Source organism: Citrobacter freundii ATCC 8090 = MTCC 1658 = NBRC 12681 (assembly GCF_011064845.1).
Classification (GTDB): domain Bacteria; phylum Pseudomonadota; class Gammaproteobacteria; order Enterobacterales; family Enterobacteriaceae; genus Citrobacter; species Citrobacter freundii.
Map to the genome: position 1 here is coordinate 57072 of NZ_CP049015.1, position 115343 is coordinate 172414.

The 115343-nt window shown below is 51.4% G+C and carries 110 protein-coding genes, 1 tRNA gene and 1 pseudogene (2 of these 112 cut by a window edge); 53 read left to right on the forward strand and 59 right to left on the reverse strand.

Features of this window, described 5'->3' with window-relative positions; genetic code table 11:
* The 3 genes from G4551_RS00275 to G4551_RS00285 form a co-directional block, all read right to left on the reverse strand.
* Positions 1-489 carry the 5' portion of a C69 family dipeptidase gene (locus G4551_RS00275; protein ID WP_005121531.1) on the reverse strand. It extends 1008 nt beyond the left edge of the window, so 489 of the gene's 1497 nt are visible here — the first part of the coding sequence; its start codon is at positions 487-489; the stop codon falls past the left edge of the window.
* Positions 490-831: 342 nt separating this feature from the next.
* A complete protein-coding gene (locus G4551_RS00280) occupies positions 832-1296 on the reverse strand; it encodes a hypothetical protein (protein ID WP_003840687.1) in 465 nt (154 codons plus the stop codon).
* The gene (locus tag G4551_RS00285; RefSeq protein WP_016151203.1) at positions 1296-2066 is read right to left on the reverse strand and encodes a winged helix-turn-helix domain-containing protein; all 771 of its coding nucleotides are present in this window, start codon (positions 2064-2066) and stop codon (positions 1296-1298) included. Before G4551_RS00285 ends, G4551_RS00280 begins: the two co-directional genes overlap by 1 nt.
* Positions 2067-2642: 576 nt before the next feature.
* On the opposite strand from G4551_RS00285, the gene G4551_RS00290 reads away from it, so the two are divergent.
* Together G4551_RS00290 and misL are read left to right on the forward strand one after the other, a co-directional pair.
* Positions 2643-3260: a helix-turn-helix transcriptional regulator gene (locus tag G4551_RS00290; RefSeq protein WP_003023988.1), complete on the forward strand. Its 618-nt coding sequence runs from the start codon at positions 2643-2645 to the stop codon at positions 3258-3260.
* A gap of 74 nt (positions 3261-3334) precedes the next feature.
* Positions 3335-6160 (forward strand): intestinal colonization autotransporter adhesin MisL, encoded by a 2826-nt coding sequence (gene misL / locus G4551_RS00295; protein WP_003840691.1) that lies wholly within the window; start codon positions 3335-3337, stop codon positions 6158-6160.
* 115 nt (positions 6161-6275) lie between these two features.
* Here the strand turns inward: misL and G4551_RS00300 are convergent, their stop codons facing one another.
* From G4551_RS00300 to G4551_RS00310, 3 genes are all read right to left on the reverse strand, one after another.
* Positions 6276-6650 (reverse strand): Rap1a/Tai family immunity protein, encoded by a 375-nt coding sequence (locus G4551_RS00300; RefSeq protein ID WP_003840693.1) that lies wholly within the window; start codon positions 6648-6650, stop codon positions 6276-6278.
* 405 nt (positions 6651-7055) lie between these two features.
* Positions 7056-7232: a hypothetical protein gene (locus tag G4551_RS00305; protein ID WP_003840694.1), complete on the reverse strand. Its 177-nt coding sequence runs from the start codon at positions 7230-7232 to the stop codon at positions 7056-7058.
* 117 nt (positions 7233-7349) lie between these two features.
* Positions 7350-7640 (reverse strand): SymE family type I addiction module toxin, encoded by a 291-nt coding sequence (locus G4551_RS00310; protein WP_003840696.1) that lies wholly within the window; start codon positions 7638-7640, stop codon positions 7350-7352.
* Between the two features lie 128 nt (positions 7641-7768).
* On the opposite strand from G4551_RS00310, the gene G4551_RS00315 reads away from it, so the two are divergent.
* The gene (locus G4551_RS00315) at positions 7769-7939 is read left to right on the forward strand and encodes a YlcI/YnfO family protein (RefSeq protein WP_003840697.1); all 171 of its coding nucleotides are present in this window, start codon (positions 7769-7771) and stop codon (positions 7937-7939) included.
* A gap of 5 nt (positions 7940-7944) precedes the next feature.
* Here the strand turns inward: G4551_RS00315 and G4551_RS00320 are convergent, their stop codons facing one another.
* The 3 genes from G4551_RS00320 to G4551_RS00330 all read right to left on the reverse strand — a co-directional run bounded on the left by G4551_RS00320 (position 7945) and on the right by G4551_RS00330 (position 9971).
* The gene (locus G4551_RS00320) at positions 7945-8631 is read right to left on the reverse strand and encodes a nucleotidyltransferase domain-containing protein (RefSeq protein ID WP_032946017.1); all 687 of its coding nucleotides are present in this window, start codon (positions 8629-8631) and stop codon (positions 7945-7947) included.
* On the reverse strand, positions 8628-9806 hold the full coding sequence (locus tag G4551_RS00325) for a pentapeptide repeat-containing protein (RefSeq protein WP_152025444.1): 1179 nt from the start codon (positions 9804-9806) through the stop codon (positions 8628-8630). The genes G4551_RS00320 and G4551_RS00325 overlap by 4 nt, the downstream gene beginning before the upstream one ends.
* 70 nt (positions 9807-9876) lie before the next feature.
* Positions 9877-9971, reverse strand: a tRNA-Sec gene (locus G4551_RS00330).
* 290 nt (positions 9972-10261) lie between these two features.
* On the opposite strand from G4551_RS00330, the gene G4551_RS00335 reads away from it, so the two are divergent.
* The 5 genes and pseudogenes from G4551_RS00335 to G4551_RS00355 form a co-directional block, all read left to right on the forward strand.
* A complete protein-coding gene (locus G4551_RS00335; RefSeq protein ID WP_003842177.1) occupies positions 10262-11644 on the forward strand; it encodes a glycoside-pentoside-hexuronide family transporter in 1383 nt (460 codons plus the stop codon).
* Positions 11645-11654: 10 nt separating this feature from the next.
* Entirely contained in the window at positions 11655-13973 is a 2319-nt protein-coding gene (gene yicI / locus G4551_RS00340) for an alpha-xylosidase (protein ID WP_003842175.1), read from the forward strand.
* A 322-nt stretch (positions 13974-14295) separates the two neighbouring features.
* The gene (locus tag G4551_RS00345; protein ID WP_003024005.1) at positions 14296-15849 is read left to right on the forward strand and encodes a BglG family transcription antiterminator; all 1554 of its coding nucleotides are present in this window, start codon (positions 14296-14298) and stop codon (positions 15847-15849) included.
* 26 nt (positions 15850-15875) lie between these two features.
* The gene (locus tag G4551_RS00350; protein WP_003842172.1) at positions 15876-16346 is read left to right on the forward strand and encodes a PTS sugar transporter subunit IIA; all 471 of its coding nucleotides are present in this window, start codon (positions 15876-15878) and stop codon (positions 16344-16346) included.
* A gap of 19 nt (positions 16347-16365) precedes the next feature.
* A pseudogene (locus G4551_RS00355) lies at positions 16366-16440 on the forward strand (PTS fructose transporter subunit IIB); the annotation flags it as partial.
* On the opposite strand, the gene G4551_RS23970 reads toward G4551_RS00355, so the two are convergent.
* Positions 16413-16601, reverse strand: a complete 189-nt coding sequence (locus G4551_RS23970) for a hypothetical protein (protein WP_318240442.1) — start codon at positions 16599-16601, stop codon at positions 16413-16415. The pseudogene G4551_RS00355 and the gene G4551_RS23970 overlap by 28 nt on opposite strands.
* Complete coding sequence (locus G4551_RS00360; protein ID WP_000019441.1) at positions 16583-17563, reverse strand: IS5-like element ISKpn26 family transposase; 981 nt, start codon at positions 17561-17563, stop codon at positions 16583-16585. The genes G4551_RS23970 and G4551_RS00360 overlap by 19 nt, the downstream gene beginning before the upstream one ends.
* A gap of 53 nt (positions 17564-17616) precedes the next feature.
* Here G4551_RS00360 and G4551_RS00365 point away from each other — a divergent pair, with 53 nt between their 5' ends.
* The 5 genes from G4551_RS00365 (at position 17617) to G4551_RS00385 (ending at position 21535) form a co-directional block, all read left to right on the forward strand.
* Positions 17617-17886 (forward strand): PTS fructose transporter subunit IIB, encoded by a 270-nt coding sequence (locus G4551_RS00365; protein WP_050598061.1) that lies wholly within the window; start codon positions 17617-17619, stop codon positions 17884-17886.
* A gap of 26 nt (positions 17887-17912) precedes the next feature.
* Positions 17913-19004, forward strand: coding sequence for a PTS fructose transporter subunit IIC (locus G4551_RS00370; RefSeq protein WP_003837581.1), 1092 nt, complete (start codon positions 17913-17915; stop codon positions 19002-19004).
* Between the two features lie 11 nt (positions 19005-19015).
* A complete protein-coding gene (locus G4551_RS00375) occupies positions 19016-19867 on the forward strand; it encodes a class II fructose-bisphosphate aldolase (RefSeq protein WP_003837583.1) in 852 nt (283 codons plus the stop codon).
* A gap of 80 nt (positions 19868-19947) precedes the next feature.
* Positions 19948-20808 carry a ketose-bisphosphate aldolase gene (locus G4551_RS00380; RefSeq protein ID WP_003837585.1) on the forward strand — a complete coding sequence of 287 codons (861 nt, stop codon included), beginning with the start codon at positions 19948-19950 and terminating at the stop codon, positions 20806-20808.
* A gap of 49 nt (positions 20809-20857) precedes the next feature.
* Positions 20858-21535, forward strand: a complete 678-nt coding sequence (locus G4551_RS00385) for a D-lyxose/D-mannose family sugar isomerase (RefSeq protein WP_003837587.1) — start codon at positions 20858-20860, stop codon at positions 21533-21535.
* A 42-nt stretch (positions 21536-21577) separates the two neighbouring features.
* On the opposite strand, the gene G4551_RS00390 is transcribed toward G4551_RS00385, so the two are convergent.
* Both G4551_RS00390 and xanP read right to left on the reverse strand, forming a co-directional pair.
* Positions 21578-23287: an AsmA family protein gene (locus G4551_RS00390; RefSeq protein ID WP_003837589.1), complete on the reverse strand. Its 1710-nt coding sequence runs from the start codon at positions 23285-23287 to the stop codon at positions 21578-21580.
* A gap of 121 nt (positions 23288-23408) precedes the next feature.
* Positions 23409-24800 carry a xanthine/proton symporter XanP gene (gene xanP / locus G4551_RS00395; protein ID WP_003024026.1) on the reverse strand — a complete coding sequence of 464 codons (1392 nt, stop codon included), beginning with the start codon at positions 24798-24800 and terminating at the stop codon, positions 23409-23411.
* Positions 24801-25025: 225 nt separating this feature from the next.
* On the opposite strand from xanP, the gene gltS reads away from it, so the two are divergent.
* The gene (gene gltS / locus G4551_RS00400) at positions 25026-26231 is read left to right on the forward strand and encodes a sodium/glutamate symporter (RefSeq protein ID WP_003024029.1); all 1206 of its coding nucleotides are present in this window, start codon (positions 25026-25028) and stop codon (positions 26229-26231) included.
* A 42-nt stretch (positions 26232-26273) separates the two neighbouring features.
* Here the strand turns inward: gltS and recG are convergent, their stop codons facing one another.
* Genes recG through gmk form a run of 5 tightly spaced genes read right to left on the reverse strand, consistent with a single transcriptional unit; the run spans position 26274 to position 32147 of the window.
* Positions 26274-28355: an ATP-dependent DNA helicase RecG gene (gene recG, locus G4551_RS00405; RefSeq protein WP_003837591.1), complete on the reverse strand. Its 2082-nt coding sequence runs from the start codon at positions 28353-28355 to the stop codon at positions 26274-26276.
* A 5-nt stretch (positions 28356-28360) separates the two neighbouring features.
* The gene (trmH, locus tag G4551_RS00410) at positions 28361-29050 is read right to left on the reverse strand and encodes a tRNA (guanosine(18)-2'-O)-methyltransferase TrmH (protein WP_003837594.1); all 690 of its coding nucleotides are present in this window, start codon (positions 29048-29050) and stop codon (positions 28361-28363) included.
* Positions 29051-29060: 10 nt separating this feature from the next.
* Complete coding sequence (gene spoT, locus G4551_RS00415; RefSeq protein WP_003024038.1) at positions 29061-31175, reverse strand: bifunctional GTP diphosphokinase/guanosine-3',5'-bis pyrophosphate 3'-pyrophosphohydrolase; 2115 nt, start codon at positions 31173-31175, stop codon at positions 29061-29063.
* Positions 31176-31193: 18 nt separating this feature from the next.
* A complete protein-coding gene (gene rpoZ, locus G4551_RS00420; protein WP_000135058.1) occupies positions 31194-31469 on the reverse strand; it encodes a DNA-directed RNA polymerase subunit omega in 276 nt (91 codons plus the stop codon).
* Positions 31470-31523: 54 nt separating this feature from the next.
* Complete coding sequence (gmk, locus tag G4551_RS00425; protein WP_003024042.1) at positions 31524-32147, reverse strand: guanylate kinase; 624 nt, start codon at positions 32145-32147, stop codon at positions 31524-31526.
* A 261-nt stretch (positions 32148-32408) separates the two neighbouring features.
* On the opposite strand from gmk, the gene ligB reads away from it, so the two are divergent.
* On the forward strand, positions 32409-34088 hold the full coding sequence (gene ligB, locus G4551_RS00430; RefSeq protein ID WP_003837599.1) for an NAD-dependent DNA ligase LigB: 1680 nt from the start codon (positions 32409-32411) through the stop codon (positions 34086-34088).
* Here the strand turns inward: ligB and G4551_RS00435 are convergent.
* Complete coding sequence (locus G4551_RS00435; RefSeq protein ID WP_003024049.1) at positions 34085-34702, reverse strand: trimeric intracellular cation channel family protein; 618 nt, start codon at positions 34700-34702, stop codon at positions 34085-34087. The genes ligB and G4551_RS00435 overlap by 4 nt on opposite strands.
* Before the next feature lie 259 nt (positions 34703-34961).
* Entirely contained in the window at positions 34962-35825 is an 864-nt protein-coding gene (locus G4551_RS00440) for a YicC/YloC family endoribonuclease (protein WP_003837600.1), read from the reverse strand.
* Positions 35826-35950: 125 nt separating this feature from the next.
* On the opposite strand from G4551_RS00440, the gene rph reads away from it, so the two are divergent.
* Positions 35951-36667: a ribonuclease PH gene (gene rph, locus G4551_RS00445; protein ID WP_003024054.1), complete on the forward strand. Its 717-nt coding sequence runs from the start codon at positions 35951-35953 to the stop codon at positions 36665-36667.
* Between the two features lie 65 nt (positions 36668-36732).
* Complete coding sequence (gene pyrE / locus G4551_RS00450; protein WP_003837602.1) at positions 36733-37374, forward strand: orotate phosphoribosyltransferase; 642 nt, start codon at positions 36733-36735, stop codon at positions 37372-37374.
* A gap of 82 nt (positions 37375-37456) precedes the next feature.
* Here the strand turns inward: pyrE and slmA are convergent, their stop codons facing one another.
* From slmA to coaBC, 3 genes are all read right to left on the reverse strand, one after another.
* Entirely contained in the window at positions 37457-38053 is a 597-nt protein-coding gene (gene slmA / locus G4551_RS00455; RefSeq protein WP_003024060.1) for a nucleoid occlusion factor SlmA, read from the reverse strand.
* A 116-nt stretch (positions 38054-38169) separates the two neighbouring features.
* Complete coding sequence (gene dut, locus G4551_RS00460) at positions 38170-38628, reverse strand: dUTP diphosphatase (RefSeq protein WP_006687626.1); 459 nt, start codon at positions 38626-38628, stop codon at positions 38170-38172.
* The gene (gene coaBC / locus G4551_RS00465; RefSeq protein ID WP_003024066.1) at positions 38606-39826 is read right to left on the reverse strand and encodes a bifunctional phosphopantothenoylcysteine decarboxylase/phosphopantothenate--cysteine ligase CoaBC; all 1221 of its coding nucleotides are present in this window, start codon (positions 39824-39826) and stop codon (positions 38606-38608) included. Before coaBC ends, dut begins: the two co-directional genes overlap by 23 nt.
* Positions 39827-39997: 171 nt before the next feature.
* Here coaBC and radC point away from each other — a divergent pair, with 171 nt between their 5' ends.
* The 4 genes from radC to mutM all read left to right on the forward strand — a co-directional run bounded on the left by radC (position 39998) and on the right by mutM (position 42214).
* Entirely contained in the window at positions 39998-40663 is a 666-nt protein-coding gene (gene radC / locus G4551_RS00470) for a RadC family protein (RefSeq protein ID WP_003837605.1), read from the forward strand.
* A 218-nt stretch (positions 40664-40881) separates the two neighbouring features.
* Complete coding sequence (rpmB, locus tag G4551_RS00475; protein ID WP_003024071.1) at positions 40882-41118, forward strand: 50S ribosomal protein L28; 237 nt, start codon at positions 40882-40884, stop codon at positions 41116-41118.
* Positions 41119-41138: 20 nt separating this feature from the next.
* Positions 41139-41306 carry a 50S ribosomal protein L33 gene (rpmG, locus tag G4551_RS00480; RefSeq protein ID WP_003024094.1) on the forward strand — a complete coding sequence of 56 codons (168 nt, stop codon included), beginning with the start codon at positions 41139-41141 and terminating at the stop codon, positions 41304-41306.
* Positions 41307-41404: 98 nt separating this feature from the next.
* Positions 41405-42214 (forward strand): bifunctional DNA-formamidopyrimidine glycosylase/DNA-(apurinic or apyrimidinic site) lyase, encoded by an 810-nt coding sequence (mutM, locus tag G4551_RS00485; RefSeq protein WP_003837608.1) that lies wholly within the window; start codon positions 41405-41407, stop codon positions 42212-42214.
* A 38-nt stretch (positions 42215-42252) separates the two neighbouring features.
* Here mutM and coaD read toward each other — a convergent pair whose 3' ends face one another.
* Both coaD and waaA read right to left on the reverse strand, forming a co-directional pair.
* Positions 42253-42732, reverse strand: coding sequence for a pantetheine-phosphate adenylyltransferase (gene coaD / locus G4551_RS00490; protein WP_003024099.1), 480 nt, complete (start codon positions 42730-42732; stop codon positions 42253-42255).
* Between the two features lie 8 nt (positions 42733-42740).
* Positions 42741-44018 carry a lipid IV(A) 3-deoxy-D-manno-octulosonic acid transferase gene (waaA, locus tag G4551_RS00495; protein ID WP_003837609.1) on the reverse strand — a complete coding sequence of 426 codons (1278 nt, stop codon included), beginning with the start codon at positions 44016-44018 and terminating at the stop codon, positions 42741-42743.
* A gap of 424 nt (positions 44019-44442) precedes the next feature.
* Here waaA and G4551_RS00500 point away from each other — a divergent pair, with 424 nt between their 5' ends.
* Genes G4551_RS00500 through G4551_RS00515 form a run of 4 tightly spaced genes read left to right on the forward strand, consistent with a single transcriptional unit; the run spans position 44443 to position 48444 of the window.
* Positions 44443-45567 (forward strand): glycosyltransferase family 4 protein, encoded by a 1125-nt coding sequence (locus G4551_RS00500; protein ID WP_003837612.1) that lies wholly within the window; start codon positions 44443-44445, stop codon positions 45565-45567.
* Positions 45560-46357 carry a lipopolysaccharide core heptose(I) kinase RfaP gene (gene rfaP / locus G4551_RS00505; protein ID WP_003837614.1) on the forward strand — a complete coding sequence of 266 codons (798 nt, stop codon included), beginning with the start codon at positions 45560-45562 and terminating at the stop codon, positions 46355-46357. The genes G4551_RS00500 and rfaP overlap by 8 nt, the downstream gene beginning before the upstream one ends.
* 30 nt (positions 46358-46387) lie before the next feature.
* The gene (locus tag G4551_RS00510) at positions 46388-47407 is read left to right on the forward strand and encodes a glycosyltransferase family 8 protein (protein WP_003837616.1); all 1020 of its coding nucleotides are present in this window, start codon (positions 46388-46390) and stop codon (positions 47405-47407) included.
* 47 nt (positions 47408-47454) lie between these two features.
* Positions 47455-48444, forward strand: coding sequence for a glycosyltransferase family 8 protein (locus tag G4551_RS00515; protein ID WP_003837617.1), 990 nt, complete (start codon positions 47455-47457; stop codon positions 48442-48444).
* A gap of 30 nt (positions 48445-48474) precedes the next feature.
* Here the strand turns inward: G4551_RS00515 and G4551_RS00520 are convergent, their stop codons facing one another.
* The 7 genes from G4551_RS00520 to rfaD are packed head-to-tail and all read right to left on the reverse strand — an operon-like array spanning position 48475 to position 55746.
* Positions 48475-49419, reverse strand: coding sequence for a glycosyltransferase family 8 protein (locus G4551_RS00520; RefSeq protein WP_003837619.1), 945 nt, complete (start codon positions 49417-49419; stop codon positions 48475-48477).
* Positions 49420-50475 carry a lipopolysaccharide core heptosyltransferase RfaQ gene (gene rfaQ / locus G4551_RS00525; protein WP_003837621.1) on the reverse strand — a complete coding sequence of 352 codons (1056 nt, stop codon included), beginning with the start codon at positions 50473-50475 and terminating at the stop codon, positions 49420-49422.
* Between the two features lies 1 nt (position 50476).
* Positions 50477-51490 (reverse strand): glycosyltransferase family 2 protein, encoded by a 1014-nt coding sequence (locus G4551_RS00530; protein WP_003837623.1) that lies wholly within the window; start codon positions 51488-51490, stop codon positions 50477-50479.
* Positions 51483-52766, reverse strand: a complete 1284-nt coding sequence (locus G4551_RS00535) for an O-antigen ligase family protein (protein WP_230323715.1) — start codon at positions 52764-52766, stop codon at positions 51483-51485. Before G4551_RS00535 ends, G4551_RS00530 begins: the two co-directional genes overlap by 8 nt.
* A gap of 16 nt (positions 52767-52782) precedes the next feature.
* Entirely contained in the window at positions 52783-53751 is a 969-nt protein-coding gene (gene rfaC / locus G4551_RS00540) for a lipopolysaccharide heptosyltransferase RfaC (protein ID WP_003837629.1), read from the reverse strand.
* 3 nt (positions 53752-53754) lie between these two features.
* Positions 53755-54801, reverse strand: a complete 1047-nt coding sequence (gene rfaF / locus G4551_RS00545) for an ADP-heptose--LPS heptosyltransferase RfaF (RefSeq protein WP_003837632.1) — start codon at positions 54799-54801, stop codon at positions 53755-53757.
* 12 nt (positions 54802-54813) lie between these two features.
* A complete protein-coding gene (gene rfaD / locus G4551_RS00550) occupies positions 54814-55746 on the reverse strand; it encodes an ADP-glyceromanno-heptose 6-epimerase (protein WP_003827312.1) in 933 nt (310 codons plus the stop codon).
* A gap of 215 nt (positions 55747-55961) precedes the next feature.
* On the opposite strand from rfaD, the gene kbl reads away from it, so the two are divergent.
* From kbl to G4551_RS00565, 3 genes are all read left to right on the forward strand, one after another.
* On the forward strand, positions 55962-57158 hold the full coding sequence (kbl, locus tag G4551_RS00555; RefSeq protein ID WP_003837635.1) for a glycine C-acetyltransferase: 1197 nt from the start codon (positions 55962-55964) through the stop codon (positions 57156-57158).
* A gap of 9 nt (positions 57159-57167) precedes the next feature.
* A complete protein-coding gene (tdh, locus tag G4551_RS00560) occupies positions 57168-58193 on the forward strand; it encodes an L-threonine 3-dehydrogenase (protein ID WP_003024132.1) in 1026 nt (341 codons plus the stop codon).
* Positions 58194-58385: 192 nt separating this feature from the next.
* A complete protein-coding gene (locus G4551_RS00565) occupies positions 58386-59423 on the forward strand; it encodes a glycosyltransferase (protein WP_003024135.1) in 1038 nt (345 codons plus the stop codon).
* Here G4551_RS00565 and G4551_RS00570 read toward each other — a convergent pair whose 3' ends face one another.
* The 3 genes from G4551_RS00570 to gpmM are packed head-to-tail and all read right to left on the reverse strand — an operon-like array spanning position 59424 to position 63200.
* Positions 59424-60359 carry a divergent polysaccharide deacetylase family protein gene (locus tag G4551_RS00570; protein ID WP_003024138.1) on the reverse strand — a complete coding sequence of 312 codons (936 nt, stop codon included), beginning with the start codon at positions 60357-60359 and terminating at the stop codon, positions 59424-59426.
* 3 nt (positions 60360-60362) lie between these two features.
* The gene (gene envC / locus G4551_RS00575) at positions 60363-61622 is read right to left on the reverse strand and encodes a murein hydrolase activator EnvC (protein ID WP_229235822.1); all 1260 of its coding nucleotides are present in this window, start codon (positions 61620-61622) and stop codon (positions 60363-60365) included.
* 33 nt (positions 61623-61655) lie between these two features.
* Positions 61656-63200, reverse strand: a complete 1545-nt coding sequence (gpmM, locus tag G4551_RS00580) for a 2,3-bisphosphoglycerate-independent phosphoglycerate mutase (RefSeq protein WP_003837640.1) — start codon at positions 63198-63200, stop codon at positions 61656-61658.
* 249 nt (positions 63201-63449) lie between these two features.
* Between gpmM and G4551_RS00585 the strand changes: the two genes are divergently transcribed.
* From G4551_RS00585 to cysE, 5 genes are all read left to right on the forward strand, one after another.
* The gene (locus tag G4551_RS00585) at positions 63450-63881 is read left to right on the forward strand and encodes a rhodanese-like domain-containing protein (protein ID WP_003024148.1); all 432 of its coding nucleotides are present in this window, start codon (positions 63450-63452) and stop codon (positions 63879-63881) included.
* Between the two features lie 52 nt (positions 63882-63933).
* Positions 63934-64185: a glutaredoxin 3 gene (gene grxC / locus G4551_RS00590; RefSeq protein WP_003024152.1), complete on the forward strand. Its 252-nt coding sequence runs from the start codon at positions 63934-63936 to the stop codon at positions 64183-64185.
* Positions 64186-64231: 46 nt separating this feature from the next.
* The gene (gene secB / locus G4551_RS00595; RefSeq protein ID WP_003024155.1) at positions 64232-64699 is read left to right on the forward strand and encodes a protein-export chaperone SecB; all 468 of its coding nucleotides are present in this window, start codon (positions 64232-64234) and stop codon (positions 64697-64699) included.
* On the forward strand, positions 64699-65718 hold the full coding sequence (gene gpsA / locus G4551_RS00600; protein ID WP_003837641.1) for an NAD(P)H-dependent glycerol-3-phosphate dehydrogenase: 1020 nt from the start codon (positions 64699-64701) through the stop codon (positions 65716-65718). Before secB ends, gpsA begins: the two co-directional genes overlap by 1 nt.
* 78 nt (positions 65719-65796) lie before the next feature.
* The gene (gene cysE / locus G4551_RS00605) at positions 65797-66618 is read left to right on the forward strand and encodes a serine O-acetyltransferase (RefSeq protein ID WP_003024160.1); all 822 of its coding nucleotides are present in this window, start codon (positions 65797-65799) and stop codon (positions 66616-66618) included.
* Between the two features lie 86 nt (positions 66619-66704).
* On the opposite strand, the gene trmL is transcribed toward cysE, so the two are convergent.
* From trmL to G4551_RS00635, 6 genes are all read right to left on the reverse strand, one after another.
* Positions 66705-67178, reverse strand: a complete 474-nt coding sequence (gene trmL, locus G4551_RS00610) for a tRNA (uridine(34)/cytosine(34)/5-carboxymethylaminomethyluridine(34)-2'-O)-methyltransferase TrmL (RefSeq protein ID WP_003837643.1) — start codon at positions 67176-67178, stop codon at positions 66705-66707.
* Between the two features lie 46 nt (positions 67179-67224).
* The gene (locus G4551_RS00615) at positions 67225-68565 is read right to left on the reverse strand and encodes an MFS transporter (RefSeq protein ID WP_003837645.1); all 1341 of its coding nucleotides are present in this window, start codon (positions 68563-68565) and stop codon (positions 67225-67227) included.
* A gap of 195 nt (positions 68566-68760) precedes the next feature.
* Positions 68761-69951: an FMN-dependent L-lactate dehydrogenase LldD gene (gene lldD / locus G4551_RS00620; RefSeq protein ID WP_003837647.1), complete on the reverse strand. Its 1191-nt coding sequence runs from the start codon at positions 69949-69951 to the stop codon at positions 68761-68763.
* Positions 69948-70724 (reverse strand): transcriptional regulator LldR, encoded by a 777-nt coding sequence (gene lldR / locus G4551_RS00625; protein WP_003837649.1) that lies wholly within the window; start codon positions 70722-70724, stop codon positions 69948-69950. Before lldR ends, lldD begins: the two co-directional genes overlap by 4 nt.
* Complete coding sequence (lldP, locus tag G4551_RS00630) at positions 70721-72376, reverse strand: L-lactate permease (RefSeq protein WP_003837651.1); 1656 nt, start codon at positions 72374-72376, stop codon at positions 70721-70723. The genes lldR and lldP overlap by 4 nt, the downstream gene beginning before the upstream one ends.
* A 263-nt stretch (positions 72377-72639) precedes the next feature.
* Positions 72640-73002: a YibL family ribosome-associated protein gene (locus G4551_RS00635; RefSeq protein WP_003024174.1), complete on the reverse strand. Its 363-nt coding sequence runs from the start codon at positions 73000-73002 to the stop codon at positions 72640-72642.
* A 292-nt stretch (positions 73003-73294) separates the two neighbouring features.
* On the opposite strand from G4551_RS00635, the gene G4551_RS00640 reads away from it, so the two are divergent.
* Positions 73295-73501 carry a hypothetical protein gene (locus G4551_RS00640; protein WP_003024176.1) on the forward strand — a complete coding sequence of 69 codons (207 nt, stop codon included), beginning with the start codon at positions 73295-73297 and terminating at the stop codon, positions 73499-73501.
* A gap of 12 nt (positions 73502-73513) precedes the next feature.
* Here G4551_RS00640 and mtlR read toward each other — a convergent pair whose 3' ends face one another.
* The 3 genes from mtlR to mtlA form a co-directional block, all read right to left on the reverse strand.
* Positions 73514-74101, reverse strand: coding sequence for a mannitol operon repressor MtlR (gene mtlR / locus G4551_RS00645; RefSeq protein ID WP_003024179.1), 588 nt, complete (start codon positions 74099-74101; stop codon positions 73514-73516).
* Complete coding sequence (gene mtlD / locus G4551_RS00650; protein WP_003837656.1) at positions 74101-75249, reverse strand: mannitol-1-phosphate 5-dehydrogenase; 1149 nt, start codon at positions 75247-75249, stop codon at positions 74101-74103. The genes mtlR and mtlD overlap by 1 nt, the downstream gene beginning before the upstream one ends.
* A gap of 220 nt (positions 75250-75469) precedes the next feature.
* Positions 75470-77386 (reverse strand): PTS mannitol transporter subunit IICBA, encoded by a 1917-nt coding sequence (mtlA, locus tag G4551_RS00655; RefSeq protein ID WP_003024181.1) that lies wholly within the window; start codon positions 77384-77386, stop codon positions 75470-75472.
* Between the two features lie 531 nt (positions 77387-77917).
* Here mtlA and G4551_RS00660 point away from each other — a divergent pair.
* The 9 genes from G4551_RS00660 to G4551_RS00700 all read left to right on the forward strand — a co-directional run bounded on the left by G4551_RS00660 (position 77918) and on the right by G4551_RS00700 (position 88052).
* Positions 77918-78280, forward strand: a complete 363-nt coding sequence (locus G4551_RS00660) for a DUF3302 domain-containing protein (protein ID WP_003024186.1) — start codon at positions 77918-77920, stop codon at positions 78278-78280.
* A gap of 2 nt (positions 78281-78282) precedes the next feature.
* Complete coding sequence (locus G4551_RS00665) at positions 78283-79419, forward strand: HlyD family secretion protein (RefSeq protein WP_003024188.1); 1137 nt, start codon at positions 78283-78285, stop codon at positions 79417-79419.
* Positions 79420-79489: 70 nt separating this feature from the next.
* Positions 79490-80098: a glutathione S-transferase gene (locus G4551_RS00670; RefSeq protein WP_003024191.1), complete on the forward strand. Its 609-nt coding sequence runs from the start codon at positions 79490-79492 to the stop codon at positions 80096-80098.
* A gap of 98 nt (positions 80099-80196) precedes the next feature.
* On the forward strand, positions 80197-81588 hold the full coding sequence (selA, locus tag G4551_RS00675) for an L-seryl-tRNA(Sec) selenium transferase (RefSeq protein ID WP_003837664.1): 1392 nt from the start codon (positions 80197-80199) through the stop codon (positions 81586-81588).
* Positions 81585-83429 (forward strand): selenocysteine-specific translation elongation factor, encoded by a 1845-nt coding sequence (gene selB, locus G4551_RS00680; protein ID WP_003837667.1) that lies wholly within the window; start codon positions 81585-81587, stop codon positions 83427-83429. The genes selA and selB overlap by 4 nt, the downstream gene beginning before the upstream one ends.
* Before the next feature lie 189 nt (positions 83430-83618).
* Positions 83619-84770, forward strand: a complete 1152-nt coding sequence (gene yiaY / locus G4551_RS00685) for an L-threonine dehydrogenase (RefSeq protein ID WP_003837668.1) — start codon at positions 83619-83621, stop codon at positions 84768-84770.
* A gap of 92 nt (positions 84771-84862) precedes the next feature.
* On the forward strand, positions 84863-86401 hold the full coding sequence (gene aldB, locus G4551_RS00690) for an aldehyde dehydrogenase AldB (RefSeq protein ID WP_003837670.1): 1539 nt from the start codon (positions 84863-84865) through the stop codon (positions 86399-86401).
* 185 nt (positions 86402-86586) lie between these two features.
* The gene (locus G4551_RS00695; RefSeq protein WP_003837672.1) at positions 86587-86910 is read left to right on the forward strand and encodes a DUF3302 domain-containing protein; all 324 of its coding nucleotides are present in this window, start codon (positions 86587-86589) and stop codon (positions 86908-86910) included.
* Between the two features lie 5 nt (positions 86911-86915).
* Entirely contained in the window at positions 86916-88052 is a 1137-nt protein-coding gene (locus G4551_RS00700; RefSeq protein WP_003837675.1) for an HlyD family secretion protein, read from the forward strand.
* A 7-nt stretch (positions 88053-88059) separates the two neighbouring features.
* Here G4551_RS00700 and G4551_RS00705 read toward each other — a convergent pair whose 3' ends face one another.
* The gene (locus G4551_RS00705; RefSeq protein ID WP_003837677.1) at positions 88060-89022 is read right to left on the reverse strand and encodes a LysR family transcriptional regulator; all 963 of its coding nucleotides are present in this window, start codon (positions 89020-89022) and stop codon (positions 88060-88062) included.
* Positions 89023-89143: 121 nt separating this feature from the next.
* On the opposite strand from G4551_RS00705, the gene G4551_RS00710 reads away from it, so the two are divergent.
* On the forward strand, positions 89144-89884 hold the full coding sequence (locus tag G4551_RS00710) for a MipA/OmpV family protein (protein WP_003024206.1): 741 nt from the start codon (positions 89144-89146) through the stop codon (positions 89882-89884).
* A 99-nt stretch (positions 89885-89983) separates the two neighbouring features.
* On the opposite strand, the gene G4551_RS00715 is transcribed toward G4551_RS00710, so the two are convergent.
* Entirely contained in the window at positions 89984-91939 is a 1956-nt protein-coding gene (locus G4551_RS00715) for a glycoside hydrolase family 127 protein (RefSeq protein ID WP_003837679.1), read from the reverse strand.
* Between the two features lie 10 nt (positions 91940-91949).
* Complete coding sequence (locus G4551_RS00720; RefSeq protein ID WP_003837680.1) at positions 91950-93350, reverse strand: MFS transporter; 1401 nt, start codon at positions 93348-93350, stop codon at positions 91950-91952.
* 252 nt (positions 93351-93602) lie between these two features.
* Between G4551_RS00720 and G4551_RS00725 the strand changes: the two genes are divergently transcribed.
* Positions 93603-94418 (forward strand): helix-turn-helix domain-containing protein, encoded by an 816-nt coding sequence (locus G4551_RS00725; protein ID WP_003837681.1) that lies wholly within the window; start codon positions 93603-93605, stop codon positions 94416-94418.
* A 4-nt stretch (positions 94419-94422) separates the two neighbouring features.
* Here the strand turns inward: G4551_RS00725 and araD are convergent, their stop codons facing one another.
* The 8 genes from araD to yiaK all read right to left on the reverse strand — a co-directional run bounded on the left by araD (position 94423) and on the right by yiaK (position 101998).
* Positions 94423-95118, reverse strand: a complete 696-nt coding sequence (gene araD, locus G4551_RS00730) for an L-ribulose-5-phosphate 4-epimerase (RefSeq protein ID WP_003024215.1) — start codon at positions 95116-95118, stop codon at positions 94423-94425.
* A complete protein-coding gene (locus G4551_RS00735; RefSeq protein WP_003024218.1) occupies positions 95112-95972 on the reverse strand; it encodes an L-ribulose-5-phosphate 3-epimerase in 861 nt (286 codons plus the stop codon). The genes araD and G4551_RS00735 overlap by 7 nt, the downstream gene beginning before the upstream one ends.
* A complete protein-coding gene (gene ulaD, locus G4551_RS00740; RefSeq protein WP_003837682.1) occupies positions 95965-96627 on the reverse strand; it encodes a 3-keto-L-gulonate-6-phosphate decarboxylase UlaD in 663 nt (220 codons plus the stop codon). The genes G4551_RS00735 and ulaD overlap by 8 nt, the downstream gene beginning before the upstream one ends.
* Positions 96627-98129 carry an FGGY-family carbohydrate kinase gene (locus G4551_RS00745; protein WP_003837684.1) on the reverse strand — a complete coding sequence of 501 codons (1503 nt, stop codon included), beginning with the start codon at positions 98127-98129 and terminating at the stop codon, positions 96627-96629. The genes ulaD and G4551_RS00745 overlap by 1 nt, the downstream gene beginning before the upstream one ends.
* Positions 98130-98226: 97 nt before the next feature.
* Entirely contained in the window at positions 98227-99546 is a 1320-nt protein-coding gene (locus tag G4551_RS00750; protein ID WP_003837687.1) for an MFS transporter, read from the reverse strand.
* A 31-nt stretch (positions 99547-99577) separates the two neighbouring features.
* On the reverse strand, positions 99578-100510 hold the full coding sequence (locus G4551_RS00755; RefSeq protein WP_003837689.1) for a DUF4862 family protein: 933 nt from the start codon (positions 100508-100510) through the stop codon (positions 99578-99580).
* 13 nt (positions 100511-100523) lie between these two features.
* Positions 100524-100988, reverse strand: a complete 465-nt coding sequence (locus G4551_RS00760) for a YhcH/YjgK/YiaL family protein (RefSeq protein ID WP_003024232.1) — start codon at positions 100986-100988, stop codon at positions 100524-100526.
* Between the two features lie 11 nt (positions 100989-100999).
* Entirely contained in the window at positions 101000-101998 is a 999-nt protein-coding gene (gene yiaK / locus G4551_RS00765; RefSeq protein WP_003024235.1) for a 3-dehydro-L-gulonate 2-dehydrogenase, read from the reverse strand.
* Between the two features lie 217 nt (positions 101999-102215).
* Here yiaK and yiaJ point away from each other — a divergent pair, with 217 nt between their 5' ends.
* Positions 102216-103031 carry an IclR family transcriptional regulator YiaJ gene (gene yiaJ, locus G4551_RS00770; RefSeq protein ID WP_003024237.1) on the forward strand — a complete coding sequence of 272 codons (816 nt, stop codon included), beginning with the start codon at positions 102216-102218 and terminating at the stop codon, positions 103029-103031.
* A gap of 117 nt (positions 103032-103148) precedes the next feature.
* Positions 103149-103622, forward strand: coding sequence for a 4Fe-4S dicluster domain-containing protein (locus G4551_RS00775; protein WP_003837696.1), 474 nt, complete (start codon positions 103149-103151; stop codon positions 103620-103622).
* Positions 103623-103656: 34 nt separating this feature from the next.
* On the opposite strand, the gene avtA is transcribed toward G4551_RS00775, so the two are convergent.
* Together avtA and malS are read right to left on the reverse strand one after the other, a co-directional pair.
* Positions 103657-104907, reverse strand: a complete 1251-nt coding sequence (avtA, locus tag G4551_RS00780) for a valine--pyruvate transaminase (protein WP_003837697.1) — start codon at positions 104905-104907, stop codon at positions 103657-103659.
* A 176-nt stretch (positions 104908-105083) separates the two neighbouring features.
* On the reverse strand, positions 105084-107114 hold the full coding sequence (gene malS, locus G4551_RS00785; protein ID WP_003837698.1) for an alpha-amylase: 2031 nt from the start codon (positions 107112-107114) through the stop codon (positions 105084-105086).
* A gap of 316 nt (positions 107115-107430) precedes the next feature.
* Between malS and G4551_RS00790 the strand changes: the two genes are divergently transcribed.
* A complete protein-coding gene (locus G4551_RS00790; RefSeq protein ID WP_003024247.1) occupies positions 107431-108255 on the forward strand; it encodes a protein bax in 825 nt (274 codons plus the stop codon).
* Positions 108256-108299: 44 nt separating this feature from the next.
* On the opposite strand, the gene xylR is transcribed toward G4551_RS00790, so the two are convergent.
* Positions 108300-109478, reverse strand: a complete 1179-nt coding sequence (gene xylR, locus G4551_RS00795) for a D-xylose utilization transcriptional activator XylR (RefSeq protein ID WP_003024250.1) — start codon at positions 109476-109478, stop codon at positions 108300-108302.
* Positions 109479-109839: 361 nt separating this feature from the next.
* Here xylR and xylA point away from each other — a divergent pair, with 361 nt between their 5' ends.
* The 3 genes from xylA (at position 109840) to yiaB (ending at position 113209) form a co-directional block, all read left to right on the forward strand.
* Entirely contained in the window at positions 109840-111162 is a 1323-nt protein-coding gene (xylA, locus tag G4551_RS00800) for a xylose isomerase (RefSeq protein WP_003024252.1), read from the forward strand.
* A gap of 71 nt (positions 111163-111233) precedes the next feature.
* Positions 111234-112688 carry a xylulokinase gene (gene xylB, locus G4551_RS00805; RefSeq protein WP_003837699.1) on the forward strand — a complete coding sequence of 485 codons (1455 nt, stop codon included), beginning with the start codon at positions 111234-111236 and terminating at the stop codon, positions 112686-112688.
* Positions 112689-112855: 167 nt separating this feature from the next.
* On the forward strand, positions 112856-113209 hold the full coding sequence (gene yiaB, locus G4551_RS00810; protein WP_003837701.1) for an inner membrane protein YiaB: 354 nt from the start codon (positions 112856-112858) through the stop codon (positions 113207-113209).
* Here the strand turns inward: yiaB and G4551_RS00815 are convergent.
* On the reverse strand, positions 113206-114201 hold the full coding sequence (locus G4551_RS00815) for an acyltransferase (protein ID WP_003837703.1): 996 nt from the start codon (positions 114199-114201) through the stop codon (positions 113206-113208). The genes yiaB and G4551_RS00815 overlap by 4 nt on opposite strands.
* Before the next feature lie 172 nt (positions 114202-114373).
* Here G4551_RS00815 and G4551_RS00820 point away from each other — a divergent pair, with 172 nt between their 5' ends.
* Both G4551_RS00820 and glyQ read left to right on the forward strand, forming a co-directional pair.
* A complete protein-coding gene (locus G4551_RS00820; RefSeq protein ID WP_003024259.1) occupies positions 114374-114682 on the forward strand; it encodes a YsaB family lipoprotein in 309 nt (102 codons plus the stop codon).
* Positions 114683-114777: 95 nt separating this feature from the next.
* A protein-coding gene (glyQ, locus tag G4551_RS00825; protein WP_001168551.1) for a glycine--tRNA ligase subunit alpha crosses the window boundary here: on the forward strand, positions 114778-115343 show its 5' portion. The gene runs 346 nt beyond the window's last position; 566 of the gene's 912 nt are visible here — the first part of the coding sequence; it begins with the start codon at positions 114778-114780; its stop codon lies beyond the right edge, outside the window.

Sequence of the window (115343 nt, forward strand, 5' to 3'; positions counted from 1 at the left end):
GATATGGCCCAGTAGCGCCACGGCTTCACGCGCGGTTTTACTCTGCGACAGCAGAATATCCGGAATATCGTCTTCGGTGATCCCTTTATCCTCAACGTACGGGTCGGCGGCCAGCGCTTTTGGTGAGGCAAAAATAGATTCTGTGCCGCTCACGCCAACGCCCAGCTCGTTAAATCCGGTCGCGCCGTGCAGTTGGGTTTTCCAGTTTGGAACAGTGGTATAACGCAGCGAGTTTTTGGGTAGCGGCCAGGTAAAGTCATTCGCACCGTTATGTGCTTTGGTGCTGTATACCCCGGTCTGATTCTGTTTTGCCGGGTGAATGACAAAATGTTGCGCTTTCAGGGCATCGCTGTCAGCGCTACGGGCAACCAGCATCGAGCCGTCCGCTGATGCTTCGTTACCGACCAGCAGGGTCGTACAAGCAAAACCTGATGAAACAACGGCCAAATTTATAGAAAGTGCAATCAGGCACTTTTTAAAAGTAAACATTACGTATCCCTCATATGTACGCCAAAAATACACCGGAAACATACCGTTTCCTGAAATGCGATAACGCCTGAACCTTCAGACATTGCTCGCGAGAGAGATAAACGCCCCTGCCCACGCCTTCTCCAAATATCCATCCGTAGATTGAAGTCTTCTGGACAAAATAAAACGCCCATTTCGCTTAATTATTACGCAATGGATATCGTGATATTCAGGATGTTTCCTGATTCGGGATGAAGAATAGCAATGGGTTATTAGAGGATTCAGTGACCCATGTCGCGTAAGTCGATGATGGCAAATATGAATTCCATTGAGGGGGCGCGATTTTTGTTTCCGGATATGACGTTACCTCTTGCGGCAATACAACGAGGGTACATTGGAACTGGCAAAGATCCATGTGCCCTTATACTCTTCCATGACCAGACTGAGGGTTCGTCCGCTTTGGCGGTAAAAACCGGGTAAGGTATTGTTAATATCCGTTTCATCGGCGCTGTCTGCGAAGGTTTTGACCACCTGCATCGCCTGTAGCACCCGGGCTTCGTGCTGTCTGGTGTAGTTGAAATAAATGTTCCTGCTGATGTCTGAGGTATTACGTCCGTACAGTTTTCCGGTAATGGTGGCCAAACCTGCATTATCGTACATCCGAAACGCTAACGTACCGGCAAAGCGATTGCTGCCAATATTCCATTCCACGTTGCCGATGCAACTCAGCGGCTTTTCGGCAAAGCGTGAATACCATAGCCACCCGCCTGAACCGAGCAACGTCGCCAGACCGATTACCAGCAGAATAAGGTGATGTATTTTTTTCATTACCCGCGCATCCAGTAATAGTGGGTAGTACAAAACGCGTTAGCATCTATCCGCGCATCTTTATCACAGACAAACGCCACGATCCTCTCCGCTTTGCGGTAGCCGGAAAGGAAGACGTGCTTGTTGTTTTCGCAGAGATAGGGATGCAGTTGCATCAGATTGAAATAATTCTCCTGGTCGTGCTCATTTGGCGAGTAATAAATTTTACAGTTTTGCCGAGAGGGAACTTGCATAGAAACAGACACGAATTTACTAAACGGCATAACAGGACGCGTCTGATACCACACCAGCCAGATAATCAGGGTGGCAATAACGATGCCCGTGCTAAATATAATGTACCACCAGGGTCCCCGCGTCGTTTGTTGAGGCGCGGGAGCAATTATCTTTGGGGGCGCGTAATCCTCTATAACCGGTGGCTGGTAAACTTCACTTTGAGGATGTGTTATCGCCTCAACCTGCGTATTTTCATTTAATGCAAGCCCGCGCCGGGAAATTGTTTTTACCGTATCTCTCGGCAGACCCACATCCGCCAGAGCATTACGTAGCGTCAGAATAGCCTGGTAAAATGTGTTGGTGGTGGTCACATTATTTCTCTCACCCCAGCCCACTTTAATCAACGTGTTCTGAGAAACAATGTCACTTGCGTGAGTAATTAAATAGAGAAAACAGAGCGAGGCTGGTATCTGTAGTTGAATTGCTCGCCCTGTCTGTCGATTGACCAGGCTTTTGTTATCAGGATTAAATTCGACCAACTGATTGATAAGGTACAATTGCCCAGCCCTCAGTAACCTAAACGTATCACCGCATGTGCCAACACTTACCTTAAATTTTACATCCAAATTGATAATATGCCTCACTCTTTGTACGTGATCGCAGATAAGAATTTCACTTAAGATTTAAATGTTCTTTACATACAACGTGTTAGCTGATCAGGTTCTTAGGTAAAATTAACTAATGTTAAATAATGAGAATTCATTACAGGTTTATCTGAATTATCATTATATTTATACACAGCACTTCAAGGGTGATTGAGTTATCAGTATTGTGTAATTAATGAGCATCGTTTACATCGGTTGTTTTTTAGCAAATAGTGCTTTTTTAAGATTTATCCTAGGATTTTAATTTATGCATAAAATTCCTAATGCCCAGACTGTTATTCTGAGATAAGGCACAAAAAAGCTTAGCGCAATCGTATTAATCACAGTCCATGCTTATTAGCACATCAGGAGTTTATTACATTTTATTAGCGCCACTGTTATTAGCTGACAAGGAATGTCGTACGTGTCGGATTGACACATTTATTTACCAATGAAATATTTATGGAAAAATAACAGGAGTCATTTTTGATGAAGAGATCACCATCACAGAGTGTTCGTTGCATAAGCTGTGAATTGTCCTGTCAATTATTTCCGGATGCTGCGGTTCGCGCCAGTTACTGTCACCGTGCCGCTTTTGCTATCTGGCCTGAGGGAAATGGCTTTCTGCAAAAAGGAATTATTGAAAAACTTCTGCTTAATAATCAAAACCATTTGTCGCGCGGGTTTATTTTTGTGGACTTCTCTTTCCCGAACCTGCGCCTGTTTGCCGACCCGCAATGGGTTGATCGTCTGGCTTATAGCGGCATGCATATTGTTTTGATAGCGGACCGGAACCTGGCGCCGTTAGCCAACTACTGGCTGTCGAAAAGCAATAAAATACAAGGGATTATATATTCTGATGATGATGATGACGTACAGCATCAGAAAATGAGACGATTATTTACCGGTCATCTCGCTAACAGTAAACGTGGGCGCACACTCAACTATACAGAAATGATATTACTGAAGCGATTTGTCTCAGGAAAAAGTATTCAACAAATTACCCAAATAGATAATATTGATATTAAGAAAATATATGTCTATAAGCTCCGGCTTGAAGATAAGTTGGGCCATAGTATTCATAAAATACTATCGAATATTTTATAACGCATTTCTGATTTTTAATATTTCACATCCTTGCGATGTGGTGGACGCTCTACGCCTAATAGCAGGAGGCTAATATGCCAAATCCCAAATCTTACTCTCGTATTGCCATCGCGGTTTCAGCCGCATTAACTTCTATGGTATTTTCGGCCCATGCAGCCTGGATTGATGTTGATAGTCTTCCTTCCAGCGGTCTGGTTAGCAGTCTGTCCCCGGAGTTGCAGGCTTTATTTCCTGCACAGGCGAATGCAAGTTTCGCTAAAACCAGCGCTACGCCGAATTATGTTTATCAATGGAGTGCTGGCACCATTCCTGTTTTTGGCAATGGGTTAACGCTCAATGGGCCAGGAGCAGAAGCCTTCGAGCACTCCATTACCGTTATTCAGAATAGCGCGACGGGTAGCCCAGGCGTTATTTTCGGTGATGACCTGACGATCCGCACACAGTCGAAGAATGCTGCCAACAATGGTAAAGATGTTGACGGTATTCGCACGCACGGGGCTAATACGCCGGATAACCCGGTCTTTATCATCACCGGAGATCGCACCAGCATTTATGTGGACGGTCAGGATGGTGACGGTATTAACGCCGGTTACAACTCCTATAGCCAGGGTTGGAAAGGTTCAGCCAACATATACGTCGGCGACGATCTGTATATTCAAACCACCGGTTATCAGGGGCGTGGTATCACTGCAAACGCAATGAAAGACGCTACGCAGGCCAAAAATACGATTGTCGTCGGCGATCGGGCACACATTGTGACGATCGGTGACAGTTCAGAAGGTCTTCGCACCGGGCAGAGCGGCTCCTCGATCCGCCTTGGTGATGACGCCACTATCGAGACGTCGGGCGCGTCCTCGACAGGGATCTATGCCGCCTCATCTTCCAAAACGGAACTGGGCAACAATGCCACGATTACGGTCAACGGCGTCAGCGCCCATGCGGTTTATTCCACCAATGCAACCGTGAATCTCGGCGAAAACGCGACGATCAACGTAAACAATTCGGCGAAAGCGGCGTCTTACAGCAAAGCGCCACGCGGTCTGTATGCGACTTCACGCGGGGCAATAAACCTGGCTGGCGGCGCCGCCATTACTATGGCGGGCAATCACAGCAATGAAAGTTATGCCATCAGCACCGAAACGGGCGGCTCCGTAGACGGCTCCGCTGGCGGGCGCTTCCTTATCGACGGTGATCTTCACGCCGCTGGCGCGACTGCCGCGACCAGCAGCCTGCCGCAGCAAAACAGTACCATTACGCTCAACATGACCGACAACTCGTTGTGGAGTGGGGCGTCATACATCACCAGCGTCACGGCCGGAACGGGGGTTATCTCGCTGCAAATGAGCGATGCGACCTGGAACATGACCAACAGCTCAACGCTCACCGACCTGACGCTGAACGGCGGGTCAGTGGTGAACTTTGGGCATACTGACGGCGAACCGTGGCAGACGCTTACCATTAATGAAGATTTCACCGGCAACGGCGGCAAACTGGTTTTCAATACCGTCCTGAATGACGACACCTCCGAAACCGACAAGCTGAAAGTGCTCGGCAACACCGCGGGTAATGCGTTTGTGGCGGTGAACAACATTGGCGGAACCGGGGCGCAGACCGTTGAAGGTATTGAGATCATCGAAGTAGCCGGTAATTCTGACGGTACTTTTGAGAAAGCAGGCCGTATTGTTGCTGGTGCGTACGACTATAACGTGGTGCAAAAGGGCAGCAACTGGTATCTAACCAGCTTTATTCCTGCTCCGCCGGATCCGGAAGAACCGGACCCGGTCGATCCGGACCCGGTAGATCCCATCGACCCAGACCCCGTTGACCCGGATCCGGTTGACCCTATTGACCCAGGTCCTGTCGATCCAGACCCGGTCGATCCGATAATCCCTGAGCCGGAAATACCTGTCGCACCTCCGGTCACCGAGCAGCAATACCGCCCGGAAGCAGGCAGTTATCTGGCGAACAACTACGCCGCTAACACGCTGTTTATGACCCGACTGCACGATCGTCTGGGCGAAACGCAGTACATCGACATGCTGACGGGCGAGAAAAAAGTCACCAGTATGTGGATGCGTAACGTCGGGGCGCATACCCGCTTTAAAGACGGTAGCGGGCAGTTGAAAACCCAAAGCAACAGCTATGTGTTGCAGCTGGGCGGTGATCTGGCGCAGTGGAGTAGCGACGGCCTCGACCGTTGGCACATCGGCGCAATGGCTGGTTACGCCAACAGCCAGAACCGCACGCAGTCCAGCCTGACCGGCTACCATTCACGTGGTCAGGTTACCGGTTACAGCGTGGGGCTGTACGGCACCTGGTATGCCAATGACGCAGACAAAACCGGCACTTACGTAGACACCTGGATGCTGTACAACTGGTTTGATAACAAGGTGATGGGCCAGGAGCAGGCGACAGAGAAATACAAATCCAGCGGGATAACCGCTTCGGTAGAAGCCGGTTACAGCTTCAAACTGGGTGAAAACGAGCGCAACAGCTACTGGCTGCAACCGAAAGCGCAGGTGGTGTGGATGGACGTGCAGGCCGACAGCCACCGCGAAGCGAACGGTACCCGCGTGAAAGACAACACCGATGGCAACCTGATGACCCGTCTGGGTGTGAAAGCCTTTATCAACGGTCACAACGCCATCGACGACGGTAAATCACGCGAGTTCCAGCCGTTTGTCGAAGCCAACTGGATCCACAACACGCAGACGACCAGCGTGAAGATGGATGATGTGAGCAACGACATGCGCGGCACCAAAAACATCGGCGAACTGAAAGTCGGCGTAGAAGGGCAAATCACTCCGCGCCTCAATGTGTGGAGCAACGTGGCCCAACAGATCGGCGACAAAGGCTACAGCGATACCCGCGGTATGCTGGGCGTGAAATACAATTTCTGACGGGATTGTAAGTAACAGAAAAGCCGCTGATTAATGGGTCAGCGGCTTTATTTTTTGGGGAAGCGGTAGGTCGGATAAGCGTTAGCGCCATCCAGTAAATAAGCTGCGTACAGCGCTAGCTATTACTATTTTTGTTACAAGTAAGTTCTTTGCCCAAAGCAATCATGGCCAATTCAGAAGGACTGTATTTTGTTCGTTCTTTAGGATGGGTCTGGAGGTAATTACCAACAATATCAGCTTCCTGTCCAATGGTTATGCTTTCATTACAGATGATATTTTCTTTTGATAGTGTCCCCGCTACACCGGCAACAAAAGACATATACATCACTGCTGTCTGTTCATCCCGAACATTCAAATAATCAAAACCTTTCTCATACAACTGATAACCGTGATAAAGCGAGTTGCCGTCGATATTCAATGTCGATTTTGCCAGTACAGGCGTTGAAAAACAGAGCAATAACAAGACAGGAATGGCAATTTTACTGATCATACGAGCACCAGCCGCCCTTATGGTGTGAGCCAGTACCGCCGTGCGGGTGTTCTCCTTTCGGGCATGCGAAAACAGTAGATGATGCGGTGATAGTGACGAGAGCGATAACCATTGCCATGAATACGTTTTTCATATGTAACCCAGTAATCTAATTTATTAGAAACGAGGCTGTCCCTTCCTGATTAAAGAAAAAGGATGCCTGTGTATTTTTAGCGGGATTATAATATGGTGTTTATTGTGCTGTCATGTTTATCGTTTGGCATAGGCCATCAGGATAGTATTTTTATTATGATTTTTAGTGTAGTGGTTGAATGATTTCTAATGCGTTTCTGATTCATGGATAATGAGTTGCTGCTTCAAATATCATAATTATTGATTATTGCCCGTAAGTTTATAATGCTTTTTTCATTTATTAGGCTCGATTAATTCATCAAAGAAATTATCGCCGTTAACAATATTATCAGAATGAATATCACATTGTGCACATTGAATCTTGGCTTTCAGTAACTGAATTTTTATTTCTTCGACTTTTTCATCGTCGTCAATCGAAAAGATGGTGTCTGGTTTTTCGTGGTGATTCATTTGTTTGGGTTCCCGTTACACTTTGGCTTCATTTTCCAGGAGAGTAGGCCGGATAAGCGCAAGCGCCATCCGGCACCAAGTGAACCTGAAAGTAACGCTTACAGGTTCAGCCGTACTTCACTGGAGAGTCGCCAGCGTGCTCTCAATTCTGTTCAGCTTCAGATTTGCCTCTTGCAGCTCATCCTGCAATCGTTGTTCCTGCTCGCCGTAGACCATCAGGACGATACAGCCGTTCATCACTTTTACGGTAATCTGTTGCCCGGTATCAAACCCTGCCGCACGGAGCCATTTGCCGGAAAGAATAATTTTGGGTGTAGATTTGTCGAAAACATTCGGGCGATATCCCACTATTACCGAACGCTCGGTTCCGGATTGGTCGCTGTCTGGGGTAGAATGCGAATCAGCCATAATCAACTCCTTGATAGTTGGTGAGGTTAGACGCCCTTTGGTGTGACAGCACTGTTGGGCGTTGCTTGATTTTAGATTCCGTGTGGTAGGTACCACATGTGTATAAACTAACCTATGTGGTACCTACCATGCAAGAGAAAAAGAAACCAAATTTTGACCGCACTAAAAGCACCATGAAGAATATCCGGTTCGAAGATGAGCTTTTGGAACAGATTGAGAGGGCAGCGGGTAAAGGGAATTTTAGTAAGTGGGTTAAGGAGGCGTGCTTGGCACGCCTTAAATTATTTGAAAAAAAATAGTTTTATTATTCGTAACTAACTGGAATACTGTTGATGATAGTATCAAGAGTAACGTGGACTATGCTACTTGAATAGAATTCCTTTTTTGTAACTTTATTATTTAAAAAATTGTATTTAATTGTGAAATATAAAAGTAAATTTAATATATAATCATTTTTTTCTTTTTTGTTTTTTGCGTCTATTAATAAAAAAGAGTCTTCAACAGAAAATCCATTATTAATTAATGCTATTGATAGCTGTGATTTCGAGAAGTATGGTGTCTTATTTTCAGCGCTTAAAGCAATGAGTATTGTTCTTACACACCATGATATTCTTTTATTGGCTACTGGCCAGTTAATTATTCTATCTTTATTTTCAAATATCTTTAGCGCTAAGCCGAATGCAATCGATGCCTCATCTAGATAACTTTTTTTAAATCTAAAAGCTGATTTTAATTGTGTGAAAAATAACTCATTAAATAAACACTTTCCCTCTTTTATTATGTGTAAAAAGAATAGATCACCATTACATGACATATCTAATGCTTTTTCGGGGGAATAAAATGAAAAATTTACAGTATCAATATTTCGTACAGTAAATTTCTTTGATTCGTTAATACCTAATAAATCTATGTCGGATTCAATAGTCTGATCTCCTCTAGCATGACTGCCGAAGAGAATTAGGCATTTTAGATTTTTATCTTCAAATATCATAATCGAGCTACGCTAATTTTATTGATTAATGTGGGTAAGCTAACACCATACCAAAACAAACCAAGAATCATATTTAATAATAATATAAGTTGTTGATTTGGTGGATCAGTAGCAATAGAATATTTTGTATACCCTGCAAGAAATGTAATATCTAAACTTTGAATCATACTTTTGAGAAGGTTTTGAGTCCATGAGATATCTGATGTTGGTACAATTGGTAGTTGGAAATAGTAAACAGCTGTAAAAATTGTGAAAATTATCCCACCGAAAAAAACACATCTAAGGAAGTTACTTCCCCACCCATTAATTAATCCAAAGCAGTTCAACATTACCTTCTCGATCGGAAATAAGAATGAGCGTGCTTTTTTATATAAATAGAAAGAAAAATTTTTGATTTTCTTTTCTTTCTTAGCTGCATCGAAATAATGACTGGCAGCTAATTTTATCTTTGATTCTCTTTCTTTTAATCTTAGTTTAAACAATGTCTTTGTTGCATTGTAATAAATATCATCATCTCCAATAATAGAGACTGAATTAAGTATATTTCGTGCAAGTTTTACTTGAGACAGATACATTCTATATACCTGGTCTTCTTTATGCAAACTGTGCTCTTTACAATATTCTGATGTTGCATATTTGAAAGAGTTAAGAAGTAAGTTTCCAGATGATATTATACAGTTTTCAAAATTAGTTTTTCCGCCTGAAATAGATATTTTTTTAAATTTACATGAATCATTAAAAGCACAGCTGTAAAATTTTGCTAGCGAGAATGAACTTTCATTAAATATACAATTATCAAAATTGACATAATGTAACTCGGAATGGCCAAAATATATTTTTTTAAATTCACAATTCTTAAATGTTATTTTTTGACCGTTGTTGTTTCCTCTGAAATCACAATTTTCAAAAGTTGCATCTTCAATTAGTATTCTTTTTGTATTGGGCTTTTCTGCTGTTTCTTGAGGTTGTGTACCTAAATCGATAACATAATTTTTTAAATGATCACCATTATTTCTTATGCTATTTACATCTTTAATGTTGACTAATTTGAATCTTTCTAGATTAACTTTCACATCATACACAGATTCCCAATAGCAGGTATGTCGATGATCGTCTACAAATGATAGCGGTTGCGCTTCATTATTATTAGTTTGTGTTAGTCGTGATGTAGTCATTTTTCAATACTGTATAGGTAAAAGGATTAGAAAAAATATGAAATAGTTAACATCAGAAATTATAGTATTTTGGCGGAAGATCACAGGAGTCGAACCTGCCCGGGAACGCTGGCGTCCCCAACTGGATTTGAAGTCCAGCCACCTCACCGGAGATGACGATCTTCCGCGCCTCGATTGCTACATGGAGGCGGGGCGCATTATAGCTACTTCCTGGGGTTTCCACACCCCCTCACTCACTTTTTTAACTTCCCTTTTGTCTTGCCATGATCGGTTTCATATAAATCCTCAATAAATCCGGTAGTTACATTTCATCACATTTTTCGACGCAACTCTGATCACAGAAAACAAGAATCGTAATTTGATAACGAGATATCGGAATACCCGCGCTCACAGGGATGGTTTACAAGAACTGTAACCGGTATCAGTGCGTGTGAAAGTGCTAACAAGGATGCGTAATGAAAAGTGAGATTTTGTCCGTTAAAGAGAAGATTGGCTACGGAATGGGCGATGCGGCGAGCCACATTATCTTCGATAACGTCATGTTATATATGATGTTCTTCTATACCGATATTTTTGGTATTCCGGCCGGATTTGTCGGCACCATGTTCCTGCTGGCCCGTGCGCTGGATGCTATCTCAGACCCTTGCATGGGACTGCTCGCCGACCGTACCCGGTCGCGCTGGGGGAAATTCCGCCCGTGGGTGCTGTTTGGCGCACTGCCGTTTGGCCTGGTTTGCGTGCTGGCCTACAGTACGCCAGATCTCAGTCTGAACGGCAAAATGATCTATGCCGCAATCACCTACACGCTGCTGACCCTGCTCTACACCGTGGTGAATATTCCCTATTGCGCGCTGGGCGGCGTCATCACCAATGACCCCACGCAGCGTATCTCCCTGCAGTCCTGGCGCTTCGTGCTGGCGACGGCGGGCGGCATGCTCTCCACCGTGCTGATGATGCCGCTGGTAAATCTGATTGGCGGCGAGGATAAAGCGTTCGGCTTTCAGGGCGGGATTGCCGTGCTCTCGGTTGTGGCGTTCCTGATGCTGGCATTTTGCTTTTTCACCACCAAAGAACGCGTGGAAGCGCCGCCGAGCAGCAACTCAATGCGTGAAGACCTGCGCGACATCTGGCAGAACGATCAATGGCGCATCGTCGGCCTGCTGACCATTCTCAACATCCTTGCTGTCTGCGTACGCGGCGGGGCGATGATGTATTACGTCACCTGGATTCTGGGCTCGCCAGAAGTGTTTGTCGCCTTCCTTACCACCTATTGCGTCGGCAACCTGATCGGCTCTGCGCTGGCGAAGCCGCTGACCGACTGGAAATGCAAAGTCAGCGTCTTCTGGTGGACCAACGCCGCGCTGGCGGTCGTCAGTCTGGCGATGTTCTTCGTACCGATGCACGCCAACATCACTATGTTCGTCTTCATCTTCGTGATTGGCGTACTGCATCAGCTCGTGACGCCAATTCAGTGGGTAATGATGTCCGACACCGTGGATTACGGCGAGTGGTGCAACGGAAAACGTCTGACGGGGATCAGCTTTGCCGGCACGTTGTTCGTGCTCAAGCTGGGCCTGGCGCTCGGTGGGGCGCTGATTGGCTGGATGCTGGCAGGTGGGGGCTACGACGCCGCAGCGAAAACCCAGAACGGCGCCACCATTAGCATCATCATCGCGCTGTTCACCATAGTCCCGGCTATTTGCTACCTGCTGAGTGCCGTGATCGCCAAACGCTTCTACACCCTAAAAACCCCGTATCTGACTGAAATCATGAGCCAACTGGCGCAGGGCGCGCGCCGCAATCAGCAGGATTTCACGACGAAAGAATTACAGAACTAAGGAACCGATGATGAAAATTAGCGATGGAAACTGGCTGATTCAGCCCGGTCTGAACGTGATTAACCCGATTCAGGTGTTCGAGGTTGAACAGCAAGGGAATGAGATGATTGTCTATGTTGCGCCACGCGATGTGCGTGAACGTACCTGGCAACTGGATACCCCATTGTTTACCTTGCGCTTCTTCTCGCCGCAGGAAGGCGTGGTGGGTGTGCGTCTGGCGCACTTCCAGGGGGCGCTGGATACCGGTCCGCATTACCCGCTAAATGTGCTGCAGGATGTGAAGGTCGAGATGCACAACACCGCTGAGTTTGCCGAACTGAAGAGCGGTAACTTGAGCGTGCGCGTTACCAAGGGTGAGTTCTGGTCACTGGATTTCCTGCGTAATGGCGAACGTATCACCGGTAGCCAGCTAAAAAACAACGGCTACGTGCAGGATACCAACAGCGGGAAAAACTTTATGTTTGAGCGCCTGGATCTCGGCGTCGGGGAAACGGTATATGGCCTGGGCGAGCGCTTTACCGCGCTGGTGCGTAACGGGCAAACGGTAGAAACCTGGAACCGTGACGGCGGCACCAGCACCGAGCAATCTTACAAGAACATCCCATTCTATATCACCAACCGCGGTTACGGCGTACTGGTGAACCATCCGCAGTGCGTGTCGTTTGAAATCGGCTCTGAGAAAGTGTCGAAAGTGCAGTTCAGCGTGGAAAGCGAGTATCTGGAATATTTCGTCATCGACGGCCCAACGCCGAAGGACGTGTTGAACCGTTATACCCAGTTCACTGGCCGTCCCGCGCTGCCGCCCGCCTGGTCGTTCGGCCTGTGGCTGACCACGTCGTTCACCACCAATTATGACGAAGCGACGGTCAACAGCTTTATCGACGGCATGGCCGAGCGCAATCTGCCGCTACACGTTTTTCACTTTGACTGCTTCTGGATGAAAGCCTTCCAGTGGTGTGACTTTGAGTGGGATCCGCTGACCTTCCCGGACCCGGAAGGCATGATCCGCCGCCTGAAAGAAAAAGGGCTGAAGGTCTGCGTGTGGATTAACCCGTATATTGGCCAGAAATCGCCAATATTCAAAGAGCTGAAAGAGAAAGGGTATTTGCTCAAGCGGCCGGACGGTTCCCTGTGGCAATGGGATAAATGGCAGCCGGGCCTGGCGATTTATGACTTTACCAATCCTGAAGCCTGTGAGTGGTATGCCAACAAGCTGAAAGGTCTGATGGATATCGGCGTTGATTGCTTCAAAACCGACTTTGGCGAACGCATTCCTACTGACGTTCAGTGGTTTGACGGTTCTGATCCACAGAAAATGCATAACCATTATGCGTACATCTACAACGAAATGGTGTGGAACGTGCTGAAAGAGACTGTCGGTGAAGAAGAGGCGGTGCTGTTTGCCCGTTCAGCTTCGGTCGGCGCGCAGCAGTTTCCGGTGCATTGGGGCGGCGATTGCTATGCCAACTATGAATCGATGGCCGAAAGCCTGCGCGGCGGGTTGTCCATTGGTCTGTCCGGCTTTGGCTTCTGGAGTCACGATATTGGCGGCTTTGAGAATACTGCCCCGGCGCACGTCTACAAGCGCTGGTGTGCGTTCGGGCTGCTCTCCAGCCACAGCCGTCTGCACGGTAGCAAATCCTACCGTGTACCGTGGGCGTACGATGACGAATCCTGCGATGTGGTGCGCTACTTCACCGAGCAGAAATGCCGCATGATGCCGTATCTGTATCGCGAAGCGGCGCGCGCCAATGAGCTAGGAACGCCGATGATGCGCGCAATGATGCTGGAGTTCCCGGACGATCCGGCATGTGATTATCTCGACCGCCAGTACATGTTGGGCGATAGCGTGATGGTTGCGCCGGTGTTTAGCGAGGCGGGCGATGTGCAGTTTTACCTGCCGGAAGGACGCTGGACGCATCTGTGGCGTAACGACGAGGTGTCTGGCAGTCGCTGGCATAAACAGCAGCATGGCTTCCTGAGTCTGCCAGTCTACGTGCGCGAGAACACTCTGCTGGCGCTGGGCAGCAATAACCAGAAGCCGGACTACGCCTGGCATGAAGGAACCGCGTTCCAGCTGTTCCATCTGCAGGAGGGCCGGGAAGCGGTGTGTGAAGTGCCTGCGATGGACGGTTCGGTTATCTTCACGCTGAAGGCGACGCGTGTAGGTAATATCATCACTGTGAAAGGGAACGGTGAGGCACGCAACTGGACGCTGTGCCTGCGAAATATTCAGAAAATTGGCGGCATTAAATGCGGGTCGCATATGGACAGTGAGCTGGGTGTAGTTATTACTCCACAGGACAGTGAGCTGACGATTACCTTGTAAGCATGTGTCGACGTGGTGCCGGATGCGTTTTATCCGGCCCACGCTGCGAGCAACATTCCAGATCTGAAAATCCAAAACATCCTGAATTAAATTTTTATCTCTGCATATTTGCGAGCGGTATCACTCTGATTCCCGCGAAAAATGTGATCTGCGCCGTAAATATCTCACTATTTCCTCTTTTTGTCTTATTTCTGTCCGGATTACTGGACACGATTTAGTATTGTTGACGCATCGTAGTCCTCTTATATTTATCATCACGGATTACACGTGGAGCATAAGCGCTTCTTTAGCTATTTAATCTGGTGTGTGATAAGGGTAAATAATGCAAATGATTACCTCGCGACAAAACAGATTATTAAAGTTTCTTCTGTCTAAGAAGGAATATGTCACGCTGCTGAAAATTGCCGAGTATTTATCTGTTTCAGAGAAAACTGTGCAGCGCGATCTGCGTTTACTGGAACCATGGTTATCAGAATGGAAAATAACCATCGATAAACGTGCTGGTGCTGGGGTGATATTAAGTTCCGATAATATTACCGACCTTTTATATATGGATCAGTTATTAGGATCGGAAGGTGATGATACTGACGGCATGATGAATAATTCACGGCGAGTCAAGATAGCCTCACAGTTATTAAGCGAAACGCCGCATGAAACGTCGATCAGTAAATTATCCGAACGTTATTTCATTAGTAGCGCATCGATTGTTAACGATCTGAAAGTAATTGAATCCTGGATTACCCCACTGGGCCTGTCGTTGATTCGCAGTCAGAGCGGCACGCATATCGAAGGCAGCGAGAGCGGTGTACGCCAGGCGATGGCGTCACTGATTAACGGCGTGATTAACCATAATGAACCTGGTAACGTGGTTTATTCACGCCTTGACCCGGGCAGTTATAAAGCCTTAGTGCATTACTTTGGTGAAGAAGATGTTTTATTTGTCCAGACGTTATTGCAGGAAATGGAGAACGACCTGTGCTGGTCTCTGGGCGAGCCTTATTACGTCAATATCTTTACCCATATTTTGATCATGATGTACCGCATCACGCGGGGCAATGCGCTGCCGAGAAAAGATGAAAATATCACCTCATGTGACGAGAATATTTTTTCCATTGCCAGCCGGATGATTCAGCATATTGAAAAACGCATTGCCCACCCGCTGCCGGAAGACGAAGTCTGGTTTATTTATCAATACATTATCTCTTCCGGCGTGGTAATTGAAGAGCATAACGACGTGAGCGTGATTGGCCATATGCACTCCAGCGACGAAGCGCGTTTGATTACCCATCGGTTGATTGCCTCCTTTGCCGAGATGGTCGACAGCGATCTTAGCCAGGACACGGCGCTGTATGACGGATTGCTGATCCACATTAAGCCGCTGATTAACCGCCTGAACTACCAGATCCGCATTCGCAATCCATTGCTGGAGGATATTAAAGGCGAGTTGCAGGACGTGTGGCGTCTGACCCAGTGCGCGGTGAATCGGGTGTTTAGCGGTTGGGGCGAGCGGCCCGTGTCGGAAGATGAGGTGGGATATTTAACCGTGCATTTTCAAGCCGCAATGGAGCGGCAGATAGCGCGTAAGCGTGTGCTGCTGGTCTGCTCAACCGGTATTGGCACCTCTCACTTACTCAAAAGCCGTATTCTGCGCGCCTTTCCGGACTGGACTATCGTCGGCGTGGTATCGGCAGGCAGCCTGCCCTCCGTACTGACGGACGATATTGAACTGGTGGTATCGACGATAAATTTACCTGCCGTTGCTATGCCGGTCGTGTATGTCACCGCCTTTTTCAATGATGCAGATATTAAGCGGGTAACAGAAACGGTTATTACGGAAAAATTACATCGGGCGACGTCGCTGGTCGTCGAAAATTAATGTCTGAACTCCATGAGGTATGATTGATGGACATCACGAAAATACTCAATACAAATCGCGTTATTTTGGATATGAAGGCCACAAACAAAACGGAGGTTATTGAGGAACTGACGGATATTCTGCAGAAAGATGGGGCAATTAGCTGTCGGGAAACGTTTATTCAGGATGTCTGGCAGCGTGAATCAGAAGGCTCGACCGGCTTCGAAAATCATATTGCGATCCCGCATGGGAAATCCTCGGCAGTGGTCAATACCACGCTGGCAATTGGGCGTACCCGCCAGGATATTCCCTGGGAAACCCTGGATGGTAGCAACGTGCGCTGCATCATTCTGTTTGCCGTACGTCTTGAAGATCAAAACACTACACATATTCGTCTGCTTTCGCAGGTTGCCGGCGCGTTGGCGGATGACGACATTATTGAACAACTGTTAGTCGAAAGCAGTCCACAGAAAATTATTGAGCTTTTTAGCCAATATGCTGAATCCAATGTCTGCTAAATAAAAAGTGGAGCATGTTATGAATATTGTTTGTGTTGCCGCCTGTACGGCGGGTATTGCGCACACCTATATTGCCCGTGAGAAGCTAAGGAAGGTGCGAATAAGCAGGTCATTTCTTCCCAAGCTGACTCGCTGATTAAAATTTCGCGGATCTGGGCCGATTTTTTTCCCGCAAACACATCGAATCAGCCTATTTAGGCTATTTTTTCCACCATTTCTGGCGTTATTTCCGGTTTTTACTGAGATCTCTCCCACTGACGTATCATTTGGTCCACCCGAAACAGGTTGGCCAGGGTGAATAACATCGCCAGTTGGTTATCGTTTTTCAGCAGCCCCTTGTATCTGGCTTTCACGAAGCCGAACTGCCGCTTGATGATGCGAAACGGGTGCTCCACCTTGGCACGGATGCTGGCTTTCATGTATTCGATGTTGATGGCCGTTTTGTTCTTGCGCGGATGCTGCTTCAAGGTTTTTACCTTGCCGGGACGCTCGGCGATCAGCCAGTCCACATCCACCTCGGCCAGCTCCTCGCGCTGTGGCGCTCCTTGGTAGCCGGCATCGGCTGAGACAAATTGCTCCTCTCCATGAAGCAGATTACCCAGCTGATTGAGGTCATGCTCGTTGGCCGCGGTGGTGACTAGGCTGTGGGTCAGGCCACTCTTGGCATCGACACCAATGTGGGCCTTCATGCCAAAGTGCCACTGATTGCCTTTCTTGGTCTGATGCATCTCCGGATCGCGTTGCTGCTCTTTGTTCTTGGTAGAGCTGGGTGCCTCAATGATGGTGGCATCCACCAAAGTGCCTTGGGTCATCATGACGCCTGCTTCGGCCAGCCAGCGATTGATGGTCTTGAACAATTGACGGGCCAGTTGATGCTGCTCGAGCAGGTGGCGGAAATTCATGATGGTGGTGCGATCCGGCAGGGCGCTATCCAGGGATAATCGGGCAAACAGGCGCATGGAGGCGATTTCGTACAGGGCATCTTCCATGGCACCGTCGCTCAGGTTGTACCAATGCTGCATGCAGTGAATACGCAGCATGGTCTCCAGCGGATAGGGCCGTCGGCCATTGCCCGCCTTGGGATAAAACGGCTCGATGACAGCGGTCATATTCTGCCATGGCAGAATCTGCTCCATGCGGGAGAGGAAAATCTCTTTTCGGGTCTGACGGCGCTTAGTGCTGAATTCACTATCGGCGAAGGTGAGTTGATGGCTCATGATGTCCCTCTGGGATGCGCTCCGGATGAATATGATGATCTCATATCAGGAACTTGTTCGCACCTTCCCTAATTAAAGGTGCTAAAGCGCTTGGTCATAATATAAGAGTTGAAACCCAGGGAACTATCGGCACGGAGAACGAACTGCTGACAGAGGATATTTCTGCAGCTGATGTCGTAATTCTTGCTGTCGATGTCAAAATAAAAGGAGAGGAACGATTTTCAAATAAACGCATCGTGCGAGTGAAAACCGAAATCGTCATAAAATCGCCCATTCAGTTTCTTGAAAAGGTCGAAAAATCATTAGTTAATAATAACCAGTAGCGATCCTCATTCTGGAGGGGTTTCACATGAGTGAAAATAAAATTCCGCTATCTCAGGAAATAAAAAGACATTTATTAACGGGGATTTCGTGGATGATCCCGTTAATTGTCGCCGCCGGGATCTGTATTGCTCTCGGGCAAATACTTGGCGGCACTAACGTGGGTGAAAAAACAGGAACCATACCCTGGATGCTCAACCAGATTGGCGGCTGGGGGATGGGGTTAATCGTACCGCTGATTAGTGCGGCGATTGCGTACTCCATTGCCGATCGTCCCGGATTTGCGCCGGGCCTGATTGTCGGCTTTGTTTGCGGCGAAATTCATACCGGTTTTATCGGCGGGATGCTGGGCGGGTTCCTGGTCGGTTATACCGTACTGCTACTTAAGCGCTATATCCGTTTGCCACAGTCGATGCAGGGGCTGATGCCCATCATGGTGTTGCCGGTACTGAGTACCGTCATTGGCGGCCTGTTGATGATGACGCTGATTGGCAAGCCGATAGCCTGGCTGCAGGACGCGTTGATTCATCTGCTGGAGTCCATGCAGGGCGGATCCCGCTTTCTGATGGGCGCTATCCTCGGTGCGATGGCGACATTCGACTTCGGCGGACCGGTGAATAAAACCATGTCGCTGTTTGCTGACGGCATGCTGGTCAGCGGTGTGTACGGTCCGGAAGCGGTGAAGTTTGTTGGTTCGATGATCCCTCCGTTCGGCATTACGCTCTCTTTCCTGCTGACGCGTCACAAGTACACCCGTGCGGAACGTGAGGCGCTGAAGGCGGCATTCCCGATGGGGATCTGCATGATTACCGAAGGGGTCATTCCGATCGCAGCGCGCGACCTGTTGCGCGTGGTGGGCTCTTGCGTGGTGGCCTCAGCGATTGCGGGCGGCCTGATTATGGTGTGGGGTGTCGAAAGCCCGGTACCGCACGGCGGCATGTTTGTGGTTCCGCTCTTTACGCATCCACTGCTGTTTTGCCTGGCGCTGGGGATCGGCACGGTGATTTGCGGTGTCATGTTGTCGCTGTGGAAGAAACCGGTGACCGAGCGTGACGAAGAGTTTGATGAACTCAGCGATCAAAAACTGAAAGACGAAGAGATCACCTTCACCCTGGAATAACCGGAGGCCGTATGTTTGCCGATATGAAAAGCATGGTGGCGAAAGCCTGGCGCGAGCAGTACGCGCTGCTGGCCATCAACTGCATGAACCTGGAAAGCGCCCGCGCGGCGGTTCGGGTGGCAGAGAAACACCGTGCGCCCATCATTCTGAATCTGTATCAGGGGCATCTGGAGCATTTTCCGGCCCCGATAGCCGCTGCGGTCGTCAAAACGCTGGCAGAGGAAGCCTCGGTACCGGTCGCGCTGGCGCTGGATCATGGAAAGGATCCTGTACGCATTCGTCAGGCTTTTCGCGCCGGATTCAGCGGGTTAATGATCGACGCCTCCGCCTTTGCGCTGGAGGAGAACATTCGCCAGACCCGTGCAGTGGTCGAGCTCGCAGCCAGCGTTTCTCTGTGCGTGGAAGGTGAGCTGGGTCATCTGGCCGATGCTCCGCGCTATGACCATGCCGCTAACGCTGATTTGATGACTCAGGCCGCCGACGTGGAACCCTTTATCCAACAGACCGGGATCGATTTGCTGGCGGTGTCGGTGGGTACGGCACACGGCATGTACGCGCCGGGTATCACACCTGCTATTGATTTCCTGCGGCTGGAGGAAATAGCCCGGTTATCAACGGTACCTCTGGCACTGCATGGCGGCAGCGGGACGCCGTTTGATCAGCTACAGCGTTGCCCGACGTTTGGTGTCGCCAAGATAAACGTTGGTGCGGCGGTTTTCGAAGCCGGAAAGGCTGCGCTACTGCATACCCTGTGTCGTGACACATCCGGTGAACTCGTTAATGCCCTGGCCCTGATGGAACAGGCCTGCGAGGAAGCCATTATTCCGTACCTGCAGGCCAGCGGCGCTATCGGCAAAGCCTGATTCATTTTCTGTAACGCCTTCTATGCCTCTGCGATGACGCACTGGCAGGGCTTTCTACACCCTGAAACTGGAGAATTAACATGTTAGTTTCGATGAAAGAATTACTGCAACCTACTCGTCAGCACGGTTTTGCTATCGGCGCATTCAACGTGGCGGACAGCTGCTTTGTACGTGCAGTAGTGGAGGAAGCGGAAGCGACCAATACCCCGGCGATTATCTCTATTCACCCCAGTGAACATGATTTTGTCGGCGATGCGTTTTTTAGCTATGTCCGCGATATCACTCTGCGCAGCCCGGTTCCCTTTACTCTGCATCTGGACCACGGCGCTTCGGTTGAGCATGTACTGCGGGCGATTCAGTGTGGGTTTACCTCGGTGATGATTGATGGCTCGCTGCTGCCGTATGAAGAGAACGTGGCGCTGACCCGCGAAGTGGTCAAGCTGGCGCATGCGGTAGGTGTTTCTGTGGAAGGGGAGTTGGGTACGATTGGTCAGACCGGGACGTCAGTGGAAGGCGGCGTGTCGAAGGTTACTTATACCGATCCTGCTCAGGCAGAGGATTTTATCGCCCGAACCGGTGCAGACACGCTGGCGGTGGCGATTGGAACCGCGCACGGGATCTACCCGAAAGGGATGCAGCCAGAGCTGCAAATGAACATCCTGCGCGACATCGCCGGGCGTGTGGATATTCCGCTGGTGCTGCACGGTGGTTCCGCGAACCCGGATGCGGAAATTGACGAATCCGTGACGCTGGGTGTTGGCAAAATCAACATTTCCAGCGATATGAAATACGCCTACTTCCAGAAAGTCCGCGAAATCCTGGCGAAAGAAACCTGGTGGGACCCGAACGTAATCTACCCAGAAGCCATTAGCGCCGCGCGGGACGTGATCCGCCACAAAATGAAATTGTTCGGTTCAACCGGCAAAGCATCACTTTACTAACGGCATGCAGGCGGGGCGACCCGCCTCTTTCGCAACAAGGAAAAGTGGAATGAAGCGTTCACATATTAATTATGCCGTCGATAAAGCGCATGCCATCGCCGAGACTTTTCGGGTCTGTCTGCCTGATTTTGCGTATTTTACGATCGATGCCTGGCGGCAACAGGATCAATCTCTGTGGCGTGAAGTGCGCGATCTCCAGCTGGGCTGGGATATTACCGACTTTGGGCGTGGAGATTTTGCGCAAACGGGACTGACGTTACTGACGTTGCGCAATGGTCAGCCAGGGTCAGCTAATTACCCCAAACCGTATGCTGAAAAGATGCTGCAAATTCAGCAGGATCAGCAAACGCCATGGCATTTTCATCGCCATAAAATGGAAGATATCGTGAATCGCGGCGGCGGTGACTTATGTATGCAGCTGGCATGGGCCACGCCTGATGATGGGTATGACGCACGGCGTATTGTTGAAGTTAGCGTCGATGGTCAGCGGCGTACCGTTGACGCTGGCGAGACGCTGGTATTGAAACCGGGACAGGGGGTGTGCCTGCCGCCGCGCTTGTATCATCGCTTTTGGGCGGAGAAGGCGTTCGTGCTGGGCTGGGAAATCTCGATGGTCAATGACGACCAGCATGACAACCACTTTCTGGAACCTGGCGGTCGCTTCCCGGCGATTGAAGAGGATGAGCCGGTGAAGTGGCTGTTGTGCAGTGAATATATTCGTTTATGAGCGTGAGTAAGCCCGGTAAGCGAAGCGCCACCGGGCAATAAATTATTGCGCAGGTGGTGGTGCTGTGACTTCACTCCCTGAAACCACACCCGCCTGCATAGTCTGCGTGACCTGCTGTTTCTCCACGTTCACCGCATGCAGTTGCCCGCTGACCGTTGGCTTGAGCGGCGCATCGGCCTGAATATTGCCGCTGGCGGTAAGCTGAATATTACCATCGCCGGAAAGCGGCAGTGCGGGCCAGCCCCACTGCTGCAGGATCGTCATTGGCACGCCGCGTCCGTTCAGGCTGATCTGAGCCTGGCGCTGAGGCAACTGCGAAATGCTGGCGGTGGCCTCCAGCAGCCCTTTTTCCGTATAGGCGCTCAGTTCGCTGATATTGATGGTGCTGTTGTTCGCCGTCAGCGCCAGCGAAGGACGACGTACATCCGTGCGGTTAAAGGTAGCAGCAGCGGCGTTGAGGGTGGCGCTCCCGCTCCAGATCCCCCACTGATTGTTCTGTACCAGCCCGAGGTTAGCGCCGTAACCGTCCAGCGCGGTGAGTTGCCAAGGGAAGTCCGGATCGATATCAATTACCAGATTGCGGCTGGCGCTGAATTTCTTCAGCGTCAGGCTGTTTAGCCATGTTGGCAGAGGTTTCATCCACTGCTGCTTCCAGTTTTCCGGCAGCGTGTATTCCAGACCGGCAATAGCGGCATCATCGAGGACCAGCGCTTTGTTGCTGCGTAGCCAGTTTCCGGATGTTCTGACCATACCGCCTTCCCAGCGGGTGGTGAACTGGCGCAGCGCAATGCCCTGTGGTGAGAACTCGGCGTTCAGAATCGGATCGAAGAAGTGCAGAGAGCCGTAGATAAACTCGCTGGCGTTCATCGACAATTTTCCTTCCTGAGTTTGCCAGTCGTCCTTGCTGAAGGTCATGTTGCGCAAGCTCAGATCGAGATCCGTCACCGCCCAGTCAGGGCCTTGCAGACGGGCATCCGTTACTTCCAGACGACCAATTTGCAGGGAAGGAATGGTGCTTAACGGGGCAAAAAAGTCGGCCAGCGATTTGTCGCTTTGCAGCCGGATATCGTTCAGGCGCAGATTCTCCACTACCCAGCTCCCGTCGGCATTGCGTTGCGCTACGCCGGTTAATGCTCCACGCGCCACGTCTGCGCCAATATTGCTAAGCGTCACCCGGTCATGGTCAATGCTGCCTTCAATCAAGACGTTGGTGGTCGGGACATCGTTGAGCGTCAACGAGCTGGCGCTGAGCTGAATTTGCGCTTTGCTGCCGAGAATTTTACCTGCCTCAGGGCTCCAGGGAATGACGCCGCCGTTAACGCGCTGGGCGCTGAGGTTCCACTCGCTACCGGGGCTGTTAAGCGCCATATCCTGCAATTGCAGGCGATCGGCCTGAAACGGCAGCGGCGCGGTTTGCTGGGAAAGATTCAGCGTGCCGTTTTGCAACAAAATGGTGTCTACGTGCAGCGGGTCGGTGATTTGTCGGCTACTGAGTCCAATATCGACCGTTTTGGCGACCAGCGTGGCGGGCTGACCATCCCGGCCAAAGGTGACGTTTTCCAGCAGAATATGGGAAGGGGAAGAAAACCGGTGATCGATGGCATCAAAGGCCAGATGGTAGCTGCTGTTCTGTGAAACCCAGGCGCTGACGTGCTCTGCGCCCCAGCGGGTTTGCAGTAGAAAATAAAGGCCGAGGATCGCCACTGCAAGGGCGATCAGCACGTAAAGAAGCAGCTTTCCAATAAATTTCATGGTCTTCCATCCCGCGAAGTGCACATAGTCAAGTTATGCACGATTTAGACGCAATGCTCAAGGCGGGAATGGTGAAAGAGCGTTACAGCGGCGTTGATTCAGAATCAACGCCGCTGTTTGCTTATTGCTTTTCTGGTGGGAACACCAGGTTCAGAACGATAGCGGTAATACCGCCTGCGGCAATGCCGGAAGAGAGTAGGTTTTTCACCCAGTCCGGGGCGAACTGCAGGATCAACGGCTGCTGGGAGACGCCCAGGCCGACGGCCAGCGACAGCGCGATAATCAGAATCGCGCGACGGTTCAGCGGCTCGCGGGACACAATACGCACGCCGGATGCGGCGATAGTACCGAACATTACCAGCGTTGCCCCGCCCAGTACTGGCTCAGGAATATGCTGTACAAAACCGCTGACCGCCGGGAACAGGCCCAGCGCGATCAACATCAGCGCCACCACAAAACCGACGTAGCGGCTGGCAACGCCCGTTAACTGAATAACCCCGTTGTTCTGCCCAAAACAGGAGTTCGGGAAGGTGTTGAACACAGCGGAAACAAACGAGTTCAGACCGTTCGCCAGCACGCCGCCTTTCAGGCGTTTCATATACAGCGGACCAGAAACCGGCTGCTCGGAGACATCAGAGGTGGCCGTAATATCGCCGATGGTTTCCAGTGAGGTGATCATAAAGACCAGCATCAGCGGCAGCAGTAAACTCCAGTCGATACCCAGGCCATAATACAGCGGCGTTGGCACCATTAGCAGGTCCTGACTTACCGGTGCGGTATTTTGCGGCAGCATGTCCATAAACCAGGCCAGCAGATAGCCTGCCGCCATCGCAATCACCAATGACGCAACACGCAGGTAAGGGTTGCGTTGACGGTTAAGCAGGATGATTAGTGCCAGTACCACGCCTGCCAACAGTAAATTCTTCGGTGCACCAAAGGTGTTGTCGCTCATTGCGGCATAGCCACCACCAATTGATGTCAGACCCACCTGAATCAGCGACAGGCCGATAATCATCACCACCACGCCTGAGACCAATGGGGTAATGATCCGCCGCGCCAAATGCAGTACGCGTGAGATAACCATCTCGGTGCAGCTTGCCAGCATCAACGTACCGAACAGCGCCGCCATCATGGTTGGGACATCTGCGCCACCGGTTTTTAGCGCCGTACCGCCCATAATCAATGGCGCAACAAAGTTAAAGCTGGTGCCCTGAATGGATAGCAGCCCTGAGCCTACCGGCCCCCAGGCTTTGATCTGAATGATAGAAGCTACGCCGGAGGCGAACAGCGACATACTGATAATGTGTTGAGTATCCTGAGCCGGTAAACCAAGCGCCTGGCAAATTAACAGAGCGGGAGTAATTACCGCGACGAACATGGCCAGCAGATGCTGACAGGCGGCAAACAAGGTCTGGGCTAACGGGGGGCGATCTTCAAGACGGTAAATCAGTTCACTGTTGTGAGTCTGCGCAACCGGTTGCGCATTTGTTGACTCTACGGCGTTAACGGACATCAGAGGCAATCCCATGGTGGAAAAGCGGTGATTTTATCTGACCAGGGCAGAAAAGCAAACGTTTGCTAGCAGGTATTCTTAATATTTAAAACGGATAAACAAACATTTTTATATAACTTTTCATCATTTTCTGCTTAAAATCCACCCCGAAAACTCAATAAGAGCTAAAAATCGGTCTGGAATGCATCGTGCGTGATTGTGCTAAACGCACTAATGGAGCTGTAAATGTTTTATCTCGATACGTTATCAACGCTGGTTGCGGCAACCCTTGTGTTGCTGCTGGGACGTAAGCTCGTCCAGTCTGTTTCCTTCCTGAAAAAATACACCATTCCCGAACCCGTAGCGGGCGGCCTGCTGGTGGCGATTGCGCTGCTGGTGCTGAAAAAAAGCATGGGTTGGGAAGTTAACTTCGATATGACCCTGCGCGATCCGTTGATGCTGGCCTTCTTCGCCACTATCGGTCTGAACGCCAATATCGCAAGTTTGCGTGCTGGCGGCCGCGTGGTGGGTATTTTTCTGATTGTGGTTGTTGGCCTGTTGCTGATGCAAAACGCCATCGGTATTGGTATGGCGACCCTGCTGGGTCTGGACCCGCTGATGGGCCTGATTGCTGGCTCGATCACCCTCTCTGGTGGACACGGAACCGGGGCCGCATGGAGCAAGCTGTTTATTGAACGTTACGGCTTCACCAATGCGACTGAAGTGGCGATGGCTTGCGCAACGTTTGGTCTGGTATTGGGTGGGCTGATTGGCGGCCCGGTGGCACGCTATCTGGTCAAACACTCCACCACGCCAGACGGTATGCCGGACGATCAGGCTGTGCCGACCGCATTTGAAAAGCCGGACGTCGGACGCATGATCACCTCACTGGTGCTGATTGAAACCATCGCGCTGATCGCTATCTGTCTGACGGTGGGGAAAATCGTTGCGCAAATGCTGGTTGGAACGGTACTGGAACTGCCGACCTTCGTTTGCGTGCTGTTTGTTGGGGTGATCCTCAGCAATGGTCTGGCGCTACTGGGCTTCTACCGGGTGTTCGAACGTGCGGTTTCTGTGCTGGGTAACGTTAGTCTGTCACTGTTCCTGGCGATGGCGCTGATGAGCCTGAAGCTATGGGAACTGGCTTCTCTGGCCTTGCCGATGCTGGCAATCCTGGTTGTGCAGACCATTTTCATGGCGCTGTATGCGATATTCGTTACCTGGCGCATGATGGGTAAGAACTACGATGCCGCTGTGTTGGCTGCCGGACACTGCGGTTTTGGCCTCGGCGCGACGCCGACGGCGATTGCCAACATGCAGGCGATTACCGAACGCTTTGGGCCATCCCATATGGCGTTTCTGGTGGTGCCGATGGTGGGGGCATTCTTTATCGATATCGTCAACGCGCTGGTGATTAAGCTGTATCTGCTGTTACCGATTTTTGCGCAATAACGGCTGTGCGGCGGGGTAACATCCGCCGCCGCTATGAATCGACTATGCGTTGGAGTAGCGTTCGGTTTCCGGCATCCAGCGCTCTATTAGCGCCACGGCCTGTTGCGGATAGCGTTCGTGAATATGGCGAGCAATGCGCTGAACTTCCGGGATAATCGCCTGATCACGCAGTAAATCTGCGACCTTGAATTCTGCCGTTCCGGTCTGGCGAGTACCTAACAGCTCGCCGGGGCCGCGAATCTCTAAATCTTTTTGCGCAATCACGAACCCGTCGTTACTGTCTCGCAGAACCTGCAAGCGTTTCTGCGCGGTTTTAGACAGCGGTGATTTGTACAGCAGGACGCAGTGGGAGGCCACCGCACCACGACCTACGCGGCCACGTAGCTGATGCAGCTGGGCCAGGCCCAGGCGCTCCGGGTTTTCAATAATCATCAGGCTGGCGTTTGGCACGTCCACGCCCACTTCAATCACCGTGGTGGCAACCAACAGATGCAGTTCACCCTGCTTAAAGGCCGCCATTACTGACTGCTTCTCGGCGGGCTTCATACGGCCGTGTACCAGGCCAATATTGAGTTCTGGTAGCGCAATCTTAAGCTCTTCCCACGTTGCTTCTGCTGCCTGAGCTTCTAACAGATCAGACTCTTCAATCAGCGTACAGACCCAGTATGCCTGGCGCGCTTCGTGGGTACAGGCGTTGCGCACGCGATCAATAATATCGCTGCGGCGGGTATCCGGAATGGCGACCGTGGTGACCGGGGTACGTCCCGGTGGGAGTTCATCAATTACTGAGGTGTCGAGATCGGCATAGGCGGTCATCGCCAGCGTGCGCGGGATTGGCGTGGCAGTCATGATTAGCTGGTGCGGGTGGAAACCCTGCTGCTGACCTTTTTCCCACAGCGCCAGACGCTGATGCACCCCGAAGCGGTGCTGTTCGTCGATGATAACCAGTGCCAGACCGTTGAACTGAACCTGTTCCTGGAAAATTGCATGAGTACCGACAATCATCTGCACCTGACCGCTGGCGATGGCTTCCTGTTGCGCCAGACGCGCTTTGCCTTTCTGCTTGCCCGCCAGCCAGCCCACTTCAACGCCCAGCGGCGCGAACCAGCTGCGGAAGTTATTCGCATGTTGTTCAGCCAATAATTCGGTGGGGGCCATCAGCGCAACCTGCTTACCATGTGCGATAGCGCGCAGGGCGGCTAACGCCGCAACCAGCGTTTTACCTGAGCCGACATCACCCTGTACCAGGCGCATCATTGGGACATCCAGTGCCATATCACGTTCGATCTCCGCGGTAACGCGAGCCTGTGCGCCAGTCGGTTTAAATGGTAGCGCCGCCAACAGCTTATCTTTCAGCGCATTGTTTGCGCTCAGCGGCTGGGCATGAAAACGCTGTGCCCCGGCGCGTAGTGCCAGCATGCTGAGATTATGCGCCAGCAGTTCTTCGAGAATCAGACGTCGCTGCGCCGGATGTTGTCCTGTTTCCAGATCGCTGAGTTGCAGCGACGGTGGGGGGCGGTGCAACGTGCGCAGTGCTTCGGGCAGGCTCATCATGCCCTGTAACAGCTCTGGCGGTAGCAGTTCGGCAATGGCGCAAGTATCGAGCAGATCCAGTGCCTGATCGGTCAGCTTGCGCAGCGTGGCCTGCTTCACGCCTTCGGTAGTCGGATAAACAGGGGTCAGCGTTTCCTGTAATTCCGGCGTGCTGAGATCGCCCTGCACACGGTATTCCGGGTGGATCATCTCTGCGCCGTATTTCCCGCGTTTGGCTTCACCGTAGGCCAGCACCCGGCGACCGGTGGCGAGGCTGTTTTTCATTGCTGCGCTGAAGTTGAAAAAGCGCATGGTGAGAATGCCGGAGCCATCGCTGATCTGACAGGTCATCATCCGGCGGCCACCGAAGGTGATATTGCAGTTCAGCACTTCGCCTTCAACGGTGGCATAGACGCCCGGCAGCAGTTCGCCAATTGGGTACAGATGGGTACGGTCTTCGTAACGCAGGGGGAGGTGTAGAAGGAGGTCCTGTACGGTGTGCAGGCCAATTTTCGCCAGTTTACTGCTTTGCGCTGCGCCAACGCCGGTCAGAGAGTTGAGTGGGATGGCATCCAGTAAACGGCCTTTCATCGCGTTTATCTCGCAGACTGCATAGTGGCCCACCACGTTGCATCGGCTTCAATTTCGCCCTGCGTGTTTACGTGAGGGTAGGGAAGACCTTTGCGCTTAGCGACATTCGCCAGCACCGGATAACCGCCTTCAAACAGTAAGCGCTGCTGCTCGTCTTGTGGCAGCATGCTGTTTTCTCGTCGGTACATCCCAGCGTTTTGCCGCTGGCGTTGTGCTTCGTACAGAATCAGCGCGGAGGCGACCGAAACGTTCAACGACTGCACCATGCCAGTCATGGGAATGATGATGTCCTGATCAGCCAGATCCAACGCTTCCTGAGTGATGCCGGTTTTCTCCTGGCCCATCAGGATGCAGGTGGGGCGTGTGTAATCAATCTCGCGAAAATCCACGGCTTTATCTGACAGATGAGTTGCCAGAACCTGCATGCCGCGGTTTTTTAAATGTGTGACCGCATCACCAATAGTAAGGTGAGTTTTCACCTGCACCCAACTGTTGCTGCCTGCAGCAGAAGAGGCCATGGTGCGCATACGGCTACCCGGCCAGACGGCGTGGACTTCATGCACACCGACCGCATCTGCAGTACGAATGATAGCGGAAACGTTATGAGGTTTGTGGACCTCTTCCATGCAGACGGTCAGATCTGGCTGACGACGTGCGAGCATTTCGCGGATACGTGCATAGCGCTGTTCATTCATAAAACGTGTTCTAGTTACGGTTACGGGTGACTTTTATCACGTCCGGCATGACGCGGATTTTGCGCATGATATTTGCCAGGTGCACGCGATCGCGAGCGGTCAAGCGAATAAAGGCGCTATAGACGCGACCATCTTTCTCTTCCGTATTCAGGCTTTGAATATTGGAGGTGGTCGTGTTGATTGCCGCCGTCAGGTTCGCCAAAGCACCCTGGTGGTTAAACATATCCACCTTAATCTCGGTGATGAATTCCTGCTCTGTTTCTTTATCCCATTCCACCGCCATAAACTTCTCTGGCTCTTTCTGGTAGCCACGAATATTACGGCAGGACTCATGGTGAATCACCAGACCTTTACCCGGACTGACGTGGGCAATGATGGGATCGCCTGGAATTGGACGGCAGCATTTCGCGAAGGTGATCAGCACGCCGTCTGCACCTTTGATCGGCAGATGACCATGGCCAGATTGTGCCGGTACGTTCGCTGTTGCTTCGCCCTGCTGGAGGTTTTTCGCTACCACCACGCTCATGGCATTACCCAGACCGATTTCTGCGAGCAGATCGTCAAGAGTGGCGAGCTTCATGCGCTCAAGCTCACGCTGGATGCTCTCTGGCGGGATCTCAGCCAGTTTACGGCTTCCGCCCAGGGCATGGTTGAGCAGTCGACGGCCCAGACTGACGGAATCATCGCGCTTGAGGTTTTTCAGCAGTTGGCGAATCTTGGCGCGCGCTTTCGAACTGACGACGAAGTTGAGCCACGCGGCATTCGGGCGCGCACCCGGGGCGGTAATAATCTCAACTGTCTGACCGCTAAAGAGCGGTTGTGAAAGCGGGTAAGGCTGTCTGTCGACGCGCGCGCCGACGCAAGCGTGACCGATATCGGTATGCACGGCGTAGGCGAAGTCGACAGGCGTTGCACCGGCGGGCAGTTCGACAATGCGCCCTTCCGGTGTGAAAACATAAATCTCATCCGGGAAGAGATCAGATTTAACGCTTTCAATAAATTCAAACGAGCTACCGGCGCTCTGCTGCAGTTCCAGCAGGCTTTGCATCCAGCGTTGAGCGCGGATTTGCGCAGTGGTGCTGCTTTCGCCGCCGTGCTCTTTGTAAGCCCAGTGCGCTGCGACACCCATCTCTGCCATCTGGTCCATGTCTTCAGTACGAATCTGTACTTCAACCGGGACGCCATGAGGGCCGATCATTGAGGTGTGCAAAGACTGATATCCGTTCGCTTTTGGGATGGCAATATAGTCTTTCACGCGGCCAGGACGTGGTTTGTACAGGCTGTGCATCTGGCCGAGTACGCGATAGCAGGTATCGGAATCATGAACGATGACGCGAAATGCGTAGATATCCATGATGGAGTGAAAACGCTGCTCTTTGAGCACCATTTTGCAGTAAATAGAGTACAGGTGCTTCTCACGCCCGCTTACGCGACACGGAATACCTGCCTCCTGCAAACGCCCTTCGATTTCCGAGAGGATTTTTTGGATCATCTCTTTGCGGTTGCCGCGAGCGGCTTTAACCACTTCTTTAATCACGCGATAGCGGTTCGGGTACAGCGCTTCAAAACCCAGCTCTTCCAGCTCGGTTTTAATGTGATGAATACCTAAACGGTGTGCCAGCGGACTATAGATTTCGAGGGTTTCACGGGCGATGCGGCGACGCTTGTCCGGGCGTAATGAGCCCAGCGTGCGCATATTGTGGGTACGGTCGGCAAGTTTGATGAGAATGACGCGGATATCCTGCACCATCGCCATAATCATCTTGCGAAAGTTTTCGGCTTGCGCCTCTTTCTTATCGCGAAACTTAAGCTTATCAAGCTTCGATACCCCTTCTACCAGCTCTGCAACGCTTTTACCAAAAAGCTGTTCCATGTCCTGATAGGTGGCAGGGGTATCTTCAATCACGTCATGCAGCAGCGCAGCCATCAGCGTTTCGTAGTCGAGTTTCATCTCGGCCAGAATACAGGCTACCGCTACCGGGTGCGTGATATAGGGTTCACCGCTTGAACGTGTCTGGCCCTCGTGAGCGTCACGTGCAACGAGATACGCCTGCCGAAGACGCTTAATCTGGTCTTCCGGCAGGTAGTTTTGAATCAGTTGATTCAGGCTTTCAAACAGATACAAGGGCGACCCGCTTTGTGATTAACGACGACCTTCAGCAATAGCGGTAACGGCTTGTAATTCAGCGGCTTCCTGCTCTTGCTGTTCCTGGCGCTCACGCACGTCGAGGATCTGGTTGTTGATCAGACCTTCTTCGATTTCGCGCAGCGCGATAACGGTAGTTTTATCGTTTTCTTCCGGTACGAGCGGATCCTTTCCGCCTACCTGCATCTGACGAGCGCGACGCGCGGCGACCAGTACCAGGTCAAAACGGTTACCAATTTTCTCTACAGCGTCCTGAACAGTTACGCGTGCCATACTTAAAATGCTCCACAGGTGAAGAAATGACTGGGCATGATACTGAATGTGGGTTCAGTCTGCCAACAGTTTGCTGATTAAAGCGTCATGACGCTGCTTTTGGCGGCTCATGCGCAGACGTTCGGCGCGAATGATGGTTTTCAAATCGCCCAGGGCGGTATCGAAATCATCGTTCACAATAAGATAATCATATTCGGCGTAATGGCTCATTTCTGCAACAGCTTGCGCCATACGTTTTGCGATCACGTCTTCGCTATCCTGACCGCGGCCACGCAGACGGCGATCCAACTCAATCTTAGATGGCGGCAAAATAAAAATACTGCGCGCATGCGGCATTTTTTCACGAATTTGCTGCGCACCTTGCCAGTCGATATCTAAAAAGACGTCTACGCCGGATGCTAATACTTGCTCAATGGTTTCACGTGAGGTGCCGTAGTAATTACCGAAAACCTCCGCGTGTTCCAGGAACGCGTCTCTGCCAATCATGGTTCTGAATTCATCATGGTTCACAAAAAAATAGTGTTCACCGTGCACTTCCCCCGGGCGCGGTGCGCGCGTGGTGTGCGAAACAGAAACCTGGGTGTCATACAACGGTTGGGTCTTTAATAAAGCCTGAATCAGGCTGGATTTACCCGCGCCACTGGGGGCAGAAACAATATAAAGCGTGCCTTGAGCCATGAGTATCTTAATGTATGTGATTGTCGAAAGAGAGCCTACATACGGGCTTATTATACACGTAGCCGCTATGTGACGTAGCCCTTGTCACACTTTTTGCGCATGTTTATTGCGTTTTGCGTATCAGTTTCCTGTTTTATCGATGATTTGCAGAAATACGTGCAAATGTCAGGAACGTTGCTCGCAGGATGCTTTTTTGCCTCTCTGTTTCCCTATTATTTCGCGCTATACCTGCCAGGAAATGCAGTGCTCAGCGGAGGTAACATGGGATTATGGAAAGGCATAGGGCTGGTTTTGCTAATGGGGTATCTACCCGCATGGGCGGTATGCCCCGTCTGGTCACCTGCCAGGGCAAACGAGGAAATTTCACGACTACAGCAGCAGATAACACAGTGGAATGACAGTTACTGGAAACAGGGTGAAAGTGCCGTAGATGACGGCGTTTATGACCAGCTCAATGCGCAACTAATTCAATGGCAGCGCTGTTTTGGTGATGAAGTTCCACCAGATCTGTCTGCGCCACCAATGGGTGGCACAGTATCGCACCCCGTTCCCCACACGGGTGTTCGAAAACTTGCCGATAAGCAAGCGCTACAGCAATGGATGCACGCGCGCAGCGATCTCTGGGTGCAACCGAAGGTGGATGGCGTGGCAGTGACGTTAGTCTATCGCAATGGCAATCTGGTACGGGCGATTAGCCGTGGTAATGGCCTGAAAGGCGAAGACTGGACGCAAAAGGTTCTTCAGATCCCTTCCGTACCACATTCCACCAAGGGGAATCTCGCTAACAGTACGTTGCAGGGTGAGATTTTTTTGCAGCAAGAGGGGCATATTCAGAAGCAGAGAGGGGGAATGAACGCCCGCTCGAAGGTTGCTGGATTGATGATGCGCCAGAGCAATCAGGAATTATTAGGCTCGCTGGCTATTTTTATCTGGGCCTGGCCCGATGGTCCTGCGGTCATGTCTGAAAGACTGGAGCAGCTCACTGCTGCCGGGTTCAGTTTCACGCAACATTTTACCAAGGCCGTGAAGAGTGCGGATGACGTAGAGCAAGTGCGAGCAAAGTGGTGGACTTCAGGATTACCTTTTGTCACTGATGGCGTGGTCGTGCGAACAGGAAAAGAGCCGCAGGCGCGATACTGGCTACCCGGACAGGGAGACTGGCTGGCTGCGTGGAAATATCCTCCCGTGGCCAGGGTATCTGAGGTAACCGGTATTCAGTTCTCCGTTGGTAAAAGCGGGAAAATTGCGGTGGTAGCATTGCTGACTCCCGTCATGCTGGATGATAAACGCGTACAGCGCGTCAATATTGGCTCCGTTCGACGCTGGAATGAATGGGATATCGCGCCTGGCGATCAGATTCTGGTGAGCCTGGCCGGACAAGGGATCCCCCGTATAGATGAGGTGGTCTGGCGCAGTACCCAGCGTAGTAAGCCAGTGCCACCTGAGGGGCGCTTCAATTCATTAACCTGTTTTTATGCCACAGCGGAGTGCCAGGAACAGTTTGTTGCCAGACTGGTCTGGCTGGGGGCCAAAGAGGTGCTGGGGCTGGAGGGCATCGGCGAGGCGGGATGGCGGGAGCTCCACCAGGCGTATCGTTTTGAGCATATCTTTTCCTGGCTCGGGCTAACTCAGGAACAACTACAGTCCACATTTGGTGTAAGCAAAGGGGAGAAGTTATGGCATCAATTCAACCTGTCACGCGATCTTCCGTTCACGCGCTGGGTGATTGCCATGGGAATACCGTTAACACAGGCAACGCTGAATGCCAGCAGGGATGGTTCGTGGCAGCAATTGCAAGAACGCGATGAACAAAGCTGGCGGCAGCTTCCTTTCATGGGGGAGCAGCGGGCACGGCAGGTTATTCAATGGCTGGAGGATCGAGAGGTCACAGCGCTGAGCAACTGGTTAGCTGCTCAGCGGATCGCGGGCTTTATGCCTTAATGGCCTTCATGGCGATAGTAAAATACAGGCAGACCTAACTTCAGGCGCAGCGCCAGTAGTCGGGCGGTAAAGCCGAAGAGCAGGGTAGAGATAACCACCACATCATGACTGGAGACATAATGCTGCAGCACGATGTACAGCACGGCAGCGGCAAATGATACGCCGGCATACAGTTCTTTCTGGAACACCAGCGGGATGCGTTTGCAGAACATATCGCGTAATACGCCGCCGAAAACCCCGGTAGTGACCGCAGCGACCACGGCGATAATCGGTCCATGGCCCATATCCAGTGCCACCTGAGCCCCGATAATAGAAAAGACCACCAGGCCCAGCGCATCCAGTACGAGGAATATTTTGCGCAGATAGGGCATCACGGGAGCAATAATAGTGGTCAGTACCGCGGCAGTGGCTACGATAATGACGTATTCAGGGTGCTTTACCCAGCCGAGCGGATAATGGCCGAGAAGAATATCGCGTACTGAACCACCGCCAATGGCTGTCGCGGTGGCAATGATAATGACGCCAAATGTATCCATACGACGACGCCCAGCCGCAAGCGCACCGGTCATGGCTTCGGCAGTAATACCAATTAAGTATAAAACGTGTAACAGCATGTATTCCCCCTGATTTGCTGGGGGCTAAGGTTAACGATTTGTGCGCACTGTCACGATTGAGATTTTCTAAGGCGAAGTGATTCTAATAACTACAGCTAATGCGAAATTGTTGTAAACACGTTATGGCATGCGCTTTGTGATATGAGTGGTGACAATAAATGATGAGAAAATATAAGTCTGATCGCATAGATGAGAACTGATAGCGTCGGGAAAAGCACGTAGCGCCGCCGTTTATTGACGGGCTACGTGAGATGGTGACTTACTCGATATTCTGAATTTGCTCGCGCATTTGCTCGATCAATACCTTCAGTTCAATTGCGGAGTTAGTCACTTCGGCATTGATAGACTTCGATGCCAGAGTATTCGACTCACGGTTGAATTCCTGCATCATGAAGTCCAGACGACGGCCAACCGCCTCTTTTTTCTTCAGAATGTTGTAGGTTTCTTTGACGTGAGCTTCCAGGCGATCCAGTTCTTCAGCCACGTCGATACGCTGTGCCATCAGCACCAGCTCTTGCTCAAGACGATTATTTTCCAGTTGCACCTGAGCATCTTCCAGTTTGGCTACCAGACGCTCGCGCTGCCATTGCAGGATTTCCGGCATATGCGCACGTACCTTCGTCACTTCGGCGCTGACGCCTTCCAGACGCTGCTCGATCAACTCCTTCAGTGCCTGACCTTCGGTTTCACGCGCAACGATAAAGTCATCCAGCGTACCGTCAAGCGCGGCGAGGATTTCGGCGGCAATGGCGTCCAGATCTTGCTCCTGGGCTGCCATTACGCCTGGCCAACGCAGGATATCAACCGGGTTAATTTCACCTTCATCACTCTGCATTTTGACCCAGTTAGCAGCGCTAACGAGCTGTTTAGCGAGTTTTTCATTCAGAATCAGCTCGCCTTGTGCACTGGCATCAGGCTCAAAACGCAGCGTACATTCGACTTTACCGCGCGTCAGACGCGTGCGAATACGTTCGCGAACTACGGGTTCGAGACTACGGAACTGCTCCGGCAGGCGAAAATAAGTTTCCAGATAACGCTGGTTTACCGAGCGCATTTCCCAGGTAGCGCTACCCCATTCACCCTTGATTTCACGCCGGGCGTAAGCGGTCATGCTGCGGATCATAGACGTTCCTGTTTTTAAAGATGAGATGGGAGGATTATAGCCATCCACGTCTTGTCAGGATAGGAATAACAGTCGGAAGTCCGTATAATGCGCAGCCACATTCGTTTCAAGCCGGAGATTTTATCATGCGTCCAGCAGGTCGTAGTGCCAATCAGGTGCGTCCCGTCACCCTGACCCGTAATTATACAAAACACGCTGAAGGCTCCGTGCTGGTCGAATTTGGTGATACCAAAGTGCTATGTACCGCTTCTATTGATGAAGGCGTACCGCGTTTTCTGAAAGGTCAGGGCCAGGGTTGGATCACCGCAGAATATGGCATGCTGCCACGCGCCACACACACCCGTAACGCCCGTGAAGCGGCGAAAGGTAAGCAGGGCGGTCGTACCATGGAAATCCAGCGTCTGATCGCTCGTGCGCTGCGCGCTGCCGTTGACCTGAAGACGCTCGGTGAGTTCACCATTACGCTGGACTGCGATGTTATCCAGGCAGATGGCGGTACCCGCACCGCATCAATTACCGGCGCATGCGTTGCGTTGGCGGATGCGCTGAACAAGCTGGTCGCGAGCGGTAAACTGAAAACTAACCCGATGAAAGGGATGGTCGCCGCGGTTTCCGTGGGCATTGTTAACGGTGAAGCGCTCTGTGACCTCGAGTACGTTGAAGACTCTGCTGCAGAAACCGACATGAACGTAGTGATGACTGAAGACGGTCGCATTATAGAGGTTCAGGGCACGGCGGAAGGTGAGCCATTCAGCCATGAAGAACTTCTCACCCTACTGGCGTTAGCCCGAGGGGGAATCGAATCCATTGTAGCGACGCAGAAGGCGGCGTTAGAAAATTGATTTTAAAGGCGACTGATGAGTCGCCTTTTTTTTGTCTGTAATAAAGTGAGATGAGGAGCGAATCCATGAAACCGTATCAGCGCCAGTTTATTGAGTTTGCGCTTAGCAAGCAGGTACTAAAGTTTGGCGAGTTTACGCTGAAATCCGGGCGTAAAAGCCCCTATTTCTTCAACGCCGGACTGTTTAATACCGGGCGCGACCTGGCTCTGTTAGGCCGTTTTTACGCCGAAGCGCTGGTGGATTCCGGTATTGAGTTCGATTTGCTGTTTGGTCCAGCGTACAAAGGTATTCCGATTGCGACTACAACGGCCGTTGCGCTGGCTGAACACCACGATAAAGATTTGCCGTACTGCTTTAACCGTAAAGAGGCGAAGACCCACGGTGAAGGTGGCAATCTGGTCGGTAGTGCACTTGAGGGGCGCGTGATGCTGGTGGATGATGTTATCACCGCAGGTACGGCGATTCGTGAGTCGATGGAAATTATCCAGGCGAATGGCGCCACTCTGGCGGGGGTACTGATTTCTCTCGATCGTCAGGAACGCGGTCGCGGCGAGATTTCCGCTATTCAGGAAGTGGAACGTGATTACGGTTGCAAAGTGATCTCTATTATCACCCTGAAAGACCTGATTGCGTATCTGGAAGAGAAACCGGAGATGGCGGAGCACCTGGTGGCAGTACGAGCCTATCGCGAAGCATACGGTGTATAAGGACAGCCGGATAGCGCTGCGCTGATCCGGCCTACGCACTTACCGGGCCTACAGTATACGTAGGCCGGACAAGACGAAATCGCTACTGCAATTGAGCGGCAACCAACGGCCAGCGGGTGTCAAAATCATCCGTTGGGCGGTATTTAAATTCGCTACGTACAAATCGGGATAGCATACCTTCGCAGAAAGCCAGTAACTGGCTGGCCAGTAGCGTTTCATCCACGGTGTAGCCTTCACCTTCACGCATTCTTTTTTCTCGCAGAACCTGGCGCAACTGCGCTTCAATGCGCTCAAAAAGTTGGTTAATGCGACCTTGCAGACGGTCTTGCTCGAACATCAACGCGTGTCCGGTCAGAATTCGCGTCAGGCCCGGATTACGCTCACCAAACCCTAAAATCAGCAGAACGATCAGACGCAGACGCGCGCTGGTGTCCTTTTCATCTTTCAAAATCAGATTGATACGCGTAATCAGACTATCTTCGATAAACTCAATCAGGCTATCGAACATACGGGTCTTGCTGGGGAAATGGCGATACAATGCCGCTTCGGATACGCCAACTGAGGCTGCCAGCTTTGCTGTGGTGATGCGTTGGCTACCATCGCTGGACTCAAGCATCAGTGCCAGAGACTGAAGTATTTCTTCGCGACGATTCCTTTTCGCAGTTTGCTTTTCTACCATGTTACAAAATACCCCTGAAAATAAGCTCTTGCCAGGCAGGCATCCACACAGCGACCGCAAACTGTTGTTTGCGGTGTGTTATTGCGTTATTACGCTATGGGATACTTTTCTGCGGGTTACTTGCGCCCGGAATGGCCGAAGCCACCTTCGCCACGATCGGTGGCTTCAAACTCTTCCACCAGATTAAATTCAGCCTGCACGACCGGTACAAATACCATCTGCGCGATACGTTCGCCCGGCTCAATAGTGAAGCTGTCCTGACCACGGTTCCAGATGGACACCATCAGTTGGCCCTGGTAGTCGGAATCAATCAAACCAACCAGATTGCCCAGCACGATACCGTGCTTATGGCCCAATCCGGAGCGCGGGAGCATCACCGCTGCCAGAGAAGGATCGGCAATGTGGATAGCTAACCCGGTTGGCACCAGCGTTGTTGCGCCCGGTGCCAGTTCTACGGCGTCATCAAGACAAGCACGCAGGTCAAGTCCGGCAGAACCAGAAGTGGCGTACGTCGGGAGCGGAAATTGTTGCCCTACGCGCGGGTCCAGAATCTTAACGTCGATTTTTTTCATCATAACGGGTCACGATCTCGTCGAGTAATAATTGGCCCAGGAGTTCTTTACGCTCAAGCGGTAAGACTTTGTCTCCATCCTGCCAAAAAAGGTGTAATGCGTTGCTATCGCTGTTAAACCCTTGAGTTGACAGCGAAACGTCGTTCGCACAGATCACATCAAGGTTTTTGCGGATGCGTTTTTGCCGGGCATATTCTTCCACATTATTTGTTTCGGCGGCAAACCCAACGACAAAAGGACGGTTAGCATCCAGTGCGGCAACACCGGCGATAATGTCCGGGTTTTTGACCATTTTTACAGTTAATTCATCACCCTGCGTCGCTTGTTTTTTTATTTTTTCGTGGGCGACAGTTTCAGCGCGATAATCAGCGACTGCAGCGCAGCCGATAAAAATATGCTGTTGTTGCACTGCAGACTGCACAGCGGCTTCCATTTCCAACGCGGTCATCACATCAACCCGCTGAACAAATGGTGGTGTGGATAACGAAACCGGACCCGATACCAGTGTGACGTTTGCCCCGCGCTTTGCTGCAGCTGCCGCGATAGCAAATCCCATCTTCCCGGAGCTATGGTTGGAAATATAACGCACGGGATCAAGCGGTTCACGCGTCGGACCCGCCGTAATCATGATGTTGAGATGTTGCAGATCGTTGACAGGCGAAAAATGTTCTGCCGCCATATCCACAATCGTTAACGGATCCAGCATACGTCCAGGACCGACATCGCCACATGCCTGGCTACCGCTGTCCGGGCCCCAAATGAGCAAACCGCGTGAGGCAAGAATACCCAGATTGTGCTGGGTCGCGGCTGCACGGTACATCTGCTGGTTCATGGCTGGCAGTACAGCAACAGAAGCAGGCGTTGCCAGACAAATCGTTGACACCAGGTCGTTGGCCATACCTGCGGCGACACGAGCAATCAGGTCTGCTGTAGCGGGCGCCAGGATGACCAAATCGGCCCATTTTCCCAGCTCAATGTGGCCCATCGCAGCTTCGGCTGCAGGATCAAGCAGGCTGTCGGAAACGGGATAACCTGAAACTGCCTGTAAACTCAGGGGAGTAATAAATGCTTTTGCCGCTTCGGTCATTGCCACGCGGACGTCAGCGCCGCGTTCCCGTAAACGACGCACCAGCTCAGGGGTCTTGTACGCAGCAATCCCGCCACTGACGCCAAGTACGATTTTTTTACCGGCCAGGCTCATCATGATCTTTCCTGTTGGGTTTCACCAGAAGGCAGATATTTTATCACAATCCGCAATGTGTCGTGCTTTTGACCGCCTTCTACTTTGCGAGGCACTACGAAGAAGTGAAAACAGCGCGTCGATTCACCGTCGGTGTTATGCCACTATGCGGACGCGAAAGGAGGGAAAAGTATGGACAATACAGGAAGTATGATGCCCAGGGAAAAGCTGTTGGCACAGGGGGCCAGTTCGCTGACTGATGTTGAGTTACTGGCGCTTTTTTTACGTACCGGCATTCAGGGTAAAGATGTGCTTACGCTAGCGAAAGAGATGCTTCAGCATTTTGAGTCGTTGTATGGCTTGTTGTCTGCTGATTACATGGATTTTAGCTATGTTCCGGGAATCGGTATCGCGAAGTATGCACAGTTGAAGGGTATTGCGGAGCTGGCAAGACGCTACTACAACGTGCGAGTGATAGAGGAGCGTGCTTTACTTAGCCCGGAAATGGCGCGTGAATTTCTGCAAAGCCAGCTCTCGCAAGAGGAACGCGAGATCTTTCTGGTGATCTTTATGGATTCTCAACATCAAGTGATTAAACACAGCAAACTTTTTTCCGGGACACTAAGCCACGTCGAGGTACATCCGCGAGAAATTGTCCGCGAAGCGATAAAAATGAATGCTTCCGCCGTGATCCTTGCGCATAATCACCCTTCGGGGTGTGCAGAGCCGAGTAAAGCAGATAAACTCATCACCGAGCGTGTTGTGAAATGCTGTCAGTTCATGGATATCCGGGTGCTTGATCATCTGGTCATTGGGCGCGGAGAGTACGTTTCTTTTGCGGAACGCGGTTGGATTTAACGCACTTTACGCGATCCATCGGGATCTTTGTCTGTTCGGGACTTGAGCATAACGCCGGGTCAGCGTATACTACGCCACCTTTGAGAATCTCGGGTTTGGCATTTGGGCCTGGCAATCGAGAGTTCACTTAGAACTATGCGATGACCGGGCTGTAAAGCCTGACGAGGCGCCGATACCCCATACGAAGCTCGAGCTAATTTGATTTTTGGAGAATAGACATGTCCCGAGTCTGCCAAGTTACTGGCAAGCGTCCGGTGACCGGTAACAACCGTTCCCACGCACTGAACGCGACTAAACGCCGTTTCCTGCCGAACCTGCACTCTCACCGTTTTTGGGTTGAGAGCGAGAAGCGTTTTGTCACCCTGCGTGTATCTGCTAAAGGTATGCGTGTAATTGATAAGAAAGGCATCGAAACAGTTCTGTCTGAACTGCGTGCCCGTGGCGAAAAGTACTAAGTACTAAGAGGAAATAAATCATGGCTAAAGGTATTCGTGAGAAAATCAAGCTGGTTTCTTCTGCTGGTACTGGTCATTTCTATACCACTACGAAGAACAAACGTACTAAGCCGGAAAAACTGGAACTGAAAAAATTCGATCCAGTCGTACGCCAGCACGTACTGTACAAAGAAGCTAAAATCAAATAATTTTAGTTTCGATGTAGCAAAAAACCTCGCCTCGGCGGGGTTTTTTGTTTTCTGGCCGTCCCCATATTAATGAGACCTGATACACCGCCGGAGATACTATGCCTGAATTACCTGAAGTCGAAACCAGTCGCCGTGGGATTGAGCCGCATCTGGTGGGGGCAACGATTATGCACGCGACTGTGCGTAACGGTCGTTTGCGTTGGCCGGTATCAGAGGAAATCTATCGCCTGAGCGATAAAGCTGTCCTGAGCGTACAGCGGCGCGCAAAATACCTGCTTCTGGAGCTGCCGGATGGCTGGGTAATCATTCATCTGGGGATGTCGGGTAGTTTGCGTATCCTTCCTGAAGAGCTTCCGGCAGATAAGCACGACCACGTTGACTTAGTGATGAGTAATGGCAAAGTTCTGCGTTATACCGATCCCCGTCGCTTTGGTGCCTGGCTGTGGACTAAAGAGCTGGATGGACATAATGTCCTCGCCCATCTTGGCCCTGAGCCGCTGAGTGACGATTTCAACGCCGGTTATCTACAGCAGAAATGTGCAAAGAAGAAAACGGCGATTAAACCCTGGCTGATGGATAACAAGCTGGTGGTGGGGGTGGGAAACATCTATGCCAGCGAGTCGCTGTTTGCGGCTGGTATCCATCCTGACCGTCTGGCATCATCGCTGTCGAAAGATGAGTGTGAACTGCTGGTACGCGTTATCAAGGCGGTTTTGCTGCGTTCTATCGAGCAGGGCGGGACGACGCTGAAGGACTTTCTGCAAAGTGACGGTAAGCCGGGCTATTTTGCCCAGGAGCTGCAGGTCTATGGGAGAGAAGGTGAACCTTGCCGCGCATGTGGCGCACCGATTGTTGCGACAAAACACGCCCAGCGTACAACGTTCTATTGCCGTCGCTGTCAGAAATAGTTTCATTGCTGGCCGGATGCAGCATCCGGCCAGGCACATTACTTCAACTTACTCATTAACGCCTGATGGACGTTTTCCGGCAGAAAGTGCGTCACATCACCCTGATGGCGGGCGACTTCTTTCACCAGTGACGATGAGATAAATGACCACTCTTTAGACGGCATCAGAAAGACGCTTTCCAGTTGCGGCATTAGGTGGCGGTTCATGTGCGCCAGCTGCATTTCATACTCAAAATCTGCTACCGCGCGTAGGCCTCGGATCAGAATGTTAGCCTGATTATCACGGGCAAAATTTGCCATTAAGTCGCTGAATCCCAGAACTTCCACATTGCCGAGATGCGCCGTTGCCTGTTGCGCCAGCTCGACGCGCTCTTCAAGGGTAAACATCGGTTTTTTACTGGGACTTGCGGCAATCGCCAGGATCACGTGATCGAACATGCTGGTCGCACGCGTCACGATATCAAGATGGCCGTTAGTTATGGGATCAAAGGTTCCTGGATAAATCGCCCGTTTTTGCATGGCTTGCCTCAATGCGTTTTGGGTGGCAGATAAGGTTCCAGCAGCTGCAGCAGACGCTGTAACGCGCCCTGGTTTTGATACAGAACTTCAACTGCGTGACGGCCATAAAAATTACGATAATCTGCATCGGTCAGTAAAGAAGATACTTCTTTTACCAGCGTAGGTGCGTCGGTGACGGTGATCAATCCGCTTGCCTGTTCGAGGCGGGCGCAAATATCTTTAAAATTAAACGTATGTGGTCCCATCAGCACTGGAATAGCATGTGCTGCGGCTTCCAGTGGATTGTGCCCACCACGTTCAACCAGTGAACCGCCGACAAAAGCAAGGTCGGCAATGCCATACAGCAACATCAGCTCACCCATGGTATCACCGATCACAACCTGAGTGCCTGAGGACGGAACTTCACCCGAAGAACGAGTGGTATAGCTTAGCCCAGCCTGGCGTACGAGGTTAATTGCATCCGGGAACCGTTCAGGATGTCTGGGAACCAGAATTAGTAAAAGATTCGGGAACTGATTTAATAACGCCTGATGGGCGGCAATGATGATGCTTTCTTCGCCGTCGTGGGTGCTGGTTGCAATCCATACCGGGCGGTGAGGAGCCCATTGACGACGTAATGTCACCGCTTTTGCAGCCAGTTGTGGCGTGACGGATATATCAAACTTCAGGCTGCCAGTAACGGTGACCTGATTGCTTCTGGCGCCAAGCGTAATAAAACGTGCGCCATCTTCTTCGTTTTGTGCGGCAATTAACGTAATTCGACGCAGTAGTCTGCCAACAAATTTACCTAATTTCGCATAGCCAGCGGCTGAACGAGCAGAAAGACGTGCGTTGGCAATGACCAGAGGAATGTGACGCTTATGGAGTGCCGCGATCAGATTTGGCCACAGCTCGGTTTCCATAATTAACACCAGTTTGGGGTCAACTTTATTCAGAAAACGGTTCAGGGCATCCGGTAAATCGTAAGGCAGATAAATATGCTGAACATCAGTGCCAAAAGCAGATTGTACGCGCTCGGAACCGGTTGGCGTCATGGTGGTGACCGTGATCGGCAAGTCGGGATAACGGTGGCGCAGAGCGCGAACTAATGGGATTGCAGCCAGCGTTTCGCCCACAGAAACCGAATGAAGCATGATCCCGCCGGGTTTTAGCGGGCGGCGATAAAAGCCGTAGCGTTCGCCCCAGCGTTTACGGTAGGCCGGAGCCTTACGTCCGCGCACCCAAAGCCGTATCCAGATCAAAGGCTGAATAAGGTAGAAAAGGGCGGTGTAAAGCAATTCGAGCATAATGGTAGCTGACTTATGAATGTGCTGGGGATTCTATGTATTTAACTATGGCTTTACCATCATTTTTATCCAGGTTGTATCAAAACGATGGAATTGGTGGGGAACTGATTTCGCTGATGGCTATTTCAAAAATGCACATGGCCGCATTTATATGTCTTAACCTCTTGTGCGGTGTGCGTTTCCTGATGAACTGGTGTCTTATTTATCTGTATGTTTCTAATGGTTTATTTTGTTTTTTGTTTAAAAAATATTCATTTCGGAATGCTTGATAATAAATGATATACTACTGCGCAATTTCAGGTAGCTAGCGGGCAGAAACGTTTCGAAAGCACAGAAAGTCATCTTTGGATGCTTTAGGCAAGGATTACACGATTCTGATGCTTCAAACCTGATATGCCTGGCGACGCGATGCGGATATTAATGCATGAATATTGCTTTTTGTTTGTACAAGTATTTTCCCTATGGTGGGTTACAGCGTGATTTCTTGCGGGTAGCGCTGACGGTTGCTTCTCGTGGGCATCATGTTCAGGTATTTACCCAGTCATGGCAGGGCGAGCGTCCGGAAGGGCTGGAGATTATACTCGTCCCCGTTACATCCAGAACGAATCATGGGAAAAACGAGCAATATTATCAGTGGGTTCAGAATTATTTAACTCAACATCCCGTCGATCGTGTCGTTGGTTTTAATAAAATGCCTGGCCTGGATGTGTATTACGCTGCGGACGTTTGCTATGCGGAAAAGGTTGCCCGCGAGAAAGGCTTTTTCTACAAATTGACGCGCAGGTACCGACACTACTCTGCATTTGAAAAAGCCGTATTTCAGCAGGGTGTCGGCACTACGCTTTTGATGTTAACCGATAAACAAATTGGTGACTTCAAACATCATTACCAAACTGAGAGCCAGCGCTTTCGTATTCTGCCTCCAGGAATCTACCCTGACAGAAAGTACAGCCAGCAACCTGAAAACAGCCGGCTGATTGTTAGAGAAAAAAATGGTATTGGTCTCGATCAGTTCTTGCTCTTACAGGTAGGTTCCGATTTCAAACGCAAAGGCGTGCCAAGAACATTACAGGCGTTGGCTTCTTTGCCTGATGTCATTCGCCACCGCACACGATTGATGGTTGTTGGTCAGGATAAGGCCGATCGCTATCGCGCTCAGGCTCGTCAATTGGGGGTTGAAGAACAAGTGCAGTTCTTCTCGGGGCGGGACGATGTAGCAGAATTGATGTCTGCTGCTGATTTATTACTTCACCCAGCTGTACAGGAAGCCGCCGGTATTGTCTTGCTAGAAGCTGTAGTTGCCGGGCTGCCGGTATTAACTACCGAAGTTTGCGGCTATGCGGGTTATATCAACGCCGCCCAATGTGGGGTGGTGATTCCTGAACCTTTTGAGCAGGAAAATCTGAATACAGCACTTTTCGATGCGCTGCAAAATAATGAGCAGAGAAGTCGTTGGGCCGGGAACGCACGGCATTTTGCTGATACAAAAGATCTCTACAGCTTGGCAGATAAAGCTGCAGATATCATTTTAGGTCCTAAGAATGATTGAATTAAAAGAACCATTTGCCACGCAGTGGCAAGGAAAAGACCCGTTTACTGAAGTCGCTAAGCTGAACGGTGAGGTTTTTCGCGCCCTGGAAACACGACGTACCCTACGTTTTGAGATGATGGGTAAGGGTTATTTTCTTAAATATCATCATGGAACCACGCTTAAAGAAGTGGTGAAGAATCTTATATCTTTACGTATGCCTGTACTGGGCGCAGACCGGGAGTGGCTGGCAATTCATCGCTTACAGGAACTGAGTGTTGACACCATGACCGGCGTGGCATTTGGGCAGAAAGGACTGAATCCGTTAGAGCGCACCTCATTTATCATCACTGAAGATCTCTCTCCTGCTATCAGCCTTGAAGATTTTTGTTCAAGGTGGAAAGTTGAGCCCCCTGATTATGTATTAAAACGGACAATTATTACCCGGGTGGCAGAAATGGTGGGTAAAATGCATCGGGGCGGGGTAAATCACCGGGATTGCTATATATGCCATTTCCTGCTCCAGCAGCCGATGCCGGAAGACGTTGCGAATATCAAACTTTCCGTAATTGATTTGCATCGTGCACAAATACGCCAGCATGTGCCACGCCGCTGGCGGGATAAGGATCTGATTGGACTCTATTTCTCTTCACTTGAGATCGGGTTGACGTCCAGAGATATCTACCGTTTTTTACGTGTCTATTTTTCGAAGCCACTACGTGAAATCTTTCGTCAGGAAGTCAGGTTGTTTGAACAGGCTGTCACAAAAGCGCAAAAAATAAGACAAAGAACAATTAGAAAAGCGCTATAAATAACACATGAAGTTTGAGGCCATTTTACTATGAACATTGATTTCCAAAAGCTAGTTATCCAAAAACACGTCATAGACAGCTCTACGCATGAGAAGAGTAAAAAATTAAGTGTTGCGTATGGTGTCGACCGTAATTTTTTATTTGGCTCTGGTATTTCAATGACCTCAGTATTAGTGAATAACCCTGATATCGATATTCACTTTTATATAGTAACAGACTATATAGATGACGATTATCTGAAGAGTGTAAAACGCCTGACCCAAATGTATAGTACGACTGTGACGGTTCTTGTGTTCGATAACGCGGCGTTTCGTGAACTGCCGAGTACAAAAGCATGGACTTATGCAATGTACTATCGTTATTTCGCATTTGAATATTTAAGCACAGAGTTAAGCTCCGTACTGTATCTTGATGCAGATGTTATTTGCAAAGGCTCTCTTCGCGAGCTTACCGAGATTAATTTCTGTGGAGAATATGCCGCTGTTATCAATGATATTGATGAAGTACGTACTAAGTCCGGCAATAGGCTCGGTATTCCTGAACTGAGTAATGGGTACTTTAACTCCGGAGTGGTGTTTGCGAATCTGGAAGTTTGGCGTGAGCAGCAGTTATTGACGAAGGCTTTTTCTATCTTAGATAAACGCCAAAAGGAACTTCTGTATTTTGACCAAGATGTCCTAAATATATTGTTCGTTGGTAATGTGATTTTCCTGAGACGAGATTTTAACTGCATTTATGGTGTAGATCAGGAGCTAAAAAATAAAAACGATAAAATATACCAGGATTATATTACTGAGGATACTGTTTTAATACATTACGTCGGTGTCACTAAACCATGGCATACATGGGCTAAATATCCGGTAGCTAAATACTTCATCGAAGCATATAAAAAATCCGCATGGGCGGAACAAGCCTTGTTAAATGCAAATACAGCAAAGTTGTATAAACGTAAGTCACGGCATGAAAGAGTGCAGCGTAAATATATTCGCTCGGTACTTAGTCATGTAATGTATATAAAAAATAAGTTACACAATTCAAAAGCATATTGAATATAGAAACAGTAACTTATTGATAATCGATTAAATAGGTGTAGCGAATGAACTTTGATTGTCATCAGTCTATAAAAAAGATACTTGAGTTTAATCAAGCGCCGACCGAACAGAAAATACAACTTAACATCGCCTGGGGTGTTGACAGGAATTTTATGTTTGGTGCTGCAATTTCGATGACATCGGTACTATTGAATAATAAAGATTTAAATATCCATTTTCATCTTTTTACTGACTACATTGATGCTGATTACCAGCAGCGAATTGCTAAATTAGCAGAGCAATTTTCCACAAACATCTCAATTTATGTTATGGATGCTAATGAGTTAAAAGTTTTGCCAAGTGGTCACGCTTGGTCACACGCAATGTACTTCAGGTTTATTGCCTTTGAATATCTTGGTGAGAAAATTGATTCACTTTTATACATTGATGCGGATGTAATGTGTAAAGGTTCACTTTTTGAACTCACGCAGATTGATCTTGGAGAACATGTTGCAGCGGTAATTACCGATGTGGATGATAGCCCTGCCAGAGATATTGAGATAAATAAAGATTATTTCAATTCAGGTGTCATATTTGCAAACCTAAAAAAGTGGAAAAAGCAGAATTTTATCAATGCAGCTTTTGATATCTTATTAGACAAAAATAATAAACTTTCATTCCCGGATCAGGATGTCTTGAATATTCTTTTCTTTAAGAAAGTAATTTTTCTGGAGCGAAGGTTCAATGCTATCTATGGAATTAAGCAAGAATTAAAAAGCAGAGATCTTGCGAAATATAAAGAATATATTACACCTGATACTATTCTAATTCACTATGTTGGCGTGACTAAACCCTGGAATTCATGGGCAAATTATCCTTCAGCACAGTTTTTTGTTGACGCCTGGAAGGCTTCGCCTTGGGCGGATGTTCCATTGTTACCCGCCAGAACGCCAAAACAATATAAAAAGAAATCAAGGCATGAAAGATTACAAGGGAAGTATTTCGCCTCGATAATAAGCTATATTGGTTATTTGTGGGAAAAATTAAAAAAGTAAGTAAAAAAACTCCCGTAAGGGAGTTTTTTATTAACGTAATTTAGTCTTAAGGTATTTCAAATACCATTTGATCGAGGCGCAATAATTCCCTTTTTTAGCTTCCTGGCGTGAATAGACCCGATAATCAGTAGGTCTCATGCGTGGAGCATAGGAGCGCAATGCAGTATTTCGCCATGGCGTGAAATGATGGTAGAAGAGATAAAGTTGCTGTGAAAGCCCAGTATGTTCTTTATACCAGGGCTTCCTTCCACCAGTGAAGTGGATAATTCTTGGCAGAATATCTTTTTGGTAGAAGAATATCTCTTTTTGTTGATCGGTAAACCAGTTGAACAAAAAATTCCATCGGTTATCAATAAACTTAACGTTACCATCTATTGCGATATTGAGTGCATCTTGGTCAAAGTAAGGCAAGGATTTACCTTGTTCAAATAACACGGTGTTTGCTTTGTTTTCAATATCAAACTTGATCCAGTTTTCAATGTTAATATACAAAAAACCAGCATTGAAATAATGACCAGTACTAAGGCCCAGACGCTTGGCATTTTTTGTATCGTGAATATCGAGAGAGTCGTGACTGACAGCACAAATGACGTTGCTGATATCAATGCTGTTAATGTCATTTAGCTTATCAAAACACAGGGTATCGGCATCTAAGTAGATAAAACGCTCAACTGTATCTTTTAGTAAGCGCGGTACGGCCAGACGCATATAGGTCGAACGGTTCAAGTGTTTGATTGCAAAGTCATTATTATACTTTTCAATCTCTTCTTTATCGATATTGATAACCTGAATTTTATCACTGGTTGAACGCAGTTTATTGATTTCTTCGTCAGTAACGTCATAGACAAAGACAAAAAATGACAGGTCCTGTTCCGGGTTGTTCATTATGACAGACATAATGGACACTGCTACATATTCCAGATAATTGGCATCCGTGCAGTAAGCAATATTAATGACGTTATTTTTGTTGTCCATTTATGCTTTCTCATTACTTTTATTAAAGCCACTATCATGAAGTACCGTATCGATAGCGTCAATCACGGCCTGTTCCGGTATCCATGTCAGATATTTTTTTGACCGATCGAGTTCATCCCGAGAAGGCATCGGATGATAATCGCCAGCCCAAATCAAAACGGCTTTATCCGACCATGGCTTCCACTGTTGATAATTGGTGGCGCCAAACAGGCAGACCTGTGGTGTCTTTAGCGCTGCTGCCATATGCATCGGTGCAGAATCGACACCAATGTACAAAACTGCATGATCGATCAATGCAGCCAACTGCAAAAAGGTGGTTTTACCTGCCAGCGTCAGGTCAGGGGAAGATTGACACAGTTCAGCAATGCGCTGAACCTGCTGCTGCTCACTTAGCGCTGGCCCACAGGTAAGATAGACGTGCAGACCTCGTTGGTGCAGGTGGTCTATAACATGCGCGAATTTATCATCATCCCAGCATTTAAACTCTTGCCTGGCAGTGGGCTGAATAACGACATATTTCTGCGCTGGCAACGTGGGTAACAGGGATACCAGATGTTGATAATCGTCCTGACGATAACTCAGCGACATCTCTTTCTTCAGTTCTGTTTCGCTAAACCCGATACCTTTTAGAATAGATAAATTTTGTTCAACAATATGCGTACCAATGAATGGCGTTACGCGCGTAAAAAGTCGATTCCACAGATCTTTTTCGCGCTCAAAAGCAATTGAAGGGCAACGTAAAGAGGCTATAAGAGCGCCGATCGGCCATTGTTCGGTGAGGTTAACGATCAGGTCGTAGTGATTTTTCTTCAGTTGTTTACGCACTGAAAGGTAATTTTTCACTGTTGACAGCAGGCCCTGCTTTTTCTCAATCAGATAAAAATTATTAATATCTTTATGGGCGGCTAAGATTGCTTTGGTATCTTTATAGAGTAGCAGATCGATCTTAGCTTGCGGATAACGAGCCCGAATGCTGGCAATAACAGGTGTAGTTAGCAGAACATCCCCATAAAACTTCAGCTTGCAAATAAGAACCCGGTCAACTTTTTCAAACATGTTAAAATCCCTTTCGCAAGAATAAGCTTTTACAAGCAGATAGTATCTTATATCTTGTTTCAGAAATAGAACGATCGATATGGGGATATTTCATCTTCAGAATTATTTTCTTCTTAACGATTTTCGTATCGCAGCATGCAAGTGCATTCTGAATGTCATTTAGCATACTTTCGCTATAACGATAATAGCCCTTTTTCTTGCGTAAAATTTTACGTCCTTCGAGAAAACAATTGATAATCATAAATGTCGCAACAGTACGCTTAGATCTATTTTCATTAATATATTTATACATTTTTCGCATAGCAAAGAAGATGCTGTCAGCGTCACTATCAATAATGTTCTCGGTAATGCTTTTATCATTTACTCGGTAGTAATATAGCTTATTCTCGATTTTTAGAATCTTATTGCATTTAAAATACTGGAATGGGCAAAAAATCACGTCTTCGTAGCGATGATGTTCCTCGAACTTATCGCTACCAATGATATTGCGGTGAAAGATTTTTGTCATCAGATGCCATTGCCCAGCCTTGAATGTTGGTAACAGAGGGGCGTAATTATCATCTGATAATATTATTTCGCGCTGGGCAATGTTGTTTTCCATTTCCGGCGCGTTTTTATACAAATTGTTTATATCTCGAGTTAAGTTAAATTCGATAATGTCATATTTTTCGTCTCTTAACTTAGGCAGGAGAATTGTAAAATAATTCTGGCAGACAATATCATCACTGTCTACAAAGCCAATATATTTCCCTGTCGCATGGGCAAGCCCAACGTTACGAGTGATTGCAACGCCCTGATTTTTTTGGCTTATATATTTAACATTATGGCAATCTTTTTCGCGGTAAAACGCATTTATACGCTCTTCGGTTAAATCCGTAGAGCCATCATTAACAATTATTACCTCTACATCATCGGTGATGCTCTGATGTATAGACGCCAATGTCGCTGTGATGAGTTCAGCGTTGTTGTATGTAGGTATAATAATGCTCAGTAAATAACCGGAAGTGTTAACCATGGCATCGTTCTCTTGTTGGATTCGAGCTCAGTACTGCTGCTACACATAACGCCAGTACGCTGCTCAGGGCTTCACCTTTGGCATACAATAATAAATCACTCAAGCCATAGATAGCGATTGCGCCTGAGATAACGAACAACAAGGGACTACGTTGCCAGTAAGCTGTTAAAAACATAGCGATATAGAGCAAGAGTAGCACAACAACCCCAGGGATGCCCTTTAGCGAGAAGGTATCAATGACTTCGTTATGCAGGTGGACGTTAATGAACTCAAGTGCCCCTTGTAAGGAAGTATCTTGCACGGCAAGTCGCTGAATTTCTGCTCCGCGTTGTTCAAGTGACTGCCCCCAGTCATGACCGTTCCCAGATTCAATCCCTGCCCGTTGCATCGCCAGTCGCGCGCCGATAGAAGTATTACTATTGTTTTGATTATAAGAGTGCAGATCGACCAGGAAGTTCTGGTAGCGGCTTTCAATGATTGGTTTTAAGGGAATCGCAGCAATTCCCACCAGTATTACAAAACCCAGCAGTGCCCTTAATAGCATGGTGCGGTTGTGACGATAGTACATCAGGAATAGGCCGACACTCAGGATCGGGTATACCAAAATAGCAGCCCGAGTTTGCGTTGTGATGATGACTGCCAGCGATATCAAAAAATGTAACAGATAGAGTGCAACGGTGTGTTTTAGACGGAGATTAATAATGGCCTGGGATGCTAATAATGCAATTAGCGTCAGAGCGTAGGCTGTGCCGGTTTGGTGTTCAAAACCGAGAGCAACACGGTAGGTCATAATATCTGGTGCTCCGGCAGCCTCGTAGCCTGCGAAAAGATACAAGCCTATTGCGGTAAGAATCGTCCAGAGACTGGTAATGCGAGTTTTGTTGGCACACGGCTCTCGCGTGGTCAGAGCTGTCATAACCAGTGCGGCAAAAATCATCACTTTGCCACCGTTCTGGTATGAACGATAGGCACCGGTAAAGGCTGAGCCAGATTGTTTAAATACTTCTACCCAAATAATCTGGAGTAAACCAAAGAGCAGCAACATAACAGGCAAAACCAGATTTTGTTTGTTACTGCACACATGCTTTATATTTTTTCCTATGAGCGGCAGAGACAGAGCCGTGGAGAAAATAAATACCTTCAGCGCTTCATCTGGATTGACCAGGACCATCGCAAGAGTTGCCAGGATCCCAGCATAAAATAAGACGTATATAAAATCGAATGGATTATTTTTTATACTACAAACAAAACGAGAAAACATGTGTTGGCGAAGCATGGTTCGTCTCTTAAAGTTAAAGCAAATTATTATCAATTAGCGATACGTTGACTAAGCTTGCGTCCAGATCCTGCAATTTTCCGGAATGGCTCTGCTGTGTGTATTGATTCTTCCCATATCCACCAATCAATCCCGGGTCTGTCGGGCCATACAACGTAATATTGGGGCGATCCAAGGCGGCGGTTAAATGGCTGAGACCTGTATCAACCGACACCACAAACTTTGCCCCCGCCAGAATGCGAGCAACCTCTTCCAGACTCATTCGCGGCAGGACATCAACGTAGGGAAAACCTTCCGCCAGCCTTTTGGCACGCTCTTCTTCATGAGGGGCGCCCCAGGGGAGTTTAATACGGATGCCCGTATTATTTAACAGCTCAATCAGCTCCCGCCAGTTGGCTTCTGGCCAGTGCTTATCATCACGTGTTGTGGCATGCAGAAATACGGCATATTGGCCTGTATCAGCATTACATTCATTCACAAAATGCTGAGCGATAGCGTAATCACCCTGCGACTGCGGTTTGGCATATCCCAGACTTTTGGCGAACAATTCACGCGTACGTTCTACCGCGTGCTGCTGTTTGGCAATGTGATGTTTGCGATTATAAAACAGGCTAGCCAGCGGCTCGCGGGCCGTACTCCAGTCCATACCATGCTTGACGCCACGTGCCAGACGCGTCACCAACGCCGCACTTTTAACCAGACCCTGCGCATCAATTATCGCGTCATACTGCTGCAAACGTACCGCATCGCGAAACGCTTTACGCTCGGCTTTAATCGGCGCTGAAAACCAGGCTTTACGCCAGCGGCGAATCGCCACTGGGATGACCCGGTCAACGGCTGCATGCCAGGAAGGGATCTGCGCGAATCCTTCTTCCACCACCCAATCAAATTGAATACCCGGAATAGCCTGCTGCGCATCGGTTAATGCGGGCAACGTATGCAGTACATCGCCCATAGACGACGTTTTAACGATCAGAACCCGCATCCGTCAGGCTTCCTCTTGTAACAACAGGTCGTTGAGTTCTTCCAGTACACGCTGGGGTGTGATGTCAATCAGGCTTTGGTGATAGCCTTCTGCTGCATCGCCCTTGCGCACTTTGTGATAGCCCGTAATCAGACGAATGACCCGCGCTTTGTGCGACAACGGCGGGGTAAAGTCCGGACTACTTGGGCCATACAACGCTACCAGAGGTCGATTCAACGCTGCGGCAACGTGCATTAATCCAGAGTCGTTGGTGACGACCGCTTTGCAGGCGGCAAGCAGAATAACGGCCTGCTCCAGCTGCGTTTCGCCCGCCAGATTACGACACCAGGCCTGCTGCTCAACGCTTAACGTTGCCAGGATTTCATTTCCGGCTTCATGATCTTTTGCCGAGCCAAACAGCACAATCTGATGACCTTCGTCGATCAGCTGTTTTGCCAGTTCAGCATAATGGTAGTGTGGCCAGCGTTTCGCCGGACCAAATTCCGCACCTGGGCAAAAACCGATGATGGGGCGTTCGGCAGAAAGGGAGAACTGGCTACAGGTCAGAGACTTTTCACCTTCGCTGACCTGCAACTGTGGCCACAGCAGGGGTTGCGGCAAATCTTTAGCCGACAGCATCACGCCTTTATCGTAGGCCAGGGCCACATAGCGTTCGACCATCAGCGGCCATGCGTCTTTATCCAGCACGCGCGCATCGTTGAGCAGGCCGTAGCGCATTTCACCACGCCAACCGGTACGATGCGGAATACCTGCAAAAAAGGGCACCAGCGCGGATTTAAACGAGTTAGGCAGCACATAAGCGCGGTCATAGCGCTTCTCACGCAGGCTATGACCGAGCTTACGCCGTTCACCAATTTCCAGAGCGCCATGCCCAAGCGGCATCGCGATCGCTTCATTGACTTCCGGCATCCGCGATAACAGCGGACGGCACCATGCAGGTGCCATCACGTCGATTATCGCCTGGGGATAGCGCGCCTTGAGCGTGCGATAGAGACTTTGCGACATCATCATGTCGCCCACCCAAGACGGGCCAACCACCAGAATCCTCATAGATTGCCTGCCTTATGCGTCGCGGTTCAGCCAGGCCATATATTCCGTTACGCCTTCAGCAACGGTCTTAAACGGCTTGTCATAGCCCGCGGCGCGCAGGTTGGTCAGGTCTGCCTGAGTAAACGCCTGGTAGCGGCCTTTCAGTTTTTCCGGGAATGGAATGTACTCAATGCTGCCTTTTTTGTGGTACGCCAGCGTTGCGTCAGCAACGGCCTGGAAAGATTCCGCACGACCAGTACCGAGGTTAAAGATGCCGGATACCCCGTTTTCCAGGAACCACAGGTTTACCGCAGCCACATCGCCAACGTAAACGAAATCACGTTTGAAGTTTTCGCTGCCTTCGAACAGTTTTGGTGTTTCGCCATTGTTAAGCTGAGTATTGAGGTGGAAAGCGACGCTCGCCATGCTGCCTTTATGGCCTTCACGCGGTCCGTAGACGTTGAAATAGCGGAAGCCAACAATCTGAGAGTTGGCTTCCGGCAGGATCTGACGCACGTACTCGTCGAACAGGAATTTTGAGTAGCCATAGACGTTCAGCGGTTTCTCATATTCACGGGATTCGATGAAATCAGAAGTGCGACCGCCATAGGTGGCGGCAGAGGACGCGTACAGGAACGGGATTTCACGCTCCAGGCAGTAGTGCAGCAGCTCTTTAGAGTATTGATAGTTGTTGTCCATCATATACTTGCCGTCCCACTCGGTGGTGGAAGAGCATGCGCCTTCGTGGAAAATAGCTTCGATATCGCCGAAATCTTCCCCGGCCATAATCTGGATCAGGAAGTCTTCCTTGTCCATGTAGTCAGCAATATTCAGATCCACCAGGTTAACAAACTTGGTGCCGTCTTTCAGGTTGTCCACCACCAGGATGTCGGTGATGCCTTTATCATTCAGGGACTTAACGATATTGCTGCCGATAAAGCCCGCGCCGCCGGTAACGATGATCATAAATGTAACCTTCGAATTATGGAGTCAGAGACAATCTCAGACACGAATACTTTCTATCATATCACTACATGGCTCAGGCTTCAGCCATTCACCGATAAGCCGTGCGGGTACACGTGATTTATGCTTCATTTTGAAGAAGTGATGATGCGTCATCTCGTATCAACGTATAGCTTTGGGTAATATGTGCTGAAATTTGCCCAGTCTGGAGAATTGAAATGCGTGGGGATTTTTACAAACAGTTAACCAACGATCTCGACACCGCACGTGCGGAAGGATTGTTTAAAGAAGAGCGCATTATTACATCTGCCCAGCAGGCGGATATCACCGTGGCGGACGGAAGCCACGTTATTAACTTTTGTGCGAACAACTATCTGGGACTGGCTAACCACCCGGAGCTGATTGCAGCGGCAAAAGCGGGTATGGATTCTCACGGATTTGGTATGGCTTCGGTTCGCTTTATTTGCGGTACCCAGGATAGCCATAAACAACTGGAGCAAAAACTGGCGGCATTCCTCGGTATGGAAGATGCCATCCTTTACTCTTCCTGCTTCGACGCCAATGGCGGCCTGTTTGAAACGCTGCTGGGCGCAGAAGACGCAATTATTTCCGATGCCCTGAACCACGCTTCTATCATAGATGGCGTTCGTCTGTGTAAAGCAAAACGTTTCCGTTACGCCAACAACGATATGGTGGAACTGGAAGCTCGCCTGAAAGAAGCACGTGAAGCGGGCGCTCGTCATATCCTGATCGCCACTGATGGCGTGTTCTCTATGGATGGTGTGATCGCTAACCTGAAAGGCGTTTGCGATCTGGCGGATAAATACGACGCGCTGGTCATGGTTGATGATTCCCATGCCGTCGGTTTTGTCGGCGAAAATGGTCGTGGCTCCCATGAATACTGTGACGTGATGGGTCGCGTGGACATCATCACCGGTACGCTGGGTAAAGCACTCGGCGGCGCATCCGGTGGTTACACCGCAGCGCGCAAAGAAGTTGTTGAGTGGCTGCGTCAGCGTTCCCGTCCTTATTTGTTCTCCAACTCACTGGCGCCAGCGATTGTTGCGGCCTCCATTAAAGTGCTGGAAATGGTTGAAGCAGGCAGCGACCTGCGCGACCGCCTGTGGGCGAACGCACGTCAGTTCCGTGAGCAAATGTCTGCCGCTGGCTTTACTCTGGCCGGTGCCGATCACGCGATTATCCCGGTGATGTTGGGTGATGCAGTGATCGCGCAGGACTTTGCTCGTGAACTGCAAAAAGAGGGGATTTACGTTACCGGATTCTTCTATCCGGTGGTTCCAAAAGGCCAGGCGCGTATCCGTACCCAGATGTCTGCGGCGCATACCCCTGAGCAGATTACGCGTGCTGTTGAGGCGTTCACACGCATTGGTAAACAACTGGGCGTTATTGCCTGAGGATGTGAAATGAAAGCGTTATCCAAACTGAAAGCGGAAGAGGGCATTTGGATGACTGACGTTCCTGAACCGGAAGTCGGTCATAACGATTTGCTGATTAAAATCCGTAAAACAGCCATCTGCGGGACTGACGTTCACATTTATAACTGGGATGAATGGTCGCAAAAAACCATCCCAGTACCGATGGTCGTTGGGCATGAATATGTCGGCGAAGTTGTTGGCATCGGTCAGGAAGTTAAAGGCTTTAAAATCGGCGATCGCGTTTCAGGCGAAGGTCATATCACCTGCGGACATTGCCGTAACTGCCGCGGTGGACGTACTCACCTGTGCCGCAATACGACCGGTGTCGGTGTAAACCGTCCGGGCTGCTTTGCGGAGTACCTGGTGATCCCGGCATTTAACGCATTTAAAATCCCGGACAATATCTCCGACGACCTGGCGTCTATCTTCGATCCGTTCGGTAATGCAGTGCACACGGCACTGTCGTTCGATCTGGTTGGGGAAGATGTACTGGTGTCCGGTGCGGGTCCAATCGGTATTATGGCGGCGGCAGTCGCGAAGCACGTTGGCGCACGCCACGTGGTGATCACCGACGTTAATGAGTATCGCCTTGAGCTGGCGCGCAAAATGGGTATCACCCGCGCGGTCAACGTGTCGAAAGAGAATCTGACCGACGTGATGGCTGAACTGGGTATGACCGAAGGGTTTGATGTGGGCCTGGAGATGTCCGGGGCGCCGCCAGCGTTTCGCGCTATGCTGGACACCATGAATCACGGTGGCCGTATTGCTATGCTGGGTATTCCGCCATCTGATATGTCCATCGACTGGACGAAAGTTATCTTTAAAGGACTGTTTATTAAAGGTATCTACGGTCGTGAGATGTTTGAGACATGGTACAAAATGGCTGCACTGATCCAGTCTGGTCTGGATTTGTCGCCGATCATCACCCATCGATTCTCCATCGATGAATTCCAGCAGGGCTTTGACGCGATGCGTTCAGGCCAGTCAGGGAAAGTGATCCTGAGCTGGGATTAACCGTATCCACCCTGTGGATTCTGTGTGTTGTCCCCGGATGTTGATTATCATTAATCATCCGGGGCGTTTTTTGCCTGCACAATCTCCCCCGCCCGGCGCATTTTCCGCTAAAGAATTAATAATTTTTTCTGAAAATCTACCGCTTAATATGCTAAAAAGTGCCGATTACTCTATTGTCTGGCTGGATTTGATATGACCTATATCCCTGGTCTCCTGAGCGTCATTATGCCGCTTTACAACACGGGTGAACCGTTCATTGCGTGTATGGATTCGCTGATTGCGCAAACCTGGAAGAACCTGGAGATCATCATTGTTAATGATGGCTCTACGGATAACTCTGCGGAGCTTGCTCAGTCTTATGCGGATCGTTATCCACACGTTCATCTGCTGCACCAGCGCAATGGGGGCGTTTCGGCGGCGCGCAATACCGGGATGAAAGTCGCCAGGGGGGAGTACATCGCGTACGTAGACGGCGATGATATTGCCTATCCGGAAATGTATGAAACGCTGATGACTATGGCGCTGAAAGACAACCTGGATGTTGCGCAGTGCAACGCTGATTGGTGTATTGCGGAAACCGGCCACACTTGGGCATCCATTCCTACCGATCGTATTCGTTCTACCGGCGTGATGACCGGGCCAGACTGGTTACGCAAAGCGTTAGCCAGCCGCCGTTGGCGACACGTTGTCTGGATGGGCGTTTATCGTCATCAGACTATCCGCGACGCGGGGCTGACCTTCCTGTCTGGCCTGCATCACCAGGATATTATCTGGACGACGGAGTTTATGTTTAATGCGAAGCGCGCGCGTTACACGGAAATCCCTCTGTATAAATACTTCCTGCACGGCGCATCTGTTAGCCGTCTGCCGCGCACCGGGCTGAAAAACCTCGCTTACCAGCGCCACTACATCAAAATTACCCGTCTGCTGGATAAGATGAATCACGACTACGCTGGGCGTATTCCCATTTACCCGGAATTCAAACAGCAGGTGATTTACGAAGCGCTACGCGTTTGTCATTGCATACGTAAAGAACCGGACGAGAAAATCCGCCAGCGCATGATTGCTGAAGTATTTGTGTCGGGTATGTTCAAGCGTATGGTAAGCAATATTTGCAGCGTTAAGCTGGGTTATCAGGTGCTGTTGTGGGCTATCCGCTTTAGCCAGTGGCGCGATAAAGCACTGACGCCGCGCCGCCTGGCTCATTTAACGCTGGATAGCAAAGAGTGATTATTGCCAGCCCTGCCACTGCAGGCGCATATACTGCACCAGCGTGCTTTGGGTAATGCTTTCGCCGAGCACGCTGAAGAAGCGGCTGGCGTACACTGGCTCTAACGGCTGCTTCGGTTTGCATAATTTCACCCCGCGGAAAGGATTACGCGGCGCATCAGGTGTACCGTTCTTCGGTGGCGTGAGGTTTGGTCTGGAGGTATCCACCTGCGGTTCATTGAGCAGGCTGCTTGGGCGAACCAACGTGATGTCGGCTGGCAGGCTATACAGCATCTGTTGCAGGACACGAACCGTAGACGGGTGAGGATGGCCAATGGCGATTGCGGAACCGTTGCGGCGCGCCAGCTCGACGGCACGATTAAACTGACGGCGAATATCGGCTTCGTTTTGCGTGTCATCCAGGAAGACTTTGCGTTTGATGACCTTCACGCCGGTTCCTGACGCTGCGCGCATTGCCTGGCTGTTACCAATGGTCATGCTGTCCAGGAAGTAGAGATCGTAGCGTTCCAGCGCCTGCATCACCTTCTGCATGCCAAACAGGCTGGAGGTCATCGCGCTGCCCATATGGTTGTTCAGACCGACCGCATTCGGTACTTTGCTTACCGCGTCGCGAATAATTCGCTCAATCTCTTCGCTGCTCATTTCAGGGCGTAAAGTATCTTTCTCTAACGGCTGCTTGCTCAGCGGTGCCATTGGCAGATGGATTAAGACTTCATGCCCGCTGTTATGCGCTTTGATTGCCATTTCACGCGCATGTGGGGCGTTAGGCAGAACGGCAACGGAGATGGTAGAAGGCATCGCCAGTACCTGGTTTTCAGTGTGTGGGCGATAGCCGAAATCATCAATGACGATGGCGAGTTTGCCAGCAAAAACAGGTGTTGCGAAGGCCAGCAGGCTGGCGAGAGAGAGTAGTAGACGACGAAATTGTTGTGGCAAAACTTATCTTCCCAACCACGGCTGTGGATTGACCGCCTGACCCTGGCGACGAATTTCGAAATAGAGTGCCGGCCTGCCCTGACCGCCGCTGCTACCCACTAGTGCTATAGGCTGCCCGGCGCGAACCTGCGTACCGACGCTGACCAGTGCGCTCTGGTTATAACCGTACAGGCTCATATCGCCTTTACCGTGCTCAACGACGACCACCAGGCCATAGCCCTGCAACCAGTCCGCCAGAATGACGCGACCATCGGCAATGGCTTTAACTTCGGTGCCTTCGGATGCGCCAATAACCATCCCCTTCCAACGTAGCTCACCCTGCAGTTGTTCGCCATAACGATGTAGGGTTGGACCCCGAACGGGCCAGAATGCCTGGCCGCGTGGCGAACCCAAACCGCCGGTACGTGACATCAGAGATTTTTCACTTTCGGTCGGTTTGTAGGTTGAGCCTTTCCGTGATGCATCCTGTTGCTTATCGCGTACGGCCTGCGCCTCGCGGGCTTCACGTTCCGCGCGTGCTTTGGCTGCGGCTTCGGCGCGAGCAATGCTGTTGCGCAGGCGCGATTCGTTGGCGCGCATTTCGCCTAGCTGCTGCTGACCCTGTTGAATCGATGATTCCAGACTCGAAAGTGTTTTCTGGCGTTCGTTACGTGCCTGTTCCAGCTTAGCCTGCTGAGCGCGCTGTTCGTACAGTAGCGTCTGCTGTTCGCTTTGCTTATCTTCCAGCTCGGCTTTTTGCGAGTCGACCTCTTCGCGGGTTTGTTTCAGCTGCGCGATAGTTTCTTGCCTCGCCTGGTTCAGGTAGCCGAAATAGGCTTGCAGGCGCTGTCCGCGCTGGCTTTCTTCGCCGCTAAGGATGAGCTGAATACCGGTGTGTTCACCCTGGCGAAACGCGGCGTCTAACTGGGCTGCCAGACTGCGCTCTTGCGCTGCTCGTTGCTTTTCCAGCTTCGCGAGTGCTGCGTTCATCTCTGCGATTTGCGCGTTCAGCTGTGCCAGTGAGTTCTGCGTTTCGCGTAACTGCCTTGCGGCAACGGCGATGGCTTGTTCCTGAGCTTTAAGCTGAGCGAGGAGAGTGGAACGTTGTTGTTGCTGTTGGCGTACCGCGCGTTCTTTTGCCGCGATATCGGCCTGAATAGATTTGAGCTGGTCGCGTTCGTCCGCGTGGGCGGAAAAGGCGCACAGCAATACGCCAGCGCTAAGCGCGCTGGCGTAGAACAAGGGCCTGACTGAAAACTTACGCGGTTTCACGGCCCGAGTGATGGTATTAATCGCCTTTCCCCTCATGGGGAGGGATTATTCCACGATGAACAGCGGCTTACCAGTCATCTCTTGCGGGATTTCCATACCCATCAGCGTCAGCATCGTCGGGGCGATATCAGAAAGTTTGCCGCCTTCGACTGCTTTGACGTTCTTACCACCGACATAAATCAGCGGAACGGGCAGGTTGGTATGTGCAGTATGTGCCTGACCGGTGGACGGATCGCGCATCTGCTCTGCGTTACCGTGGTCTGCGGTGATCAGCAACTGGCCGCCAACGGACTCAACCGCTTTAGTCACCTGCTCAACGCAGTGATCCAGCGCTTCAACCGCTTTAACCGCTGCTTCCATCACCCCGGTGTGACCAACCATGTCGCCGTTCGGGTAGTTACAAATGATGGTGTCGTATTTACCGCTCTCAATCGCTGCAACCAGCTTCTCAGTCAGTTCAGCAGAGCTCATTTCCGGCTGCAGATCGTAGGTCGCAACTTTCGGAGAGTTGATCAGGATGCGGTCTTCGCCTTTGAACGGCTCTTCTACGCCGCCGTTGAAGAAGAAGGTCACGTGCGCATATTTTTCAGTTTCGGAAATACGCAGCTGCGTTTTTTCGTTCTTCGCCATCCACTCACCAAAGGTGTTGGCCAGAGATGCTGGTGGGTAAGCAACCGCAGTTTTGATGTCTGCCGCGTATTCGGTCAGCATCACAAAGTTGAGGTTAACGACTTTCTTACGGGCGAAGCCGTCGAAATCAGCGTTAACAAACGCACGGGTGATTTCACGCGCACGGTCAGCACGGAAGTTCATGAAAATCAGCGTATCGCCATCTTCCATAGCAGCATCTGCCTGACCTTCGGCACGGATCACGGTTGCTTTGACGAATTCGTCGTTCTCGTCGCGGGCATAAGCAGCCTGCAGACCTTCAACCGCCGTAGCGAACTGGAACTCGCCCTTCGCCAGCGTCATCAGATCGTAAGCCTGTTCTACGCGATCCCAACGGTTGTCGCGGTCCATAGCGTAGTAACGACCGATGATGGACGCTACGCGGCCTTTGCCCAGCGCGGCAAATTTCTCTTCAAATTTCTGCAGTGAATGTTCAGCGCTGCGCGGCGGGGTATCACGACCATCAAGGAAAGCGTGCAGATAGATTTTTTCAGCGCCGCGTTCAGCGGCCATTTCTACCATCGCCATGATGTGATCTTCGTGGCTGTGAACGCCGCCAGCAGAGAGCAGACCCATGATGTGTACCGCTTTCCCGGCATTTTTTGCCTGGTCGACCGCATCGGTCAACACCGGGTTAGCGAAGAAAGTACGTTCTTTGATTTCAACGTCCAGACGGGTAAGGTCCTGATACACGATACGGCCCGCGCCCAGGTTGACGTGACCCACTTCGGAGTTGCCCATCTGGCGATCGGGCAGGCCGACTTCCAGACCAGACGCATCAATCAGGGTATGCGGACGTTTTGCCCACAGCGCATCCATTACCGGGGTTTTAGCACTAAAAATGGCGTTATCCTGGCTGTCTTCGCGATAGCCGTAGCCATCCAGAATCACCAGTACCATAGGTTTTTTAGAAACCGACATTGCGACAACCTCACACTCAAGAGATAAAAAATAATTGCGTAATTTTACTACAGCTGAATCGATAAAGTAGCCCCCGAAGATCAAATAATGGGGGATCGCGTGCCAGGGGGAACACCGATTTACATTTTTTTTTCCGTAGCGCCCCGCAAAAATGCAATCCAATGCACGCTCTGGCTGTATTTGCGCCAACGCGCAGGTATACTCCTTTCCTGGTTTTTTTAATCACTGAGTCGGGAGTTGTTACCCCCCATGCAAGAAATTATGCAATTTGTTAGTCGCCACCCTGTCTTGAGTATCGCCTGGATTGCGTTACTGGCGGCTGTATTATTTACCACGTTTAAGAGCCTGACCTCAAAAGTGAAGGTGATTACTCGCGGCGAAGCTACACGTCTTATCAACAAAGAAGACGCCGTTGTTGTGGATTTACGCCAGCGCGACGACTTCCGCAAAGGCCATATCGCAGGCTCCACTAACCTGCTGCCGAGCGAAATCAAAGCCAACAATTTTGGCGAACTTGAAAAACACAAAAACAAACCTGTGATTGTGGTTGATGGTTCAGGCATGCAGTGCCAGGATTCAGCAACTGCGCTGATTAAAGCCGGTTTTGAGCAAGTATCCGTACTGAAAGACGGCGTAGCGGGCTGGAGTGGTGAGAATCTGCCACTGGTTCGCGGCAAGTAATTTACCCATCTTCTTTCATGCCGCAGGGTAAAAAGAACACTGGAGATAAGTCATGGCCAATATTGAGATCTACACCAAAGCAACCTGCCCGTTTTGCCATCGCGCAAAAGCGCTGTTGAACAGCAAGGGTGTGAGTTTCCAGGAGCTTCCGATTGACGGCGATGCCGTGAAGCGTGAAGAGATGATCAAGCGCAGTGGCCGTACGACGGTTCCGCAGATTTTTATTGATGCACAGCACATTGGCGGTTGTGACGACTTGTATGCGTTGGATGCGCGTGGTGGACTGGATCCCCTGCTGCGATAAGGCGTACTGAAAGTATTTAAAGGACAACACTAAGGGTTTTCTAAACATGTCAGAACAAAATAACACTGAAATGGCTTTCCAGATCCAACGTATCTATACCAAGGATGTGTCTTTCGAAGCGCCAAATGCACCGCATGTTTTCCAGAAAGATTGGCAGCCAGAGGTTAAACTTGATCTTGATACCGCATCTACCCAACTGGCAGATGACGTGTATGAAGTAGTGCTGCGTGTCACCGTAACGGCTTCCCTGGGTGAAGAAACTGCGTTCCTGTGCGAAGTTCAGCAGGGCGGTATTTTCTCCATCAGTGGTATCGAAGGGACTCAGATGGCGCATTGCCTGGGCGCATACTGCCCGAACATTCTGTTCCCGTATGCCCGCGAATGCATCACTAGCTTGGTTTCACGCGGTACGTTCCCGCAACTGAACCTTGCGCCGGTCAACTTTGATGCGCTGTTCATGAACTATTTACAGCAGCAGGCTGGCGAAGGTACTGAAGAACATCAGGATGCCTGATGAACCAAAGTAATGCTTCAATGACTGTGATTGGTGCCGGCTCGTACGGCACCGCTCTTGCCATCACCCTGGCAAGAAATGGCCATCAGGTTGTCCTGTGGGGCCATGATCCGAAACATATCGCGACCCTTGAGCACGATCGCTGCAACCTCGCGTTCCTTCCTGATGTGCCTTTTCCTGACACACTGCGCCTGGAAAGTGATTTAGCCACTGCGCTGGCCGCCAGTCGTAATATTCTGGTGGTGGTGCCGAGCCACGTCTTTGGCGAAGTGCTGCGAAACATCAAACCATTGATGCGTCCTGACGCACGACTGGTCTGGGCGACAAAAGGTCTGGAGGCGGAAACGGGGCGTCTGCTGCAGGACGTCGCGCGTGAAGCGCTGGGGGACTCAATTCCACTGGCGGTTATTTCCGGCCCGACGTTCGCCAAAGAGCTGGCTGCGGGCATGCCGACGGCGATTTCTCTGGCCTCGACGGACGACGCCTTTGCTGACGATCTCCAGCAGTTGCTGCACTGCGGCAAAAGCTTTCGCGTTTACAGCAACCCGGATTTCATTGGCGTGCAGCTTGGCGGCGCGGTGAAAAACGTCATTGCGATTGGTGCGGGGATGTCTGACGGCATCGGTTTTGGCGCGAATGCGCGTACCGCATTGATCACCCGTGGACTGACCGAAATGTCTCGCCTTGGCGCGGCGCTGGGTGCCGATCCTGCCACCTTTATGGGGATGGCGGGTTTAGGCGATCTGGTGCTGACCTGTACCGACAACCAGTCGCGTAACCGTCGTTTTGGCATGATGCTCGGCCAGGGTATGGACGTGCAGGGCGCGCAGGACAAGATTGGTCAGGTGGTTGAAGGCTATCGCAATACGAAAGAAGTTCGTGAATTGGCGCACCGTTTTGGTGTCGAGATGCCAATAACCGAGGAAATTTATCAAGTATTGTATTGCGGAAAAAACGCGCGCGAGGCAGCATTGACGTTATTAGGTCGTGCGCGCAAGGACGAGCGAAGCAGCCACTAGCCGTAAGGAACCGTTTCAATCTAACGACCCGACCCGCGAAGAACGGGTCGGTCGTTTTGCTACCTTCTGGAGTACGCAATGCCGTGTGAAGAACTGGATATCGTCTGGAAAAACATTAAAGCGGAAGCCCGGGCACTGGCGGAATGTGAGCCAATGTTGGCCAGTTTTTACCACGCAACGCTGCTCAAACATGAAAATCTCGGCAGTGCGCTAAGCTATATGCTGGCGAATAAACTCGCTTCTCCAATCATGCCCGCCATTGCGATTCGCGAAGTCGTGGAAGAGGCCTATGCCGCCGATCCTGAAATGATTGCCTCAGCGGCCTGTGATATTCAGGCGGTACGTACGCGTGACCCGGCTGTCGATAAATATTCCACCCCACTTCTGTACCTGAAGGGTTTTCATGCGCTTCAGGCCTACCGTATCGGTCACTGGCTGTGGCATCAGGGGCGTCAGGCGCTGGCGATCTTCCTGCAAAATCAGGTGTCCGTTACCTTCCAGGTAGACATTCATCCGGCGGCAAAAATTGGCCGTGGGATTATGCTCGATCACGCAACCGGCATTGTGGTCGGTGAAACGGCAGTGATTGAAAATGATGTCTCTATTCTGCAATCCGTCACGCTAGGCGGGACCGGTAAAGCCGGCGGCGATCGTCATCCGAAAATTCGTGAAGGTGTAATGATTGGCGCGGGAGCAAAAATTCTCGGCAACATTGAAGTCGGGCGCGGCGCGAAGATTGGCGCAGGTTCCGTGGTTTTACAACCGGTACCCCCACATACCACTGCGGCAGGCGTACCTGCACGCATCGTCGGTAAGCCTGACAGCGATAAACCGTCTATGGATATGGATCAGCATTTCAACGGGATTCATCATACTTTCGAATACGGTGATGGCATCTGATTTCGAGCTATGCCCGGCGGCGCAGTGCTTACCGGGCCTACAAATCTCGTAGGTCGGATAAGGCGTCAGCCGCCATCCGACAAAAATCAACTACGCAATACCGCGCCGGGATAACCTAACTGGCGCCAGGCCTCATACACCACCACCGACACCGCATTTGACAGGTTCATGCTGCGACTGTCCGGCATCATCGGAATTCGAATTTTTTGTTCGGCTGGCAGCGCGTCGAGGATGCTGGATGGCAGACCGCGAGTTTCCGGGCCAAACATCAGATAATCCCCATCCTGATAGCTTACTGCGCTATGCGCTGGCGTACCTTTGGTGGTCAGGGCAAACAGACGTTGCGGATTTTCTGCGGCGACGAAGCTGGCGTAATCAGGGTGGCGCAGCACGGCGGTAAACTCATGGTAATCCAGCCCCGCGCGACGCAGGCGCTTGTCGTCCCAGGTAAAGCCCATTGGCTCAACAATATGCAGACGAAAGCCGGTGTTGGCGCAAAGACGGATAATATTGCCGGTATTTGGCGGGATTTCTGGTTCGAATAAAACGATGTTAAGCATACTGCCCCCTTGATAACGGGGGGCAGAATAGCAGAAAGAGCGGGTACTATGCGACGGTCAGCGCGTGCGGTTTATAGCGTTGCAGTTTGTAAATCGTTGCGGCAGCCGCAATCAGCGCCGGAAGGCTGAGGAACATTAATATACTGTCTGCCTGCCATTGCAGGGAAAGCAACTGGGCGCTCATCATCGTTCCGGCTACGCCACCGAAGCGGCCCACGCCCTGCATCCAGGCAATGCCCGTTGCGCGACAGTGGGTCGGATAAAACGTGGCGGCAAGCGTCTGCAGCCCGGACTGCGCGCCGTTCATGGTAATCCCCATCAGGAAGATCAGTGCGCCGAACAAGATGATATGGTTATGTTCAAACCCGAGAGCGAGGGCAAACAGCATCGTCAGAATAAAGCCGAGTGACACCACTTTATGCGCTTCCCAACGGTCCATTAACCAACCGGCCAGCAGGATCCCTGCGGTACCGCCGAAGGTAAACAGTGACGTCAGCCAGGCGGATTCAGCCAGCGGATAGCCCATTCCCAGCATCAGCGTTGGCATCCAGCTCAACAGCACGTAGTAGATAACCAATCCCATAAAGTAGGTCATCCAGAGCATCAGCGTGCCCGGCAGCCAGGGCATACTGAATAGCTGTGCCACGCTGCCTTTTTTGACCGTGACGCGGTCTTCATCCAGATAAAACTGGGTAACCTGTTCCAGACTTCCCGACATAAAGCGTTGAGCAATGCGTTTAACCTGTGCAACCCCTTTACCGCGGTGAACCAGATACTTCACCGACTCCGGCAGGAACAGCACCAACAATACGGTGAGGGCCAGCGGGGCGATCGCACCGGCAAGCAGGACGCTGTGCCAGCCGTAGTTGGGGATAAGCCAGGAGGAGATCACCCCGCCGCCTGCAGCCCCTAACGGAAAGCCGCAGTACATGGTGTTAATCGCCATTGAACGACAGCGTTTTGGTGCAAATTCTGACACCAGGGTGATGGCATTGGGCATTGCCGCGCCAAGACCCAGCCCGGTGAGAAAGCGCCAAAATGTGAGCATATTCAGCGTCTGGGCATAGGCAGTTCCCAGACTGGCGAGGCCAAAAAACAGACAGGAAAAGACCAGCACGCGTTTACGGCCCATACGATCGGAAATCGGCCCGGCCAGCAGTGCACCAAATGACAGGCCCAATAGCGCGGCGCTTAACACCGGTCCGAGATCCTGTTTCTTGATGCCCCAGTCGGCTGAGAGCGTGGGCGCAATATAGCCCATCGCCGCCGTATCGAAGCCGTCGATGGCCAGGACCAGAAAACCCAGGACAATAATGACCCAGTGGAAGCGCGAAAAAGGACTGTCATCTATCGCCTGCTGGATATTCACTTTTCCGGAATAAGCCATGTTACCCTCGCCCGTTATGATGGTTGTTATCTGTATATTTCGCCCTTGTATTAGCTTGTATATACATCTGACAGGTGGATAAAAACTTGTCAAATATATTGGTTATAAATGTTAATTGGTCGTTATTTTTGGATAAAAAATGGTCGAGCTGAGAACAGACCGACCATGCAGAAAGTGGGTTTTATGGGGATATTGTTACGCCGCGCTACCCTGAACCAGAGGTGCCAGCGCAGCAGGCAGGCTTTTTCCCAGTTCTTGTACCAGCGAATCATGACTGATTTCGCTAATCGATTTTGCACCGGTCAGGGTCATTGCCACCTTCATCTCTTTCTCGATCAGATTCAGCAGATTCGCTACCCCGGCCTGACCGTGGGTTGCCAGCGCGTACAGATAAGCACGTCCCAGCAGAACACTATCCGCGCCCAGCGCAATCATGCGTACGACGTCCAGACCGTTGCGGATCCCGCTGTCTGCCAGAATGGTGATATCACCTTTTACCGCATCGGCAATAGCGGGTAACGCGCGAGCTGAAGACAGCACGCCGTCTAACTGGCGACCACCGTGGTTAGAGACAACGATGCCATCAGCGCCGAAGCGTACGGCGTCTCGGGCATCTTCAGGATCGAGGATCCCTTTGATCACCATCGGACCATCCCAAAATTCGCGGATCCACTCGAGGTCTTTCCAGGAAATCGACGGATCGAAATTATTCGCCAGCCAGCCGATGTAGTCTTCAAGGCCGGTGGGTTTGCCAAGATAGGTCGAGATATTGCCTAAATCATGCGGGCGACCGTTCAGGCCAACGTCCCATGCCCATTGTGGATGGGTGACTGCCTGCCAGTAGCGACGCAGTGCCGCATTTGGACCGCTCATCCCGGAATGGGCATCACGGTAGCGTGCGCCAGGTGTTGGCATATCGACGGTAAAGACCAGCGTGGAGCAACCTGCCGCTTTAGCTCGTTCCAGGGCGTTACGCATAAAGCCGCGATCGCGCAGAACATACAGCTGAAACCACATCGGACGCTTGATAGTTGGGGCGACTTCTTCAATCGGGCATACGGATACTGTGGAAAGCGTAAACGGAATGCCTTTGGCATCAGCGGCGGCGGCGGCCTGAACTTCGCCCCGACGCGCATACATGCCGCACAGACCGACAGGTGCAAGGGCCACCGGCATGGAGAGCGTTTCGTTGAACAGTTTTGTCTCCAGGCTCAGGTCGGACATATTCTTCAGCACGCGCTGGCGAAGGGCCACCTCCGACAGGTCTGCCACGTTACGGCGCAAAGTGTGCTCTGCATACGCCCCACCGTCAATATAGTGGAACAAGAAGGGGGGTAGGATGCGCTGGGCTGCGGCGCGATAGTCGCTGGCTGCTGAAATAATCATGTGTTGTTCTCCCTGCTATTCTCACCAGGGTCACCGGGCAGGCGGGTGATTCGCGCCTGGCGGGCCTGATCTTCATCAAATCGTTTAATCGTGGTGTGGACAAAACTGAGGTGCGCCATCATCGCTTTACGCGCGCCGTCGGCATCTCCGGCAACAATCGCATCCAGTACGGCCTGATGCTGTGCCGTTAGCTGTGAAAATACGGGCGGCACGAGGTACATTCGCTGGCGGCTCTGTTTCACCGAAGACTGCAATACGTCGAAGAAACCGCGCATGGTCTGTAACAGCACCACGTTGTGTGAGGCCTCCGCAATGGCGAGATGAAAGCGAACGTCTGCCTGCGAGGCGAGATCTGGATCTTCGCTTTGTGTGGCCTCGAAACAGAGCCTGATCTTCTCTTTGTCGGCAGCAGTGGCACGCATAGCTGCGTGCCAGGCGGTGCTGGCTTCGATGGCGTGGCGGGCTTCGAGAATATCGAAGCTGTAATCAGGGTCATCCGCCATCAGGCTTTTCAGTGGCTGTACAATGTTTTGTTCGGACCACGCTTCATGCTGCCAGCGGATAAACGTCCCACCGCCACGACGGCTAATCAGCACGCCTTCACTTACCAGCTTTGCTAGCGCCTCGCGCAGCGAATTGCGCGACACGCCAAGCTGTACGGCCAGCTGGCGCTCAGCGGGCAACTTCATGCCCGCTTCCAGCTGTTGTTCTTCAATCAGCGCCCGCACACGAGATGCGACCTCGTCTGACAGGCGTCTGGGCATCACAATCATGGAATCATCCAGGTTAAGACATAGGCCTGCAGCGTGGTAATCACACCCACCATGCAGGTGAAAATCAGACTGTGCTTCACGGTAAAGCGGAACAGGTCAGACTCTTTTCCCACTAATCCCACTGCCGCACAGGCGATAGCGATAGATTGCGGAGAGATCATCTTTCCGGTCACGCCGCCGGTGGTATTTGCAGCCACCATCAATACATCCGAAACACCGATTTGCTGAGCGGCCGTGGCCTGTAGGGCGGCAAACAGTGCGTTTGATGAGGTGTCGGATCCAGTCAGGAATACCCCCAGCCAGCCGAGGAACGGCGAAAAGAAGGTAAATGCGCTGCCGGTGTGCGCCAGGGCCAATGCCAGGGTGGATGAAAGCCCGGAGTAGTTAGAGATAAAGGCGAATGCCAGCACCATCCCGATGGAGTAGATAGGTAGCGCCAGATCTTTCAGCGTGCTACCAAAGGTCTGAAGCGCAGCAGACGGCTTCATCTTCAGCCAGACGATGGACAGTAGGGCGGCAAACAGTATTGCGGTACCGGTCGCGGAGAACCAGTCAAATTTGTACACCGCCGCGTAGGCTGTGGCTTCGTGTACGACCGGCGGCATACGGGCAACCAGCTTGTCGAGGAACGGAACCGGAATATTGACTACCCAGTGGTACATCGCGCCGCCTGGCGCAAACAGCGCTTTAAACGGCGGTATACTCCACAGCGTGACGGTAGCTGTCAGGAACAGGAACGGCGACCAGGCGCGGATGATTTGCCCGGCGGTGTAGCGGGTGCGCGACAGATCCATATCGACCTGCGAAGCGCCCATATCACCAAAGCGGAAGATGCGTACCGGCTGCCAGCGCTTCAGGAACAGCGTCAGACAGACCAGGGAAACCAGAGAAGAGATGATGTCCGGCAGTTCCGGTCCGATAAAGTTAGAGCTGAGATACTGCGCGATAGCAAACGAGCCGCCAGCGACCATCACCGCAGGCCAGGTTTCTTTCACGCCACGCCAGCCATCCATAATCGCCATAATCCAGAACAGCACGATAATGGTCAGGAACGGCAGTTGACGGCCCACCATCTGGCCAATCTCGAAGCTGTCCAGCCCGGTAACCTGACCGGCAACCAGAATCGGAATGCCCATTGCCCCAAAAGCGACTGGAGCGGTGTTTACGATCAAGCACAAACCTGCCGCATACAGCGGGTTAAAGCCAAGGCCAACCAGCAGTGCGGCGGTAATCGCTACCGGAGCACCGAAGCCTGCCGCCCCTTCGAGGAATGCCCCAAAGGAGAAACCGACAATCAGCATTTGCAGACGCTGGTCTGGGGTAATCGAGAGTATCGAGGAGCGGATAATGTCGAACTGCCCGGTCTTCACCGAGATTTTATAGACGAATACCGCGGCGATAATGATCCAGGCAATTGGCCACAGACCGTAGAAGAAACCGTACACTACGGATGCCAGAGCGTGATCGACCGGCATTTTGTAAAACAGCAGGGCGACCGACAAAGCGATCACCACCGTCCATGACGCCGCAACGTAGCCTTTCAGCTTGAGCTTAATCAGGGCGAAGAAAAAGAACAGGATAGGGAGCGATGCGATCAGACTGGAAAGCCAGATGTTACCGGCCGGGTCGTAGTTCTGTTGCCAGAGATTCATTGCAGGTCTCCTGGGGGCCGCCGACATAATGGAATGAGTCTTTGCTCAAATCTTCGTCACATTATGTGTAAAAGTGGCCCTGCCAATATTGTTGTGTAGGGGTAATGACAATGAATGGTTAATCAAATGTTATTTATTGGCAACGGTATTGTACGCACATTTTAATGAAATGTGAGGTGCTGGTATGATCTGGCTAAAATTGGTAGGGCCAATTGCGAGGGGGAAGTGAAGGACCGGGCAAGCGGATGTTGCCCGGTGGGAGATCAGAACTCGCTCTTCGCGAAGCCCGTCATCTCTTTCAGGCCCATTTCACGGCCAAGCTCGGTCATCGGGTGAACGACAATCAGGCCGCGCACGCTCTTCTTCAGCTTGCCCATGTCGGCCTGTTCTTTTTTGGTGATGGTACGACGGAAAGGGAGTTTCGTCAGCTTTTGCGCTTCTTTGCTCAGCTTCTGACCATGGACTTCACGCAGACGTGCAATCTCGTTTTCCAGAGTTTCTTTCTCTTGCTCTAGCTCGGCATATTTGTCGGCGGCTTCAACCAGAGACAGGTCAGCCTGCTGGTGGCGGATAGCGTCCAGACGATCGCTCAGGCGTTTAATTTCGTTTTTTTCGACTTCTTTCATAGGATAGCTTCTGATAAAAATAGGATGAATATCCTATAGTATGCGCGCAGAGCGGGATTATTCACAACTAATCGAAGATAAATAATCAAATGTTGCAAGTATTATTCAGCTAATGAAAATATTACTATTTTGATTAATAAGGAATTTTAAGCGATAAGATCGACCATGGCGCATTTTGTTGGCGGGTTCATAGTGAAGCACGTTTTCCTTAATGTAATTGCCAAACCGATCCTAAACTTAAATGATCAACCGCGCAGGCTGAGCGCGGTTAATACATGGAGGAGGGAAGATTATGGCGAAAATAGGTGAGAACGTTTCGGCTCTAATTGATAAGACGGTCGATTTTATGGCTTCAAGCCAGGCTTTTCGCGAGTATCTGAATAAAACACCGCCACGCAACGTTGTCCCTTCTGAAATACCGCAGGAGAATGCGCAGTTGTATCTGCAACGTCTGGCGTACTATCGGCAGCTTTATCGACCGCAGCAGGAAGAGAAATAAGCAAGCATCGTCTTATTTTTGAAAGGCTTTTTTTAAGCTGATTTTAGAAATCAGCTCGGTCAGGGAAAGTACCATCGTGGAGCGCACCATCTGCTGGTAGCGCTGGATCTGCATCGCGTGCAGACCTGAGTCTGAGGTATCAAACTGCGGTGGCGGCGGGAGTGCCGTCACGCAGTGGAGTTCGCCAAACGGACCAAGAATTTCATCGTCGGTGAACGCATATTCATTGCCGTCATGGTTTAACTCTTCCCGCAGCGCCATCAGAAGCTCGGCGTCTTCATACTCCGGCCGGCTGAGTACGCCCAGACCGTAGATGAGCTTCAGGCGAACGGAAAGATCGCCCAGCGGACCGTCGCCGTCAAGCAGTGGTTCTACAGCATATTTCACCGCATAGTCGTCTTTGCGAAATACCTGAAGCACAAGAATATTCACCGCCTCGGTGAGCAGTTCTACGGCGGTGATGAGGAAGCTGCGTACGGTTTTGCCAGCATTCAGACGCTCAAGCACACGATTTTCAAAGGCCTGCGTTTGTTCCATTATTGCCTGCATATCTGACAATCTATTATTCAGGCGCAGGATATCCTGCGCCAGGTCCTGCATCATTTCTTTGCGTTATACGCGTTAACAGCCTCAAGCACGACATCGCTGTTGGCATCCAGCCCGGAAACTTGCGCCAGCGCGGCCTGCGGACCTTTTTCGTCAATCAGCGCGGCCAGTTCCTGTGCCTGCGGATCTTCTTCGCTGCGATAGTGCATCGCTGCCGCAATACCGATAACCAGATTCGCATGCGGCAAACCATACTCCAGCGTACCCAGCAGCGGTTTAATCAGACGATCTCCCGCGCTCAGCTTACGCAGCGGCTGACGACCCACGCGCTCAACGTCATCTTTCAGATACGGGTTTTCAAAGCGGCCGAGGATTTTCTGAATGTATGCCGCATGTTTTGCTGCATCAAAACCATAGCGTGTGATCAGTACCGCGCCGCTCTCTTCCATCGCACCTTTTACCACTGCGCGGATTTTCTCGTCGAGAATCGCGTCACGGATGGTCTGATGACCGGTCAATTTTCCGAGGTACGCGGTTATAGCATGCCCGGTGTTCAGCGTGAAGAGTTTACGTTCGACAAATGCCATTAGGTTATCAGTTAATTCCATTCCTGGGATATTTGGTAGTTCACCTTTGAACTGTGTTTTGTCGACAATCCACTCACTGAAGGTTTCTACGGTAACTTCCAGCGGGTCATTGGTTGCTGAAGCCGAAGGCGGAACAATGCGGTCCACGGCGGAATCGACGAAGCCAACATGTTCTTCAACCCAAGCTTTGTCTTCATCTGCCAGCGCGTTCATTACATGGCCTTTCAACTGGGTCGTTCCGCGCACCATGTTTTCACAGGCGATGATATTCAGCGGAGTAGCTATGCCCTGTGCCTTGCGTTTAACCAGCCCTTTGGCGATGGCCGGAGCGATACGCTCAAGCACGACCGGACCGACGGCGGTAGTGACTAAATCTACATGGGCAATCAGGTCGACGACATCATCGCCGATGCTGCTCACGGCGTTGACGCCGGAGACGGTATCAACCTGTTCGTTTTCACCTACGACATGAACCTGATAGCTATGACGGGCATTCAGGGCATCGAGCACGACCTGATTTACATCCGCGAACGTCAGCTGTATCCCCGCGTCCGCCAGCAGTTTGCCGATAAAGCCACGACCGATATTACCTGCGCCAAAATGTAATGCTTTCATAGTATTAACCTTCATCAATGTTTTTACCCAAGAGGGCTGGGGTGAGGCTTTTCCCTCAACCTAACCCTCTCCACAAGGGAGAGGATATCGCCTTCATATTTCGAACTGCAGATGCGTTGGCTCTCCTCGCTCACCCCAGTCACGTACTTATGTACGCTCCTGGGGATTCACTGCGTTGCCGCCTTCCTGCAGCTCGAACTATTTTGGAGATACTTAACCGTTAAGCTTTTTTACCCGCCAGCAGCTCCAGAACTTCATCCACGCTGGTGGTATGGGCCAGACGTTCGATCACGGATTCGTCATCCAGCGCGTTGGTCAGGCTGGTAATCACCTGGATGTGCTCGTTGTTACGTGCTGCGATACCAATCACCAGGCGGGCAATATCGTCTTCTTCTTCACCGAAGCGAACGCCTTCCGGGTACTGGCAGAACACCACACCGGTTTTCAGCACACGGTCTTTGGCTTCAACCGTTCCGTGCGGTACTGCAATGGACTCGCCGAGGTAAGTCGGAGTCAGTTTTTCGCGGTCCAGCATCGCCTCGACGTATTCTGGCTCAACGTAACCGCCTTTCACCAGTTGCTCACCAGCAAAGCGAATTGCTTCCTCTTTGTTAGTGGCTTTACGACCGAGGAAGATATTCTCCGCACCCAGTTTGAACAGGTGAGTATCACCCTCTTCAAAGCTGTCTTTCAGGTGATCGCGGACTTTCTCTTCGTTCACGTTGTGGCGCTGTGCAGCGACCAGACGTTCGGTCAGGTTGGAGTACAGGCCGCTGTCGAGGAAGTTGGTCAGCGAAATGTGCTGTGCCTGAGGCACCTGGCGCATCGCGCGTTCGGTCAGGTCACGGTGGGTAATGACCAGATCCACATCCGGCGGCAGATTGTTAATCGCGCTGTTAGTGACGGAAATCTGAGACAGACCTGCATCCTGCACTTTCTTACGCAGTACGCCCGCACCCATGGCGCTGGAACCCATACCGGCATCGCAGGCAACAATGATTTTACGCACATGGCTCAGGTCGTTGGTCACGTCGCCAGCCGCCAGCGGAGATGCGCCTTTGGATTCCGCTTTCATGTCGTGCATACGACGGGTTGCGGCATCAATGTCATCATCTTCTTTCACTTTGCTGGTTTTCAGCAGAATGGCTGAAACCACAAAGGAGACTGCCATAGCAGCACAGATAGCAGCGATGTTAGCGAAGTAAGCGCCCTTCGGCGTCATGGCCAGCACGGCCAGGATAGAACCCGGAGAGGCCGGAGAAACCAGACCGCCGTTCAGGATAGTCAGGGTAAATACGCCAGTCATACCGCCGAGGATAACCGCCAGGATCAGACGTGGGTTCATCAGCACGTACGGGAAGTAAATTTCGTGGATACCACCCAGGAAGTGGATGATTGCCGCACCACCCGCAGACTGCTTAGCGCTGCCGCGACCGAAGAACATGTATGCCAGCAGAACGCCCATACCCGGACCCGGGTTAGCTTCAATCAGGAAGAAGATGGATTTGCCCATCTCATGGGACTGCTGAATACCCAGCGGTGAGAAAATACCGTGGTTGATGGCGTTGTTGAGGAACAGGATTTTCGCCGGTTCAACGAAGATAGACGCCAACGGCAGCATGTCATGGACAACCATGAAGTTAACGCCTGCCGCCAGGATTTTGGACAGTGCTTCAACCAATGGGCCAATGCCAAGGAATGCCAGAATGGCGAGGATCATCCCGATGATGCCTGCGGAGAAGTTATTCACCAGCATCTCAAAACCGGACTTGATCTTACCGTCTACCCAGTTGTCGAAATGTTTGATAGCCCAGCCGCCCAGCGGACCTGCGATCATCGCGCCGAGGAACATTGGCATATCTGCACCGACGATAACGCCCATGGTGGTGATAGCACCAACCACGCCGCCACGTTCGCCGCCAACCAGCTTACCACCGGTATAACCGATCAGCAGCGGCAGCAGATAGGTGATCATAGGACCGACAAGCTTCGCCAGCGTTTCGTTCGGCAACCACCCTGTCGGAATGAATAATGCGGTGATAATACCCCACGCGATAAACGCGCCGATATTTGGCATCACCATGTTGCTGAGGAATCGACCAAAGCTTTGCACCTTGATCTTAATATCGGATGACATAAAAACACCCCTTCTTATGTTTGCTATCGCGCAGGCTGAAAGCCCGAGGTTTGTTAATGTAGCGGCAGGAGGTAGCCGGACCCTGTAGATACTGCGAAATCTGGCACTGAATCGTTCAACTGTCCAGTCGACGACCTTTTATGTGATATTTGTCACGTAAATATAGGGTGTATGGCGTTAGTTAATGTGATCTTAATCACAAAATATCGGTACAAAAAAACATCACTGGATCAGGATTCGCCAAAAATGGGGGGTAAATGTGAACTGGTTCACATTTTATTCTTTGCTATTTGTTGAATCTTTGTGATGTAGATCGCAAAGTATTTTCATCTGCATTTACTCGGATGTGATCTACAGCAGGTTCTACCCCCCGATATTTTTATTGCAAAAGAAAGCAACTTCTCACCAGAAAAAATATTTATTTTGTGGTATGGCGAAAACCCCAAACTGCAGTTATGTTCAAAACATCAGCCTGGGTGCATGCGGCTGCCGGCATAAAAAAACTCTAATTAGCGTGAATTCGAGGCAGGTATGTTTCTAAATTATTTCGCACTGGGCGTGCTGATCTTCGTCTTTCTGGTTCTGTTTTACGGAATCATCGCCATTCACGATATTCCCTATAATATGGCTAAAAAACGCAACCATCCTCATGCTGATGCCATTCATACGGCGGGTTGGATTAGCCTGTTTACACTCCATGCAATATGGCCGTTCCTGTGGATTTGGGCGACGCTCTACCAGCCTGAACGTGGGTGGGGCATGCAATCACACATCATGTCGAACGGAAAGGACCCAGACCCCGAGATTGCCGCACTGGCAGCGCGCATCACCCAGTTGGAAAAAAGACTGGATGGGGAGAAGAAAACAGATTACTCCACCTTTCCGGAGATTTAATCATGGATTTGTTGATAGTCCTGACCTATGTGGCCTTTGCCTGGGCCATCTTTAAAATATTCCGTATTCCGGTAAACCAATGGACGCTCGCTACTGCTGCATTAGGTGGGGTATTCATTGTTGCGGGACTGATCTTATTAATGAACTATAACCACCCGTATACCTTTACGGCGCAAAAAGCGGTTATTTCAATTCCGATCACTCCGCAAGTCACAGGAATTGTTAGTGAGGTAACGGATAAAAATAATCAGTTGATTAAAAAAGGCGAAGTGTTATTTAAACTCGATCCAGGCCGCTATCAGGCACGTGTTGACAGACTGCAGGCTGATCTTGTTACCGCCACACACAACATCGACAATCTGAAAGCCCAACTTTCTGAAGCCGTCGCCAACACTACCCGCGTTTCCGCTGAACGCGATCGTCTGTATAAAGATTATCAACGCTATTTGAAGGGCAGCCAGGCGAAGGTTAATCCCTTCTCTGAAAGCGATATCGACAACGCCCGGCAGAACTATCTGGCACAGGACGCGCTGGTAAAAGGTTCCGTTGCCGAACAGACGCAGATTCAGAGTCAGTTAGACAGTATGGTCAACGGGGAGCAATCTCAGGTTGCGTCTTTGCGTGCTCAGCTCGCTGAAGCCAAATACAATCTTGAGCAGACTATTGTCCGTGCCCCCAGCAACGGCTATGTTACGCAGGTGCTTATTCGGCCCGGGACCTACGCCGCCGCACTACCTCTGCGCCCGGTGATGGTATTTATTCCGGAACAGAAACGGCAAATTGTGGCGCAATTCCGCCAGAACTCGTTGCTGCGTCTTAAACCGGGTGATGAAGCGGAAGTGGTCTTCAACGCGCTGCCTGGTCAGGTTTTCTCCGGTAAGTTGACCTCCATTCTTCCGGTTGTGCCGGGCGGTTCTTATCAGGCGCAGGGGGCATTACAGTCCTTAACGGTGGTGCCGGGTACCGATGGCGTGCTGGCTACGATTGAGTTGGATCCTAATGCCGATGTGGATGCGCTGCCGGACGGTATCTATGCTCAGGTGGCGGTCTATTCCGACCATTTCGCTCACGTGTCAGTGATGCGTAAAGTGCTGCTGCGCATGACCAGCTGGATGCATTATCTTTATTTGGATCATTGAGATCGTCATCACCTGCCATTTACGGCGACCTGAGCCATACTGATATTTTTGTTGGCAAAAAGGACCCGGCATGAAACTCATTGGCAGCTATACCAGCCCTTTTGTGCGTAAAATTTCTATTCTGTTACTGGAAAAGGGCATCACCTTCGAATTTGTTAATGAACTTCCCTATAGCGCGGATAGCGGCGTGGCGCGTTATAACCCGCTAGGAAAAGTACCCGCGTTGGTCACCGATGAGGGTGAGTACTGGTTTGACTCTCCGATCATCGCAGAATACATCGAGCTGCTGGATATTGCGCCAGCCATGCTACCGGGGGAACCGTTAGCGGCACTCAAAGTTCGTCAACTGGAAGCGTTGGCCGACGGTATTATGGATGCGGGATTAGTCTCGGTGCGCGAGCAGGCTCGCCCCGCCGCGCAGCAGTCAGAAACCGAACTGTTACGCCAGCGGGAGAAGATCACCCGCAGTCTGGATATGCTGGAAGGCTATCTGGCGGACGGTACGCTGAAAACGGATACGGTTAACCTGGCTACCATCGCGATTGCCTGTGCCGTCGGTTATCTCAATTTCCGTCGGGTCGCGCCCGGCTGGTGTGTGGACCGCCCACGTCTGGTCAAACTGGTGGAAACGCTTTTTCAACGCGAAAGTTTTGCCCGCACAGAACCGCCAAAGGCTTGATGCAGATAATACCTGCCTGAGCAAAGTCACGGTACAATCCTTCCTATATCGATAGCCCTTTCCGCGGTGGAGAGGGCCACCAACAGCCAGGCCTTTTCATGACAACCGACATGCGTTCACTCTACAGCCAGCTTCCCGCTATCGATCGTTTATTGCGCGATAGCGCCTTCCCAGCCTTACGTGAATCTCACGGTCATACCCGGGTGGTTGACCTGCTGCGTCATATGCTTGACGAAGCCAGAGATGCGATTCGCGACACGCACGCGCTCCCGGCATGGTGTGAGGACTGGGCGCAAGAAGCCAGCGCCCGGCTGGAACGAGAATCGCAAAGCGCGCTGCGTCCGGTGATTAACCTGACCGGAACGGTGCTGCATACCAACCTTGGGCGAGCGTCGCAGGCCGAAGAAGCGATCGAGGCGGTGGTGCAAGCAATGCGCACGCCAGTGACGCTGGAATACAGCCTGGATGATGCCGGACGTGGACATCGGGATCGGGCGCTGGCGGATTTACTCTGCCGTCTGACGGGAGCGGAGGACGCCTGTATCGTCAATAACAATGCGGCAGCGGTTTTACTGATGCTGGCCGCCACGGCCAACGGCAAAGAGGTGGTCGTTTCGCGCGGTGAGCTGGTGGAAATTGGCGGCGCGTTTCGTATTCCGGACGTGATGTGCCAGGCCGGATGTGTTCTGCGCGAAGTCGGTACCACCAACCGGACCCATGCGAAAGATTACCGTCAGGCGGTGAATGAAAATACCGCTCTGCTGATGAAAGTCCATACCAGTAATTACAGTATTGAAGGCTTTACGAAGTCGGTGGATGAGGCTGAGCTGGCCGCTATTGGCAAGGAAGTGGATGTGCCAGTGGTGGCGGATCTCGGCAGCGGCTCACTGGTCGATCTCAGCCAGTATGGATTACCGCAGGAGCCGATGCCGCAACAGCTGATTGCCGCTGGCGTCAGTCTGGTGAGCTTCTCTGGCGATAAATTACTGGGTGGGCCGCAGGCCGGGATTATCGTCGGTAAAAAAGAGATGATCGCTCGCTTACAGAGCCATCCGCTGAAACGCGCATTACGGGCTGATAAAATGACACTGGCTGCGCTGGAAGCGACGCTGCGGCTCTACCTGCACCCGGAAGCGCTGGCGCAGAAGTTGCCGACGTTACGCCAGCTCACTCGCTCGCAGGAGGCTGTCCACGCGCAGGCCCAACACTTACAGGCACGGCTTGCCGAGCATTACGGTGACGAATTCGCCCTGAACGTCATGCCTTGCCTGTCGCAAATTGGCAGCGGCTCGCTACCGGTTGATAGGCTGCCCAGCGCGGCATTAACCTTTACCCCCCATGACGGGCGCGGTAGCCGCCTCGAGGCACTGGCCGCCCGTTGGCGTGCACTGCCCGTGCCGATCATTGGCCGGATTTATGATGGCCGCATGTGGCTGGATCTGCGCTGCCTTGAAGACGAGACCCGGTTTATGGAGATGATGCTGAAATGATTATTGCAACCGCCGGACACGTTGACCACGGAAAAACAACGTTATTACAGGTGATTACTGGCGTGAATGCCGACCGTCTGCCGGAAGAAAAAAAGCGCGGCATGACCATCGATCTCGGCTATGCCTACTGGCCGCAGCCGGACGGGCGGATACTGGGATTTATCGATGTACCCGGACACGAAAAGTTTCTGTCTAACATGCTGGCGGGTGTTGGCGGGATTGATCACGCGCTGCTGGTGGTGGCATGTGATGACGGCGTGATGGCGCAAACGCGTGAGCATTTGCAAATTCTGCAACTGACGGGTAATCCGCAGATCACCGTGGCGCTTACGAAAGCCGACCGCGTGGACGAAGCAAGAATTGAAGAGGTGCGTGCGGAGATTAAGGCCACGCTGGGGAATTATGGTTTCGCGGAGTCGGTGCTTTTCGTCACTGCCGCCAGTGAAGGCCGTGGCATCGAGGAACTGCGCGAACATTTGCTGCAATTAACGTCGCGCGAGCATGCCCGCGATCACAGCTTCCGCCTGGCGATTGACCGTGCCTTTACGGTCAAAGGCGCGGGACTGGTGGTGACCGGGACGGCGCTCAGCGGTGAAGTGAATGTCGGTGACACACTGTGGCTCACGGGCGTCAACAAACCGATGCGCGTACGTAGCCTGCATGCACAAAATCAGGCCACCGATCGCGCGCAGGCGGGACAACGTATTGCGCTAAATATTGCCGGTGATGCGCAAAAAGAAGAACTTAACCGCGGCGACTGGCTGCTTGCTGATGCGCCGCCAGAGGCGTTTACCCGCGTGATTGTTTCTTTAGAACATGCCGCGCCGCTGATGCAGTGGCAACCGTTGCATATTCACCACGCGGCCAGCCACGTCACCGGGCGTATTTCCCTGCTCGAAGGGACGCTGGCGGAACTGGTGTTTGATACACCACTCTGGCTCGCCGATAACGACCGTCTGGTGCTGCGTGATATTTCGGCTCGCACGACGCTGGCCGGTGCGCGCGTGGTCACGCTCAATCCGCCGCGTCGCGGGAAGCGTAAGCCGGAATATTTGCAGTGGCTGTCGGCGTTGGAAAACGCACAGAGTGATGGTGACGCTCTGGCGCTGCACCTGACGCGTGGAGCGGTAAATATTCCCGACTTCGCCTGGGCGCGTCAGCTCAACGGTAACGGCATGCGTCCGTTGATCGAGCAGCATGGTTTTATTCAGGCGGGATACAGTCTGTTGGATGCCACTGTTGCAGCGCGCTGGCAGCGCAAAATCCTCGATACGCTGGCGACTTACCACGACCAGCACCGCGATGAGCCTGGACCTGGGCGCGAACGCCTGCGCCGGATGGCTTTGCCGATGGAAGATGAAGCGCTGGTTCTGCTGCTGATTGAAAAGATGCGCGAGAGCGGCGTCATCCATAGTCATCATGGCTGGCTGCATTTGCCCGATCACAAGGCCGGTTTCAGCGATGAGCAGCAGGCTATCTGGCAAAAAGCAGAACCGCTTTTTGGCGATGAGCCGTGGTGGGTGCGCGACCTGGCAAAACAGACGGGCACGGATGAGCAAATGATGCGTGTGGTGTTACGACAAGCGGCGCAGCAAGGCATCATCACCGCGATCGTGAAAGATCGTTATTACCGTAACGATCGGATAGTGGCCTTTGCCAATATGATCCGCGAACTGGATCAGGAAAGGGGATCGACATGTGCCGCTGATTTTCGCGACAGGCTTAACATCGGGCGCAAATTGGCTATTCAGATTCTGGAATATTTTGACCGCATTGGTTTTACTCGCCGTCGGGGAAATGATCATTTATTACGCGATGCATTGCTGTTCCCCGAAAAGTAATGAAACAATTAATTCAGGAATTAAATGAATTAATACAAAATAGATATTGATTGAAATAAGCACATTAGATTATGAACCTAATGTGCTTTTTAATTTTGGTTGTTATTAAAATAACAACCATGATCATATTCTGTTGGATATTTCACTCGTATGCTTCCTGACTCTTTTAGAGTAATTAAGGATCGTACAATGGCTGCTTCAACATTTTTTATTCCCTCCGTGAATGTAATCGGCGCTGATTCATTAAAAGACGCAATGAATACAATGGCGGAATATGGTTTTCGCCGTACGCTGATTGTCACGGATGCCATGCTAACGAAATTAGGTATGGCTGGCGAGATTCAAAAAGCATTACAGGAACGTGATATTTTCAGCGTAATTTACGACGGTACGCATCCTAATCCCACGACCAGCAACGTTGCCGCTGGCCTGCAAATGTTGACTGAAAACGACTGTGATAGCATTATTTCTCTCGGTGGCGGTTCTCCACACGATTGTGCAAAAGGTATTGCGCTGGTGGCAGCTAACGGTGGCGATATTCGCGATTACGAAGGTGTAGACCGTTCTGCAAAACCGCAGTTGCCGATGATCGCCATCAACACCACGGCGGGTACGGCATCTGAAATGACCCGCTTCTGTATCATCACCGATGAAGTACGCCATATTAAAATGGCGATTGTGGATAAGCACGTTACGCCGCTGCTGTCGGTTAACGACTCCTCGCTGATGGTCGGCATGCCGAAGTCTCTGACGGCGGCTACCGGTATGGATGCGTTAACCCACGCTATCGAAGCTTACGTGTCGATTGCTGCCACGCCGATTACCGATGCATGTGCGCTGAAAGCGGTCACCATGATTGCGCAAAACCTGCCGGTCGCCGTTGAAGAGGGCAGTAATGCTCAGGCGCGCGAAGCCATGGCCTATGCGCAGTTCCTCGCAGGTATGGCCTTTAACAATGCCTCTCTTGGCTACGTGCATGCAATGGCGCACCAGCTGGGTGGCTTCTACGATCTGCCACACGGAGTATGTAATGCCGTACTGCTGCCGCATGTACAGGTATTTAATAGTAAAGTTGCTGCCGCCCGCCTGCGCGATTGCGCCTCGGCAATGGGTGTGAACGTTGCTGGTCTGAGCGAAGAGCAAGGGGCAGAAGCCTGCATCGCGGCGATCCGCGAACTGGCGCAGAAAGTGAATATTCCGGCCGGTCTGCGTGAGCTGAACGTGAAGGAAGAAGATTTTGCCGTTCTGGCGACTAATGCCCTGAAAGATGCCTGTGGTTTCACTAACCCTATTCAGGCGACACATGAAGAAATCATGGCGATTTATCGTGCTGCCATGTAATTCGTGATACCTGTCGTAAAGCAGTAAAAGGCTGGCGAATAATTCGCCAGTCCCGTCTACCCTTGTAGTACCCCTACAGCAAGGAGACGGTCATGACCAATAACCCCCCTTCAACGCGTATTTACCCCGGCGAGTATGGTTACCCCCTGAAGTTAAAAGCCCGATACGATAACTTTATCGGTGGTGACTGGGTCGCCCCGGTGGACGGCGAGTATTACCAAAACCTGACGCCGGTAACCGGGCAATTACTGTGCGAAGTGGCCTCTTCCGGCAAAAAGGACATCGATTTGGCACTGGATGCCGCGCATAAAGTAAAAGATAAATGGGCGCAGACTTCCGTGCAGGACAGGGCGGCGATTTTGTTCAAAATTGCCGATCGTATGGAGCAAAATCTGGAGCTGCTGGCAACGGCTGAAACCTGGGATAACGGTAAACCCATCCGCGAAACCAGCGCGGCCGATGTGCCGCTGGCAATTGACCATTTCCGCTATTTTGCCTCCTGTATTCGTGCGCAGGAAGGGGGAATCAGCGAGGTTGATAGCGAAACCGTGGCTTATCACTTCCATGAACCTCTTGGCGTGGTAGGGCAAATTATCCCGTGGAACTTCCCGCTGCTGATGGCCAGCTGGAAGATGGCACCCGCGCTGGCGGCGGGTAACTGCGTGGTGCTGAAACCCGCGCGCCTGACGCCGCTGTCCGTGCTGTTGCTGATGGAAGTCATCGGCGATCTGCTCCCGCCTGGCGTGGTGAACGTGGTAAACGGCGCGGGTGGGGAGATCGGTGAGTATCTGGCGACGTCAAAACGTATTGCGAAAGTGGCGTTTACCGGCTCAACGGAAGTTGGGCAGCAGATCATGCAGTACGCCACGCAGAACATTATTCCTGTCACGCTGGAACTGGGCGGGAAATCACCCAATATCTTCTTCGCGGACGTGATGGATGAAGAAGATGCGTTCTTTGACAAAGCGCTGGAAGGTTTTGCATTGTTTGCCTTCAACCAGGGCGAAGTGTGTACCTGTCCGAGTCGTGCGCTGGTTCAGGAATCCATTTATGAACGTTTTATGGAAAGAGCCATTCGTCGGGTGGAAAGTATCCGTAGCGGCAACCCGTTAGACAGCGTGACGCAAATGGGCGCGCAGGTGTCGCATGGTCAACTGGAAACTATTCTGAATTACATCGACATTGGTAAGAAAGAAGGAGCAGATGTTCTCACCGGCGGGCGGCGCAAGCAGCTGGATGGCGAGTTAAAAGAGGGGTACTACCTCGAACCAACCATTCTGTTTGGTAAGAACAACATGCGGGTTTTCCAGGAGGAGATCTTCGGGCCGGTGCTGGCTGTCACAACGTTTAAAACCATGGAAGAGGCGCTGGAAATCGCTAATGACACCCAATATGGGCTTGGCGCTGGCGTCTGGAGTCGTAATGGAAATCTGGCGTACAAAATGGGACGTGGGATTCAGGCGGGGCGAGTTTGGACCAACTGTTACCATGCGTATCCGGCACATGCGGCGTTTGGTGGCTATAAGCAGTCGGGCATCGGGCGCGAGACGCATAAGATGATGCTTGAACATTATCAGCAAACCAAGTGCCTGTTGGTGAGCTACTCTGATAAACCACTGGGGCTGTTTTAATTTCACGTCACTGATTGCCCGGTTTTGCACCGGGCAAATCTTTATTCTGCAGTTATATAGAAACCCATATATCGTTATATAAATAAGAAAATTGCATCCACTCTGGTCATTCCAATACTATTATCAACTCTATTGTTTAAATCAAATTGCATCTTAATTCCTTAATTTAAATCCCTGAGGCAAATATGTTCCTTAATTATTTTGCATTAGGAGTGCTTATTTTTGTATTCCTGGTCATTTTTTACGGGGTTATTATTCTGCATGATATTCCCTATCTCATTGCAAAGAAACGTAACCATCCTCATGCCGACGCAATACATGTTGCGGGTTGGGTTAGTTTGTTTACCTTACATGTTATTTGGCCCTTTTTATGGATCTGGGCAACGCTTTATCGTCCGGAGCGCGGATGGGGTATGCAGAGCGCGGATTCTTCCCTGATCCAGCTTCAGGCAAGGGTTGCGGATCTGGAAAAGAAACTGGGTGAGGCCAAGACCTCTCCGGCGGAGTAATATCGATGGATTTACTAATTGTTCTGACCTATGTGGCGTGTGCATGGTCAATATTTAAAATTTTTAAAATTCCTGTAAATAAATGGACAGTTCCTACCGCAGCATTAGGCGGTATATTCATTGTTTGCGGGCTTATATTACTGATGAATTATAACCATCCGTATACATTTAAGGCACAAAAGGCGGTAATTTCTATTCCCGTGGTGCCGCAGGTAACGGGTGTAGTGACAGAAGTGACGGATAAGAAGAATACGCTAATCAAAAAAGGCGAGGTTCTGTTTAAGCTTAATCCAGGGCGTTATCAGGCACGGGTCGATCGCCTGAAAGCTGATATTGTCACCGCACAGCATAAAGAGCAGGCTCTGGTTGCGCAGTTAGACGAAATGATAGCCAACACGCAGCGGGCAAAGGCCACGCGTGACAAACTGGCAAAAGATTACCAGCGCTATGCACAGGGTAGTCAGGCGAAGGTGAATCCTTTTTCTGAACGCGATATCGATGCGGCGCGGCAAAACTATCTGGCGCAGGAAGCGTCGGTGAAATCTTCCGTCGCGGAGCAGCAGCAAATCCAGAGTCAGTTAGACAGCCTGATACTGGGCGAGAATTCGCAAATTGCCAGCCTGAAAGCGCAGTTAGCCGAAGCGGAGTTCAACCTGGACCAGACGTTGGTTCGCGCGCCCAGCGATGGCTATGTGACGCAGGTGCTGATGCGCCCGGGAACCTATGCCGCCGCGCTGCCGATGCGTCCGGTGATGGTATTCATCCCGGATCAAAAAAGGCAAATTATCGCCCAGTTCCGTCAGAACTCGCTGCTGCGTCTGGAACCTGGCGATGAAGCGGAAGTGGTATTTAACGCGCTGCCGGGTAAGGTATTCAGCGGTAAACTGGCTGCAATTAGTCCGGCAGTGCCGGGCGGGACATACCAGTCGAATGGGGCGCTGCAATCCTTAAATTCTACGCCCGGTTCGGAAGGGGTGATCGCCACGATTGAGCTGAATGATAATGCGGAGGTTAGCGCGTTACCTGATGGGATCTACGCGCAGGTCGCGGTTTATTCTGACCACTTCGAACATGTGTCCGTCATGCGCAAAGTCTTGTTGCGCATGACTAGTTGGGTGCATTACCTGTATCTCGATCATTAAACTCAGGCTATTTTGCTTGCTCAGTCTGCTGATCCAGCGACTGAGCAAGTTGCCGGCGAATCTCCGCCAACATCTCATCAAGAATAAACTGTACCCGCCATGGCTGATATTCACGTTTGCGGAAAATCGCCACCAGATCCAGCCACCATTCATGCTGTCCGGAGAAACACGGAACCAGCCCGTTAGGCTGATTTTCTTTTTGTACGCTCGCCTTGGGTGCAAAAACAATGCCCAGATGGTTTCGCGCCAACGACAGCGCAGATTGCGTATTGTCGCAAACATAATTACCCGTTACGCGATAGTCATGCATCTCTTTACCTCCGGGGGAGGAGAATCGCCAAATGTTAGCATCATCAATCATCATGGAATCAATCAGAATACAGGAGTGATGCTCAAGTTCTTCAGGAGTGCTGATGGGATGTTGGGCCAGATATTGATTACTGGCGAAAGCGGTAACTACATATTTGGTAATAAAACTGGCGACCAAAGATTCATCTTTTGGATGTGCATAAGTAATTAAAACATCACAGTCATCAGGAAATTCGACTCCTTCATAAAAGGCTTTACGTTCCAGGTTATAGGTTTTTAGCACCAGACTGATATCGCCAATATCCATAATTTTTGCAATAACATGTTGCGATAAGTAAGCGATAATTCCGGTTGGTGCATATACCGTTACTTTTCCACGTTTCTCGTGCTTATAATCAGCAATGAAATTATTTAACTGCTCGTTTCTGTCTAACATGTCATTGATGTAAGGAAGTAACGCTATACCAAACGGCGTGAGGGTCAGTTGCCGGGTGGTGCGGTCAAACACCTTTAATCCAACTTTTGATTCAAAATCAGCAAGATATTTACTGACGTTGGCCTGTGCGATGCCGAGAACAGTCGCGGCATGACTGATATTTTCACTGGCAGCGATTACCGAAATAATCTTCAGCTCCCGGTGTTTAAGTTGTAATTTATTCATCGCCAAGCCCAATATATATAATTTTTTATATATTACTATATAAATATGAACCTTGCACCGATGAAATTGTAAGCATTATTATGCACCAGTTTTGTAGCTTATTTTAAAATGGAATGTTGGCATGTTAATTAAACACAATATTGTGGCGCTGCTCGCCTTTTCTTTTATGGCGAGTGCAACTGCCGCAGAGTTTTCAATTGGCGCTGGTGCTGTATATAATGAATCACCTTATCGCGGGTATAATGATAATGTTCACGCAGTACCGCTAGTCAGTTACGAAAGTGAATCATTTTATTTTAGGCAAACAACGCTAGGTTATATTTTGTCTAAGAGTGAAAGTAATGAATTTAGTATTACTGCCTCTTATATGCCGCTTGAGTTTGATCCCGGCGATAATGACGATCATGCGATGAAAAAGCTGGATAAGCGTGACGCAACTGCAATGGCGGGTGCCGCGTGGTATCACCATGAAAGATGGGGTAGCGTGAAAGTCTCCGCCGCTGCGGATGTGCTGGACAACAGTAATGGCTGGGTAGGGGAAGTTTCACTGTTCCGTCCAATGCCGATGGGCAAGCTGACGCTGACGCCATCGATTGGCGTGCTCTACTATGACGAAAACTTCAATGAATACTACTACGGCATATCGGGTAATGAGTCCCGTCGTAGTGGCTTATCAAGCTATTCCCCAGGCGATAGCTGGACACCGTATGTTGGCCTGTCCGCTAAATACGCATTGACCACTAACCTGACGCTGCTGGCAAGCGCCAATTATAGCGCACTGCCGGATGACATTAAAAATAGCCCGATGGTTGATCGCGATGACAGCTTTACCTTTATGTCCGGTCTGACCTGGCGTTTCTGATTTAAATACGTGCCTGATGGCGCTTCGCTTATCAGGCCTACGTGGATAGGTGTTGTAGGCCGGATAAGACGTGAAGCGTCGCCATCCGGCACGGTTTAATTACTGCTCGTTTATCCAGATACGCATTTCGCCTTCACCACGGTTTGCCCAGCTAAACCACGGAATAAACGTCAATGTATGCGCCTGACGCGAAGTTGGGGAAACATCGTAGTGCCACAACGATTGTTGTGCTGCATCGGCTGCACTTTGCTTCACACCTTCAGCCTGAATTAACATTTTATGGCTGAACAATCCCTTACCTTCGAATACTCTGAACTCACTCTCTTTTGGCAACCACAGATTATGCAATTCCTCGCCGTTGTCGGCCTGCTCCAGGCAATATACCAGTGGCCCACGCTGAATGGCGACCTTACCGGCAACATGACGCACTAATGGATTTCCGTATACCCGACGCACCGGCATTGGCAGGGTCAAACTGAGCGTATCGCCTTCCTGCCAGGTTCGACTGATGTGCAAATAGCCTTTGCGAATATCCTGCTCAACCGGCTGACCATTCAACAAAACCTGCGGCGCGGAGCACCAGTCTGGCAGACGCAGAGCCAGAGTGTGATAAACCGACCGCGGTGATTCGATGGTGATTTTTACCTGCTCATGCCATGGGTAATCTCCGCTAATACGCAGTTTAAGCGAGCCGTTTACAACAGGGACCTCCATGCTATTGCCCACGTACATATTGATATACAGCGCGTCCTGACGCGGTGTATAGATGTAGTGGCCAATTGAGGTTAGCACGCGGGCGATATTCGGCGGGCAACAGGCGCAGCCAAACCAGCGCTGACGAACGGGTTTCACGTGGTCATAAATATGATTGAATTTTAATGATTTAGGATGTACTTCCAGCGGGTTCACATAGAAGAAGTGCTTGCCATCGAGCGCCATCCCGCCCAATACGGTATTATACAGGGCGCGCTCCATCACGTCGGCATACTGGCTGTCGGCTTCCATTTCCAGCATTCTGCGGGCGAACATCATCAGGCCGATAGAGGCGCAGCTTTCCGCATACACGGAGTCGTTGGGCAGATCGTAATCGCTGCTAAACGCCTCGCCGCTGCTTTGTGAACCGATCCCGCCGGTAATGTACAACTGGCGCTGGGCCATGTTTTTCCACAGACGCAGGCAATCCTGACGCTTGCCTTCGTCCTGGCTTAAGCGTGCCAGATGAGCGACGCCGGTCATCAGGTAGACAAAGCGCACCGCATGCCCGATCGCCGTTTGCTGTTCTGAAATGGGCTGATGAGCCTGGCTATAGGGTTTATCCTTCACCATCCATGCCGGACCGTAAGTATGCCAGTAAGAGGTTTGGCCGCGCTTTTCGTACTCTTCGTCATAGAAATGGGGCTGTGCGCCGCGCTGTTCCACAAAGTAATTTACCAGCGCCATATAGCGTGGTTGCTGGGTCACTTCGTATAAGCGCATTAAAGCCAGTTCGATTTCCGGGTGTCCTGGGTAGCCGCGCAGTTGATTCTCCCTGAGTCCAAACACGCTGTCGATGTGATCTGCCAGGCGACACACCACCTCTAACAGACGGCGTTTACCCGTCGCCTGAAAGAACGCGACGCCTGCTTCGATCAAATGACCTGCACAGTACAACTCATGACACTCGGCGAGGTTGGTCCAGCGTTCATCCGGTGCTTTCACTGTGAAGTACGTATTGAGATAGCCATCTTCACACTGGGCGGCCGCCACCAGTTCAATGACTTCATCGGCCGTTTTTTCAAGTTCCGCATCGGGTTTCTGGCACAGGGACCAGGCAACGGCCTCCAGCCACTTTGCTACGTCGCTATCCTGAAAAACCATGCCGTAAAATTCGCCATCCTGCAGGCCCGCGGCGATACGGAAATTCTCTATCGCATGACTTGGTTCCGCCTCTGCAATGCGGTCATTGAGCGCATCCCATTGATAGGGGATCACCACGTCACGCACCAACTGCTGATATTGTCCGAGGAACGGATCGCTGACGGTGAGCTTATGCAGGTCGACTTCCAGTACGTTCATTTCGTGCTCCTTAAGGCTGTACATGACGCTGACGCAGATCGGTGGCAATGCGCGACATCATCGGATTATTGAGTTTGCAGATGCGGATAGACAGCGCCAACAGCAGGTGGAACAGCGCGGGAAGCAGCGTCTCCATCGCGGTAATTCCTTGCAGCGAGCTGGCGGTTTGGTTACCAGCGCCTGGCTGATAGGCGACAAAAATAAACAGCAGGCTGATGATCCCCGCACTTGAGGCCCAGGCCAGCTTGATGAAAAACAGATTGAAGGCGAAATTCATGCCGGAGGAACGTACGCCGGTTTTCCACTCGCCGTAATCGTCGGCGAAGGCCATCAGTGAGAAGTGCAACGGCAGCGTGAAGCCTAAAATAATGCCGTTACCGAGGATGACTGCCAGCCACAGCGTCTGATAAGCCGGGCCGGTTGGCAGGAACCACATCAGTATCGCCAGGGCCGTCAGCACCAGATTGGTGTAGTAATAGAGTTTGACGGTATCGATGCGGCGGGTCAGGGGGCTGACAATCACTGAACCGATGATGGACGCGAAAGTGACCATGGTGAAAAACAGCGACGTATAGGCGGTGCTGCCTTCCAGCACGTAGGTAATAAAATACATGTACCCGCCGCCGCGAATATTAAAGACGTTGATCAGCAGGAAAGACATTACCAGCATCAACAATAGCTGATCGTTTTTGCGCAGCCCTCCAATGTGTTCACGCAGGGTAAATTTCCCCATCATCGCCAGCGGTACACGCTCGCGAACCCAGAAGAAACAGCACAGGAACATCACCACCGCGATGGCACACAGGATGCCCACGCCAAACTGATAACCCTGTGCGGCATTGCCCTGACCCAGAATATCCACCATCCACGGCAGACCAACGGAAACCAGGAATCCCGCCACGCCGCACAGCACAAAGCGCCAGGACTGACAGGCGATCACCTCGTTATGGCGGGTCGTCATGGTGTTGATCAGCGCACAATACGGTACGTTGATGGCGGTATAGCCGACAGAGAGCAGGAGATAGGTGCCGAATGCCCAGGCGATCTTGACCCCCATGCTGGCGTCCGGGACGGTAAAAGTGAGCACGCCAATAATACCGATCGGAATCGCAACCCACAGTTGCCACGGGCGAAAGCGCCCCCAGCGGCTTTGCGTACGGTCGGCTAGCACACCCATGATGGGGTCGGAAATGGCGTCAAATACACGCAGGGCAATAAATAATGTGCCGACCAGCGCAGGCGTTAACCCGAAGACATCGGTGTAGAAAAATGTCAGGAAGTTCATGATCAGGCAGGTAATTACTGTCCCGCCAGCATCGCCTAGTCCATAACCAATTTTTTCACGCAGGGATAATTTGTCGTCCTGGGCACGCTGTGCCAAATCAGATGTTGTAATCGGAGCCGAAGTCATAAATAACTCCCGGAGAGGATGTTCAGAAAGTATCCCGCTACGTTGCGGGTTATTTGTTTGTAATTTGCAAAATACGTTATTTATTCTGCACGAAATGTTTGGGTCAACAAGGGAAGAGAAAAGTATAAAAAGATGACAATTCCGACTTCATTATAAAAATGTGATTTCGATCCGGCGGAAAGCAGGTTTATCGTGAATAATCAATGATAAAGATCGGTTTAAATAATGTAGAAAGCGGGAATTTGAATATATATGCTCGAATTATCCATGTCTCTTCCGATTAAAGTGCAAAATGGTGGGCTATTTATTTCCCGGGGCGTGGGCAGTCATCCTGCGCGACGATTGCAATCCTGGGAAATTATCTTTGTTGAAAAAGGGACATTAACGATTCGCGAAGGCCAGACAGTTTTTTGCGTGAATGCCGGAGAAAGTTTGCTGCTGTGGCCGCAGCGCTTGCATATTGGCGTTGGGCAATTTCCGGCTGATTTGAAATTTTACTGGCTGCATTTTGAGGTGACGGCAGAAAACGACGCATCAATAATGGAACCGTTACTTGCTATCCCTCAACATACCCGGGTGGGCGAGCCCCAATATATTATTTCGCTGTTTCGCCAGTTCTTACGCGAGCAGGAAAATATTCATCGCAGCATGGCGCTGGAACTGATCCTGCTGCTGATTTTGCAGCAAATATCCGCAGCCGCCAGCGAGCAACCTGTCGACAGCCCCGGGAATGCGTTGGCCTGGAAAGCGCAGCAAATCATTCACACCCGGTTCCACCTGCCGATTTCCGCCTCAACGTTGGCGAAAGAGCTGCATTGCAATGCGGATTATCTGGGGCGCGTTTTCCGTGGCGCTTTCCGGCTGACGCTAACCGAAGCGTTGCACCGTCAGCGGGTAAGGGCGGCAGAAAAACTGTTAATCAGCGATTCGCTGTCGCTAACCGAGGTGGCGATGAAATGTGGATTTAATGATGTGGGTTATTTTCGCAAAATATTCCACAAGCACACCAGCCTGACGCCCGCGGCGTGGAAACGGCGCTATTGCAAAGAACATATCAATAGCGCCTGACCCGTTATTGTCCGTAATACGCATTCGCCCCGTGTTTGCGCAGATAATGTTTATCCAGCAACTCAGACTGCATATCCGGCAACTGCGGGGCTAACTGGCGAGAGAACAACCCCATGTAGGCGCACTCTTCGAGCACCACAGCGTTATGCACCGCGTCTGCGGCGTCTTTACCCCAGGCGAACGGTCCGTGGGAGTGCACCAATACCGCCGGAACCTGCAGCGGATTGAGATCGCGCTGCTCGAAGGTCTGAATGATCACCTCTCCGGTTTGATATTCATATTCGCCGTTGATCTCTTCAGCGGTCATTAGACGCGTACACGGAATAGAACCATAGAAATAATCGGCATGCGTGGTGCCCCATGCAGGGAGATCCAGACCCGCCTGCGACCAGATTGTCGCGTGGCGAGAATGGGTATGGACGATCCCGCCGATCTGTGGATAACGACGATACAGCGCCAGATGGGTTGGCGTGTCGGACGACGGTTTTTTGTTGCCTTCCACCACGTTGCCGCTGGCAATATCCACTACCACCATGTCGTCGGCGGTCATCACCTCATATTCCACGCCGGATGGCTTAATCACCATCAGTTTACGTGTTTCATCCACTGCGCTGACGTTGCCCCAGGTAAAGGTGACTAAGCCATGAGCCGGGAGCGCCAGGTTTGCCGCCAGCACCTCGGCTTTCAGTTGTTCTAACATGGAAATCCTCCTTCCTGCATGCGTGCTTCTATCCAGCGCCGTGCCTGGATAATTTCCAGTACCGGCTCCTTCGCTTTTTCAGTCCACATTTCAATCAGAAACGACCCGCGATAGTTCAGCTGATGCAGCGTTTTGAAGATGCCAACAAAGTCCACGCACCCTTCGCCAAACGGCACATCGCGAAACTGGCCCGGATGAGTTTCGGTTACCGGCAGCGTGTCTTTCAGATGGATAGCAGCGATGCGGTCAATGCCCAGCGTCAATTCGGCAGTGACGTCATTCCCCCAGGCGCTGAGGTTGCCCACGTCCGGATAAACGGTGAACCACGGCGATGACAGCATTTCATCCCACTTTTTCCACTTGCTGATCGAGTTCATAAACGCGGTATCCATGATTTCTACCGCCAGCATCACCTGCGCGGCAGCGGCTTGCTCGACTGCCCATGCCAGCCCTTCGGCAAAGCGCTGCTGCGTTCCTGCGTCATGTTCTTCGTAATAGACGTCGTAACCAGCCAGTTGAATAGTGCGGATACCCAGATCGCGCGCCAGACGAATGGCTTTGCTCATTATTTCTCGCGCCCGCTCACGCACGGCTTCATCGCGGCTGCCAAAGGGAAAACGACGGTGGGCGGACAAGCACATTGATGGGATCGCCACGCCGGTTTCCAGCATCGCGCTCACCAGCGATGCGCGCTGAGCCGGACTCCAGTCGAGACGCGACAGACGTTCATCGGTTTCATCCACCGACATCTCGACGAAATCAAAACCGCAGCTTTTTGCCAGCACCAGCCGTTCCGGCCAGGAGAGGTCTTTCGCCAGCGCTTTTTCATAGATACCTAATGGATGATTACGCATGCTGTGTTCCCCAGATGGCGTCGATTTGCGCATGGAATTCGCCAGCAACCTGCGCTGGGTTTTGCGCTCCCGCCAGCGCGCGCCCGGCAATAAAAGCTTTGACGTTAATATCGCGAAACAACGACAGATCGGCGGGCGTGATCCCACCGGTAATCGACAGTTCCAGACCAATATCAGAAAGCGCCTTCATGCGCGCCAGGTCTGCTTCTCCCCACTGTTGTCCGCTGGCCTGAGCATCGCGGCCACGATGGTAAATCGCCTGACGAACGCCAACGCGATACCAGTCGCGGGCATCATCCAGCGTCCAGTTGCCGAACAGCTCCATCTGAATTTCGCCGCCGCAGGACTGCGCGATGCCATGACCTTTCTCTACCGTCGCCAGCGGCGCAGCACAGATAATGGTCATCCAGTTTGCACCTGCTCCAAAGGCTTGCTGCGCGAGGGTTTCGCCCGCATCGGCCACTTTCCAGTCGGCGACGATGATTTTATTCGGGCACTGGGCACGCAGTGCTTTCACGGCGCTCAGCCCTTCGGTTAAGCAGAGAATCGTCCCCGCTTCAACGATATCGACGTTCTCTTGTAGCAGCGCGACGTCGCGTTGTGCGGCTTCAAGGCTGGTGTGGTCGAGCGCCAGTTGCAGTAATGGTCGACTCATCATTCGTGCTCCTTAATGCGGGCGTGGTAGCCCTGTAGTGCGGTAATTAAATCCAGGTATTGGCGGTATTTACGCTGGTAGCTCGACTGCGCGGCGGCGTCCGGCAATAGCGTGCGCACCGGGTGCTGTAGGCTGCGCTGGGCGTCGCTGAAGTTGGAATAAACGCCGGTGCCGACGCGGGCGGCGAGCGCAGCGCCAAAGCAACCGGTCTCTTCAATCTGCGGCAATTCGATACGTAAACCGCTGACGTCTGCCAGCATTTGCATCCAGATGTCGGAGTGCGCCGGACCGCCGGTGACGCGCAGGGTATGCGCCTTCGTAAAACGTTCGCGCATGCGGTTGAGGTGGGTCATGTGGCTAAAAACCACGCCTTCGTAGATGGCCTGTAATAAGTGGGCGCGAGTGTGTATTGCCTGCATGCCATAAAAGCCGCTGGTCATCTCCAGCCCGGCGTTGCTGCCGTACAAAAAGGGCAGGAAGAAAAGCTCGCTACCGGCTTTCGGTAAGCTGGCGACGGCCTGATTGATCTCAGCAAAAGAGAGTTCGCCCCACTGGGCGGTAAACCATTCCAGATTGCCGGAAGAGGTCGGGCTGGCTTCGTGAACGATGTACTGCCCGTCGTTGACATAGCGCCCATAAACATAGGGATGGGCCTCGTGGTTGCGCAGACCGTGAGCGATCCCGCTGGTGACGGCCCAGGTACCCATCACCGCGTTGAGGGTGTATTCATCTTCGATACCGGCGCAGAGTGCGGTGGAAACCACATCAAACAGTCCGCCGACGACGGGCGTGCCCGCCGCCAGACCGGTTATGGCGGCTGTCTGAGCGGTGATTTCCCCGCATATTTCTGCTGAACCGACAATCGGTGGTAGCGCATTGTCGATCTCACTGATGCCCAGCCACTGGGTCAGGCGCGAGTCGTACTGACCCGAAGTCATGTTGTAGAGGTTCGACTCGGAGATATTGCTCTCTTCACAGCCTTTGACGCCGGTTAAGCACCAGCGCAGATAGTCATGGCCCATCATGACGCAGCCAATTTGCGCGTAACGGTGAGGTTGATTCTCTTTCACCCAGCGCAGCAATGATGCCGGATGCCCGGTCCACAATGTCTGGCGGGTGACCGGGTAGAGCTGCTCAGGGATCCCATCCTGCTGCCAGCGCTGAACGATGCCCATCGCCCGGCGGTCGGAAGAGAGGATGGCATTGCCCAGCGGTTTATCCTGCTTATCGAGAAGGAACAGGCCTTTGCCCTGAGCGGAAATACCGACGCCTTTGATTTGATCGCCGCAGACGCCGGTGCGCGCTAACAGCCCGGCGATCGTGGCTACACACTGTTGCCACAACTGGTGCATATCGCGTTCGGCGTAACCGGGCAATGGCGATGCGGTCTGCAACGATTGCCGGTTAATGCCATGTTCATGACCTTTGGCGTCATACAGCCCGGCTTTCAGATACGTACCGCCACAATCAATACCCAGCCAGAAGGTCTCTTTCTCACTCATCTTGTTATCTCATTTTTGCCGGATGGCGCTGCGCTTATCCGGCCAACGACGGTTGCTACCTGTAGGCCCGGTAAGCGAAGCGCCACCGGGCATTGCTTTACGCTGTACGTTTATGTGGATTCAGTGTCTTTAGCGGAGCGGCACCGGCGTCGCATTTGGCTGGCAGCAGCAGCGCCATCAGCGCGGCCAGAGCCAGTGAGATAGCCAGGCAGTAAACCCCCGCATCTTTGCTATACAGGGTGATGAGTACGCCGACCGCATAAGGACCGCAGAAGCCGCCGAGGTTGCCCAGCGCGTTGATGACTCCACGCGCGCCACCGGCCATTTCCGCACTGAACAAACGCGCCGGAATGGTCCAGAACACGCCCGCTGCCGATTGCAGGAAGAAGCCGCAGCCGACCAGCGCGGCATAAGCCAGCCAGACGTTATTTTTCAGCGCCACGGAAAGGAACATGCACAGGGCAAAGCCAATCAACGGCAGGCAGACGAACAGCTTGCGTTTGCCGGTGCGGTCAGAGAGAGAAGAGAACAGGAACATCCCGGCAATGGCCCCGACGTACGGCAGAATGGCGAGCATACCGACCTGTCCCATGCTGCTGTGCGTCAACTCTTTGAGGATGGTCGGCAGCCACAGGGTGTAACCGTAAATCCCGGTCTGATAGAAGAAGTTCAGCGCGATGAGCTGCCACATGGTTTTATCGGAAAGCACCGCGCCCAGAGAGGCATTTTTGACTTCCGTTCCGGCAATGGCTTTTTGCTCGGCGGCCAGCGTTTCGACCAGGTAATTTTTCTCGGCCTCAGAGATCCAGCGCGCCTCCTGTGGACGGTCGTAAACGGTATAGGCCCACAACACCAGTACAACGACGGAAAGCAAACCTTCAATGATGAACAGCCAGCGCCAGTCGAGAACGGTGATAATCCAGCCCGAGAGCGGAGCGGTAATGATCCCGGCAATCGGCACAAACATAATCACAATCGCATTGGCGCGACCACGCTCGGCGTCGGGGAACCAGTTACTGATCATCGTCAGCACCACCGGCAGCATGCCGCCTTCGGCAACGCCGAGTAAAAAGCGCAGAACCAGCAGTTGGTACTGATTAGTGATTAACCCCGTGAGGACGGAAATAACCGCCCAGGCAACCAGCGACCAGCCGATAAATTTCTTGCCGCTGCCGTGAACGGCAATTTTTCCGCCGGGAACCTGTAAAAACAGATAACCGATAAAGAAAATACCGCCAGCCAGTCCTGCCATGGTGGCGGAAATACCTAATTCCTCATCCATTCCGCCCGGCATCGCGAAAGCGATATTGACGCGGTCCATATAAGAAATAATACAGGCGATGAGAATAGGTGGAATAATCCGCAGCCAGCGCTGACGGGGTATATCTTTGAGTGTAGGGCGAGAGGTCATGTTCATATTAATATTCTCGTAGAGTAGTATTTTATTTTTATAGTTTTGCTTTATTTAATGCGGCGATACCGTCGCGCAATATTGCTACGCGATGGTTCACATCTGCATTGGCGTTTATTTCCAGCAATTTAATACCGGCAAATTGCAGTGGTTCGGCTTCTGCGCAGGCGAATAATTCGCGGGCATGGTCGGTGGTCATCAGGCTTTGTGGGCAGAATGGGGCAAACGGCGCGTGTAAGTCCTGCCACTCGCCGTATTCCCCCGCAAGCGTGGTACCGGAGAACATCAGCGCGCCCAGTTTTCCAGCCCGTTTGGCCTGCTGCGTGTGGGCCAGCGCCAGGGCGGGATTCTGCCCTTCAATGGTCGATCGCGCCCAGTTAATGCACACGCTGATGTCATACCCGGCAATGACCTCCAGCACATTGTCTAACGGCAGAAAGCCTTTGCGTGGCGCAATGCCGGTCATGGCATCGCAATGTTCCAGCACCAGATCGCAGGACCAGTCCCAGGAGGTAATCTCTTTCAGCGAACGGGCAAACGCGTCGGTGGCCTGTGCAACATTTGGGTTGCTGGCATTGGGGGCGGCATGCAGTTCCAGCGCAATCACTTTTCCGGCGTGTGCCGTATTGATATGGTTGATTTTCTGCTGCAGATGACGGTAATACGCCACGCTGGCTTTACGCTGTTCTTCGTCGCTGGAGGCCAGCCCAAAAGCGCTGTTTGCGCCGCGACGGCGCATGGTTTCCATAATGGCGGTGACCACGATTTGCCAGTCGCCCGGCGTATGACGTAATAACCATTCGTCGCCTAACGGGTGAAGATGTTCAAGGCAGGGCTGCTCCAGACCGCGAATATCCGGAGTATCGGCGAGCTGTCGCCAGAATTCCTTCTCTTCCTCTTCACTCTTTTGGTGAAATGAGGGTGCACAGGGGTACGCACCGATAATATAACCGGCATTATTAACGCTCATGTTGTGCTCCTTTTTATAAAACTGAAATAGCAACCTTCACGACTATTTTGCGGATCGGCGTGGCGACAGTTTTATGACATGCAGGGCGATGAACATCCTGCGGGAAAAATATGGCATAGCTTCCCGGAATCATTTCAATGAAAGATTCATGTTCGCTGGCGTGATAAAAAATAATATCGCGCTGTTCTAATAACGATTCGCTGATTTGGTTATTCCCGGTATCAATCGCGATCCCGATTTTCTCTTCGCCCCAGGCCAGAAATTGAATATCCAGGTAGCGGCGATGCACCTCCGGGCGATTTTCGGCAACGTCACGCGTGGTTAAATCGATAACCTGCGCGAAGATATTTTTACCGTCGATTTCTACCACGCCCGGTTCCAGATTGCGGAAGTCTGTGCTGCGCAGAAAGTCGAGTGCCCTTTCAATCGCCGCGGGTAAACGACATGGGTTAGGCTGAGCGATATGTCCAAAGATCATACTCTGACTCCTTACAACGCCTGAATTTTGGCCCAGACGCTGTCATCAACGGTGATACCGTTGCGGCGGTTTTCTTCCAGCAGCTTTGTAAACTCGTGGCCCGGCAGGCGGACAGGTGTGTTTTCATCGGCGCGTTCGGCGGAGGTGATGAAATCCATAATCCGCTGTAGCTTGGCATCACGGGTGGCGCCATCGATCAGCTTGTCTACTTCAATGGCGATGAAAATCTGTGAAACGCCATATTCATCGCTGTTGTCCTGGGTGACCTCGGCCACGGAAGAACCGTCTGAAAGCAGGGTGGCGATCATATCCAGCACAATCGACAGACCTGAACCTTTCCAGTAACCCATTGGCAAAATACGGCGGTTTTTTTCGATAACACCCGGCTCTTTAGTGAGATTGCCTTCATCATCAAAGCCACCATCTACCGGCAGTTCGCGACCGGCCAGGCGATTCACTTCCAGCATGCCGTAGGAGAACATCGACATCGACATATCAACCATGGTGATTGGCGATGAGGGGATCGCGACGATCAACGGGTTAGTACCAATGCGGCACTCTTTCGAACCCCATGGCGGCATGACGGCAATCGAGTTAGTCCAGCAGATACCGATGTAACCTTTCTCCGCCGCCTGCCAGCCATAGCTGCCGCCGCGCATCCAGTGGTTGGCGTTACGCAGTGCGACCAGGCCAATACCGTGATCAGAGGCCAGCTCAATGGCTCGGTCCATCATCTTTTTCGCCGTCAGATTTCCGATCGAACGCTGGGCATCCCATTGTTCAATCGCTCCCAGGCTAGTAATGCGTTGCGGTTTGGCCTCAGGAATGATGTCGCCGTTATCTAATTGCTGAATAAAACGAGGAAAACGATTCACGCCGTGCGAATACACGCCGGACTCGGTGGTGCGCGCAAACATTTCGGCACAGGCATCGGCGGTTTCAACGGCGATACCGCGTGCCAGTAGTACCCGATTGAACGCATCTTTCAACTGCTCAAAAGTGACTTTCATTCCTGTTTCCTTGTTTAAATTTGATCGCTTTTTTATCTCTAAATTTCACTATGCGAAATCTGATTTCAAATATAGCGATCAAATTTTGACAGATCAACGGGGTGGTCTATTTTTTAAAATCATCAAAATCAAATAGTTGTGTTTTTTCGGTTCAGATCGTGAACTGAAACACACTTTGCGCTACCATCAGAGCGCGACGAAAAGGGGAGCGGAAGCGATGGGCACAAAAGAGAGTGAAATGACGCAAGACAAAGAGAGGCCGGCCGGAAGTCAGAGCCTGTTCCGTGGTTTGATGTTGATTGAGATTCTGAGTAACTATCCGAATGGGTGCCCGTTGGCGCATTTGTCTGAACTGGCAGGGCTGAACAAAAGTACTGTGCATCGACTGCTGCAAGGGCTGCAATCCTGTGGGTATGTCACCCCCGCGCCAGCGGCAGGGAGTTATCGCCTGACCACCAAATTTATTGCCGTGGGTCAGAAGGCGTTGTCGTCACTGAACATCATCCATGTTGCTGCGCCGCACCTCGAAGCGCTGAATATCGCCACCGGTGAAACCATCAACTTCTCAAGCCGTGAAGATGACCACGCGATTCTGATTTATAAGCTGGAACCGACGACGGGCATGCTGCGTACCCGCGCTTATATCGGCCAACATATGCCGCTGTATTGCTCGGCGATGGGTAAAATTTACATGGCGTTTGGGCATGCGGATTATGTGGAAGCCTACTGGGAGAGCCATCAGGATCTTATTCAGCCCCTGACCCGCAATACCATTACCGGTTTACCGGCGATGTACGACGAATTGGCGCAGATCCGCGAAAGCAGTATGGCGATGGATCGGGAAGAGAACGAACTGGGCGTTTCCTGTATTGCCGTGCCGGTGTTTGATATTCATGGTCGGGTGCCGTACGCGGTGTCAATTTCACTCTCTACCTCGCGACTTAAGCAGATAGGGGAAAAAAATCTACTCAAGCCACTACGGGAAACCGCGCAGGCGATTTCAAATGAGCTGGGTTTTACCGTTCGCGATTAGGCAGAGATCCATAGTTATTCAGGCACCTGACAATATTTAACCGTTTCCCCTGTCCGATCAAAGCGACAAGGGCGACCTCTCTGGCACTCTGTGGTTTTCACGCAGAGGGAGGGGACAATGAACGCGTTTATTATGGCGGATGCGGCAAAATGTATTGGGTGTCGTACCTGCGAAGTTGCCTGCGTCGTCGCGCACCAGCAAAACCAGGACTGTGCGTCGGTCTCTTCTTCTGCGTTTATACCGCGGATTCGGGTAATCAAAGATGACGCCTTTACAACGGCGGTCGCCTGCCATCAATGCGAAGACGCTCCCTGTGCGAATGTTTGTCCAACTTACGCCATTCGTCGTGAACATGGGCATATCTTCGTTGAACAGACACGTTGTATTGGTTGTAAAAGCTGTATGCTGGCCTGCCCGTTTGGGGCAATGAATGTCGTTGCCCGTTCGTCGCGGGTGCAGGCGATAAAATGCGATTTGTGCTGGCATCGTGAGACGGGGCCTGCGTGTGTAGAAGCCTGCCCGACCAGCGCGTTGCAGTGTATTGATGCCGTCAGTATTCAGCGACAGCGTCTGCGTTCACAACCGCTGTGAAGTGAGCCCGACCCGCACTTGGGTCGGGTTTGCGTTAGCCTTCCAGCCAGGCGCGTTCGATCTCTTCAGCCAGAATCTTCACGCCAGCTTCGATTTTCTCTGGTTCTGGCACGTAGTTCATCCGCATGCACTGATGGGTATGTGGCCAGGGTTTATCCAGCCCCGGGAAGAAGTAGTCACCGGGAACCATCAGTACGCCGCGCGCTTTCAGGCGCTGATACAGCAGTTCAGTAGTAATGGGCAAATCTTTGAACCACAGCCAAAGAAAAATCGCGCCCTCTGGTTTATGGATAAGGCAGCGATCTTCTGACAAGTAGCGGCGTATAATCGCAATCGTCTCCTGAACGCGCTGATAGTAAAACGGTTTAATTACCGTTTCGGACAGGCGCAGTAGATCGTTACGTTTAATCATCTCGCACATCATCGCCGGTCCCATCCCGCCAGGAGCAAGGCTGATGATGCCGTTCATATTGGTAATCGCAGTGATGATTTTTTCATTGGCGATAATGATGCCGCAGCGGGAACCTGGCAGACCCAGTTTGGAAAGGCTCATGCACAGCACAATGTTGGGGTTCCACAGCGGACGCGCTTCGCTAAAGATGATGCCAGGGAATGGTACGCCATAGGCGTTATCAATCACCAGCGGGATCCCATGCTGGTTGGCCAGCCGGTCCAGCTTCATCAGCTCGTCGTCTGTGATCACGTTGCCTGTCGGGTTAGTGGGGCGTGACACGCAGATCATCCCCGTCTCTTCACCGATGTGCAGGTGTTCAAAATCAACGTGATACTTAAACTGGCCTTCCGGTAACAGTTCGATGTTCGGACGTGCGGAGACGAAAAGATCTTCTTCTAGCCCGGAATCGGCATAGCCAATGTATTCCGGGGCTAATGGGAATAACACTTTTTGCGTTGTTCCGTCAGCGCGGCGTCCGGCGAACAGATTGAATAAGTAGAAAAACGCGCTCTGACTGCCATTTGTCAGTGCAATATTTTGTGGCTCGATATCCCATCCCTGCTTCTCACGTAGCAGTTTCGCCAACTCAGACAGGAGCTCGGTTTTCCCTTGCGGACCGTCATAATTGCAAAGCGCATCAGTGGCTTTGCCGTTTGCCAGCATATCTGTCAGCAGAGACTGGAAGTAATTTTGCATCTCTGGAATTTGCGCCGGATTACCACCGCCGAGCATGATGGCGCCTGGGGTGCGTAAACCGTCGTTGAGGTCCTCCATCAGGCGGGTGATGCCTGAATGGCGGGTAAATTTGTCGCCAAAAAGTGAGAATGTCATAGCAGGGGGTCTGTCGAACTGAGTAGTAAAGTGGCTAACCATAGCGCTACCCATGGCAGGGTGCAAATCAGGGGAAGCGGACCGGATTGATGTTTTGTGCTGCAGATGTTTGCCTGGCTGGTTTTTTATTTTGTGTTGAGCTTCCCGCCGTATGCACAGCGGGAAGCCTGTTGGGATCAGGGCTGGCCGGCCCACACCACCATCACCTTATCGTCGCCATGCTCGCGGATAAATCCGTATCCCTGCTTCAGGGTAAGCATAGTCTGTTTACCGGCGCCGATGGCGGGATGTCTGGCTCGGAACTGACTGATGCGCTGCCAGTGTGCGACGCTGGCGGCAGATTTCCCGCTCACATCCTGCCAGTTCATTTCTGAGCGCGTGCCCTGCAATGGGTCTGAGCCTGTTGGTCCAAAGGGTCGGGCCGACTCATCACCGTAAAAGAGTTGTACCGCGCCAGGTGCCAGCAGCAATAGCTCGGCGGCTTTGTCTCCACCTTCGCGAAACAGACGCGTATCGTGCGAGGAGAGATAGCTCATAACGTTGAAATCCTGCAGTTTTTCAGCCATTTGTTGCCAGGTGACATCCATATTTGCCAGACAATCGACGGCCTTTGCCGCCTGCTCCTGGTAGTCGAAATTGATCATCGCATCAAAGCCGTGACGGTAATAGTCGCTTTGCATCACGCCGTGACCCCAGGCCTCGCCGGTCATCCAGAAAGGTTTATCATCCAGCGCTTTATCCGGGTTGGCTTTCTTCCATTCAGCCAGCGCTGCGCTGGCCTGTGTTTTTAATTGCTGCCAGGCGGGAAGCTCGACGTGTTTGGCGGTATCAACCCGAAAGCCGTCAATCCCGTAATCACGCACCCACTGGCTGAGCCAGTGCGTCAGATAATCGCGGGGCGTGTAACCGGCAATAGCTTTAGCGTGCGTATCGGGTTTGTGCTGATAAAAGTTTGGCAGCCCGGAAGGTGTGGTGGATTCGGTTTTCAGATCGGGCAGGAAGGCCAGTGACATGGTCAGGTCGTCAAAGCCAGGATTGTCGTAATCGCCAATATCGGTACGGATCCAGTTTTTCCCCCACCATTTTTCCCAACCTGCTTTATCGCTGAAGTTGATGTAATCATTAAAGCTGTGCCAGCTTTGCCCGGCGGCTGGCTTCCAGTCCGTCCAGCGTTCACCGAGCGTGTTTTTCAGTTCATCGCCCGACAAGTACAGCGCTCCAAACTGATACTCCTGCATATCCGCCAGCGTGGCGTAGCCGGTATGATTCATGACGACATCGAACAGAATACGAATGCCGCGCTGGTGCGCACCGTCAACCAGGGCACGCAGGTCAGCTTCATTACCCATATTCGCATCGAGCGTGGTCCAGTCCTGAGTGTAATAGCCGTGATAAGCGTAGTGGGGGAAATCGCCTTTGGTGCCGCCGCCGACCCAACCGTGAATTTGCTCAAACGGTGCGCTGATCCACAAGGCGTTGACGCCCAACTTTTGCAGGTAGTCGAGTTTACTGGTGAGTCCGCGCAAATCGCCACCGTGGAAAGTGCCAATTTCCTGCATGCCGTCGTTGCGACGTCCGTAGCTGTGGTCGTTGCCTGGGTCACCATTTACAAAGCGATCCGTCAGAACGAAATACACCGTAGCGTTATGCCAGTCGAAAGCAGCCGGGGCATCGGTTTCTGCCCGTTCCAGCAGCAACAGCCCGTTACTGGCTGCGGCAGGCTGTAGGGTAATCGACCCATTCTTTACGGTTGCCGTTTGTTTGCTGTAGTAATCGCGCACCACGGCACCTTCCGGAAAGGTCTGGCTCACATCCAGTGTTAACGGCGAACCATCCCATTTCGGGCACTGGCGAATCTGGGTCGTGACAGGGTCTGCGGCGCTTTTTACCGAAAGCATCAACGTTGGCGTTCCGGAGCGGGTATCGACTTCCAGCGTGTAATCGCCGTCTTTGAATAAACGCCACTGCGGCGGCGCGCCTTCACACGGTTTTAGCGATAGCATCTGGTTGAGTTTTATCGCATCAGCAGGCTGCCAGCACTGTTGGTCAAAATTCAGGATTAAAGGACGAGTCCCCTTCGTCAACGCTGCATGGCTGACGAATTTACCCGTACCTTCCGCTTCGAAGTTGGGGAGTCCCTGAGAAGTCCATGATGAGGCGATGGCAATGCCGGGCATGAGCGCCAGCGCAACGGCGGCAAGTTTCATAATGCTGTCCTTGGTGCTGCTGTTTTCGCCAGTTTGCCAGTGAAATCAGGCTGGAAACTCATCCTTTGAGTCGATTCCGCCAGGAGGAGAAGTGAGGGTGAGCGATCGCGTTCAAAAAATGAACTTATTTTGCGATAACCTCCACATTTTCTTCGAATTAATGGCACCCTGAACCGTTAATGCGTGACATAGTTTCAGAATTGGACTATTCCTTTGGGTGCTCTTGACGGCTATTTTTGATATGATTTGAGATTCATCTCTCATTTTTGTGAAAAATATAAGGTGTTGGAATGTATAAATCCGACCAGGAGACCTAATGATATTGACTCCCATTCGACGATATGGGGCAATGATTCTTATGTTACTCACCGTTGCATTTTCGGGTGAGGTGCTGGCAAAGACACACACGGCGACAACGAGTCACAAGCCCCAGATAACCAAGGCAAGTAATAAACAGGTTAGCAGTAAACAAGAGTATTCTCGCAATAGTGCAAAGAGTAGTTCACTTCCTGATTTGCGAAAATACCCTTCCGGAACACCAAGGAAAAAAGCGTTTCTCCGGACGGTTATGCCTTATATTACCAGTCAAAATGCTGCCATTACTGCGGACCGTAACTGGCTGATTTCAAAACAGTACCAGAATCGCTGGTCACCGACTGAGCGTACGCGTATGAAAGACATCGCGAAGCGCTACAAGGTGAGCTGGTCTGGCAACACGCGTAAAATTCCGTGGAATACGCTGCTTGAGCGCGTAGACATTATCCCGACGAGCATGGTGGCAACCATGGCTGCGGCCGAAAGCGGCTGGGGTACGTCGAAGCTGGCGCGTAGCAACAACAACCTGTTTGGCATGAAATGTGGCAAAGGTCGTTGTAACAATGCCCCTGGTAAGGTGAAAGGCTACTCACAGTTTGAATCGGTGAAAGAGTCGGTGAATGCTTACGTCATCAACCTGAACACGCACCCGGCTTACTCTTCTTTCCGTAAATCACGTGCGCAGCTGCGTAAAGCCGATCAGGAAGTCACCGCTACCGCGATGATCCATAAGCTGAAGGGTTATTCCACTAAAGGACAGAGCTACAACAACTATCTGTTCGCAATGTATCAGGATAACCAGCGTTTAATCGCCGCGCATATGTAATTCTGTGTGCCGGATGGCGGCTTCGCCGTATCCGGCAATAATCCTCACAGCAACACTTCGCTGTTCACATCGCGATACTCTTTTGGCGTCGTGTCGTACTCTTTCTTGAAGACCGAATAGAAATACTGCAGAGACGGATAGCCGCACATCTGTGAAATTTCGTTGATTGAAAGCGTGGTAGAAATCAACAGACTGCGCGCTTTTTCCAGCTTTTCGGCATGAATCACGGCGTGAATAGTCTCTCCGACCTCTTCTTTAAAACGCTTCTCCAGATTTGAACGTGAAATCCCTACTGAATCAAGAACTTGCTCAACCTTAATCCCTTTGCAGGCATGATTGCGGATAAAGTGCATCGCCTGAATGACGGCAGGATCGGTCAAGGAGCGGTAATCGGTTGAGCGCCGCTCAACCACGCGCACCGGAGGAACCAGAATGCGTTGCAGCGGCAGCGCCTCATTCGCCAGCAAGCGGTGCAGAAGTTTTGCGGCCTGGTAGCCCATCTGCCGGGCTCCCTGAGCCACGGATGACAGCGCTACCCGTGACAAGTAACGGGTCAGTTCTTCGTTATCTATTCCTATCACGCATAGCTTTTCCGGTACCGGGATATGTAGGTGCTCGCAGACCTGCAGGACGTGTCGTGCCCGCGCGTCGGTGACCGCGATAATGCCGGTTTGCGGCGGCAACGTTTGTAGCCAGTCTGCCAGACGATTTTGCGCGTGCTGCCAGTTTTCCGGCGCAGTTTCCAGCCCCTGGTAGACTACGCCTCGGTACTTTTCTTTAGCCACCAACTGGCAAAAGGCATATTCACGTTCTGCGGCCCAGCGTTTACCGCTTGAGGAAGGCAGGCCGTAAAACGCAAAACGGTTAACCCCTTTCTCTTTCAGATGCAGAAAAGCGCTTTCTACCAGCGCGTGGTTGTCGGTAGCAATGTAATGTACCGGGGGATAATCTTGCTCCCGATGGTAGGAACCCCCAACGCCGATGATCGGAACATCGACATCGGCAAGTAATTGCGCAATGTCATCATCGTCATAATCGGCAATAACGCCATCGCCTAGCCAGTCTTTAATATTATCGATACGGGCGCGGAAATCTTCCTCAATGAATATATCCCACTCGGATTGCGATGCCTGTAAATATTCACCCACTCCTTCTACCACCTGACGGTCATAGGCTTTATTGGCATTGAATAACAGAGTGATGCGGTGACGTTTATCAAACATAAGAACCTGTCCTGGAAAGGTTAACGTGGGCCTGTCGATACTAGCAAAACCGCCGGTACGACTGCTTGATGAAGCGTGACAAATTTCCTGATTGCCTGAGGCCAGGCAAAATTTACATACTGTCAGCGGGATGACAATTGTCATTTTTCATCTGCGCATTACGGTTTTTTGTTTAATGGCTAACCTTCGATCGCGATCGCTTTTTTATTTCGTTTTTCAGCGTGTTTTTTTGGGAGCCAGCGCACGTTTGGGTATTCTCTTAATAGCGGTGTGAAATAACGTAATTGAGCAATAAATCAGGAAATTCCAGTATAGCCATATCGCAGTTTACTTACCGTATTACCTGATTATGGAGCTTATTATGCCGGCTTATTTTGACCAACTCGATCGTGTTCGTTTTGAAGGTACTCAATCCACCAACCCGCTCGCATTTCGCCATTACAATCCTGACGAAATCGTGTTGGGCAAACGTATGGAAGATCATCTGCGTTTTGCTGCCTGCTACTGGCATACCTTCTGCTGGAACGGTGCGGATATGTTCGGTATGGGCGCTTTCGATCGTCCGTGGCAGCAGCCTGGTGAAGCACTGGCGCTGGCGAAACGCAAAGCGGACGTGGCATTTGAGTTCTTCCACAAGCTGAACGTGCCTTACTACTGCTTCCATGATGTGGATGTCTCGCCTGAAGGGGCTTCACTGAAAGAGTACAAAAACAACTTTGCGCAGATGGTTGATGTGCTGGCGGCAAAACAGGAACAGAGCGGCGTGAAGCTGCTGTGGGGAACAGCAAACTGCTTTACCAACCCACGCTACGGTGCGGGTGCGGCAACAAACCCGGATCCAGAAGTGTTCAGCTGGGCCGCCACGCAGGTGGTTACGGCCATGGATGCCACGCACAAGTTAGGCGGTGAAAACTACGTTCTGTGGGGTGGTCGTGAAGGCTATGAGACGCTGCTGAATACCGATCTGCGTCAGGAACGTGAGCAAATTGGTCGCTTCATGCAACTGGTGGTGGAACACAAACACAAAACCGGTTTCCAGGGCACTTTGCTTATCGAGCCGAAACCGCAGGAACCGACCAAGCACCAGTACGACTACGATGCGGCGACCGTCTACGGCTTCCTCAAGCAGTTCGGTCTGGAAAAAGAGATCAAACTGAATATCGAAGCTAACCATGCCACGCTGGCGGGCCACTCGTTCCATCACGAAATCGCCACCGCTATCGCGCTGGGTCTGTTTGGCTCTGTTGATGCCAACCGTGGTGACGCGCAGCTGGGCTGGGACACTGATCAGTTCCCGAACAGCGTAGAAGAGAACGCGCTGGTGATGTACGAAATCCTGAAAGCGGGCGGTTTCACCACCGGTGGCCTGAACTTCGATGCCAAAGTGCGTCGTCAGAGTACCGATAAATATGATCTGTTCTATGGTCATATTGGTGCGATGGATACCATGGCACTGTCGTTGAAAATTGCGGCCCGTATGATTGAAGACGGTGGTCTGGATCAGCGCGTGGCAAAACGTTATGCCGGTTGGAATGGTGAGCTGGGCCAGCAAATTCTGAAAGGGCAGATGACGCTGACGGAAATTGCGCAGTACGCTGAACAACATAACCTGGCGCCGGTGCACCAGAGCGGTCATCAGGAATTGCTGGAAAATCTGGTGAACCATTATTTGTTCGACAAATAACGGGTTTCTGAGAACGTCCGTAAGCCCGGTCAGCTCGCGCTACCGGGCCTTTCTTTAAGGAACGATGCCTTATGTATATCGGGATAGATCTTGGCACATCAGGCGTAAAGGCCATCCTGCTCAACGAGCAGGGGGATGTGGTCGCTTCGCACACGGAGAAACTCACCGTCTCGCGCCCGCATCCGTTATGGTCTGAACAAGACCCTGAGCAGTGGTGGTCGGCAACGGATCGGGCTTTGAAAGCGCTGGGTCAGCAGCATTCGCTTCGCGAGGTGAAAGCGTTGGGGATTGCCGGACAGATGCACGGCGCGACGCTACTGGATGAGCAACAGAAGGTATTGCGTCCGGCTATTCTGTGGAACGATGGTCGCTGTGGTGAAGAGTGCGTGATGCTGGAGAATCAGGTTCCGCAGTCTCGTGCGATCACCGGCAACCTGATGATGCCTGGCTTTACCGCGCCAAAACTGCTGTGGGTGCAACGCCATGAGCCGGAAATGTTCAACCAGATTGATAAAGTCCTGCTGCCGAAAGATTACCTGCGTTTGCGCATGACCGGTGATTTTGCCAGCGATATGTCTGATGCGGCAGGGACAATGTGGCTGGATGTCGCGAAGCGTGACTGGAGCGATGTCATGCTGGCTGCTTGTAAACTGACTCGCGCACATATGCCTGCGCTCTATGAAGGCAGCGAGATTACCGGAACCTTGTTGCCAGATGTCGCTAAAGCCTGGGGAATTCAGGAGATTGCGGTTGTTGCCGGAGGTGGTGATAACGCGGCGGGAGCGGTTGGCGTAGGCATGATGAATGCCGGTCAGGCGATGCTTTCGCTGGGGACGTCCGGTGTCTATTTTGCGGTGAGTGATGGTTTCCTTAGCAAACCGGAAAGTGCGGTTCACAGTTTTTGCCATGCTTTGCCTGAGCGATGGCATCTGATGTCTGTGATGTTAAGTGCGGCATCGTGTCTGGACTGGGCGGCAAAATTAACCGGACTGGCGAGCGTTCCTGCATTGATTGACGCTGCGCAGCAGGCCGATGAACACGCGGAGCCGGTCTGGTTTTTACCTTATCTTTCCGGTGAACGTACGCCGCATAACAATCCGCAGGCCAAGGGCGTATTTTTCGGTCTGACGCATCAGCATGGTCCGGCAGAACTGGCGCGGGCGGTGCTGGAAGGTGTGGGGTTTGCGCTGGCTGACGGTATGGACGTGGTACATGCCTGCGGCGTGCTGCCCGCCAGCATTACGTTGATTGGCGGCGGGGCGCGCAGTGAATACTGGCGTCAGATGCTATCTGACATCAGCGGATTGCAGCTGGATTATCGTACCGGCGGTGATGTCGGCCCTGCACTTGGTGCGGCGCGACTGGCGCAAATTGCCATGAATCCGCAGCGGCCTTTATCAGACCTTCTGCCTCAGCTTACGCTGGAACAAGCGCATTATCCTGACGCCGGGCGCCACGCGCTTTACCAACAACGTCGGGAAACCTTCCGCCGAATCTACCAGCAGTTGCAACCGCTGATGTCCTGATCCTCGTTCCCCTCTGGTAAACAGAGGGGATTTATCAAATATATATTTCAATCCAATAAATAGTTAGTACGCATGGATTTATTCTGAAAGTCCGGCGTAGTGCCATTTTTCTGTGTTGTCTTTAGCGGGTTATTCATATTGTATCCATGATGGATAAGGAGATCCCAATGAAGACGACAAGGCTGTTGCCATGGATATTATTCCTGTCTGGCGCACTGATTTACGTTATTGGCTTATGGCAGGCATGCCCGTTATTGAGTGGCAAAGGCTATTTTCTGGGCGTGCTAATGACAGGGATGTTTGTGGCGTATGTTTATCAGCGTGCAGTGAATCTCAATCAGAGCGACGAACGCTTCGCCTCTGTATGTCAAATGGTCACACTCATCACGGCAGGATTGCTGCTGGTGGGTGTATGGAATGCCCCGTTATCTCCCCTCGAAAAAGGGCTGTACCCGGTGGCATTCATCGTATGTTTACTGGGGCAAGTTTTGTTGCTACGTCTGCAAAATATGGGGGATTAACTCACCAGCCTGCGCGTATCGATACGCTGCAACAGTATGGACAACAGTAAACTACCTGCCAGCGTGGCGCTGAAAATCCACAGCATATCCAGCGGTGGCCAGTTTTTGAGTTCAATTCCGTTGGTTCGTAGTGCGTGAATGATCAGCGCATGAAAACCATAAATGCCCAATGAATGGCGAGAAATAAGGCCCAGTAGCGGCAGAGTACGTGTGCTGAGCGTATTTTTGACCAGCGTCAGGAGTGAGACGGCGCAAATAAATACCGCAGGGCCGCAGTAGAGGTACCAGGTGTCGGCAAAATTGCCTCGCCAGCGCAGTTCATGCAATGTGCCACGAGAAATAATAAATACTGCGGTAATGAATAACGCCGCACAGAGCCAGCTGAGCGCGCGCTTTTGCGTATCCATCATGCCAATCGCCCGGCCCAGCATGCCGTACAGGATGTAATAGAAGGTGTCGCCGCTGATGTACAGGTTAATGGGTAGCCATTCAAAACCGCCAATTTTTTGCGAGACGGTGTTGGGATTGGCAATCACGCCTATCACCACCATCAACGCCAGCAGCATCTTGCCGCTGATATTTTTCACCTGTATCAGCGGAGAAACCAGGTAGATGACGGCGATCGCGAAGAAAAACCACAGATGATAGAACACCGGCTTTTGCAGCAGGTTCTTCAGCGACAGCTCAGCGTTGATCGAGGTAAACAGCAGGATATAGGCCAGCGCCACGCTGCTGTAAAACAGAATGCAGAGCGCGATGCGCAGGAAATGGCGCGGTTTGGCGCTACGCTCACCAAAAAACAGATAGCCCGAAATCATAAAGAACAGCGGAACGCTGACCCGAGAGGCTGAATTGAGCACGTTAGCCAGATCCCAATTCAACGGGCTGACGCTTTGCGCATTGGTGATGTACCAGGTCGTGGTGTGGATCATCACGACCATTAAACAGGCTATCCCGCGCAGGTTATCAATCCAGAAAATTTTGGGCTGCATCAGTTCCTCTGTGTCCATTAAAAAAAGTCTGACCGATATTTTGCGAACGTAGCTCACTGGAATAATCCGAGTTCTTACGCTAAAGCTTGAGATGGTCTGATGAGATTCTCAAAATAGGATCTGTTTCCAGACACTAATAATAAGACTGACCAGCAAACCAGGCGGTAATAAAATGATGATGAAGTATTTCTTTCCCACAATCGCTACCCTTTTGCTGGTAGCGTGCGCTGACACACAACCGTCTGCACCCGCGCAGAAAGCGCAAAAGGTTAAGGTCAGTGCCACACGTTCGCTGGATATGGAGTCATTGTGCAAAAATGAGGCGGCGCAACGCTACAACACTGGCGCGCAGAAAATTGATATCTCCGGCCTGGAGCAATTCCAGGGCAGCTATGAGATGCGTGGTTCTACCTTCCGTAAAGAGAGTTTTGTCTGTTCTTTTGACGCAGATGGGCAGTTTTTGCACCTTTCCATGCGCTAAGTTCCCCCTTTTTCCCGTTTCGTACTGTATATCTTGCAGCCAGCGGGTATACTGATCGCTTCCTTTAAATCCACACGTATCCAGCACGAAATAATATGCAAAAGTTTGATACCAGGACCTTCCAGGGCTTGATCCTGACCTTACAGGATTACTGGGCTCGCCAGGGCTGCACCATTGTTCAACCATTGGACATGGAAGTCGGCGCGGGAACATCTCACCCAATGACCTGCCTGCGTGCGCTGGGGCCGGAACCGATGGCGACTGCTTATGTGCAGCCTTCCCGTCGTCCGACCGATGGCCGCTATGGCGAAAACCCGAACCGCTTACAGCACTACTATCAGTTCCAGGTAGTGATTAAGCCGTCACCGGACAACATTCAGGAGCTGTACCTGGGTTCTCTGAAAGAGCTGGGTATGGACCCGACCATTCACGATATTCGTTTCGTGGAAGATAACTGGGAAAACCCGACGCTGGGTGCCTGGGGTCTGGGTTGGGAAGTGTGGCTGAACGGCATGGAAGTGACTCAGTTCACCTACTTCCAGCAGGTTGGTGGTCTGGAATGTAAACCAGTAACCGGGGAAATTACCTACGGTCTGGAACGTCTGGCCATGTACATTCAGGGCGTAGACAGCGTTTACGACCTGGTCTGGAGCGACGGCCC

Coding starts and splice junctions, on each gene's coding strand:
- rfaC (WP_003837629.1), bottom strand. CDS start 53,751: ATGCGGGTTCTGATCGTTAAAACGTCGTCTATGGGCGATGTACTGCAT.
- G4551_RS00360 (WP_000019441.1), bottom strand. CDS start 17,563: ATGAGCCATCAACTCACCTTCGCCGATAGTGAATTCAGCACTAAGCGC.
- rpmB (WP_003024071.1), top strand. CDS start 40,882: ATGTCCCGAGTCTGCCAAGTTACTGGCAAGCGTCCGGTGACCGGTAAC.
- G4551_RS00705 (WP_003837677.1), bottom strand. CDS start 89,022: ATGAATAAATTACAACTTAAACACCGGGAGCTGAAGATTATTTCGGTA.
- rph (WP_003024054.1), top strand. CDS start 35,951: ATGCGTCCAGCAGGTCGTAGTGCCAATCAGGTGCGTCCCGTCACCCTG.
- dut (WP_006687626.1), bottom strand. CDS start 38,628: ATGATGAAAAAAATCGACGTTAAGATTCTGGACCCGCGCGTAGGGCAA.
- G4551_RS00290 (WP_003023988.1), top strand. CDS start 2,643: ATGAAGAGATCACCATCACAGAGTGTTCGTTGCATAAGCTGTGAATTG.
- G4551_RS00305 (WP_003840694.1), bottom strand. CDS start 7,232: ATGAATCACCACGAAAAACCAGACACCATCTTTTCGATTGACGACGAT.
- mtlA (WP_003024181.1), bottom strand. CDS start 77,386: ATGTCATCCGATATTAAGATCAAGGTGCAAAGCTTTGGTCGATTCCTC.
- xylA (WP_003024252.1), top strand. CDS start 109,840: ATGCCGGCTTATTTTGACCAACTCGATCGTGTTCGTTTTGAAGGTACT.
- araD (WP_003024215.1), bottom strand. CDS start 95,118: ATGTTAGAACAACTGAAAGCCGAGGTGCTGGCGGCAAACCTGGCGCTC.
- lldR (WP_003837649.1), bottom strand. CDS start 70,724: ATGATTGTGATGCCCAGACGCCTGTCAGACGAGGTCGCATCTCGTGTG.
- G4551_RS00440 (WP_003837600.1), bottom strand. CDS start 35,825: ATGATCCGCAGCATGACCGCTTACGCCCGGCGTGAAATCAAGGGTGAA.
- aldB (WP_003837670.1), top strand. CDS start 84,863: ATGACCAATAACCCCCCTTCAACGCGTATTTACCCCGGCGAGTATGGT.
- recG (WP_003837591.1), bottom strand. CDS start 28,355: ATGAAAGGCCGTTTACTGGATGCCATCCCACTCAACTCTCTGACCGGC.
- G4551_RS00660 (WP_003024186.1), top strand. CDS start 77,918: ATGTTTCTAAATTATTTCGCACTGGGCGTGCTGATCTTCGTCTTTCTG.
- G4551_RS00710 (WP_003024206.1), top strand. CDS start 89,144: ATGTTAATTAAACACAATATTGTGGCGCTGCTCGCCTTTTCTTTTATG.
- G4551_RS00385 (WP_003837587.1), top strand. CDS start 20,858: ATGAAGCGTTCACATATTAATTATGCCGTCGATAAAGCGCATGCCATC.
- trmL (WP_003837643.1), bottom strand. CDS start 67,178: ATGCTTAACATCGTTTTATTCGAACCAGAAATCCCGCCAAATACCGGC.
- G4551_RS00745 (WP_003837684.1), bottom strand. CDS start 98,129: ATGAGTGAGAAAGAGACCTTCTGGCTGGGTATTGATTGTGGCGGTACG.
- ligB (WP_003837599.1), top strand. CDS start 32,409: ATGGGATTATGGAAAGGCATAGGGCTGGTTTTGCTAATGGGGTATCTA.
- trmH (WP_003837594.1), bottom strand. CDS start 29,050: ATGAATGAACAGCGCTATGCACGTATCCGCGAAATGCTCGCACGTCGT.
- G4551_RS00370 (WP_003837581.1), top strand. CDS start 17,913: ATGAGTGAAAATAAAATTCCGCTATCTCAGGAAATAAAAAGACATTTA.
- G4551_RS00280 (WP_003840687.1), bottom strand. CDS start 1,296: ATGAAAAAAATACATCACCTTATTCTGCTGGTAATCGGTCTGGCGACG.
- G4551_RS00755 (WP_003837689.1), bottom strand. CDS start 100,510: ATGAGCGTTAATAATGCCGGTTATATTATCGGTGCGTACCCCTGTGCA.
- xylR (WP_003024250.1), bottom strand. CDS start 109,478: ATGTTTGATAAACGTCACCGCATCACTCTGTTATTCAATGCCAATAAA.
- selA (WP_003837664.1), top strand. CDS start 80,197: ATGACAACCGACATGCGTTCACTCTACAGCCAGCTTCCCGCTATCGAT.
- yiaK (WP_003024235.1), bottom strand. CDS start 101,998: ATGAAAGTCACTTTTGAGCAGTTGAAAGATGCGTTCAATCGGGTACTA.
- G4551_RS00635 (WP_003024174.1), bottom strand. CDS start 73,002: ATGAAAGAAGTCGAAAAAAACGAAATTAAACGCCTGAGCGATCGTCTG.
- G4551_RS00345 (WP_003024005.1), top strand. CDS start 14,296: ATGCAAATGATTACCTCGCGACAAAACAGATTATTAAAGTTTCTTCTG.
- waaA (WP_003837609.1), bottom strand. CDS start 44,018: ATGCTCGAATTGCTTTACACCGCCCTTTTCTACCTTATTCAGCCTTTG.
- G4551_RS00500 (WP_003837612.1), top strand. CDS start 44,443: ATGAATATTGCTTTTTGTTTGTACAAGTATTTTCCCTATGGTGGGTTA.
- gpsA (WP_003837641.1), top strand. CDS start 64,699: ATGAACCAAAGTAATGCTTCAATGACTGTGATTGGTGCCGGCTCGTAC.
- G4551_RS00310 (WP_003840696.1), bottom strand. CDS start 7,640: ATGGCTGATTCGCATTCTACCCCAGACAGCGACCAATCCGGAACCGAG.
- misL (WP_003840691.1), top strand. CDS start 3,335: ATGCCAAATCCCAAATCTTACTCTCGTATTGCCATCGCGGTTTCAGCC.
- lldP (WP_003837651.1), bottom strand. CDS start 72,376: ATGAATCTCTGGCAACAGAACTACGACCCGGCCGGTAACATCTGGCTT.
- mutM (WP_003837608.1), top strand. CDS start 41,405: ATGCCTGAATTACCTGAAGTCGAAACCAGTCGCCGTGGGATTGAGCCG.
- gltS (WP_003024029.1), top strand. CDS start 25,026: ATGTTTTATCTCGATACGTTATCAACGCTGGTTGCGGCAACCCTTGTG.
- G4551_RS00640 (WP_003024176.1), top strand. CDS start 73,295: ATGGCGAAAATAGGTGAGAACGTTTCGGCTCTAATTGATAAGACGGTC.
- G4551_RS00715 (WP_003837679.1), bottom strand. CDS start 91,939: ATGAACGTACTGGAAGTCGACCTGCATAAGCTCACCGTCAGCGATCCG.
- radC (WP_003837605.1), top strand. CDS start 39,998: ATGGACAATACAGGAAGTATGATGCCCAGGGAAAAGCTGTTGGCACAG.
- coaD (WP_003024099.1), bottom strand. CDS start 42,732: ATGCAAAAACGGGCGATTTATCCAGGAACCTTTGATCCCATAACTAAC.
- avtA (WP_003837697.1), bottom strand. CDS start 104,907: ATGACATTCTCACTTTTTGGCGACAAATTTACCCGCCATTCAGGCATC.
- xylB (WP_003837699.1), top strand. CDS start 111,234: ATGTATATCGGGATAGATCTTGGCACATCAGGCGTAAAGGCCATCCTG.
- G4551_RS00615 (WP_003837645.1), bottom strand. CDS start 68,565: ATGGCTTATTCCGGAAAAGTGAATATCCAGCAGGCGATAGATGACAGT.
- tdh (WP_003024132.1), top strand. CDS start 57,168: ATGAAAGCGTTATCCAAACTGAAAGCGGAAGAGGGCATTTGGATGACT.
- G4551_RS00735 (WP_003024218.1), bottom strand. CDS start 95,972: ATGCGTAATCATCCATTAGGTATCTATGAAAAAGCGCTGGCGAAAGAC.
- G4551_RS00665 (WP_003024188.1), top strand. CDS start 78,283: ATGGATTTGTTGATAGTCCTGACCTATGTGGCCTTTGCCTGGGCCATC.
- kbl (WP_003837635.1), top strand. CDS start 55,962: ATGCGTGGGGATTTTTACAAACAGTTAACCAACGATCTCGACACCGCA.
- ulaD (WP_003837682.1), bottom strand. CDS start 96,627: ATGAGTCGACCATTACTGCAACTGGCGCTCGACCACACCAGCCTTGAA.
- G4551_RS00520 (WP_003837619.1), bottom strand. CDS start 49,419: ATGGACAACAAAAATAACGTCATTAATATTGCTTACTGCACGGATGCC.
- G4551_RS00510 (WP_003837616.1), top strand. CDS start 46,388: ATGAACATTGATTTCCAAAAGCTAGTTATCCAAAAACACGTCATAGAC.
- rpoZ (WP_000135058.1), bottom strand. CDS start 31,469: ATGGCACGCGTAACTGTTCAGGACGCTGTAGAGAAAATTGGTAACCGT.
- G4551_RS00315 (WP_003840697.1), top strand. CDS start 7,769: ATGCAAGAGAAAAAGAAACCAAATTTTGACCGCACTAAAAGCACCATG.
- gmk (WP_003024042.1), bottom strand. CDS start 32,147: ATGGCTCAAGGCACGCTTTATATTGTTTCTGCCCCCAGTGGCGCGGGT.
- yiaJ (WP_003024237.1), top strand. CDS start 102,216: ATGGGCACAAAAGAGAGTGAAATGACGCAAGACAAAGAGAGGCCGGCC.
- G4551_RS00725 (WP_003837681.1), top strand. CDS start 93,603: ATGCTCGAATTATCCATGTCTCTTCCGATTAAAGTGCAAAATGGTGGG.
- slmA (WP_003024060.1), bottom strand. CDS start 38,053: ATGGTAGAAAAGCAAACTGCGAAAAGGAATCGTCGCGAAGAAATACTT.
- G4551_RS00775 (WP_003837696.1), top strand. CDS start 103,149: ATGAACGCGTTTATTATGGCGGATGCGGCAAAATGTATTGGGTGTCGT.
- G4551_RS00820 (WP_003024259.1), top strand. CDS start 114,374: ATGATGATGAAGTATTTCTTTCCCACAATCGCTACCCTTTTGCTGGTA.
- G4551_RS00320 (WP_032946017.1), bottom strand. CDS start 8,631: ATGATATTTGAAGATAAAAATCTAAAATGCCTAATTCTCTTCGGCAGT.
- G4551_RS00325 (WP_152025444.1), bottom strand. CDS start 9,806: ATGACTACATCACGACTAACACAAACTAATAATAATGAAGCGCAACCG.
- selB (WP_003837667.1), top strand. CDS start 81,585: ATGATTATTGCAACCGCCGGACACGTTGACCACGGAAAAACAACGTTA.
- G4551_RS00530 (WP_003837623.1), bottom strand. CDS start 51,490: ATGGTTAACACTTCCGGTTATTTACTGAGCATTATTATACCTACATAC.
- mtlR (WP_003024179.1), bottom strand. CDS start 74,101: ATGCAGGACCTGGCGCAGGATATCCTGCGCCTGAATAATAGATTGTCA.
- G4551_RS00535 (WP_230323715.1), bottom strand. CDS start 52,766: ATGCTTCGCCAACACATGTTTTCTCGTTTTGTTTGTAGTATAAAAAAT.
- G4551_RS00720 (WP_003837680.1), bottom strand. CDS start 93,350: ATGACTTCGGCTCCGATTACAACATCTGATTTGGCACAGCGTGCCCAG.
- cysE (WP_003024160.1), top strand. CDS start 65,797: ATGCCGTGTGAAGAACTGGATATCGTCTGGAAAAACATTAAAGCGGAA.
- G4551_RS00300 (WP_003840693.1), bottom strand. CDS start 6,650: ATGATCAGTAAAATTGCCATTCCTGTCTTGTTATTGCTCTGTTTTTCA.
- G4551_RS00815 (WP_003837703.1), bottom strand. CDS start 114,201: ATGCAGCCCAAAATTTTCTGGATTGATAACCTGCGCGGGATAGCCTGT.
- rfaQ (WP_003837621.1), bottom strand. CDS start 50,475: ATGTTTGAAAAAGTTGACCGGGTTCTTATTTGCAAGCTGAAGTTTTAT.
- G4551_RS00750 (WP_003837687.1), bottom strand. CDS start 99,546: ATGAACATGACCTCTCGCCCTACACTCAAAGATATACCCCGTCAGCGC.
- G4551_RS00515 (WP_003837617.1), top strand. CDS start 47,455: ATGAACTTTGATTGTCATCAGTCTATAAAAAAGATACTTGAGTTTAAT.
- rfaD (WP_003827312.1), bottom strand. CDS start 55,746: ATGATCATCGTTACCGGCGGCGCGGGCTTTATCGGCAGCAATATCGTT.
- G4551_RS00390 (WP_003837589.1), bottom strand. CDS start 23,287: ATGAAATTTATTGGAAAGCTGCTTCTTTACGTGCTGATCGCCCTTGCA.
- rfaF (WP_003837632.1), bottom strand. CDS start 54,801: ATGAGGATTCTGGTGGTTGGCCCGTCTTGGGTGGGCGACATGATGATG.
- yiaY (WP_003837668.1), top strand. CDS start 83,619: ATGGCTGCTTCAACATTTTTTATTCCCTCCGTGAATGTAATCGGCGCT.
- G4551_RS00670 (WP_003024191.1), top strand. CDS start 79,490: ATGAAACTCATTGGCAGCTATACCAGCCCTTTTGTGCGTAAAATTTCT.
- secB (WP_003024155.1), top strand. CDS start 64,232: ATGTCAGAACAAAATAACACTGAAATGGCTTTCCAGATCCAACGTATC.
- G4551_RS00565 (WP_003024135.1), top strand. CDS start 58,386: ATGACCTATATCCCTGGTCTCCTGAGCGTCATTATGCCGCTTTACAAC.
- G4551_RS00695 (WP_003837672.1), top strand. CDS start 86,587: ATGTTCCTTAATTATTTTGCATTAGGAGTGCTTATTTTTGTATTCCTG.
- yicI (WP_003842175.1), top strand. CDS start 11,655: ATGAAAATTAGCGATGGAAACTGGCTGATTCAGCCCGGTCTGAACGTG.
- grxC (WP_003024152.1), top strand. CDS start 63,934: ATGGCCAATATTGAGATCTACACCAAAGCAACCTGCCCGTTTTGCCAT.
- xanP (WP_003024026.1), bottom strand. CDS start 24,800: ATGTCCGTTAACGCCGTAGAGTCAACAAATGCGCAACCGGTTGCGCAG.
- G4551_RS00700 (WP_003837675.1), top strand. CDS start 86,916: ATGGATTTACTAATTGTTCTGACCTATGTGGCGTGTGCATGGTCAATA.
- rpmG (WP_003024094.1), top strand. CDS start 41,139: ATGGCTAAAGGTATTCGTGAGAAAATCAAGCTGGTTTCTTCTGCTGGT.
- G4551_RS00375 (WP_003837583.1), top strand. CDS start 19,016: ATGTTTGCCGATATGAAAAGCATGGTGGCGAAAGCCTGGCGCGAGCAG.
- pyrE (WP_003837602.1), top strand. CDS start 36,733: ATGAAACCGTATCAGCGCCAGTTTATTGAGTTTGCGCTTAGCAAGCAG.
- G4551_RS00380 (WP_003837585.1), top strand. CDS start 19,948: ATGTTAGTTTCGATGAAAGAATTACTGCAACCTACTCGTCAGCACGGT.
- G4551_RS00585 (WP_003024148.1), top strand. CDS start 63,450: ATGCAAGAAATTATGCAATTTGTTAGTCGCCACCCTGTCTTGAGTATC.
- G4551_RS00350 (WP_003842172.1), top strand. CDS start 15,876: ATGGACATCACGAAAATACTCAATACAAATCGCGTTATTTTGGATATG.
- rfaP (WP_003837614.1), top strand. CDS start 45,560: ATGATTGAATTAAAAGAACCATTTGCCACGCAGTGGCAAGGAAAAGAC.
- malS (WP_003837698.1), bottom strand. CDS start 107,114: ATGAAACTTGCCGCCGTTGCGCTGGCGCTCATGCCCGGCATTGCCATC.
- mtlD (WP_003837656.1), bottom strand. CDS start 75,249: ATGAAAGCATTACATTTTGGCGCAGGTAATATCGGTCGTGGCTTTATC.
- G4551_RS00435 (WP_003024049.1), bottom strand. CDS start 34,702: ATGCTGTTACACGTTTTATACTTAATTGGTATTACTGCCGAAGCCATG.
- lldD (WP_003837647.1), bottom strand. CDS start 69,951: ATGATTATTTCAGCAGCCAGCGACTATCGCGCCGCAGCCCAGCGCATC.
- yiaB (WP_003837701.1), top strand. CDS start 112,856: ATGAAGACGACAAGGCTGTTGCCATGGATATTATTCCTGTCTGGCGCA.
- G4551_RS00335 (WP_003842177.1), top strand. CDS start 10,262: ATGAAAAGTGAGATTTTGTCCGTTAAAGAGAAGATTGGCTACGGAATG.
- gpmM (WP_003837640.1), bottom strand. CDS start 63,200: ATGTCGGTTTCTAAAAAACCTATGGTACTGGTGATTCTGGATGGCTAC.
- G4551_RS00790 (WP_003024247.1), top strand. CDS start 107,431: ATGATATTGACTCCCATTCGACGATATGGGGCAATGATTCTTATGTTA.
- G4551_RS00760 (WP_003024232.1), bottom strand. CDS start 100,988: ATGATCTTTGGACATATCGCTCAGCCTAACCCATGTCGTTTACCCGCG.
- coaBC (WP_003024066.1), bottom strand. CDS start 39,826: ATGAGCCTGGCCGGTAAAAAAATCGTACTTGGCGTCAGTGGCGGGATT.